91 protein-coding genes and 1 pseudogene (2 of these 92 running past the window's edge) are annotated in these 115343 nt (G+C 71.4%); 45 read left to right on the top strand and 47 right to left on the bottom strand.

The genetic code is table 11. The features are described from left to right. A protein-coding gene (locus tag QSK34_RS01220) for a DUF3097 domain-containing protein (RefSeq protein WP_285578968.1) crosses the window boundary here: on the top strand, positions 1-728 show its 3' portion. It extends 79 nt beyond the left edge of the window; the window shows 728 of its 807 coding nt (coding positions 80-807); its start codon lies beyond the left edge, outside the window; the stop codon is at positions 726-728. Here the strand turns inward: QSK34_RS01220 and hemW are convergent. Next, a complete protein-coding gene (hemW, locus tag QSK34_RS01215) occupies positions 712-1929 on the bottom strand; it encodes a radical SAM family heme chaperone HemW (RefSeq protein WP_285578966.1) in 1218 nt (405 codons plus the stop codon). The genes QSK34_RS01220 and hemW overlap by 17 nt on opposite strands. A 120-nt stretch (positions 1930-2049) precedes the next feature. On the opposite strand from hemW, the gene QSK34_RS01210 reads away from it, so the two are divergent. Further along, positions 2050-3315: a glycoside hydrolase family 18 protein gene (locus tag QSK34_RS01210; RefSeq protein ID WP_285578963.1), complete on the top strand. Its 1266-nt coding sequence runs from the start codon at positions 2050-2052 to the stop codon at positions 3313-3315. Positions 3316-3373: 58 nt separating this feature from the next. Here QSK34_RS01210 and QSK34_RS01205 read toward each other — a convergent pair whose 3' ends face one another. From QSK34_RS01205 to lepA, 3 genes are all read right to left on the bottom strand, one after another. Continuing rightward, a complete protein-coding gene (locus QSK34_RS01205) occupies positions 3374-3793 on the bottom strand; it encodes a type II toxin-antitoxin system VapC family toxin (protein WP_285578960.1) in 420 nt (139 codons plus the stop codon). Further along, positions 3790-3999, bottom strand: coding sequence for a hypothetical protein (locus QSK34_RS01200; RefSeq protein ID WP_285578958.1), 210 nt, complete (start codon positions 3997-3999; stop codon positions 3790-3792). Before QSK34_RS01200 ends, QSK34_RS01205 begins: the two co-directional genes overlap by 4 nt. 112 nt (positions 4000-4111) lie before the next feature. Continuing rightward, entirely contained in the window at positions 4112-5941 is a 1830-nt protein-coding gene (gene lepA, locus QSK34_RS01195; RefSeq protein WP_285578956.1) for a translation elongation factor 4, read from the bottom strand. 74 nt (positions 5942-6015) lie between these two features. Between lepA and QSK34_RS01190 the strand changes: the two genes are divergently transcribed. The 6 genes from QSK34_RS01190 (at position 6016) to QSK34_RS01165 (ending at position 15085) form a co-directional block, all read left to right on the top strand. Next, positions 6016-7020 carry a glycoside hydrolase family 18 protein gene (locus QSK34_RS01190; protein ID WP_285578954.1) on the top strand — a complete coding sequence of 335 codons (1005 nt, stop codon included), beginning with the start codon at positions 6016-6018 and terminating at the stop codon, positions 7018-7020. Positions 7021-7098: 78 nt separating this feature from the next. Next, positions 7099-7368: a 30S ribosomal protein S20 gene (gene rpsT, locus QSK34_RS01185; RefSeq protein ID WP_030450756.1), complete on the top strand. Its 270-nt coding sequence runs from the start codon at positions 7099-7101 to the stop codon at positions 7366-7368. Between the two features lie 219 nt (positions 7369-7587). Next, positions 7588-10812, top strand: coding sequence for an FtsX-like permease family protein (locus tag QSK34_RS01180; protein ID WP_285578951.1), 3225 nt, complete (start codon positions 7588-7590; stop codon positions 10810-10812). Further along, positions 10813-13482: an ABC transporter permease family protein gene (locus QSK34_RS01175; RefSeq protein ID WP_285578949.1), complete on the top strand. Its 2670-nt coding sequence runs from the start codon at positions 10813-10815 to the stop codon at positions 13480-13482. Next, a complete protein-coding gene (locus QSK34_RS01170) occupies positions 13479-14402 on the top strand; it encodes an ABC transporter ATP-binding protein (RefSeq protein WP_030450759.1) in 924 nt (307 codons plus the stop codon). The genes QSK34_RS01175 and QSK34_RS01170 overlap by 4 nt, the downstream gene beginning before the upstream one ends. Further along, positions 14399-15085 carry an ABC transporter ATP-binding protein gene (locus tag QSK34_RS01165; RefSeq protein ID WP_285578943.1) on the top strand — a complete coding sequence of 229 codons (687 nt, stop codon included), beginning with the start codon at positions 14399-14401 and terminating at the stop codon, positions 15083-15085. Before QSK34_RS01170 ends, QSK34_RS01165 begins: the two co-directional genes overlap by 4 nt. A gap of 189 nt (positions 15086-15274) precedes the next feature. On the opposite strand, the gene holA is transcribed toward QSK34_RS01165, so the two are convergent. The 3 genes from holA to QSK34_RS01150 all read right to left on the bottom strand — a co-directional run bounded on the left by holA (position 15275) and on the right by QSK34_RS01150 (position 20080). Next, entirely contained in the window at positions 15275-16240 is a 966-nt protein-coding gene (gene holA / locus QSK34_RS01160; protein ID WP_161480423.1) for a DNA polymerase III subunit delta, read from the bottom strand. Positions 16241-16257: 17 nt separating this feature from the next. Beyond that, complete coding sequence (locus tag QSK34_RS01155) at positions 16258-18612, bottom strand: DNA internalization-related competence protein ComEC/Rec2 (RefSeq protein ID WP_285578940.1); 2355 nt, start codon at positions 18610-18612, stop codon at positions 16258-16260. 829 nt (positions 18613-19441) lie between these two features. Continuing rightward, a complete protein-coding gene (locus tag QSK34_RS01150; protein WP_285578938.1) occupies positions 19442-20080 on the bottom strand; it encodes a ComEA family DNA-binding protein in 639 nt (212 codons plus the stop codon). A 1482-nt stretch (positions 20081-21562) separates the two neighbouring features. On the opposite strand from QSK34_RS01150, the gene QSK34_RS01145 reads away from it, so the two are divergent. Further along, on the top strand, positions 21563-22114 hold the full coding sequence (locus QSK34_RS01145) for a cysteine hydrolase family protein (RefSeq protein ID WP_285578936.1): 552 nt from the start codon (positions 21563-21565) through the stop codon (positions 22112-22114). A 750-nt stretch (positions 22115-22864) separates the two neighbouring features. On the opposite strand, the gene QSK34_RS01140 is transcribed toward QSK34_RS01145, so the two are convergent. The 4 genes from QSK34_RS01140 to QSK34_RS01125 all read right to left on the bottom strand — a co-directional run bounded on the left by QSK34_RS01140 (position 22865) and on the right by QSK34_RS01125 (position 30078). Further along, complete coding sequence (locus QSK34_RS01140) at positions 22865-23716, bottom strand: DegV family protein (RefSeq protein WP_285578934.1); 852 nt, start codon at positions 23714-23716, stop codon at positions 22865-22867. Continuing rightward, entirely contained in the window at positions 23717-24925 is a 1209-nt protein-coding gene (hutI, locus tag QSK34_RS01135; RefSeq protein WP_161480428.1) for an imidazolonepropionase, read from the bottom strand. 416 nt (positions 24926-25341) lie between these two features. Next, positions 25342-26748: a GTPase HflX gene (hflX, locus tag QSK34_RS01130; protein WP_235966696.1), complete on the bottom strand. Its 1407-nt coding sequence runs from the start codon at positions 26746-26748 to the stop codon at positions 25342-25344. 75 nt (positions 26749-26823) lie between these two features. Next, positions 26824-30078 (bottom strand): ATP-binding protein, encoded by a 3255-nt coding sequence (locus tag QSK34_RS01125; RefSeq protein WP_285578930.1) that lies wholly within the window; start codon positions 30076-30078, stop codon positions 26824-26826. A 78-nt stretch (positions 30079-30156) separates the two neighbouring features. Here QSK34_RS01125 and QSK34_RS01120 point away from each other — a divergent pair, with 78 nt between their 5' ends. Beyond that, positions 30157-31494, top strand: coding sequence for an FAD-binding oxidoreductase (locus QSK34_RS01120; RefSeq protein WP_285578928.1), 1338 nt, complete (start codon positions 30157-30159; stop codon positions 31492-31494). Here the strand turns inward: QSK34_RS01120 and QSK34_RS01115 are convergent. Then, entirely contained in the window at positions 31476-34754 is a 3279-nt protein-coding gene (locus QSK34_RS01115; RefSeq protein ID WP_285578926.1) for an ATP-binding protein, read from the bottom strand. The two genes, QSK34_RS01120 and QSK34_RS01115, sit on opposite strands and share 19 nt — an antisense overlap. Positions 34755-34873: 119 nt before the next feature. Here QSK34_RS01115 and QSK34_RS01110 point away from each other — a divergent pair, with 119 nt between their 5' ends. Continuing rightward, a complete protein-coding gene (locus tag QSK34_RS01110) occupies positions 34874-36220 on the top strand; it encodes an FAD-binding oxidoreductase (RefSeq protein ID WP_285578924.1) in 1347 nt (448 codons plus the stop codon). Here the strand turns inward: QSK34_RS01110 and QSK34_RS01105 are convergent. After that, a complete protein-coding gene (locus tag QSK34_RS01105; RefSeq protein WP_235966697.1) occupies positions 36217-36903 on the bottom strand; it encodes a DUF4097 family beta strand repeat-containing protein in 687 nt (228 codons plus the stop codon). The genes QSK34_RS01110 and QSK34_RS01105 overlap by 4 nt on opposite strands. A 139-nt stretch (positions 36904-37042) precedes the next feature. On the opposite strand from QSK34_RS01105, the gene aceB reads away from it, so the two are divergent. From aceB to QSK34_RS01075, 6 genes are read left to right on the top strand one after another with little or no spacing between them, the layout of a single operon-like run. After that, positions 37043-38632: a malate synthase A gene (gene aceB / locus QSK34_RS01100; protein WP_285578921.1), complete on the top strand. Its 1590-nt coding sequence runs from the start codon at positions 37043-37045 to the stop codon at positions 38630-38632. Beyond that, on the top strand, positions 38629-40047 hold the full coding sequence (locus QSK34_RS01095) for an FAD-linked oxidase C-terminal domain-containing protein (RefSeq protein ID WP_285578920.1): 1419 nt from the start codon (positions 38629-38631) through the stop codon (positions 40045-40047). Before aceB ends, QSK34_RS01095 begins: the two co-directional genes overlap by 4 nt. After that, the gene (locus tag QSK34_RS01090) at positions 40047-41159 is read left to right on the top strand and encodes an FAD-binding oxidoreductase (protein ID WP_285578918.1); all 1113 of its coding nucleotides are present in this window, start codon (positions 40047-40049) and stop codon (positions 41157-41159) included. Before QSK34_RS01095 ends, QSK34_RS01090 begins: the two co-directional genes overlap by 1 nt. Position 41160: 1 nt before the next feature. Further along, positions 41161-42387, top strand: coding sequence for a (Fe-S)-binding protein (locus tag QSK34_RS01085; protein ID WP_161480436.1), 1227 nt, complete (start codon positions 41161-41163; stop codon positions 42385-42387). After that, positions 42384-43127 (top strand): IclR family transcriptional regulator, encoded by a 744-nt coding sequence (locus QSK34_RS01080; RefSeq protein ID WP_285578915.1) that lies wholly within the window; start codon positions 42384-42386, stop codon positions 43125-43127. Before QSK34_RS01085 ends, QSK34_RS01080 begins: the two co-directional genes overlap by 4 nt. A gap of 30 nt (positions 43128-43157) precedes the next feature. Then, complete coding sequence (locus QSK34_RS01075; RefSeq protein ID WP_161480438.1) at positions 43158-43370, top strand: DUF2277 family protein; 213 nt, start codon at positions 43158-43160, stop codon at positions 43368-43370. Between the two features lie 15 nt (positions 43371-43385). Here QSK34_RS01075 and QSK34_RS01070 read toward each other — a convergent pair whose 3' ends face one another. The 6 genes from QSK34_RS01070 to miaA form a co-directional block, all read right to left on the bottom strand. Further along, complete coding sequence (locus QSK34_RS01070; RefSeq protein ID WP_285578914.1) at positions 43386-44144, bottom strand: HNH endonuclease family protein; 759 nt, start codon at positions 44142-44144, stop codon at positions 43386-43388. Between the two features lie 51 nt (positions 44145-44195). Continuing rightward, positions 44196-44957, bottom strand: coding sequence for an SDR family NAD(P)-dependent oxidoreductase (locus tag QSK34_RS01065; protein WP_285578912.1), 762 nt, complete (start codon positions 44955-44957; stop codon positions 44196-44198). Positions 44958-44982: 25 nt separating this feature from the next. Next, positions 44983-47268: a tetratricopeptide repeat protein gene (locus tag QSK34_RS01060; protein ID WP_285578909.1), complete on the bottom strand. Its 2286-nt coding sequence runs from the start codon at positions 47266-47268 to the stop codon at positions 44983-44985. A gap of 58 nt (positions 47269-47326) precedes the next feature. Continuing rightward, positions 47327-48061: an SCO6745 family protein gene (locus tag QSK34_RS01055; protein ID WP_285578905.1), complete on the bottom strand. Its 735-nt coding sequence runs from the start codon at positions 48059-48061 to the stop codon at positions 47327-47329. A 64-nt stretch (positions 48062-48125) separates the two neighbouring features. After that, on the bottom strand, positions 48126-48932 hold the full coding sequence (dapF, locus tag QSK34_RS01050; protein ID WP_285578903.1) for a diaminopimelate epimerase: 807 nt from the start codon (positions 48930-48932) through the stop codon (positions 48126-48128). Next, on the bottom strand, positions 48920-49825 hold the full coding sequence (gene miaA, locus QSK34_RS01045) for a tRNA (adenosine(37)-N6)-dimethylallyltransferase MiaA (RefSeq protein ID WP_285578901.1): 906 nt from the start codon (positions 49823-49825) through the stop codon (positions 48920-48922). The genes dapF and miaA overlap by 13 nt, the downstream gene beginning before the upstream one ends. A 40-nt stretch (positions 49826-49865) precedes the next feature. Between miaA and QSK34_RS01040 the strand changes: the two genes are divergently transcribed. Together QSK34_RS01040 and QSK34_RS01035 are read left to right on the top strand one after the other, a co-directional pair. Further along, on the top strand, positions 49866-50093 hold the full coding sequence (locus QSK34_RS01040) for an antitoxin (RefSeq protein ID WP_285578899.1): 228 nt from the start codon (positions 49866-49868) through the stop codon (positions 50091-50093). An 11-nt stretch (positions 50094-50104) separates the two neighbouring features. Next, complete coding sequence (locus tag QSK34_RS01035; protein ID WP_161480445.1) at positions 50105-50365, top strand: antitoxin; 261 nt, start codon at positions 50105-50107, stop codon at positions 50363-50365. Positions 50366-50417: 52 nt separating this feature from the next. Here QSK34_RS01035 and QSK34_RS01030 read toward each other — a convergent pair whose 3' ends face one another. Next, a complete protein-coding gene (locus tag QSK34_RS01030; RefSeq protein WP_161480446.1) occupies positions 50418-50930 on the bottom strand; it encodes a methylated-DNA--[protein]-cysteine S-methyltransferase in 513 nt (170 codons plus the stop codon). 54 nt (positions 50931-50984) lie between these two features. On the opposite strand from QSK34_RS01030, the gene QSK34_RS01025 reads away from it, so the two are divergent. Continuing rightward, entirely contained in the window at positions 50985-51902 is a 918-nt protein-coding gene (locus QSK34_RS01025; protein ID WP_285578894.1) for a ribonuclease Z, read from the top strand. A gap of 279 nt (positions 51903-52181) precedes the next feature. On the opposite strand, the gene QSK34_RS01020 is transcribed toward QSK34_RS01025, so the two are convergent. The 5 genes from QSK34_RS01020 to miaB all read right to left on the bottom strand — a co-directional run bounded on the left by QSK34_RS01020 (position 52182) and on the right by miaB (position 57954). Continuing rightward, complete coding sequence (locus tag QSK34_RS01020) at positions 52182-54011, bottom strand: glycoside hydrolase family 15 protein (protein ID WP_285578892.1); 1830 nt, start codon at positions 54009-54011, stop codon at positions 52182-52184. A 278-nt stretch (positions 54012-54289) separates the two neighbouring features. Further along, entirely contained in the window at positions 54290-54961 is a 672-nt protein-coding gene (locus QSK34_RS01015) for a class III extradiol ring-cleavage dioxygenase family protein (RefSeq protein WP_285578890.1), read from the bottom strand. 48 nt (positions 54962-55009) lie between these two features. Beyond that, on the bottom strand, positions 55010-55516 hold the full coding sequence (locus QSK34_RS01010) for a hypothetical protein (protein ID WP_285578887.1): 507 nt from the start codon (positions 55514-55516) through the stop codon (positions 55010-55012). A gap of 91 nt (positions 55517-55607) precedes the next feature. Next, complete coding sequence (locus tag QSK34_RS01005; RefSeq protein WP_285578884.1) at positions 55608-56216, bottom strand: CAP domain-containing protein; 609 nt, start codon at positions 56214-56216, stop codon at positions 55608-55610. Between the two features lie 259 nt (positions 56217-56475). Further along, positions 56476-57954, bottom strand: coding sequence for a tRNA (N6-isopentenyl adenosine(37)-C2)-methylthiotransferase MiaB (miaB, locus tag QSK34_RS01000; RefSeq protein ID WP_285578878.1), 1479 nt, complete (start codon positions 57952-57954; stop codon positions 56476-56478). A 93-nt stretch (positions 57955-58047) separates the two neighbouring features. On the opposite strand from miaB, the gene QSK34_RS00995 reads away from it, so the two are divergent. Together QSK34_RS00995 and QSK34_RS00990 are read left to right on the top strand one after the other, a co-directional pair. After that, entirely contained in the window at positions 58048-59949 is a 1902-nt protein-coding gene (locus QSK34_RS00995) for a sensor histidine kinase (RefSeq protein ID WP_285578871.1), read from the top strand. Further along, on the top strand, positions 59950-60585 hold the full coding sequence (locus tag QSK34_RS00990) for a response regulator (RefSeq protein ID WP_285578859.1): 636 nt from the start codon (positions 59950-59952) through the stop codon (positions 60583-60585). Here QSK34_RS00990 and QSK34_RS00985 read toward each other — a convergent pair. Further along, complete coding sequence (locus QSK34_RS00985; protein ID WP_285578857.1) at positions 60557-61186, bottom strand: hypothetical protein; 630 nt, start codon at positions 61184-61186, stop codon at positions 60557-60559. The genes QSK34_RS00990 and QSK34_RS00985 overlap by 29 nt on opposite strands. A gap of 150 nt (positions 61187-61336) precedes the next feature. Here QSK34_RS00985 and QSK34_RS00980 point away from each other — a divergent pair, with 150 nt between their 5' ends. Genes QSK34_RS00980 through QSK34_RS00955 form a run of 6 tightly spaced genes read left to right on the top strand, consistent with a single transcriptional unit; the run spans position 61337 to position 67133 of the window. Beyond that, the gene (locus tag QSK34_RS00980; protein WP_285578855.1) at positions 61337-62092 is read left to right on the top strand and encodes an amino acid ABC transporter ATP-binding protein; all 756 of its coding nucleotides are present in this window, start codon (positions 61337-61339) and stop codon (positions 62090-62092) included. 11 nt (positions 62093-62103) lie between these two features. Then, a complete protein-coding gene (locus tag QSK34_RS00975) occupies positions 62104-62913 on the top strand; it encodes a glutamate ABC transporter substrate-binding protein (RefSeq protein WP_285578852.1) in 810 nt (269 codons plus the stop codon). Positions 62914-62972: 59 nt separating this feature from the next. Continuing rightward, positions 62973-63641, top strand: coding sequence for an amino acid ABC transporter permease (locus tag QSK34_RS00970; RefSeq protein WP_030450800.1), 669 nt, complete (start codon positions 62973-62975; stop codon positions 63639-63641). Continuing rightward, positions 63638-64492: an amino acid ABC transporter permease gene (locus QSK34_RS00965; RefSeq protein ID WP_285578849.1), complete on the top strand. Its 855-nt coding sequence runs from the start codon at positions 63638-63640 to the stop codon at positions 64490-64492. The genes QSK34_RS00970 and QSK34_RS00965 overlap by 4 nt, the downstream gene beginning before the upstream one ends. Positions 64493-64545: 53 nt before the next feature. After that, positions 64546-65280 (top strand): type 2 periplasmic-binding domain-containing protein, encoded by a 735-nt coding sequence (locus tag QSK34_RS00960; RefSeq protein ID WP_161480464.1) that lies wholly within the window; start codon positions 64546-64548, stop codon positions 65278-65280. Between the two features lie 41 nt (positions 65281-65321). Beyond that, a complete protein-coding gene (locus QSK34_RS00955) occupies positions 65322-67133 on the top strand; it encodes a S9 family peptidase (RefSeq protein ID WP_285578847.1) in 1812 nt (603 codons plus the stop codon). An 8-nt stretch (positions 67134-67141) separates the two neighbouring features. Here QSK34_RS00955 and cqsA read toward each other — a convergent pair whose 3' ends face one another. The 5 genes from cqsA to recA all read right to left on the bottom strand — a co-directional run bounded on the left by cqsA (position 67142) and on the right by recA (position 75892). Continuing rightward, positions 67142-68284 carry an alpha-hydroxyketone-type quorum-sensing autoinducer synthase gene (cqsA, locus tag QSK34_RS00950; protein ID WP_285578845.1) on the bottom strand — a complete coding sequence of 381 codons (1143 nt, stop codon included), beginning with the start codon at positions 68282-68284 and terminating at the stop codon, positions 67142-67144. A 150-nt stretch (positions 68285-68434) separates the two neighbouring features. Beyond that, positions 68435-69220 carry an alpha/beta fold hydrolase gene (locus QSK34_RS00945; RefSeq protein ID WP_285578843.1) on the bottom strand — a complete coding sequence of 262 codons (786 nt, stop codon included), beginning with the start codon at positions 69218-69220 and terminating at the stop codon, positions 68435-68437. A 925-nt stretch (positions 69221-70145) separates the two neighbouring features. Further along, the gene (gene rny / locus QSK34_RS00940) at positions 70146-71780 is read right to left on the bottom strand and encodes a ribonuclease Y (protein ID WP_285578841.1); all 1635 of its coding nucleotides are present in this window, start codon (positions 71778-71780) and stop codon (positions 70146-70148) included. A 1458-nt stretch (positions 71781-73238) separates the two neighbouring features. Then, complete coding sequence (gene recX, locus QSK34_RS00935; protein ID WP_502875397.1) at positions 73239-73892, bottom strand: recombination regulator RecX; 654 nt, start codon at positions 73890-73892, stop codon at positions 73239-73241. Between the two features lie 902 nt (positions 73893-74794). After that, entirely contained in the window at positions 74795-75892 is a 1098-nt protein-coding gene (gene recA / locus QSK34_RS00930; RefSeq protein ID WP_161480469.1) for a recombinase RecA, read from the bottom strand. Positions 75893-76175: 283 nt separating this feature from the next. On the opposite strand from recA, the gene QSK34_RS00925 reads away from it, so the two are divergent. Both QSK34_RS00925 and QSK34_RS00920 read left to right on the top strand, forming a co-directional pair. Continuing rightward, positions 76176-76439: a hypothetical protein gene (locus QSK34_RS00925; protein ID WP_285578837.1), complete on the top strand. Its 264-nt coding sequence runs from the start codon at positions 76176-76178 to the stop codon at positions 76437-76439. Between the two features lie 65 nt (positions 76440-76504). Further along, entirely contained in the window at positions 76505-77257 is a 753-nt protein-coding gene (locus QSK34_RS00920; protein ID WP_030450810.1) for an SDR family NAD(P)-dependent oxidoreductase, read from the top strand. 55 nt (positions 77258-77312) lie between these two features. On the opposite strand, the gene QSK34_RS00915 is transcribed toward QSK34_RS00920, so the two are convergent. From QSK34_RS00915 to QSK34_RS00905, 3 genes are read right to left on the bottom strand one after another with little or no spacing between them, the layout of a single operon-like run. After that, on the bottom strand, positions 77313-77585 hold the full coding sequence (locus QSK34_RS00915; RefSeq protein ID WP_285578835.1) for a hypothetical protein: 273 nt from the start codon (positions 77583-77585) through the stop codon (positions 77313-77315). Positions 77586-77596: 11 nt separating this feature from the next. Continuing rightward, positions 77597-77791 carry a DUF3046 domain-containing protein gene (locus QSK34_RS00910; protein ID WP_030450812.1) on the bottom strand — a complete coding sequence of 65 codons (195 nt, stop codon included), beginning with the start codon at positions 77789-77791 and terminating at the stop codon, positions 77597-77599. 31 nt (positions 77792-77822) lie between these two features. Continuing rightward, on the bottom strand, positions 77823-78320 hold the full coding sequence (locus QSK34_RS00905) for a VOC family protein (RefSeq protein ID WP_285578832.1): 498 nt from the start codon (positions 78318-78320) through the stop codon (positions 77823-77825). Between the two features lie 90 nt (positions 78321-78410). Here QSK34_RS00905 and QSK34_RS00900 point away from each other — a divergent pair, with 90 nt between their 5' ends. The 3 genes from QSK34_RS00900 to QSK34_RS00890 all read left to right on the top strand — a co-directional run bounded on the left by QSK34_RS00900 (position 78411) and on the right by QSK34_RS00890 (position 85008). Continuing rightward, positions 78411-83057, top strand: coding sequence for an ATP-dependent helicase (locus tag QSK34_RS00900; protein WP_285578829.1), 4647 nt, complete (start codon positions 78411-78413; stop codon positions 83055-83057). Between the two features lie 47 nt (positions 83058-83104). Next, entirely contained in the window at positions 83105-84031 is a 927-nt protein-coding gene (locus QSK34_RS00895; protein ID WP_285578827.1) for an oxidoreductase, read from the top strand. Positions 84032-84579: 548 nt separating this feature from the next. Beyond that, complete coding sequence (locus tag QSK34_RS00890) at positions 84580-85008, top strand: VOC family protein (protein ID WP_285578826.1); 429 nt, start codon at positions 84580-84582, stop codon at positions 85006-85008. Here the strand turns inward: QSK34_RS00890 and QSK34_RS00885 are convergent. Genes QSK34_RS00885 through QSK34_RS00865 form a run of 5 tightly spaced genes read right to left on the bottom strand, consistent with a single transcriptional unit; the run spans position 84998 to position 90705 of the window. After that, positions 84998-86077: a 2-oxo acid dehydrogenase subunit E2 gene (locus QSK34_RS00885; protein ID WP_285578824.1), complete on the bottom strand. Its 1080-nt coding sequence runs from the start codon at positions 86075-86077 to the stop codon at positions 84998-85000. The genes QSK34_RS00890 and QSK34_RS00885 overlap by 11 nt on opposite strands. Further along, positions 86074-87051, bottom strand: a complete 978-nt coding sequence (locus QSK34_RS00880) for an alpha-ketoacid dehydrogenase subunit beta (protein WP_285578821.1) — start codon at positions 87049-87051, stop codon at positions 86074-86076. Before QSK34_RS00880 ends, QSK34_RS00885 begins: the two co-directional genes overlap by 4 nt. Beyond that, complete coding sequence (locus QSK34_RS00875) at positions 87048-87920, bottom strand: thiamine pyrophosphate-dependent dehydrogenase E1 component subunit alpha (RefSeq protein ID WP_285578819.1); 873 nt, start codon at positions 87918-87920, stop codon at positions 87048-87050. Before QSK34_RS00875 ends, QSK34_RS00880 begins: the two co-directional genes overlap by 4 nt. Further along, complete coding sequence (locus tag QSK34_RS00870) at positions 87917-89332, bottom strand: condensation domain-containing protein (RefSeq protein WP_285578817.1); 1416 nt, start codon at positions 89330-89332, stop codon at positions 87917-87919. Before QSK34_RS00870 ends, QSK34_RS00875 begins: the two co-directional genes overlap by 4 nt. Further along, entirely contained in the window at positions 89329-90705 is a 1377-nt protein-coding gene (locus QSK34_RS00865; RefSeq protein ID WP_285578815.1) for a class I adenylate-forming enzyme family protein, read from the bottom strand. Before QSK34_RS00865 ends, QSK34_RS00870 begins: the two co-directional genes overlap by 4 nt. A gap of 281 nt (positions 90706-90986) precedes the next feature. On the opposite strand from QSK34_RS00865, the gene QSK34_RS00860 reads away from it, so the two are divergent. From QSK34_RS00860 to QSK34_RS00845, 4 genes are read left to right on the top strand one after another with little or no spacing between them, the layout of a single operon-like run. Beyond that, positions 90987-96098: a non-ribosomal peptide synthetase/MFS transporter gene (locus tag QSK34_RS00860; protein WP_285578812.1), complete on the top strand. Its 5112-nt coding sequence runs from the start codon at positions 90987-90989 to the stop codon at positions 96096-96098. Continuing rightward, positions 96058-96300 (top strand): acyl carrier protein, encoded by a 243-nt coding sequence (locus QSK34_RS00855; protein ID WP_030450823.1) that lies wholly within the window; start codon positions 96058-96060, stop codon positions 96298-96300. Before QSK34_RS00860 ends, QSK34_RS00855 begins: the two co-directional genes overlap by 41 nt. Beyond that, entirely contained in the window at positions 96297-97568 is a 1272-nt protein-coding gene (locus QSK34_RS00850) for a condensation domain-containing protein (RefSeq protein ID WP_285578806.1), read from the top strand. Before QSK34_RS00855 ends, QSK34_RS00850 begins: the two co-directional genes overlap by 4 nt. Beyond that, the gene (locus tag QSK34_RS00845; protein ID WP_285578804.1) at positions 97565-99415 is read left to right on the top strand and encodes a N,N-dimethylformamidase beta subunit family domain-containing protein; all 1851 of its coding nucleotides are present in this window, start codon (positions 97565-97567) and stop codon (positions 99413-99415) included. The genes QSK34_RS00850 and QSK34_RS00845 overlap by 4 nt, the downstream gene beginning before the upstream one ends. Here the strand turns inward: QSK34_RS00845 and QSK34_RS00840 are convergent. Then, positions 99394-100032 (bottom strand): M15 family metallopeptidase, encoded by a 639-nt coding sequence (locus QSK34_RS00840; RefSeq protein WP_285578802.1) that lies wholly within the window; start codon positions 100030-100032, stop codon positions 99394-99396. The genes QSK34_RS00845 and QSK34_RS00840 overlap by 22 nt on opposite strands. Before the next feature lie 210 nt (positions 100033-100242). Between QSK34_RS00840 and QSK34_RS00835 the strand changes: the two are divergent. Then, a pseudogene (locus QSK34_RS00835) lies at positions 100243-101376 on the top strand (RNA-guided endonuclease InsQ/TnpB family protein); the annotation flags it as partial. 91 nt (positions 101377-101467) lie between these two features. Here QSK34_RS00835 and QSK34_RS00830 read toward each other — a convergent pair. Continuing rightward, positions 101468-102634, bottom strand: a complete 1167-nt coding sequence (locus tag QSK34_RS00830) for an ROK family transcriptional regulator (RefSeq protein ID WP_285578800.1) — start codon at positions 102632-102634, stop codon at positions 101468-101470. Between the two features lie 202 nt (positions 102635-102836). Between QSK34_RS00830 and QSK34_RS00825 the strand changes: the two genes are divergently transcribed. From QSK34_RS00825 to QSK34_RS00810, 4 genes are all read left to right on the top strand, one after another. Next, positions 102837-104162: an extracellular solute-binding protein gene (locus QSK34_RS00825; RefSeq protein ID WP_285578798.1), complete on the top strand. Its 1326-nt coding sequence runs from the start codon at positions 102837-102839 to the stop codon at positions 104160-104162. A 5-nt stretch (positions 104163-104167) separates the two neighbouring features. Beyond that, entirely contained in the window at positions 104168-105190 is a 1023-nt protein-coding gene (locus QSK34_RS00820) for a carbohydrate ABC transporter permease (protein ID WP_285578796.1), read from the top strand. A 5-nt stretch (positions 105191-105195) separates the two neighbouring features. Next, complete coding sequence (locus QSK34_RS00815) at positions 105196-106077, top strand: carbohydrate ABC transporter permease (protein WP_502875396.1); 882 nt, start codon at positions 105196-105198, stop codon at positions 106075-106077. Positions 106078-106157: 80 nt separating this feature from the next. Beyond that, a complete protein-coding gene (locus tag QSK34_RS00810) occupies positions 106158-107612 on the top strand; it encodes a glycoside hydrolase family 3 protein (protein WP_285578791.1) in 1455 nt (484 codons plus the stop codon). Here QSK34_RS00810 and QSK34_RS00805 read toward each other — a convergent pair whose 3' ends face one another. Continuing rightward, positions 107613-108791: an ROK family transcriptional regulator gene (locus QSK34_RS00805; protein WP_161480490.1), complete on the bottom strand. Its 1179-nt coding sequence runs from the start codon at positions 108789-108791 to the stop codon at positions 107613-107615. Positions 108792-108959: 168 nt separating this feature from the next. On the opposite strand from QSK34_RS00805, the gene QSK34_RS00800 reads away from it, so the two are divergent. The 3 genes from QSK34_RS00800 (at position 108960) to QSK34_RS00790 (ending at position 112102) form a co-directional block, all read left to right on the top strand. Further along, positions 108960-110669 (top strand): endonuclease/exonuclease/phosphatase family protein, encoded by a 1710-nt coding sequence (locus tag QSK34_RS00800; protein WP_285578787.1) that lies wholly within the window; start codon positions 108960-108962, stop codon positions 110667-110669. Positions 110670-110719: 50 nt separating this feature from the next. Further along, positions 110720-111187, top strand: coding sequence for an RrF2 family transcriptional regulator (locus tag QSK34_RS00795; protein WP_030450834.1), 468 nt, complete (start codon positions 110720-110722; stop codon positions 111185-111187). Positions 111188-111322: 135 nt separating this feature from the next. Continuing rightward, positions 111323-112102, top strand: a complete 780-nt coding sequence (locus QSK34_RS00790; RefSeq protein WP_285578783.1) for a DNA-formamidopyrimidine glycosylase family protein — start codon at positions 111323-111325, stop codon at positions 112100-112102. On the opposite strand, the gene QSK34_RS00785 is transcribed toward QSK34_RS00790, so the two are convergent. The 5 genes from QSK34_RS00785 to QSK34_RS00765 all read right to left on the bottom strand — a co-directional run. Further along, positions 112099-112455, bottom strand: a complete 357-nt coding sequence (locus QSK34_RS00785; protein ID WP_030450836.1) for a helix-turn-helix domain-containing protein — start codon at positions 112453-112455, stop codon at positions 112099-112101. The genes QSK34_RS00790 and QSK34_RS00785 overlap by 4 nt on opposite strands. Before the next feature lie 253 nt (positions 112456-112708). After that, positions 112709-113206 carry a CinA family protein gene (locus tag QSK34_RS00780; RefSeq protein ID WP_502875345.1) on the bottom strand — a complete coding sequence of 166 codons (498 nt, stop codon included), beginning with the start codon at positions 113204-113206 and terminating at the stop codon, positions 112709-112711. Next, a complete protein-coding gene (gene pgsA, locus QSK34_RS00775) occupies positions 113203-113811 on the bottom strand; it encodes a CDP-diacylglycerol--glycerol-3-phosphate 3-phosphatidyltransferase (RefSeq protein ID WP_161480646.1) in 609 nt (202 codons plus the stop codon). The genes QSK34_RS00780 and pgsA overlap by 4 nt, the downstream gene beginning before the upstream one ends. Positions 113812-113852: 41 nt before the next feature. Then, entirely contained in the window at positions 113853-115259 is a 1407-nt protein-coding gene (rimO, locus tag QSK34_RS00770) for a 30S ribosomal protein S12 methylthiotransferase RimO (RefSeq protein WP_285578779.1), read from the bottom strand. Between the two features lie 29 nt (positions 115260-115288). Beyond that, positions 115289-115343, bottom strand: partial view of a helix-turn-helix domain-containing protein gene (locus tag QSK34_RS00765; RefSeq protein WP_285578777.1) — the 3' end only. The gene runs 680 nt beyond the window's last position; the window shows 55 of its 735 coding nt (coding positions 681-735); its start codon lies beyond the right edge, outside the window; the stop codon is at positions 115289-115291.

Here is a 115343-nt window from a genome sequence, read left to right as displayed (position 1 = left end):
ACCTCGTGGTCGAGTGGGCCGACGACGGGTTCTGCGGGGCGGTGGTGGCCTGCGACAAGGAGGCCGTCACCCTGGAGGACCGGTTCGGGCGGCGACGGTTGTTCCCCCTGGAACCCGCCGCCTTCCTCCTGGAGGGGAAACCGGTCACGCTCGTCCGTCCCCAGGCGGGGCCGCGGGGCCCGAGGCGCAGCGCCTCGGGTTCCATCGCGGTCGAGGGCCTGAAGGCCCGGGTGGCCAAGGAGAGCAGGATCTACGTCGAGGGCGTGCACGACGCCGCGCTCGTGGAGAAGATCTGGGGCCACGACCTCCGGGTGGAGGGCGTGGTCGTCGAATACCTCGAAGGCGTCGACCACCTGCCCGAGATCGTCGCCGAGTTCGCGCCGGAGCCCGGCCGGCGGCTCGGCGTGCTGGTCGACCATCTCGTCCCGGGCTCCAAGGAGAGCCGGATCGCCGCCCAGGTGGCGGGCCCTCACGTGCTGGTGGCGGGCCATCCGTTCGTGGACGTCTGGCAGGCCGTCAAGCCCGCGGTCGTGGGCATCCGGGCCTGGCCGGAGGTGCCGCGCGGGGTGCCGTGGAAAGAGGGCGTGATCGCCGCCCTGGGCTGGCGGATGGAGCCCCCGGACGCGTGGCGGCACATCCTCGGGCGGGTGAGCAGCTACGCCGACCTGGAGCCCGAGTTGCTGGGCCGGGTCGAGGAGCTCATCGACTTCGTCACGTCAGATCTCTGACGACCGCGTCGGCCAGCAGGCGGCCCTGGAGGGTGAGCACGGCGCGGCCCCTCTTGAACGCCTCGACGTCGAGCAGCCCGCCGGCCAGCGCCTTGGCCGCCGCCGGCCTGACCTCTTTGGCCAGGTCGTCGAGGGGATAGCCGTCGACCAGGCGGAGTTCGAGCATGACCCGTTCGAGGGTGCGCTCCTCGGCCGTGGTCCGCTCCCGCGCGTAGGCGGGCGAGTGGCCCTGGGCGAGGCGGGCGGCGTAGGCCGACGGGTGTTTGACGTTCCACCAGCGCACGCCGCCGACGTGGCTGTGGGCGCCCGGACCGGCGCCCCACCAGTCGGCGCCCGACCAGTAGAGCAGGTTGTGGCGGCAGCGGGCCTTCTCGCTGGTGGCCCAGTTGGAGACCTCGTACCAGGAGAAGCCGGCCTTGGTCAGGAGCTCGTCGGCGATCAGGTAGCGGTCGGCGGCGACGTCGTCGTCGGGCATGGGCAGGTCGCCGCGCCGGATCCGCGCGGCCAGGCGGGTGCCGGTCTCGACGATCAGGGAGTAGGCCGACACGTGGTCGGGGCCGGCCGCGATCGCCGCTTCGAGCGAGGCCCGCCAGTCGTCGTCGGTCTCGCCCGGGGTGCCGTAGATGAGGTCGAGGTTGACGTGGCCGAACCCCGCCTCCTTCGCCTCCTGGACGGATCGGGCCGCGCGCCCCGGCGTGTGCCGCCGGTCGAGCACCTGGAGCACGTGGTCGCGGGCGCTCTGCATGCCGAAGGAGATCCGGTTGATGCCGCCCTCGCGAAGGACGGCCAGCTCGCGCGGGCCGACCGACTCGGGGTTGGCCTCGGTGGTGACCTCGGCGTCGTGGTCGAGCCCGAACTCCTCGTGGACGGCCCGGAGGATGCGTACGAGATCGTCGGGAGGCAGCAGCGTCGGGGTGCCGCCGCCGAAGAACACCGTCGAGACCGGCAGGTCGGCGTCGCCGAGCACCCGGCGGGCCAGCCGGATCTCCTGGATCGCGGTCTCGGCGTAGGCGCTCTGCGATGCCCCGGACCCCAGCTCGGCCGCGGTGTAGGTGTTGAAGTCGCAGTAGCCGCAGCGGCTCGCGCAGAACGGGACGTGCACGTAGAAACCGAACGGGCGCTCGCCCAGGGCGGCGAGCGCCGCGGACGGCAGTTCACCGGACGTGGGGACGGGTTCGCCGTCGGGGAGCACGGAGGGCATCCGCCCAGTCTGCCCGATGCCGGGAGGTTCATTGACGCGGTCCCGTGGCCCCATTTATGATCCCGGCAAACTTACAGGAAACTTTCCTATAAGAAATGCCTCCTAGCAGCGGAGACAACAGTGCCGAGACTTCGCACCCCCCTCCTGTTAGCCCTGGTGGCCGGCCTCGTCGCCACCGCCGCGCCCGCTCCCGCCCAGGCCTCGACCGGCAGCTCGGGGTACAAGCGGGTGGCCTACTTCATCCAGTGGGGCATCTACGGCCGCAACTACCACGTCAAGGACATGGTGACGACCGGCGCCGCCGCCAAGCTCACCCACATCAACTACGCCTTCGGCTTCGTCAACCAGGGCGGCGAGTGCTACTCGGCCGACCCGTGGGCCGACTGGCAGCGCCCCGTCCCCGCCGAGCAGAGCGTCGACGGCGTGGCCGACGACGGCACCGGCGCCATCGCCGGCAACCTCAACCAGCTCAAGAAGCTCAAGGCCAAGTTCCCGAGCCTCAAGGTCCTCATCTCGCTGGGCGGCTGGACCGGCTCCAAGTGGTTCTCCGACGCCGTCCTCACCCCCGAGGCCCGCACCAAGCTGGCCGCCTCGTGCATCGACCTGTGGCTGAAGGGCAACCTGCCCGGCGCCGCTCCCGGCGCGGGCGCGGGCGTCTTCGACGGCATCGACCTCGACTGGGAGTGGCCCGGTTCGTCCGGCGAGGTCGGCAACGTGATCCGCCCCGAGGACAAGCAGAACTTCACGCTGTTCCTGGCCGAGCTGCGCCGCCAGATGAACGAGCACAACAAGAAGCACGAGCTCACCGCCTTCCTCCCCGCCGCCGCCGCCAAGATCGACGCCGGCTTCGAGGTCAAGAAGGTCTTCTCCTACCTCGACTTCGCCACCATCCAGGGCTACGACCTGCACGGCTCGTGGGAGCAGGTGACCGGCCACAACGGCAACCTGTTCACCGACCGCAAGGACCCGAACGAGGTCAAGTACAGCGTCGACCAGACGGTCAAGGACTACCTGACCCGCGGCGCCCCCAAGAAGAAGATCGTCGTCGGCGTCCCGTTCTACGGCCAGGGCTGGACCGGCGTCACCGCCGGCGGCAACGGCCTGTGGAAGCCCGCCACCGGCCCCGCCCCCGGCAAGTGGGCCCCCGGCACCGAGGACTACAAGGACATCGTCACCAAGCCCGGCAAGCGCCACCGCGACCTGCTGACCGGCGCGGTCTGGCTGTACGACGGCAACGAGTTCTGGTCCTACGACGACCCGATCTCGCTGGTCGAGAAGGCCGCGTACATCCGCCTGAAGGGCCTCGGCGGCGCGATGATGTGGTCGATCGACCAGGACGACAACAAGGCGTCCCTGACGTCCGCCCTGTACAAGGTCCTGCGCTGACCTGAACGACGAGGGCCGGAGCGCAACTGGGTCGCGCTCCGGCCCTTTCTCGTTCGTGTTAGAGCTCGACCGGAAGTAGGTCGAGCGCGTCAACGTGGCAGGGCCGCACCACGGTGAAATGGCGTCGATCGAGGGTCGCGACGGTGGGGACGTCCAATCGCTCGGCGACGGCGATCACCGAAGCGTCAGCCGCTCCTAGCGGGAGGCTGGCGTATCGCCGGACCAGAGCGCTCATCCGGCGCAGATCATCTTCGACGAGATCGACCAGAGGGAAACCCGTGTCGCTGAAGACCTCGAGAAACCTGGCCTCGGCCTTGTGCCCGACTCGCTTCTCAAGGACCTGGCATACCTCTAGGAGCACGGTCCCAGGGACCAGCAGCGGGCCAGGGTGGCGTTCCAGAAGATGGGTAGAGACCGCGTGGTACCGGTCGAAGCGATTGAAAAGCGCGACCAAAGGTCCCGTGTCAACGACAATCACAAAGAGTGATTGTCTCCTGACTTCAGGAAATCTTCCGACCGTTCGGCGAAATCGGGCTCGGCGTCCATAAGCCCGATCAACGCTGAAAGGTCCCGGACCTTGGGCGAGTCGTCAAGTTGATCGCGGACAAGCCGTAGCACCGGCGCGACCTTCTCCTCAGGCAGCGCGTCGACCAGCTCGTGGAGTTCATCCCGCATGACGCTCATACCAGGCATTGTATGAGCGTCCCGCAGCCGTTCACGGCAGCTCCGGCGTCTTGTCTGCCTTTACTTGCCACAATCTGTCGCGACATCTGCCACAAGTCGCCGCAATCTGCCGCTACTTCTTGGCCTTCTCGGCGCCGCTCGAGTCGGTGCTGAGCGCGGCCACGAAGGCCTCCTGGGGGACCTCCACGCGGCCGACCATCTTCATGCGCTTCTTGCCCTCCTTCTGCTTCTCGAGGAGCTTGCGCTTGCGGGAGATGTCGCCGCCGTAGCACTTCGCGAGCACGTCCTTGCGGATGGCGCGGATGTTCTCGCGCGCGATCACGCGGGCGCCGATGGCCGCCTGGATGGGGACCTCGAACTGCTGCCTCGGGATCAGGTCTTTGAGCTTCTTGGCCATGTCGACGCCGTAGGCGTAGGCCTTCTCGCGGTGGACGATGGCCGAGAAGGCGTCGACGGCCTCGCCCTGGAGGAGGATGTCGACCTTGACCAGGTCGGAGTCCTGCTCGCCGGAGGGCTCGTAGTCGAGGGAGGCGTAGCCGCGGGTCTTCGACTTGAGCTGGTCGAAGAAGTCGAAGATGATCTCGCCGAGGGGCAGGGTGTAGCGGATCTCGACACGGTCTTCGCTCAGGTAGTCCATGCCCTGGAGGGCGCCGCGGCGGCCCTGGCAGAGCTCCATGATGGCGCCGATGAACTCGGCGGGGGCCAGGACGGTCGCCTTCACGGTCGGCTCGTAGATCTCGGCGATCTTGCCCTCGGGGAACTCCGAGGGGTTGGTCACCGTGTGCTCGGTGCCGTCTTCCATGATGACGCGGTAGATGACGTTGGGGGCCGTGGAGATCAGGGCCAGGTTGAACTCGCGCTCCAGGCGCTCGCGCACGATCTCCATGTGGAGCAGGCCGAGGAAGCCGCAGCGGAAGCCGAAGCCCAGGGCCGCCGACGACTCGGGCTCGTAGACCAGGGCGGCGTCGTTGAGGCGGAGCTTGTCGAGGGCCTCGCGCAGCTCGGGGAAGTCGTCGCCGTCGATCGGGTAGAGGCCCGAGTAGACCATCGGCCGCGGGTGCTCGTAGCCGCCGAGCGCGTCGTCGGCAGGCTTGGCGGCCGAGGTGACCGTGTCGCCCACGCGGGACTGGCGGACGTCCTTCACGCCGGTGATCAGGTAGCCCACCTCGCCGACGCCGAGGCCGAGGGCCGAGGGCAGCGGCTCGGGGCTGATGACGCCGATCTCCAGGGTCTCGTGCTGGGCGCGGGTCGACATCATGAGGATGCGCTCGCGCTTGCCCAGGTGGCCGTCCATCACGCGGACGTAGGTGACGACGCCCCGGTAGGTGTCGTAGACCGAGTCGAAGATGAGGGCCCGCGCGGGGGCGTCGGCGTCGCCGACCGGGGCGGGGATGGTGTCGACCACGTGGTCGAGCAGCTCCTTGACGCCCACGCCGGTCTTGCCCGAGACGCGCAGCACGTCGGAGGGGTCGCAGCCGATCAGGCCGGCCAGCTCCTCGGCGTACTTCTCCGGCTGGGCGGCCGGGAGGTCGATCTTGTTGAGGACCGGGATGATGTTGAGGTCGGCGTTCATGGCCAGGTAGAGATTGGCCAGCGTCTGGGCCTCGATGCCCTGGGCGGCGTCGACCAGCAGGACCGCGCCCTCGCACGCCTGGAGCGACCGCGACACCTCATAGGTGAAGTCGACGTGGCCGGGCGTGTCGATCATGTTGAGCACGTGGCCGTTCCAGGGCAGCCGGACCGCCTGGGACTTGATGGTGATGCCGCGCTCGCGCTCGATGTCCATCCGGTCGAGGTATTGGGCGCGCATGGACCGGTCGTCGACCACTCCGGTGATCTGGAGCATCCGGTCGGCAAGCGTTGACTTGCCATGGTCGATGTGCGCGATGATGCAGAAGTTGCGGATCAACGCGGGGTCGGTCTGGCCGGTCTGAGTGCGCACCGAAGTCCGTTTCAACTGGGATTGAGGCGATCGACGGCTGGCGGAGCAGCCACCCTCCATGGTCGCATGTCCCCATGCTTGCCTCGACCACCCGCCGCCGTGTGCTGCTCGGCCTGTCGGTTCTCGTCGCCGTTCCGCTGGTCCTGGCGGTGACCGGGATGGCCGTCTTACGGCTCGACTACCTGGGCACCCCCTCGGCCACGGCGCGTTCCGCGGGCACCGACGCGTTGTGGATGGGGCACATGTGGGTCGACGGGCGGCGTACCGAGAAGGATCTCGAAGCGCTGAAGCCGCGGCTCACCCACATGCGGGACCTGTTCGTGCACACGGGGCCCTACGGCGCCGACGGGCGGCTCGATCCGGGCCTCCACCCGAAATCACGCGATTTCCTGACCTGGGCACGCACGCACCTGCCGGGGGTGCGGGTGCTGCCGTGGCTCGGGCAGACGGTCAACGAGGACGACGCGGGCTTCCTCGACCTCGACGACCCGGCCACCCGGGCCAACGTCATCGCGGGGGCGCGCGAGATCGTCGCGCTCGGCTACGACGGCGTCCACTACAACTTCGAACCGGTCGTGGACGGCGACGCGTCCTACCTCAAGCTCCTGGAGGAGACGCGGCGGGCGATTCCGAACGCCCGCATCTCCATCGCGAGCCACCAGATCGAGCCCTTCCCCGGCGCGGTGACCGGCTGGAACGCGGTGGTCGGGCACGGGAAGTACTGGTCGGAGGGCTATTTCAGGAAGGTGGCCGAGCGGGTCGACCAGGTCGCGATCATGACCTACGACTCGTGGACGCCCCTCCAGACCGTGTACGGCGGCTGGGTCGCCCGCCAGGCCCGCAAGGCGTTCGCGCTGGCCCCCGAATCGACGGGCGTGCTCATCGGCGCCCCGGCCTACCACGACCACAAGGTCGGCGTGAGCGACTACGCCGAGAGCGTGGAGATGGCCGCCGAAGGGCTGCGACTGGTGATCAGCGAGACTCCGCGCTCGGACACCGGCCTGGCCCTCTACGTCGATTTCGCCGCCACGGAGGAGGATTGGAGGGAGTACCGCGAGTCATGGGTGCTGGTATCCTAGACAACTGCGTATGGCACGCCCTCTCACCGAGCCAGCGCGACCCATACCGAAACCCAGACTTCATTTCGAGGCTTCTTCGTGGCGAACATCAAGTCCCAGATCAAGCGCAACCGGCAGAACGAGAAGGCCCGGCAGCGCAACAAGGCCGTCAAGTCGTCCCTCAAGACGGCTGTCCGCAAGTTCCGCGAGGCCGCCGAGTCCGGTGACGCCGCCGCGGCGACCGCGGCGATGCAGGCGGCCAGCCGCCAGCTCGACAAGGCCGTGAGCAAGGGCGTCATCCACAAGAACCAGGCCGCCAACCGCAAGTCGGCGATCGCCAAGCGCGCCGCCGCCCTCGCGGCCAACTGACGGTCTGCGTTCAGCGACATCCGGAAGCCGTGCCCCGATACCATCGGGGCGCGGCTTTCGTCGTTGTCGGGATTCAACCCGTAATATGTCACGTTTTCGATATCACATTGGCATCGCCGCAGCGTACCGGCTAGGTCACCGTCTTCCCTGACCGGCCGTCAAGAGTGCCCGCTCCCCTATCGTGTGCCGCACAACGGCAAAGACGATGGGAGTCGGTACATGCGGGGGCGTATTCCGCTGGTCCTGCGGCGCGCGCTCAGCCAGCCGCTTCTCCTCGTCGCCGCGTTCGGTTCGATCCTGCTGGCCACCACGGCGCTCGTGGCGCTGATCATGTACGCCGTCACCGTCGCCGAGGTCGGCGTCCGCCGGACCATGGAGACGGCCCCGATCAGGACCACCTCGGCCAAGATCACCACGCCGGTCGACGCGACGACCTTCCCCCAGCGCGACGCCCTCGTCCGGGGGCGGCTCGCCGCGACCTACGGCGACGTGCCCGCCGAGGTCACGGTCGGCATCCGGTCCGACTCCTACGCGATGCCCGGCCAGGAGAAGCGGGAGCAGCCCGAGCTGACCCGGTTCGCGACCTACGAGCACCTCGACCGGCACGCCCAGCTCGTCGAGGGCGCCTGGCCGGCGGCCTCCGCGTCCGGGGCCGTCGAGGTCGTGGTGTCGCAGCCGGCCGCCCAGACGATGAACCTGACCAGCGGCGCGACCTTCACGATCACGGGGCGGCTCGACGACAAGCCGGTCGACGTCAGGGTCAGCGGGATCTTCCGGCTCACCGACCCCTACAGCGACCGGTGGAACGGCGACGAACTGCTGCGCCGGGGAGCGGAGATCCGCAACTACACGACGTACGGGCCGCTGATGGTTGCGCCGGAGACGTTCGTGCAGCGGTTCGCGACCAACGTGACGGCGACCTGGTTCGCGGTGCCCGACCTGCGGGACCTGCCGCGTGAGGAGCTGCGGCCGTTCGCCGACGCGGTGGCCGCCCTCAACGACGACCTCAAGCGCGAGTGCTCGGGCTGCGCGGCGGTCAGCAACCTGCCCGAGATGCTGGCCCAGCTCGACCAGGCCGCGCTGGTGGCCCGCTCGACGATGCTGGTGCCGGTGCTGCAGCTGCTGGTGCTGGCGGCCTACGCGCTGATGCTGACCGCGCGGCTGCTGGCCGACCACCGGCGGATGGAGGTCGCGCTGCTGCGCTCGCGCGGCGCCGGGTCGCTGCGGCTGGGGCTGCTGGCGGGGGCCGAGTCGCTGCTGGTGGCGCTGCCGTGCGCGATCGTGGCGCCGTTCCTGGCCCCGCCGGTGCTGACGCTGGTCGGGTCGCTGCCGTGGTTGCGGGCCACCGGGGTGCGGCTGACGCCCACGCCGGACCTGTCGACGTTCCTGATCTCCGCGGGGGTCGCCGTGGCGTGCGCCGTGCTGCTGGCGCTGCCGGCCTGGCGGGGGGCGCGGCGGACGTACGTCGAAGAACAGTCGGCCCGCGGGCGCGGCGAGAAGCAGGGCATCGTCCAGCGCGCCGGGGGCGACCTGGTCCTGCTGGTCGTCGCGGCGCTCGCGGTATGGCAACTCCAGCGGTACGGCTCTCCGGTCACCTCCACGACGAGCGGCGCCCTCGGCATCGACCCGCTGATCGTGACGGGACCGGCACTGGCCCTTCTGTGCGGGGGCATGCTGGGCCTGCGGCTCGTTCCGATCGTCTCGGGCATCGCCGAGCGGTGGACGAGCCGCAGGTCCAGTCTCGCGCCGGCGCTGGGCGCCTGGCAGGTCAGCCGCCGCCCGCTGCGCTACTCGGGGCCGGTGCTGCTGCTGACGATGGCCATCGCGATCGGCGTGGTGTCGATCGCGACCGCGGCGACCTGGCGCGGGTCGCAGGAGGACCAGGCGCGCCACATCGCCGCCGCCGACCTGCGGGTCGCCGGGCCGGTCGGGGACGTCGAACTCGGCCCACTCGGCCGGGCGGGCGCCTACGCCGCGCTGCCCGGCGTCACCGGGATCAGCCCGGTCTACCGCGGCACGGTCGAACTCGGCGGTGACGACGCGGTGTTCCTGGCCGCCGACGCCGAGCGCCTCGACGGGCTGCTGCACCTGCGTCCCGACCTGACCCCGATGACCGTGCCGGAACTCGCGGGCGAGTTGTCCTCGGCCCGCCCCGACCCCGCCTCGATCACGATCCCCGGCGAACCCGGGGCCCTGACGCTCGGCACCCGGCTCACCCTCGGCGACCCGGCCCGCGCGGACGACTACCGGGGCATCCCGCTGCGCCTGGTGGTCCGCGACCGTCTCGGCACCCGGACCGAGGTCTGGACCCCGCTGCTCACCCCCGACGGCCGCGACCACCGGATCACGGCCGACCTGAAGGCGCTGGGCGGGCGCTCCGGCGCCATCGCCTACCCGCTGACGATCGAGGGCGTGCTGCTCGACGTGCCGATCCCGCCCGAGGGCAGCCCGATCACGCTGACCGTCGACACCGTCACCACCGACGCCGGGACCACGCTGGAGGCGCCCTCCTGGACGGTCGCGCAGCGCGGCAAGCAGAACCTCGACAAGCCCTCGGTCACGCCCGGCGGGTTCCTGACGCTGGCGACCGGCCGGCCGGCCCCCCACCCGGCCGACGCGCCGCTCGAGTGGGAGCACTTCGCGCTGCTGCCCGGACCGGCGGCCACGACCCCGCTGCCGGTCGCGGTCACCGCCGACCTGGCCGCCGGCTCGAAGCTGGTGATCGGCAAGACGACGACCATGGCGATCGACGGCACGCCGACCCCGGTGACGCCCGTCGCCGTGCTCGACGCGATGCCCGGGACCGAGGGCGAGCAGCCCGCCGTGCTGGCCGACCTGGAGACCGTCCAGGCGCGGGACCTCGCGGGGGCGTACACCCCCCATGCCGCCACGGAGTGGTGGCTCGCCGCCGACGGCCCGCGGGCCGAGGCGGAGATGCGGCGGCACATCGACTGGGACCAGACGATCGTGTCGCGGGCGGCGCTGACCCGTCAGCTCCAGGACGACCCGCTGGCCAGCGGCCTGCAGGGCGCGCTGATCCTGGGCTTCGCGGCGGCGCTGGTCTTCGCGGTGCTCGGCTTCCTCGTCAACGCGGCCGTCGCGGCCCGCGAACGCACCACCGAGTTCGCGCTGCTGCGCGCGCTCGGGGTGAGCTTCAACCAGGTCTTCGGGCTGCTCGCCGTCGAGCAGACCTTCATCATCGGGTTGTCCCTGGTGGGCGGTACGGCTCTCGCCGTCGCCGTGGCCACCCTCGTCGTGCCGCACATCGTGCTCACCGGGCAGGCGACCGCGGTGACGCCCGGGGTGCTGCTGGACATCCCGTGGGGCGCGACGGCCGCCCTGCTCGCGGCGGTGGCGCTGTTGCTGTTCGCGGTGGTCGGCGGCCTGGCCCGCACGCTCCGCCGCCAGGGTCTCGGCCGCGCGCTGCGCATCGGGGAGGACTGAGTGAACGTCTGGCAGCTCGTCAAGGTGCACCGGGGCACCGCCCTGGTGCTGGCGCTGCTGAGCCTGTCCGCCTCGCTGCTGCTCGCGGCGCTGCCCCGGGGCTACGAGCGGGCCTACGACGACGCCGTCCACGGCATGCTCGGCGACGTCTCCGCCCAGACGGCCGACCTCGGCGTGACCGGGCGGCCGATCGTGTCCGAGGCGCTGCTCACCCACCCGGCCGAGTTCCGCAACCGGTACGAGGAGATCGCCAAGGGTCTCCCGGCGCAGCTGCGGAAGGTGGTCGTCCCGCTCGGGCAGGGCACCTCCCACTTCGGCGCCAAGACCACCGGCACCCCGGTCAGCGACCGCATCGGGGGTTCCCGGCGGAGCAACCAGTACGTCGACTTCGCCTGGTTGCCCGACGCCGCCTCCCGGGTGAACTGGGTCAAGGGCGTACCGCCCGGCGCGTCGTCGACGCTGGCCGGGGTGCCCGGCCGGCCCGAGCTCAAGGACCTGACGGTCATCGAGATCGGCCTGGTGGCCGAGGTCGTCGACGAGATGGGCATCGACGTCGGCGCGACCCTGCTGCTCGGCAACAGCTACCCGGTCGCGGCCAGGGTCACCGGCCTCTACGAGCTCACCGACGCCGCCGACCCCTACTGGGAGCACAACGGCGAGGTCACCCGGGTCGTCGAACGGCCCATCCCCGGCTCGACCGACACCGAGTGGCTGACCGCCGGCCTGATCAGCGACGAGGGCCTCGCCAAGCTCGACGAGCGCCGCGAGGTCAGCTACTGGTGGGTCTACGGCGTCGACCGGAACCGCGTCGAGGCGGCCGTCGCCCCGGCGATGATCACCGAGATCGCCGACTACCAGCGTTTCCTGGGCGACCTGTCGGGCGGCGGGGTGGGCAACCCGCTGGAGCTCCGCTTCCAGCTCTGGACCGGCCTCGACCGGGTGCTGGGCGACTTCCTGGTCGTGCTGCGCACCGCCCAGACCCTGCTCTACCTGCTGCTGGGCGGGCTGGCGGTGGTGGCGCTCGGCGTGCTGGCGCTGGCCGTGCAGCTGCTCACCGAGCGGATGCGCGCGGGCTTCTCGCTGGTACGCGCCCGCGGCGCCTCCCTGCCCCACGTGGTGCGGACCGGGGTGGCGGTGGTCGCGCTGGCGGTGCTGCCCGCCGCGCTGGCCGGCTACGGCCTGTCGTACCTGGTGCCCGGCCCGTCGACGCCGCTCGCGCACGTCGTGCCGGTCGTGCTGACCCTGACGACGCTGCTGTTCGCGGCCGGGCGGCTCGCGCTGGCGCACCGGCGTCCCCTCAAGGACACCCGCTCCGACCTCGTGTCGGCACGTCCGTCGCCGCGCCGCATCGCCCTGGAGTTCCTCGTGGTGCTGCTCGGCGTGGGCGGGGCCTACCTGCTGCGCACGCGCGGAGTGGCGACCGAGGCGCAGGAGCTGGGGGCCGACCCGTTCCTCGTGCTGGCGCCCGCCGGGCTGGCGCTGGCGGCCGGCATCCTGACGCTGCGGCTCTACCCGCTGCCGCTGAAGCTGTTCACGCGGCTGGCCGGGCGGCGTCCGGGGGCGGTCCCGTTCCTCGGCCTGACGCTGGCCGCCCGGTCGCGCGGCGGGGCGGCGCTGCCGGTGCTGATCCTGCTGCCCGCACTCGCCGTGTCGGTGTTCGGGGCGCTGGTGTCGGGCGCGATCGGCGACACCCAGAGCCGGGCCGCGTGGCGCGACGTCGGCGCGCCGGCCCGGATCGAGCGGTCCGCCGAGATCCCTGAGGACGTCGTGGCCAAGGTCGAGGCGCTGCCCGGGGTGACCTCGGTGCTGCGAGCCGGCAAGGGCAACGTCCAGGTCGGCGTCGGCGGCATGCGGGCCACGGTGCTCTCCATCGACCTGAAGGACTACCGCGAGCTCGTCGACGGCACGCCCCTCACGGTGCCCGACCCGCCGCGCGGGCTCGGGGTGCCGGCGCTGGTGTCGGCGACGCTGGTGCCGTACAAGGAGATCGAGGTCGGGTGGCACACCCGGATGACGATCCGCAACATGGGGCGGCTCGACGAGCTGCCCGGACTGTCGTTCCCGGGCGAGAACCTGATCGTCATGCCGTTCGACGGGCCGAAGCGGGCCGGGCTGCGGACGTACACGAACATCCTGCTGGTCGACGGCGACGTCGACCGGGCGACACTGGAACGCACGGTGGGCCTGGCCGACGCCGAGATCGAGACCTACGCGACCGCGCTGGACGACATCCGGGACACCCCGCTGACCGGCGCCATCACGGTCGCCTTCACGGTCGCCACCCTGGCCATGGGCTCCTACGCGCTGATCGCCGTGATCGTGGCCCTGGTGATCGGCTCCGCCGACCGCGCCAAGGCGCTGTCGTTCCTGCGTACGCTGGGCCTGTCCCAGCAGCAGGCCCGCACGCTGACCGTGCTGGAGGTGGCCCCCCTGATCGTGCTGACCGCCGTGGCCGGCCTCGCGCTCGGCCTGGTGCTGCCCCTGGTCATCGGTCCGGGCCTCGACCTGTCGTCGTTCGCCGGGCTGGCCGTCACCGACTTCCCGCTGACCTTCACCACGCCCGCCCTGCTGGCGGCCGCCCTGACCGCCGTCTCGATCCTCGGCGCCTTCGCCCACGCGACCGCCGGCCGCCGCGTCACCACCGCACTCCGAGTGGGGGAATCCTCATGACCACACTGTCCGACCTGGAGGCCCAGGCGACCCGGCGCGCGCCCGCGTTCGGCGAGCACGCCCACATCCTGTGCGACAACCTGGTCCGCATCTACAAGACCGAGGGTGTGGAAGTGGTCGCCCTGCAGGGCCTCGACCTGCTGATCGAGAAGGGCGAGCTGATCGCGATCGTCGGCGCGTCGGGCTCGGGCAAGTCGACCCTGCTGAACGTCCTGTCAGGCCTGGACGTCCCGACCGCCGGCCTGGCCCGCGTCGCCGGGATGGACCTGCTGTCGATGACGGCCAAGGACCGCCTGCGCTACCGTCGGTCGGTGGTCGGCTTCATCTGGCAGCAGACCGCCAGGAACCTGCTCCCCTACCTGACGGCCCGCGAGAACGTGCTGCTCCCGATGAAGCTCGCCGGGAAGAAGGCCGCCCCCGGCAGGGCCGACGACCTGCTCGAACTCCTCGGCGTCGCCGACTGCGCCCCCCGGCGGCCCGGCCAGATGTCCGGCGGCGAGCAGCAGCGCGTGGCCATCGCCGTCGCCCTGGCCAACTCCCCCGAGGTGATCCTGGCCGACGAGCCGACGGGCGAACTCGACAGCGACACCTCGGAAGAGGTCTTCGGCGCCCTGCGACGGGCCAACCGGGAACTCGGCGTGACGGCGGTGATCGTCACCCACGACCCCCTGGTCTCCGAGCAGGTCGACCGGACCGTCGGCATCCGCGACGGCCGCACCTCCAGCGAGACCCTGCGGCGCACCTCCGAGGACGGCGACGTGATCGCCGAGGAGTACGCCGTGCTCGACCGGGTCGGACGGCTGCAGCTGCCGCGCGACTTCATGAACGCGCTGGAGATGGAACGGCGTGTACGTCTCGAACTCGAACGCGACCACATCGGGGTGTGGCCGGCCGGCGCTGGCGAGGAGAACGGCGAATGAGCTCACCGCTTGTCGTGGTGGAAGGTCTGCGGAAGGTCTATCCGCGTGGCGTGGAGGCGTTGCGGGGGGTGTCCTTCACCGCCTCCCCCGGGGAACTGATCGCCATCCGCGGCCGGTCGGGGTCCGGCAAGACGACCCTGCTCAACCTCCTCGGCGGCCTCGACGCGCCGACCGAGGGGCGGGTCTTCGTCGACGGGAAGGAGGTCACGGCCCTGCCCGAGGCGGGCCTCCTGGAACTGCGGCGGGACGTGATCGGGTTCGTGTTCCAGTCGTTCGGGCTGATCCCCGTGCTGTCCGCCGCGGAGAACGTGGGCGTGCCGATGCGGCTGAGCCGGACGGCGCCCGCGGAGCGGGACGAACGGGTGAAGGCGCTGCTGGCGCTGGTCGGGCTGGAGCAGCACGCCAACCAGCGGCCTTACGAGCTGTCCGGGGGGCAGCAGCAGCGGGTGGCGATCGCGCGGTCTCTGGCCAACCGGCCGAAGCTGCTGATCGCCGACGAGCCTACGGGGCAGCTCGACTCACAGACGGCGCGGCAAATCATGCAGCTGCTGCGGGCACTGGTGCGGAGCGAGGGGGTCACCGCGGTGGTGGCGACGCACGACCCGAGTCTGATCACGCTGGCGGATCGGGTGCTGGAGCTGCGGGACGGGGTGTTCCTGGAGGCGGAGACGTCGGCGGCCTGAGGGCTGGCGGGTGGGCGAGATACCGGCGGGGGCTGGGCGTATCGGTCGACCCGGGCGAGTACCGGGTTCTCCCGGATGACCGGGCCGTCGACGTCCAGGAACAGGATCGGGAGACCGCCGGGCATCGGTGGAGCATAAGCGGCATCCGGCTGGAAATCGGCGCGCTTGCGCGCTTGGCCACGCCGGGGGTCAGCGGCCGTTTCGGCTGCGGACGATCGTCTGGACGGTGTTCTCCAGGGCGTAGGCCGCGTCGGTGCCGCCGCCCTTGACCTGTTCGTCGGCCGTCGCCACCGCCTGGATCGCGCGGGCCAGGCCCTCGGGGCCCCAGCCGTTGAGCTGGCGGCGGGCGTTGCGGATCTTCCAGGGGGGCATGCCCAGCCGCCCGGCGAGCTGGTTCTCGTTGGCGTTCCTCGGCGCGCCCGACACCTTCGCGAGGCTGCGCAGGCCACCCGCCAGGGCGCTGACGATCAGGACGGGGGCCACGCCGGTCGACAGGGCCCAGCGCAGTTGCTCCAGGGCTTCGGCGAGTTTGCCCTCGACCGCCATGTCGGCCACGTTGAAGCCGCTCACCTCGGCCCGGCCGCGGTGGTAGCGGGCCACGGCGGCCTCGCCGACCGTCTTCTCCTGGGTGTCGAACGCGAGCTGGCTGCAGGCCGCCGCCAGCTCGCGCAGGTCGCTCCCGACCGCGTCGAGCAGGGCGTGGGCGGCGGCGGGCGCGATCGTACGGCCGAGACCGCGGAACTCGTTGCGGATGAAGTCGATGCGTTCGCCCGCTTTGGTGAGCTTGGCGACCGTGACCACCTGCGCGCCGGCCTTCTTGAGCCCGTCGACCAGGGCCTTGCCCTTCACCCCGCCCGGGTGGACGAGCACGAGGGTCACGTCGTCGGACGGATGGGCGGCGTACTTCACCGTCTCGGTGATGACGTCTTTCGTCAGGTCCTGGGCGTTGCGCACCACCACGACCGACCGGTCGCCGAAGAGGGAGGGCGACATCAGCCGGGTCAGCTCGCCGGGCTCGACCTTCCCCCCGACGAGGTCGTGAACTTCGGCGGTGGGCTCCTCGGCGCGTACGGACGAGACCACCGACGCGACCGCCCGGTCGGCGAGCAGTTCCTCGTCACCCGACACGAGCGTCACCGGCGCGGCGTTCCCCATCCCGGCAGCATGCCACATCACGGCCCCCGCGCGACCACGGCCAGCGTGCCCTCCCTGGTCACGACCGCGATGTCGCCCTGTACGTCGGTGCGGTGGATCCGGGCCCCGAGCATGGTCAGCGTGGCGAGGGTCGAGTCGGCCGGATGGCCGTAGTCGTTCCCGGCGCCGACGCTGATCAGGGCCAGCCGGGAACGTGCGGCGGCCAGGAAGGCGGGGTCCTGCCGCGCGCTGCCGTGGTGGGGGACCTTGAGGATGTCGGCCTGCGGGAGAGTGCGTACAAGAGCGGACTCCGCCTCGGTCTCCAGGTCGCCCGCGAGCAGCGCGGAGGTGCCCGGCCACTTGGCGTGCAGCACCACACTGGCGTTGTTCAGCACGGACCCCTCGCCGGCGCCCTTGGACGGCGCGTCCGGCGCGGGCGCGACGACGGTGAGGACGAGATCGCCGAACCTCCAGGTGGTGCCGGGCGTGACGACCCATTCGGGGATGCGCCGCGCGGCCAGCTCGGGACTGACGACCCGCTTCGGGCTGACCACGACCGCGCCGACCGGCCGGTCCCGCAACACCCCGGTGAGCCCGCCGGTGTGGTCGGCGTGCGGATGGGTCAGCACGAGCAGCGGCACCGCGTCGATGTCCAGGCGGTCGAGACAGGCGTCCACGAGATCGGGCTCGGGCCCGGTGTCGACGACGACCCCCTTCCCCTCCCCGGCGTGCAGCACGATCGCATCACCCTGCCCGACGTCACACATCACCATGAGCCACCCACTGGGCGGCCAACCGGACACCACCGGCCCCGCCACGAGCGTCGCGACCAGCACCCCGCCCGCGACGGCGAGACTCACCCGCCTGGCCCCCCGATGCCAGAGGGCGATCCCCAGCGGGACGAGCAGCGCCACCCCCAGCAGTCCACCGGGCCACCCGATGGTCGCGGCCGGTACGTCGGCGGCCCGGTCGGCGACCAGGATGATCCACCCGACGGCCAGTCCCGCCGGCCGGGTGACCAGCTGGGCGACGTCCATGCTGATCGGGGCCGTGACCGCCGCGAGGAAGCCGATGATCGTGGCCGGCGCGACGGCGGGACCGGCCAGCAGGTTGGCGGGGATGGCGACGAGCCCGATCTCCCCCGACATGAGCACGAGGATCGGCGTGACCGCGACCTGCGCCGCCGCCGGCACCGCGATCGCCTCGGCGCACCAGAGGGGCATCCTCGTGGCCATACGATCCCGCCAGTAGGGGGCCAGCAGGATGATCCCGGCGGTCGCCGAGACGGAGAGGGCGAAGCCGTACTCCCTGGCCAGGCCCGGGTTGAACAGCAGCAACAGCAGGACGGCGACCGAGAGGGCGGACACGCCGTCCTTCTGCCGGCCGGCGCCGAGGGCGAGCGCGGCGACGGTGCCCATGACGAGGGCCCGCAGCACGCTGGGCGAGAAACGGGCGACGAACGCGAACGCGACCATGGCGACCACGACGAGCACGGCCCGCCAGACGAGGGTGAGACCGACGAGCCGCCCGAGGAGCAGGACGGCGCCGCCGATAATTGCAAGGTTCGCCCCGCTCACTGCCGTCAAATGGGAGAGACCGGCAGTCTTGAAGTCGGCTTTGACGTCTTCGCTCAGGTTGGTGACGTCGCCGACGACCAGGCCGGGGAGGAGTCCGCGTTCGGCGGGTGCCAGGACGGAGCTGGCCTCTCTCAGGCCTGACCTGATGGCGCCCGCCATGCCGTGGGAGGTCGACGGCGGGGCGAGGACCACCGGGTCGCCTCGGGCCATGAAGACGGCGGCGAGCAGTTCTCCGGGTTCCGCTACGCCTAGACGGCCGGAGACTTTGACGTGGTGGCTGGGGAGCAGGGTGGGCCAGGTGTCGCCTCGGGCGAAGACGAGGACCGGGGCGTCGAGCCGCAGCCGATCGACGGCGACGATGCGGGCCTCGACGAAGACGAGGTCGCCCTTGACCCTGGGGTCGGCGGAGATGACGAGTTCGGCTGAGACGGTGGCGTTCCGCTGCGCCATCTCCGCCAGCGGGCCTGAGGTGACGCCGTGGACTTTGACGCCGACCACGACCGAGACGGCGCAACCCGCGATGGCGACCGCGACGAGGATCCGCTTCCTGAAGAGGGCGATCAGGGCGAAGATTCCGGCGGCGAGGAAGGATGCCCAGGCGGGGAGGCCGACGAGAAGGAGCGCGGCGAGCCATGCCGCCATGGCGGGGACGACGAGCTCGACGGAGTGGCCTTGCCAGACGTTGGCGGGTGGGGTGAGGAGTTCATCGTCGTCTCTTGGACGTTTGGGGCGGTAGCGGTCGGTTCGCTGCTGGATTCGCGCTTTGACCCTTTCGCGCAGGTCGACGGCCCTGCGAGGGTGCGGGCGACTGCTCATACGAAGCGGACCTGTCGTGAGAACCGGTCGCGGGACGAGCGGGCTGCCGGTCTGGCGTGAGACGAGCTGGACCCACGCTCGCGCCAGTACCGGGCGCCGGCCCAACGGGCTGCGGCTTCAGCGGGAACCCTGGCGAGCCCGGCTTTTTGCAGAAACCCGCCACGAGCGGGTCCCTCGTGAGACAGGCCAGCACCGCTCTCGCCCACAAACCGGCCACCGACCCCACGCGCTACGGCTACACCGCCAAACGGGCTAAACATGGCCTCTTGCAGGAACCAGCCACTGGACGAAGAGACCGCAGCTCTCGCATGAGGCAGGCCGACACCGCTCTCGCGCACGAACTGGCCACTGACTCCACGGACTACGACCCCCTGCAGGAACAAGTCACCAGCCAAACAGACCGCAGTTCTCACACAAGACAGGCCAACACCACCCTCGCGCGCATACCGGCCACCGACCCCACGCGCTACGGCTTCAACGCCAAGCGGCCCGAAATCGACCCCGTTCAGGAACAACGGACCAGCCGGACGGACTGCGGGTCCATCATTGACCGGGCTGAAACCGAGCTCTTGCAGGAACCGTCTACTGACCCGACAGGCTCCAGGTGCGACATAAAAAGGGCCGATCTCTTGCCGAAACCGGTCACGCAACGGGAAGGGCGTCGATCTCAACCCGCCGATCCCATGAAACCGGCAGCTCACTGGAGACTCCTTCATCGAGACCTCGGCCCACAGCTCATGAATGGCCGGACCTCATGTGGAATGGCCAGCCCGCAGTTCGTCAAAGACGACATTCCGCCAAGCATTCGTCGTATCGGCAGTCGGAATCGTCACAACGTGACCTGGTCTTTCAGGTCGGCGAACTTGGCCTCGCCGATTCCCTCGACCTCGCGTAGCTGCTCGATGCTCTGGAATCCCCCATTGGTGTCGCGGTATTCGACGATCCGCTGGGCCAGCACCTCTCCCACGCCGGGCAACTGGTCGAGTTGTTCCACGGTCGCCGAGTTGAGACTGACCACACCCGACTCCGCGACCCCGGGCGGCGAGGCCACCGACCCAGGTTCACCGACCGCGATCTGCTCTCCGTCGATCACCCGGCGGGCGAGGTTGAGCCCTACCGGCTCGGCGCCCTGTTTGAGCCCACCCGCCGCCATGATCGCGTCGACCACACGCGACCCCAGCGGCAGCGCGATCACGCCAGGGCGCTTGACCTTGCCAGTCACGTAGACCGTCACCTCAGCGACGGCGGCCGACTGCACCGGACTCGGCGCGACGGACGACCCGGCCACCGGAGTCGGCGGCGTCAGCGGTTCCTCACGTGGACGCGTCCAGATCGCGATGGCCACGGCGACCAGAGCCGCCACGACCCCCACCACGATCAGCCCCTTGATGCCCCGCCGCCCGGGATCGAGCGGGCCGTCGAGGTCGTCGACCAGTTCGTCCTCATCGAGAAGCGGCCATTTCGGCAAGGGTGGCGCCTTTCCGAACGAGGGAGGTACGCCACCGGGTGAGAGGGAAGCGCCGAGCTGAGAATCGGACTCGGCCAGGTAGGGATCACGTCCTCTGGGACGGGCCGGCCTCGCCGATCGGGAATCCGACTGCACGGGATACTTCGGCGGCGAATGACCAACCCCGAATGAAGGAGACTCACCGATCTGCTCGGCCTGAGCGCTACGCGAGGAAACCGCACGCTCCTGCGAATCAACCTGGTTAGGGTCACCTCTTCCCATCAGCCGGGAATCAGAATGATCCGGATACCTCGCCTGTGAATGACCATCGCCACGCGGAGGAGAACCGCCCCTCCCGTCAGGCCGAGCGCTACCCGAAGAAAGCACACGCTCCCGCGAATCGACCTGGAAAGGATCAGCCCCTCCCGTCAACCGGGAATCAGAATGAACCGGATACCTCGCCTGTGAATGACCATCGCCACGCGGAGGAGAACCGCCCCTCCCGTCAGGCCGAGCGCTACCCGAAGAAAACGCACGCTCGCGCGCATCGGCCTGGTAAGGGTCAACCCCTCCCATCGACCGGGAACCAGAATGCAGCGGATAATCCCTGGACGAATGAGATTCGCCCATCTGCTCGGGCGGATCGCCACCCAAGGATGACGCACGCTCTCGCGTATCGGCTTGGTAAGAATCAGCGCCTCCGGTTGGCCGGGAACTCGACCGCACCGGATACCTCGGCTGCGGATGGCCATCGCCGAATGGAAGATGATCGCCGATCTGATCAGGCGCAGGGCCAAAAGACGACGCGGGCCCGCCGTCCCGCCAACCTGCTGAGGGCTCGACTTGATAGGGGTCACGCCCTCGGAGGCCTTCTGGCCTCTCAGGTTGGGCACCCGGCCGCACCCGAGACTGCGACGGAGGCTGAACCGCGCCGAATGACGGCGGAGGCCGGTCGACGATCTGGTTGAGACGCGCCTGCGCCACGGCTTGGTGACTCTCCCGCTCCCTGCTACGCACCCGGAGAAGGTAAAGCCTCACGCGATGATCCCGTCGACCCAGAATGCGATTCTGTGGATAAACCTCCGAGAACAAAAGCCGGAATCCGCAGCAGTCCGGACTTAACGCTCCAGTTTTCCCCACCTGTGATTCCACACAGAAATCACCACAGCCCGTCGAAAGCCGGGTACGAACTCCGCGACGGCCACCATCTTCGGGCGAGCCCGCTGAAGGAACCGCAACGTGTCAACCGAGCGTGGACGGCGGGCGACACCGATTCCGCCCGCCTCGCCCTCCACACCGCCGGCGGGGAACTGACGCCCGCCTGGAGCGCGGGTGGTCACCGTAGACCCAGCCGCATCCCGCACCAGGCCACACCGAGTTTTGTCGGTAACCCGTCCTAGTGTGGACCCGCACCGAACCGACACCGAAAGCCCCTCGCCAAGACACCGCCGGCTCACCCCTACCGTGCGCGTCACCGTTCATACGGCCCATCAGGAGGTCCTCGTGACGACCCTGCCCAACCGCCCGAACACCGCACTGCTCGTCATCGACGTGCAGAACGGAGTGGTCGAGGGCGCACTCCGCCGCGACGAGGTGGTCGCCAACATCAACAGCCTCATCGGCAAGGCCCGCGCCGAGAAGGTCCCCGTCGTCTGGGTCCAGCACTCCGACGACGGCCTCAAATACGGCAGCGAGAACTGGCAGTACGTCCCCGAGCTGACCCGGGAAGACCCCGAGCCCCTGGTCCACAAGCTCTACGGCGACTCGTTCGAGGACACCGACCTCGACAGCCTGCTCGCCGAGCGCGGCGTGGGCCGCCTGATCGTCACGGGCGCCCAGACGGACGCGTGCATCCGATCGACCCTGCACGGCGCCTTCACCCGCGGCTACGACGTCACCCTCGTCGGCGACGCCCACACGACCGAAGACCTCACCGCCTACGGCGCCCCGCCGGTCGACCAGGTCATCGCCCACACGAACCTGTACTGGAAGTTCCAGACCGCCCCCGGCCGCGAGGCGAACGTCGTCGACACCGGCGACGTGATTTTCGCTTAGCCGGAGAAGAACTGCTCACCACAAAGAGACGGTGAGAGCGTCACAACCCAAGGGGCACGCAGACCGAGGAGCGCGCCAACCACCTCGAAGGTCATTGGCGAAGCATCCAGCGTCCGCAAGGAGGAAACCGGGTTCTTCTCGGAATGAGATAGACCTCGCTGGAGCCTCCACATGTGGGCAACGCATCCGCTCTTCATCGTGCCCGGGTTTCCGGTGCAGCCGCGATGCCGACGGTGATTCCCGCAGGTGGCGCGAAGCGACACTCGGCCCGCCCGGGAAGGTCCCCACGTGGGATGCATGTCAGGCGCGAAGCGACACTCGGCCCGCCCGGGAAGGTCCCCACGTGGGATGCGCGTCAGGCGTGAAACGACACACGGCACGCCCGGGAAGGTCCCCCACGCCAGGTGCACGTCAGGCGCGAAACGACACTCGGCACGCCCGGAAAGGTCCCCCCGTGGGATGCGCGTCAGGCGTGAAACGACACACGGCACGCCCTGGAAGGTCCCCACGTGAGGTGCATGTCGGGCGCGTGAAACGACACTCGGCCCGCCTGGACAGGTCCCCCACGCCGGGGGCGTCTAAGTGGGGTCAAACACTTCCGGAACGTGTCCACCCCTCACGACAAACCCGGCAAATGATCCTCAGCACGGCAACCATCGTGCCCCTGATCAGCCGGCTCCGCACAAGATCAAACGAACACGCCACAGGGCGTCCACCCCGCCAACGACCAGCCCCTCAACCGCGATGCCCTCAGCCCGCGCCACCCGACGGCGACACCGTAACCCCCACCACCCCAGGCCCCGTATGCGCCCCGATGGCCGCCCCGATCTCCCCCACCCAAACCTCCGCCACCTTCGGCACCCGCCCCCGCAACCGCTCCACCAACCCGGCGGCCCGCTCAGCGGCCCCCATATGCTGCACCCCCAGGTTCACCACCTCATCCCCCGCGGCGACAACCGCCAGATCCTCCAACCGGGAAAGCGCCCGAGAAGAAGTCCGCACCTTCTCCAATACCGACACCGCCCCACCACTGACATGCAGAAGAGGCTTGACAGAAAGCGCACTCCCCAACAGCCCGGCAGCGACCCCGATCCGCCCACTCCGCCGCAGATGATCCAGCGAATCCACGTAAAAGAACGAGAACGTCCCCCCGGCACACCGCCGAGCCGCCGAAGCGACGGAAAAAGGGGACTCCCCCAGAGAAGCGGAAACCGCCGCCGCGAGAACGGCGAAGCCGAGCCCCATCCCCACCGACCGGCTGTCGACGATCTCGACGGGAACGGGAGCCGACTGGGCCGCGAGCCTGGCCGCGTCCACCGTCCCCGACATCGCCCCCGACAGGTGAACCGACACCACTCCGGTCGCCCCGCCGGCGGCGGCGGCCTCGTAGACGCCCGCGAACCGCTCAGGAGACGGACGTGAGGTCGTCACCTTCGACGACACCCGCAGCGCCGACGACACGGCCTGAGCAGAGATCTGGGATCCGTCCAGGAACTCGCGGTCGCCGACGACGACGGTCACCGGGACCACGGTGATCCCGTACCGCGACGCCTCGTCGGGAGGAAGGTAGGCGGTCGAGTCGGTGACGACGGCGACCGGCATCTACTGCACGGGCGTGCCGCCGCGCCAGACGCGGCGGGGCTTGAGGCCGAAGGCCCAGGCGAAGGCGCCTTCGTGGTCGGCGTCCCACTGGACGATGTCGGCCAGGCGGCCGGGGGCGAGGATGCCGCGGTCGGGGGCGCCGAGGACCTGGGCGCCGCCCAGGGTGGCGGCGCGGAGGGCGTCGCCGACGCTCATGCCGAAGGCGGCGACGGCGAGGCTGATGACCAGGGACATCGAGGTGATGCCGCAGTGGCCGGGGTTGTGGTCGCTGCCGAGGGCGACGGGCACGTGCTGCGACAGCAGGCGGCGGACCGGGGGCAGGGAGCCCTGCTGGAGGGCGGTGCCGGGGCAGACGACGGCGGGCACGCCGTAGCGGGCCATCAGCGCGATGTCCTCGTCGGTCACGTGGTGGAGCAGGTCGGCCGACGCGCAGCCCATCTCGGCCGCGAGTTGCACCGCGCCGCGCTTGGCGTAGGCGCCGGCGTGGACGCGGGGCAGCAGGCCGACGTTGCGTCCCGACGCGAGGACCCAGCGGGCCTCCTCGGCGGAGAAGTGGCCGTCGTCGCAGTAGACGTCGACGGAGTCGGCCCCGGCCGCCGCGGCGTCGGCGCACCAGGCCGCGACGGCCTCGACGTAGTCGCGCTGGCGGCCGAAGTACTCCGGCGGGACCACGTGGGCGGCCATGAAGGTCACGTGGACGCGCGGCATCATCGGTTCCTTCTCCAGCTCACGGAGAAGGCGCACGTCGGCGAGTTCGCCGTCGCGCGTCAGGTGGTAGCCCGTCTTCGCCTCGACGGTCGTGGTGCCGCTGAGGAGCCACTCGCGCAGGCGTTCGCGAACGCCGTTGCACAACGTCCAGGGGTCGGTGCCGCGCGTCACGGTGACGGTGGAGCCGATGCCGCCGCCCGCGGCGGTGATGGCCGAGGCGGTCGAGCCGCCCGAGCGCATCGCCAGTTCGGCGTAGCGGTTGCCGGCGTACACCGGATGGGTGTGGGCGTCGATGAGGCCGGGGGTCACCAGGGCCCCGCCCAGGTTCTCCACGTGGTCGACGTCGGTGATGTCGTCGACGACGCCGGGGACCGACTGCGGCAGGTCGGCCGCGCGGCCGACCCAGGCGATGCGGTCGTTGTGGACGAGAATCGAGGCGTTGCTGCAGACATCGTGGCCGGTCCAGAGGCGGCCGATGTTCGTGAGCAGCCTAACGGTCATCCGACCACCACCAATGAGGACGCCAATGTCGTCACCACCGGTGGACCCGCCGGGTCCGCTCCGTGTCCGGACGTCATTGGGGGGTCTCCTGCTCTCATCGCGCACCGGGTTGTGCGATGGACCGATCGCCGGGGATCGCCTCGGCGATTTCAGTCCAGTTACGTTATTTCACAGGTCGCCTCGCTGTACAGGGTTATTGAGAAGAACGCCGGTTCGCCTCCTGGGCATCCGGTTGGCCCGTCCTGCTCTCCTGTCACGCCCGAGCCCATTCCCCCAGGTTGGGCCCGGTAAAGCGCGCGTCCCCCACGCGTAACGGCACTCACGGCGAAATTCGCCGTGAGGTTCGCCATATCGTACCAACGGCGAAGCATGCTAGCCACCGCCGCTTTCCTGCCGGTTTACGGAAAAGGTCGGAATTAGACGGTTTCCACCGGCTTGGCCACCCTGTCCAGCTCGTGGTGCAGGGTCGACGGAACGCGTGCGTGCAGAATCGTGCCGTCGCCGGTGTGGTCGACCGACAGCACCTCGCCCTCCTTGTGGGCCCGCGCGACCAGGTCGCCCCGGTCGTAGGGGATCAGCACGTGGACCTCGTGGTCGAGGTGGGGCAGCTCCTGCTCGATCAGGTCCATCAGCTCGGTGATGCCCTGGCCGGTGCGGGCGCTGACCACGATGCTGTGGCGCTCGCGCATCGTCAGCCGGTCGATGACCTCGCGGCTGGCGGCGTCGGCCTTGTTGATCACGACGATCTCGGGGATGTCGCGGGCACCCTCGATCTCGGCGAAGACCTCGCGGACGGCGGCCAGCTGCGACTCGGGGTCGGGGTGGGAGCCGTCGACCACGTGGAGGATCAGATCGGCGTCGCCGACCTCCTCCAGCGTCGAGCGGAACGCCTCGACGAGCTGGTGGGGCAGGTGGCGCACGAATCCCACTGTGTCGGCCAGGGTGAACAGCCGGCCTTCGGGGGTGCGCGCGCGGCGTACCGTCGGGTCGAGGGTGGCGAACAGGGCGTCCTCCACCAGCACGCCCGCGCCGGTGAGGCGGTTCAGCAGCGACGACTTGCCGGCGTTGGTGTAGCCGGCGATCGCCACGGCCGGGACCTCGCGGCGGCGGCGCGAATGGCGCTTGGTGTCGCGGGCGGTGGACATCTCCTTGATCTGGCGGCGGAGCTTGGCCATGCGCTCGCGGATGCGACGGCGGTCGAGCTCGATCTTCGTCTCACCGGGGCCGCGGCCGCCGATGCCGACGCCGCCGGCCGCCCGTCCGCCGACCTGGCGGGACAGGTTGCCACCCCAGCCGCGCAGGCGCGGCAGGAGGTAGGAGAGCTGGGCCAGTTCGACCTGGGCCTTGCCCTCGCGGCTCTTGGCGTGCTGGGCGAAGATGTCGAGGATCAGGGCGGTGCGGTCGATGACCTTGACCTTCACCACTTCCTCAAGCTGGCGCAGCTGGCCCGGGGTCAGCTCACCGTCGCAGATGACGGTGTCGGCCCCGGTCGAGGCGACGATGTCGCGCAGCTCGATCGCCTTGCCCGAGCCGATGTAGGTGGCCGGGTCGGGCCGGTCGCGGCGCTGGATCAGGCCTTCGAGGACCTCGGAGCCGGCCGTCTCGGCCAGCAGCTTGAGTTCCTGGAGGGAGTTCTCGGCGTCGAAGGAGGTGCCGCTGGTCCACACCCCGATCAGGACCACCCTTTCGAGGCGGAGCTGCCGGTATTCGACTTCGGTGACATCTTCGAGCTCCGTCGAAAGACCCGCGACCCGCCGTAGCGCCTGACGCTCTTCGAGTTCGTAATCGCCGATGTCTTCTGGCTCGTTAGGCATATACGTCATTTCTCCTGACAACAATGCGACACCACCGTGTCTTCCCATCGATGGTGGCACGACACGGGAATCCCGCGCATCACGTTAAGCTCCCAGCTCAGTGAGGACCCGGCGGCTCTCCGCCGCCCAGTGGGCCAGACCGAGGCGTTCGTGCAGGGCGAGGGCGGCCTCGGCGTGTCGCCGCGCGAGGGCGGGATCGCCCATGGCGCGGGCCAGCCGGGCGAGCGGCAGGTGGGTGCTGCCGAGCGCGGCCGTGCCGGTCCCGTTCACCACGATCCTCTCGCCGTACGGCCTGAGCCGGGCGTACAACGAGCCGGGGTCGGGGGTCGAGAGGTGGCAGGAGATCTCGGCCCAGAGCGCCGTGAGGAAGCCCGTGCTCCAGTTGTCGGGGATCTCGGTGCCCCATTCGGCGACCATCCGGCGGGCGCCGTCGACGTCGCCGACGTCGAGCGTGGCGAGGATCGCGGCGGGGCGGAGGGGGATCATCTCGGGACGGGCGGCGTACGCGACCAGTTCGGGGAGGATCTCGGCGGTGCGGCCCTGGGCGCGGCGCGAGACGAACACGGTGACGAGGCGGGGGTAGTCGCGGCCCCACATGGTCGTGGCGCCGAGCAGGCCGCCGAACTCGGCGGCCAGGCGTTCGGCCTCGTCCCACTCGCCGCGCAGCACCCGCATGGCCGACTCGGCGTTGAGCACCATCGCGGTGAGCTCGGGGCGGCGGGCCTCGGCGAGCAGGTGGCGGCAGCGGGCCAGTTCGTGCTCCCACTCGGCGAGCCGTCCGCCGCGCAGCAGGTTGGACATGCGGAAGACGCGGGCGACGATCTCGGTGCGGGCGGGCAGGCCGGGGATGGCGAGCATCTCGTCGGTGACGGCGGTGCGCTCGGCCTCGCGGGCGGTCAGGTCGGCGATCACGAGGTAGCCGTTGATGGTGCGGACGAGCAGGTCGTCGTCGCCGGTCCGCCTGGCCAGTTCGATGGCCTCGGCGGCCATGGCCTCGCCTTCGGCCCGGCGGGGCGAGTAACCGAGTTCGAGCCCGAGCACGCCCAGCACGGCGGCCCGCTCGGCGACGTCGAGCGGCTCGCGCAGCAGCCCGTCGAGCACGCCGACGAGGCGTTCGTCCACCCAGCCGTAGGGCTGCCAGTTCCAGACGGTGGCGCCGCCGAAGACCGACACCGCGCGGATCACCGCCGCCCGGTCGCCCAGGTCGGCGGCCAGGCCGATGGCCTCCACCAGGGCGACCCGGGCCCGTTCGGGGTCGCCGACGGCCCGCAGCGCCTGGCCGTGCTCGATGAGGAGCTCGCAGCGGCGGGCCGGGTCGCCGGCGCCCAGGGCCGCGAGGGCGCGGGCCCAGAAGGCGGCGGCCTCGTCGTAGGCGTGCCGGGCGGCCGACTGGCGGGCGGCCCCGATGGCGTGGTCGACCGCCTTGGCGGCGCCCCCGACCCGGGCGGCCAGGCCGAAGTGGTGGGCCAGCGTGGAGACCTCGACCGAGGGCAGCCCTTCCAGCGCGAGCGCGGCGCGCAGGTGCAGCCGGGCGCGGGCCAGCCGGGGCAGCCCGGCGTAGAGGGCGTCGCGGACGAGGGCGTGGGAGAACCGGTAGCCGTCGTCCGACTCGACCAGGAGACCGGTGCCGACGGCCGGTTCGAGCTGCGACATCACCTGTTCCGCGTCGGTTCCGGTGACCCGTTCGAGCACGTCGACCTCGGCCTCGCGGCCCAGCACCGCGACGGCGCGCAGGGCCTCCTGGGTGGCCTCCGGCAGCCGGGCCACCCGCCGCCCGATGACCTCGCGCACGCTGTCGGGCACGCCTTCGGCCGCCGTCCCGAGCCGGTGTTCCGAGTCGAGCAGGCGCAGCAGCTCGCCCAGGTAGAAGGGGTTGCCGCCCGTGCGTTCGTGGAGTCGTCCGGCCAGCGCCGGATCGTCGAGGTCGCGCCGCCGCAGGTAGGCCGACACCTCGGCGGGGCTGAACGGCCGCAGCGGCACCCGGTCGGCCCCGATCTCCCTGCTCAGCGAGCCGAGGGTGTCGCGCAGCAGGTCGCCGGGGTCGGGCCGGAGGGTGACCAGCACCAGCACGGGCCGCCGGGCCAGCTCCCCGGCGGCGAACTGGAGCAACCGCAACGAGGCCGCGTCGGCCCAGTGGAGGTCGTCGAGGACGACCAGGGCGGGCACCGGCCCCCCGGCCAGGTCGTCGACCACCCGGGCGTGCAGTTCGAACAGGGCCGCGCCGGGGTCGCCGGCCAGCGCCTCGTCGCCGGTGAGCAGCGAGCGCGCGGTGTCGCGGCCGAGGTCGCGGAGCACCTGGAGCCAGGGCCAGAAGGCGGGCGCGCCGGTGTCCTCCGCGCAGCGTCCCCAGCCCACGGCGAGCCCGCGGGCCGCGGCCTCCTCGGCGGCGGCCTGGGCGAGCCGCGTCTTGCCGACCCCGGCCTCCCCGGTGACGATCAGCACGCCGCCCCGGCCGCGCCGGACCGCCGACAACCGCTCGTCGATCCGGGCCAGCTGCTCGGTCCGGGCGATCAGCCGCTCCCCGGCCACCCTCGGCGCGGGCGGCGCCGGGGCGACGGTCACGGCGGCGGGCATGTCGAGGTCGGCCGACTGGCCGAACACGGCCTGTTCGAGTCTGCGCAGCTCGGGCCCCGGTTCGATGCCGAGGTCGCGGTCGAGGACGGCGCGCACCTGGCGCAGCGCCGCGAGCGCGTCGGCCTGGCGGCCGGCCCGGTAGAGGGCCAGCACCAGCAGCCCCCACATCCGCTCGCGGTAGGGGTGGTCGTTGACGAGCGACTCCAGGCCCGGGACGCACGAGCCGCTCTCGCCGAGGGCCAGCCGGGCCTCGAACCGGTCTTCGGTCGCCGACACCCGCAGATCGGCCAGCTCGGCGATCACGGGCTGGGCGAACGGGTAGGCGGCGAACTCCTCCAGCGGGCCGCCCCGCCACACGGCGAGCGCCTGGTCGAGGACCCGGAGGGCACGGGCGTGCTCCCCCTGGGCCAGCACCCGCCGCCCGTCGTCGGCCAGCGCCCGGAACCGCGCCAGGTCGACTTCGCCCGGCGCGACGGCCAGCAAGTAGCCGGGCTCCCGGGTCAGCAGGACGCGGGGCGGGGTGCGCGGCGCCCTGTCCGGTTCCAGGGCCCGCCGGAGCTGCGAGATGTACGCCTGGAGCGTTCCGGTCGCACTCGACGGGGCCTCGCCCGACCACAACTCGTCGATCAGCCGGTCGAGGGAGACCACCCGGCCGGGCTCGATGGCCAGCATGGCGAGCACGGCCCGCTGCTTGGGGGTGCCGAGCTCGACCTGGCGTCCGCCGGCGTCCCGCACCTCCAGGGGACCGAAGAGGCGAACGTCCATGGCCGTCACATTACGACCACTAGTGGGCCACTAGTCACCCCCAGCCCTGCCGCAAACCCCTTCGCCCACTGTGTGGCCATGGACGACTTCACCAGTGCGATCCGGGGCCGGGTGCTGGCCCCCGGAGACGAGAGTTTCGAGACGGCCAGGCTGCCCTGGAACCGGGCCGTCGACCAGGGCGGCGTGCGGCTCGTCGTGGTCCCCGAGGACGCGGCCGACGCGGCGGCGGCCGTGCGCTGCGCGCGGATGGCCGGGCTGACGGTGGCGGCCCAGCCCAACGGGCACGGCGCGGCCGGGGGCCTCGACGGCGAGGTGCTGCTGCGCACCCGTCTGCTGCGGGGCGTGGAGGTCGACCCGGTCCGCCGGACCGCCCGCGTCGAGGCGGGGGCGAGCTGGGGCGAGGTGCAGGCCGCGGCGGCCAAGCACGGCCTGACCGGCCTGTGCGGCAGCTCCCCCGTGGTCAGCGCGACCGGCTACCTGCTCGGCGGCGGCCTGAGCTGGTTCGGGCGGCGGCACGGGTTCGGCGCGTCGAGCGTGCGGGCGTTCGAGGTGGTGGACGCCGACGGGCACCCGGCGCGGGTGACGGGCGGCTCCGACCCCGACCTGTTTTGGGCGCTGCGCGGGGGCGGCGGCGACTTCGCCCTGGTCACGGCGGTGGAGATCGAGCTGTTCCCGGCGCCGTCGATCTTCGGCGGGCGGTTGTCGTGGCCCGCGCGGCACGCGCCCGAGGTCCTGGCGGCCTTCCGCGAGGCGACCGGGCAGGCTCCCGACGAGCTCAGCCTGTGGTTCGCCCTGCTGGAGTTCCCGCCCTTCCCCGAGGTGCCGGAGCCGATCCGGGGCCTGTCGGCGGTCGTGCTGGACCTGGCCTTCCTGGGCGGCGAGGCCGAGGGCCGGGCGCTGACCGACCGGCTGGCGGCGATCCCCGGCCTGCTGATCGACTCGCGGCGGCCCCTGCGCGCCGACGAGATGGGCTCGATCTGCGCCGAGCCGACCGATCCGGGCGCGTCGGTGTTCTCCGGCGAGATCCTGACCGGCCTGCCCGACGACGCGGCCGGGACCATCCTGTCGGCTCCGGGCGGCCCCATGGTGTCGGTGCAGGTCAGGCATCTGGGCGGAGCCATCGCCCGGCCGTCGGACGACCACGGCGCGCACGGCCACATCGCCGAGCCCTACCTGCTCGGCCTGCTCGGGGTCGCCCCGGCCCCGCCGGTGGCCGAGGCGGTCAGGCGGCGGCAGGCCGAGATCTCCCGTGCGCTGGTGCCCCACACGACCGGACGCAAGCCCTTCACCTACCTCGCGCCCGGCGAGCGGGCGGCGGCGGCGTTCCCGGCCGACACGCTGGCCCGGCTGCGGGAGATCAAGCGGCGGCGCGACCCCCACGGGACCTTCCGCGGCAACTACCCGGTGCTGGCGTAGCGGTCGAGGAGCTCGCGGCTGCGCCGCGTGAGGTGCGGGAGGCCGAGGCGGGAGTGGACGTCGAGCGCGGCGGCGGCGTGCTCGGCGGCCAGGGCGGGACGGCCGGTGGCGGCGGCGAGTTCGGCCAGCACCAGGTGCATCGAGCCCCAGCAGGTCACCGAGCTGCCCATCTCGACGAACTGGCCGGCGAAGGGGGCGAGCTCGGCGTACTTGGCGGCCGGGTCGGGGACGCCGATGCGGGCGGCCACCAGGCCCCAGCTGCGGGTGATGAAGTCGTGGCTCCAGTCGAGCGGGGTCCAGCCGCTCCAGCGTTCGGCCAGCCTCCGGGCCTCCTCGGTCCGGCCGGCGTCGATCGCGGCCAGCACGGCGACGGTGCGCAAGGGGGCGTGCACCGGCTCGTGGGCCATCGCGATCAGTTCGTCGGCCAGGTCTCCGACGCGGCCTTCGGCCTCCTTGGCGACGTACAGGGCCAGGACCCGGCAGTCGTCGAGGCCCCACATCGTGGTCGAGCCCAGGAGGCGGGCGGTGTCGGCCTCGTAGTAGCGCAGGGACTCCTCGAAGCGGCCCGCCAGGGCCGCGCCGGTCGACTCGGCCACCCAGACCATGGCGGCCAGGTCGGGGCGGTGGACCTCGCCGAGCAGGCGGCGGCAGCGGCCGAGGTCGGCGTGCCAGGCGGGCAGGTCGCCGCGCTGGAGGGTGACGACCATGCGCATGATGCGGGCGACCAGTTCGGTCGACTTGGGCAGGCCGGGCAGCGCCAGCATCTCGTCGCACCAGGCCGCGCGGCGGGTCATGCCGTCTTCGGTCCAGAAGGCGGTGAGGGCGTTGTTCAGCGTCTGGGCCAGGAGTGCGGGGTCGCCGAGGCGGCGGGCGATCTCGACGGCCTCCAGCGCGTGGGGACGGCCCTCCAGGACCCTCGGCCCGTAGTGGAGTTCCAGGCTGAGGGTGCCGAGGAGCGCGGCCCGCTGGTGGTCTTCCAGCGGGCCCGCGAGCAGGTCTTCGAGCCGGGCGACCATGCGGTCGTCGACGACGCCGTAGAAGCGCCAGTTCCAGACGGTGACGCCGCCGTAGACCATGGCGGCCTCGGCCATCGCGCCGCGGTCGCCGAGGATCTCGGCCAGCTCGATCGCCTGTTCCAGGGTGGCGTGGGCGCCCGCGACGTCGCCGGTGGCGCGCTGGGCGCGGCCGAGCTCGGTGAGCAGTTCGACCCGTTTGGCGGGGTCGGCGGCGCCGTGGGCGGCCAGCGCCCGCCGGTAGAGCACGACGGCCTCGTCGTAGGCGAGCTGGGCGCAGGCCCTCGCGGCGGCGCGGGCGGCGTACTCGACGGCCCTGCGGGCGCCGCCGACGCGGGCGGCCATGGCGAAGTGGTGGGCCAGCACCGGCAGGCGGGCGGTGACGTCGCCGCCGGGCAGCGACTCCATCGCCTCGCCGACCCTGAGGTGGAGGCGCGCCCTGGCGAGCCGGGGCAGGCCGGCGTAGAGCGCGTCGCAGACCAGGACGTGGCTGAAGCGGTAGTCGAACCCGTCGGACTCGGCCAGCAGTCCGACGGCGACGGCCGGTTCGAGGTCGGACATGACCGCCTCGGCGGAGTCTCCGGCGGCGATCGACAACACGTCGAGCGACACGTCGCGGCCGAGCGCCGAGGCGACCTGGAGCAGGTCGCGGGTGCGGTCGGGCAGCCGGGCGACCCGGCGGCCGATGACCTCACGCACGCCGTCGGGCACCTCGGTCAGCCCGTGTTCGCTGTCGGCCAGGCGCAGCAGCTCGCCCAGGTAGAAGGGGTTGCCGCCGGTCCGCTGGTAGAGGGTCTCGGCCAGGGCGGGGTCGTCGCGGCCGAGGAAGGCGGCGACGTCGGCCCGGCCGAAGGGCGGCAGCGGCAGCCGTTCGGTGCCGGGTTCGCGGGCCAGCCGGGCCAGGGTGCCGCTGAGCTGCTCGGGCTCCCGGCCGGGCTCGGGCCGCAGGGTCGCCACGATCAGCACCGAGCGGCGGTGCACCTGCCCGGCGGCGAATTCCAGCAGCCGGAGCGAGGCGATGTCGGCGGCGTGCAGGTCGTCGAGCACGACCACCGTCGGGCCGCCCGCCGCGAGCGCGCCGAACACCGTGTCGTGAAGGTCGTAGAGCGCCGCGCCCGGGTCGGCGGCCGGCCCGGCGACGTCGCCGGACAGCAGCGCGGCCGCCTCCCGCCCGTCGTCGCCCAGCTCGCGGACCGCCTGCAGCCAGGGCCAGAACGCGGGCGCGGTGTCGCCTTCGGAGCAGCGCCCCCAGACCACCCGCAGGCCGAGCGCGCGGGCCTCCTCTCCGGCGGTCCGGGCGAACAGCGTCTTGCCGATCCCGGCCTCGCCGGTGACCAGCACGATGCCGCCCCGGCCGCGCCGGGCCTCCGTCACCCGTTCGGCCACCCGGGCGAGCTGCGGGCCGCGCGCGATCAGCCGCGGCGCGGCCAGGGCGGGCGCGGCGACGGCGACCGGGGTCTCGGGTGCGGGGCCGGGCAGGTCGGCCGACTGCTCGAAGACGGCCTTCTCGATGCGCCGCAGCTCGGGGCCGGGTTCCAGGCCGAGCTCGTCGGCCAGCAGGGCGCGCACCCGCCGGATGGCGCCCAGCGCGTCGGCCTGGCGGCCGGACCGGTAGAGGGCCAGGGTCAGCAGCCCCCACAGGCGTTCGCGGTAGGGGTGGGCGACGACCAGCCGTTCGAGGTCGGCCACGCACGAGGCGGCGTCGCCCAGCGCGAGGCGGGCGTCGAAGCGGTCCTCCGACGCCGAGGCGTGCAGTTCGGTGAGCCGGGCGGCGACGGGGCGGGCGAAGCCGTAGTCGGCGAACTCGGCGAGCGGCTCGCCCCGCCAGGCGCCGAGCGCGTCGTCGAGGGTCTCCAGGGCGCCCCGGTGGTCGCCCCTGACCAACATGCGGCGGCCGTCTTCGGCCAGCCGGGCGAAGCGGGCCAGGTCGACCTGGCCCGGCGGGACCGCCAGCAGATAGCCGGGTTCGCGGGTGAGCAGCACCTTCGGCGGGGTGCGCGGGGCGCGGCCCGGTTCCAGGGCCCGGCGCAGATGGGAGATGTACGCCTGGAGCGTCCCCGTCGCGCTGGAGGGCGCCTCGTCGGCCCACAACTCGTCGACGAGCCGGTCGAGCGGCACGATGTGCCCGGCGGAAAGGGCCAGCAGCGCCAGGACGGCCCGCTGCTTGGGCGGTCCCAAGTCGAGGGGCCCGCCGTCTCCCGGCCGGACCTCGAACGGCCCGAACAGGCGAAAGAACAGCGGCTGCACGGTTCTCCTTGCGTCGATCGACGCCCACCTTAAGCCGCTTCAAGTCGCTTTCCAACTGCACGCCAACCCGGTCACAAATGGCCCGATCGATCCTCGACGCAGACGAACGAGGAGGAATCATGATCAACGACTTGCGGCAGGTGGTCCGCGGCCGTGTGCTGGCCGCCGGTGACGAGGGGTTCGACCGGGCCCGCGAGCCCTGGGACGGCGCGGTCGACCAGCACGTTCTGGCGGTCGTCGAGGCCGAGGACGCCGCCGACGTGGCGGCCGTGGTCCGGCACGCGAGCCTGTACGGCCTGTCGATCGCCACCCAGCCCAACGGCCACGCGCCGTCGGCCGGGTTCGAGGGGGCGATCCTGCTGCGCACCTCCCGGATGCGGGCGGTGCACGTGCGCCCCGAGGAGCGGGTGGCCCGGGTGGAGGCCGGGGCCTCCTGGCAGGAGGTGCTGACCGCCGCCGCCAAGCACGGCCTGACCGGCCTGGCCGGCAGCACGGGCGCGGTCAGCGTGACCGGGTTCGTGCTCGGCGGCGGGCTGAGCTGGTTCGGCCGCCGCCACGGCTTCGCGGCCGACAACGTCGTGGCCTTCGAGCTGGTGGACGCCCAGGGCGACCACCAGCGGGTGACCGCCGAGAGCGACCCCGACCTGTTCTGGGCGCTGCGCGGGGGCGGCGGCGACTACGCGATCGTCACCGCCGTCGAGATCCGCCTGTTCCCCGCCCCCGAGTTGTTCGGCGGCCGGATCATGTGGCCCGCCGCCCGCGCCGCGGAGGTGCTGGCCGCCTTCCGCGAGGTCACCCGTACCGCCCCCGACGAGCTGACCGTGTGGTTCAGCCTGCTCCAGCTCCCGCCGTTCCCCGAGCTGCCCGAGCCGCTGCGCGGCCTGTCGGCGGTCTGCCTCGACGCCACCTACCTGGGCGGCGAGCAGGAGGCGCGGGAACTGCTGGCCCGCTTCGACACGATCCCCGGCGCGATCATGGACACCCGGGGCATGCTGCCGGTCGACCGGCTCGGCGAGATCTGCATGGAGCCGACCGACCCCACCCCCGCGCTGGTCACCTCGCACCTGCTGACCGACCTCGACGACCGGGCCGCCGCCACGCTGCTGGCCGCGACCGGCCCCGGCACGGTCGCCCCGCTCACGTTCGTGATGATCCGCCACCTCGGCGGCGCCCTGGCGGTGGCGCGTCCCGACGGGGGCGCGTGCGGCCACCTGACGGAGAAGTACCAGGTCCACGCCGCCGGCATGCTGCCCTGGCCGGAGCTGGCCGGGCCGATCAGGGAGCGGCAGGCCTCGATCGCCCGGGCCCTGGGCCCCTGGACGTCGGACCGCAAGGTGTTCACGTTCCTCGGCCACGACGAACCGGCCGAGGCGGCCTTCCCCGCCGGGACGTACGCCCGCCTGCGCCGGATCAAGGCCCGGCGCGACCCCCTGGGAACGTTCCGCTCGAACCACCCCGTGGTCTAGAGCTTGAGGACCTTGCTGTCGCCCGAGCCGGTCTGGATGACGATCTTCTTGGGGGAGGCCGGGTCGTTGGTCACTTCGAGGGTCTGCTCGCCCGAGCCGGTGTGGAGGGTGGCGTGGTAGGCGCCGCCGGGGACCCACGCGATGCCGTCGCCCGAACCGCTCTCGATGGTGACCGAGTCGGGGGCGGCGCCGAACCTCGCCTCGACGCTGCCCGAGCCGGACTCGGCGACGAAGGTCTTGGCGAGCAGGTCGCTGGCGTCGACCTCGCCCGAGCCGGTGGAGACGTCGACCGGCCCGCTGAGGGCACGCAGCGTGATCTCGCCGGAACCGGTGTCGACCTTGACGTTCAGGCCCTTGGGCACCTGCACGTCGTAGTCGATCGAGCAGTCCTCGCACGTGTAGGCGAGGGTCAGGGTGCCGTTCCCGACCTCGTGGCCGTCGGCCGGCTTGTCGCCCCGGTAGTGGAGGGTCTCGGTCACCGCGATGCCGGTCCGGGCCGACTCGGTGACGACCACGTCGCCCGACCCGCTCTGGATGCGCAGGGTGGAGACGGCGTCGGTGACGTCGTACTTCTCGACCGCCTGGCTGCGGGGGCCGAAGTCGAGGCCGAGATCGCCGCAGGCGGTCAGGACCAGCGCGGATCCGGCCAGCAGGCCCGCGGCCGCGATGCTCTTCATTCTCATGCCCACAGTCTGTGAGCCCGGGGCCCGCCCTCCCATCGGGGATGGCCCCCAGGGCTCCCTGAGAGGACCCTCAGGAACGCCCTCTGATAATCTTCCATTGGATAGAAGACGATTTCCACATCATGGAAAAGAGTGGGCGATGACCAACGGAGTTGAGATCCACGGCCCGATGTCCGACCGGTTCGACGAGATCCTCACCCCCGAGGCCCTCGCCTTCGTGGCCGATCTCCACCGGGCCTTCGACGGCCGCCGCCGCGAGCTGCTGGCCGCCCGCCAGGCCCGCCAGGCCGAACTGTCGGCGGGGGGCATGCTGGGGTTCCTTCCCGAAACGGAGGAGATCAGGCGCGGCGACTGGCAGGTGGCGCCCCCGGCGTTCGGCCTGGAGGACCGCCGGGTCGAGATCACCGGCCCGGTCGACCGCAAGATGACCATCAACGCGCTCAACTCCGGCGCCAAGGTGTGGCTGGCCGACTTCGAGGACGCCAACTCCCCCACCTGGGAGAACAACGTCAACGGGCAGCTCAACCTGCGGTCGGCGCTCGACCGCGAGATCGACTTCGAGAGCGGCGGCAAGACCTACGCGCTCCGGCCCGACGACGAGCTGGCCACGATCGTGGTCCGCCCGCGCGGCTGGCACCTCGACGAGAAGCACCTGACCGTCGACGGGCGGCCGGTCTCGGCGTCGCTGTTCGACTTCGCGCTCTACTTCTTCCACAACGCCCGCCGCCTGCTGGCCAAGGGCAAGGGCCCCTACTTCTACCTCCCGAAGATCGAGTCCCACCTGGAGGCCCGCCTCTGGAACGACGTGTTCGTCGCCGCCCAGAACACACTCGGCCTCCCGGTGGGCACCGTCCGGGCCACGGTGCTGATCGAGACCTACCCGGCGGCCTTCGAGATGGAGGAGATCCTCTACGAACTGCGCGACCACTCCGCCGGGCTCAACGCCGGCCGGTGGGACTACCTGTTCAGCGTGATCAAGAAGTTCCGCACCCGGGGCCGCGAGTTCCTGCTGCCCGAACGCAACACGGTGACGATGACGGCGCCCTTCATGCGGGCGTACACCGAACTGCTGGTGCGGACCTGCCACAAGCGCGGCGCCCACGCCATCGGCGGGATGGCCGCCTTCATCCCCTCGCGGCGCGACCCCGAGGTGAACGCGGTGGCCCTGGAGAAGGTGCGGGCCGACAAGACGCGCGAGTCGGGCGACGGCTTCGACGGCTCGTGGGTGGCCCACCCCGACCTGGTGCCGATCTGCAAGGAGGTCTTCGACGGCGTGCTCGGCGACCGGCCGAACCAGCTCGACCGGCTGCGCGAGGACGTGAGCGTCACCGCCGAAGACCTGCTGGCGGTCTCCAAGACCCCCGGCGAGATCACCGAGACCGGCCTGCGCAACAACGTCGACGTCGCGCTGCGCTACCTCGCGGCCTGGATGGGCGGCAGCGGCGCGGTGGCCATCCACAACCTGATGGAGGACGCCGCCACCGCCGAGATCTCCCGGTCGCAGATCTGGCAGTGGATCCACAACGACATCGAGCTCGCCGACACCCGCGAGGTGGTCACCAAGGAGCTGGTCGAGCGGATCATCGACGAGGAGCTCGCCAAGATCAGGACCGAGCCGGTCTGGGACGAGGCCCTGTTCGCCCAGGCCACCGCGCTGTTCAAAGAGGTCGCTCTTGACGACGACTTCGCCGAGTTTTTGACTCTTCCGGCGTATTCTCAGATGCCGTGACGGTGTTCGACCGGCTCGAAGCGATCTTTCCGCCTGACCGGGTCATCACCGACCCGGTCCGGCTGCGCACCTACGAGTGCGACGGCCTCACCTACCATCGCGCGACCCCGATGGTCGTGGTCCTGCCGGAGACCGCGGCGGAGGTCGCGGCGGTGGTGAAGGCGTGCGCCGAGTTCGGCGTGCCGTTCGTGGCGCGCGGCTCGGGCACGGGCCTGTCGGGCGGCGCGCTGCCGCGCTCCGACGGGGTGCTCATCGTGACGTCGCGGATGCGGCGGATCCTGTCGGTCGACCTCGACCGGCGGCAGGCCGTCGTGGAGCCCGGGGTGACCAACCTGGCGATCACCGAGGCGGTCCGCGACCAGGGCTACTACTACGCGCCCGACCCGTCGAGCCAGCAGATCTGCTCGATCGGCGGCAACGTGGCCGAGAACTCGGGCGGGGCCCACTGCCTCAAATACGGGTTCACCGTGAACCACGTCCAGGCCCTGGAGATCGTCACGCCCGACGGGGAGATCGTCGAGATCTCCGAAGACGACTTCGGCTACGACCTGCTCGGCGCGTTCGTGGGGTCGGAGGGCACCCTCGGCATCGCCACCAAGATCACCGTCCGGCTGATGCGCGCACCCGAAGCGGTGACGACCCTGCTGGCCGCGTTCGAGACCATCGAGGCGGGCGGCCAGGCGGTGTCGTCGATCGTCGGCGCGGGCATCCTGCCCGCCGCGATCGAGATGATGGACGCCCTCGCGATCGAGGCCGCCGAAGCGGCCGTGGCCTGCGGCTATCCCGCCGACGCCGGGGCGGTGCTGATCGTCGAGCTCGACGGGCCCACGCCGGACGTCGAGTCGCAGCTCGCCGAGGTGATCGCCATCTGCGTGGCGACGGGCTCGTTCGAGCAGCGGGTGGCCGCCTCGGCGGAGGAGCGGGCCAAGATCTGGAAGGGCCGCAAGTCGGCCTTCGCCGCGGTCGGCCGCATCAGCCCCGCCTACATCGTCCAGGACGGCGTGGTCCCGCGGACCTCCCTCGGCGAGGTGCTGGCCGGGATCGACGCGCTGCAGACGGAGTTCGGCATCCGGGTCGCCAACGTCTTCCACGCCGGCGACGGCAACCTCCACCCGCTGGTGCTGTTCGACGACACCGCGCCCGGCGAGGGCGAGCGGGCCGAGGTGGTCAGCGGCCGGATCCTCGACCTGTGCATCCTGCACGGCGGCTCGATCACCGGCGAACACGGCGTGGGCGTCGACAAGGCGCGCTACATGCCGAGGATGTTCACCGACGCCGACCTCGACACCATGCAGCGGGTGCGCTGCGCGTTCGACCCCGGCGGCCGGTCGAACCCGGGCAAGGTGTTCCCGACGCCGCGGCTCTGCGGCGAGGTGCCCCGCGTCCGCAAGGGATCACCCGGGGAGATCTTCTGATGCTGGGCCACACGAGGGTGACGGTCCGCGACGGCGGCCCCGCCGACGCGGTGGGCGGGGTGGTCCCCCGCTGGGTCGCGCTGCCCGAGACCCTTGAGGAGGTCTCGGTCGTGCTGGGCGCCTGCGCCGACGGCGGGCTGGCCGTGACCCCGGCCGGGGGGCGCACCAAGCTCTGCTGGGCGGCCCCGCCGGAGCGCCTCGACGTGCTGCTCGACCTGTCGGCCATGCACGAGGTCCTCGAACACGTGGCGGGCGACCTGGTGGTCCGCGTCCAGGCGGGCATCACGACGGCCCGGCTGGCCGAGGTGCTGGCCAAGTCGGGGCAGGAGCTGGCGCTCGACGTGCCGTTCCCGGGGGCGACCATCGGGGGCACTCTGGCCGCCCCGTCGCCGGGCCCGCGCGCCTTCCGCTACGGCAACGCCCGCGACCTGCTGATCGGGGTGACGGTCGTGCTGGCCGACGGCACGATCGCGCGGGCCGGCGGCAAGGTGGTGAAGAACGTCGCCGGCTACGACCTCGGCAAGTTGTTCACCGGCTCCTACGGCACCCTGGGCGTGATCGCCGAGGCGACGTTCCGGCTCCACCCGCTGCCCGCCGACCGCCGGTGGCTCACCTTCGAGTGCGAGGGCTGGGAGGACGCCGGGGCGCTGCTGCGGTCGCAGCTCGAACCGAGCGCCGTCGAGATCGACCACCCGGCCGAGGGCATGTCGACGGTGGCGGCCCTGTTCGAGGGCTCGGCGGCCGGCGACCGCGCCGAGGCCGCCCGTGAGGTGTTCGGGGGCGGCGAGGTGCACGTCGGCGCGCCGTCGTGGTGGGGCCGCCCGCCGGGCCTGCCGCTCGCGTCGCTGCGCTGCCGCGTGGCGCCCCACGTGCCGGAGGGGGTGTCGGTACGCGGCTCGCTCGCCACCGGCGTCTACCTGGCCTCCGGCGTGACCGATCTCGACGCGTGGCGTTCGCGGCTGCCCGCCGACGCCCGTCTGGTGGGCCTGGCCGGTGACTTCACCGGCGACCGGTGGGGCCCGATCCCGTCGCTGCCGCTGATGCGGCGGGTCAAGGAGCGGTTCGACCCCGAGCGGCGCATGTCGCCGGGCCGGCTCGCGGGAGGCGTCTGACATGGACCCAGAGCTGATCAAAGACTGCGTGCACTGCGGCTTCTGCCTGCCGACGTGCCCGACCTACGTGTTGTGGGGCGAGGAGATGGACTCCCCCCGCGGCCGCATCCACCTGATGGCCCAGCACAACGAGGGCGTCCCGATGTCGCCCGAGATGGCCGGCCACTTCGACGCGTGCCTGGGCTGCATGGCGTGCGTGACGGCGTGCCCTTCGGGGGTTCAGTACGACCGGCTCATCGAGCACACCCGCCCGGTCGTCGAGCGGGAGCACACCCGCGAACCCCGTGACCGGGCGGTCCGGGCGCTGGTGTTCGCCCTGTTCCCCTATCCGCGGCGGTTGCGCCTGGTCAAGCCGTTCACCCGGCTCAACCGGCGGCTGGCGCCGTTCCTGGAGCGGGTGCATCCGACGCTCGGGGCGCTGGCCGAGCTCACGCCGCCCCGGTCGCGCACCAGGCCGCTGCCCGCGCTCGTCCGGGCGCGGGGGCGGCGGCGGGCCCGGGTGGGGTTGCTGACCGGGTGTGTGCAGGGGGCGTTCTTCCCCGACGTGAACCGGGCGACGGCTCGGGTGCTCGCGCTCGAAGGCTGCGACGTGGTGATCCCCCGAGGTCAGGGGTGCTGCGGGGCGTTGTCCCTGCACTCCGGGTACGACGCGCGCACGTTCGCCAAGAAGACCATCGCCACCTTCGAGAAGGCGGGCGTCGACACCGTCGTGGTCAACGCCGCCGGCTGCGGGTCGTCGATGAAGGACTACGCCGACGTGCTGGCCGACGACCCCGACTGGCGGCTCCGGGCGTCCCGGCTGAAGGTCCGCGACCTGGCCGAATACCTGGTCGAGCTGGGCCCGGTGGCCGAACGCCACCCGCTGCCGCTGACCGTGGCCTACCACGACGCCTGCCACCTGGCCCACGCGCAGGGGGTGCGGGCGCAACCGCGTGAGCTGCTGGGCGAGATCCCCGACCTGAAGGTGCGGGAGATCTCCGAGTCGGCCATCTGCTGCGGGTCGGCCGGCACCTACAACCTCTTCCAGCCCGCCCCGGCGCGGGAGCTGGGGGAACGCAAGGCGGTCCGGGTCGAGGAGACCGGCGCCGACCTGCTCGTGTCCGCCAACCCCGGCTGCACCATGCAGATCACGACCGCCATGCGGCGGCTCGGCCGCCCGCCCATCCCCGTCGCGCACACCGCCCAGGTCCTCGACGCCTCGCTCCGGGGGCTGGGGACGGTGCGGTGAGCGTCCAGTCGGTCGAGCGCGCGCTCGACGTGCTCGAAGCCCTGGCCGACCACGGCGGCGAGGCGGGCCTGTCGGAGATCGCGGCCCGGACCGGCCTGCCCTACGGCACCATCCACCGCCTGCTCCAGACCCTCCTCCTGCGCGGGTATGTCCGGCAGGAGTCCGACCGGCGATACGCGCTGGGCGGCGCGCTCGTCCGGATCGGCGGCGCGGCCGAACGGCTGGTGGGTTCGTGGGCCGAGCCCTACCTGGCGAAGATGGTGGAACTGTCCGGTGAGACGGCCAACATGGCCGTCCTGGAGGGCGACTTCGTGGTGTACGTCGCCCAGGTCCCCTCCCCCCGGCGGCTGCGGATGTTCGCCGAGGTCGGCCGCCGGGTGTTGCCTCACAGCACCGCCGTCGGCAAGGTCCTGCTGGCCGACCACCCGAACGCGGCGGCGGTGTTCGAACGGACCGGCCTCCCCCGGCGGACCGACCGCACCATCACCACCGTCGGGGCCATGATGACGGAGTTGTCGCTGGTGGCCGACCGGGGATACGCCATGGACCTCGGCGAGGAGGAGTCGGGCGTCCATTGCCTGGCGGTCCCGGTGGCCGACGGCGCGCGGGTGGTGGCGGCCATGTCGGTGTCGGGCCCGGCCGAGCGCATCTCCGCCCTCGACCGCGACGAACTGGCCCGGGGCCTGCGGAAGATCGCCGACGACTTCGGCGCGGAGGTCTTCGCCCCCAGGTCCGGCTGATCTGTCGGGGGACGGGGCTAGGTTGAGGGCATGTGCCGAAGCATCAAGACCCTGCGCCCGCCCTACGCCGACGACGTGACCGACAACGACATCGAGGCCGCGGCGCTCCAGTACGTCCGCAAGATCAGCGGCTTCCGCGCCCCCGCCGCCCACAACGCGGCGGCCTTCAACGACGCGGTCGCCGAGATCACCGCCGCGAGCGCGAAACTGCTCGCGGCGCTGGAGGTGCGAGGCGGGAGATGACTAGGCACCCCGTGGTCAGGCACACTGCGTGAGCATGATGTCCTTGTCGGCCGTGGTGACCGGCAGGTCATACTTGAGCGCCACCTGGGCGAACCTCACCACGTAGGAGCAGCGGATCTTCCGCACCGGCGGTAACCACGACGCCGGGCCCGAGTCGCTCTTCGAGCCGTTCGTCGAGCCGTCGACCGGGATCAGGTTGAGCGGATCGTTGGCCAGCCGCTTGCGCTCGGCCTCGCTCCACCGCGAGGAGCCCATCTGCCAGCTGTATGACAGCGGGATCACGTGGTCGATCTGGACCTCGGCCGCGTCCTCCTTGCGCCAGTCGATCGTCTTGCCCGTGTAGGGGTCGTCGAGGGTCATCGACACCACCACGCAGTCGGAGCCGCTGCGGAACTCGACGTCCTCGCCGTCGCGCTGGAGGAGGTCGTTGCGGGTGTCGCAGCCGTTGCGGGCGAGCGGGATGCCGTCGGCGTTGTCGGCCCAGGCGTAGCCGAAGTCCTCCCGGTCGTAACCGGTTCGCGGGCCGCGCCCCTTGGTCTCGACCTTCTCGATGAGCTCCCGGGCCTCCTTGCGGTCGGCCTCCGAGGTGATCGCCGCCAGACCGGGCTTGGTGCCCTCGGGGTTGTCGAGGGGGTTGGTCCCGGACGACGACCCCCCGTCCTTCGTGTCGCCGGGCGGCGCCGCCGCCTCGATCGCGCCGCAGCCCGACACGAGTAATCCCGCCAGCACGAACCCGGCGCCCAGTCTGCGCAGCACCGCCCACCCCCAGGTCATGAAATTGCCTGCCCAGGTATAGCAAATGCCCAAATTTCCGGCTTTAAGAGGTCAGGTGATCAGGATTCCGCCGTCCACCGGGAGCACCGCCCCGGTCACGTACGATCCGGCGTCCGAAGCCAGGAAGATCGCCGCGCAGACCAGCTCCTCGGCCTCCCCCACCCGCCCGGCGGGCACCCGCAGCGCCAGCGCCTTGTCCAGGTAGCCCTCGGGGTACTGCGACGTCATCTCCGAGGCGAAGAACCCCGGTTCGAGGCAGTTGACCCGGATGCCCCGGCGGCCGGTCCACTGCTGCGCCAGATCCCGGGTCAGCCCGGTCAGCGCCGCCTTGGACGCCGAGTAGGCCGCCTGCGGCAACCCCCCGGTCGTCTCGCCCAGGATGCTGCCGATGTTCACGATCGAGGAGCCGGGCCGCATCACCCGGGCGCAGGCCTGCGCCATGTGAAAGGCCCCGTTGAGGTTGACGTCGACGACGGCGCGGAACTCCTCGGCCGTCTCCTTGAGCGCGGGCACGGCGGTGCCGACCCCGGCGTTGTTGATCAGGATGTCGACGCCGCCCAGCTCGGCGACCGCAGCGGAGACCAGCGCGGCGCAGTCGTCGGGCGAGGTCACGTCGGTGGCCACGGCGACACAACGGCGGCCGGTCTCCTCGACCAGCCGCCGTGTCTCCTCCAGCCGTTCGGCCCGCCGCGCGCCGATGGCGACGTCGGCCCCGGCCTCGGCCAGGCCCCGGGCGAAGGCCACGCCCAGGCCCGACGAGGCCCCCGTGACGACCGCGACCTTCCCGTCCAGACGAAATCGTTCGAGAATCACGGCCGCCACGATACCGAACCAAGTTCTAGAGGCCGTACTCCTTCACGATGTGCTCGTGGCGCTCGGCCTCGACGCCGACCTCGCGGGCCAGGTCGAGCCAGGCCAGCGGGTGGACCCACGTCTCGGTCACGTCGTCGAGCACGGCGTCGAGCTCGGTCGGGCTGGCGTCGGGCGGGATCGCGATCCAGCCGAACACGCCCGGGAGCTGCTCGCCGGTGCCGGGGTGGGTGACCGTGTAGTTCTTGTCGGAGTAGACCCACATCGGCCAGCCGCGCTCGGCCATCAGCTCGTCGAACTCCGACCACTCCTCGTCGGTCGGGGCGGCGCCGTCGAAGAACCAGCTCGTGTAGCCGCCCGGACGGAGCATCGTGACCCCGGCGAACGGGATGACGAAGTTCTCCTTCTCCTCCTCGGACTCGGGCACCGGCTCCAGCGGGCGCGGGTCGATGACCACGATGTCGCCGGCGTTGTATTCCATGCCGCGCGGCTGCGGGATGGCGAGCCGGGCGGTGGCGGGGCCGGTGCGGACCGCGAGGACCTCGCGCTGGCTGCCGTCGGGCGCGGGGAGGATGGCGCGGATGAGGTGCCACTCCTCCTCGATCGGGCCCTCGGGCGACTGGATCGGCATGCCGAGCCGGGCCGCGCCCTTGCGGACGGTCACCCAGTCTTCGGCGGCCGTCGCCAGCACGATCACGCGCCAGATGTCCTCTTCCTCGCCCTCGACGTCGCCGTCGATGATCGGGCGGAGGATCTCGGCGGCGCGCACGTTGTCGCCGAGCTGCTGCACGGCGCCCGACCACAGGCGCAGCGACTCGAGGCCGGCGCCGCCCTTGGCGGCCTTCTCGGCCTCGTCGGCGGTCTCCTCCCAGCGCTCGCGCGCCCGGTGGAGGCGGGCCAGGGCCAGGTGGGAGGCGGGCGCCTTCAGGCGGGCCGCGAGGTCGTGGACACGTTCGTCCTGCCCCGCCTCGATGAGGAGGCCGGTCAGGTAGGCGATGTCTTCGGGGTCGGCCTGCGCCGGGTCGCCCTGGACGGCGGCCATCTGCCAGTAGACGTCGGCGCCGGTGGGCGCGTAGCCCAGGAAGCCGAGGGTGGTGGTGTGGCGGCGGGTCGCCTCGAGGTCTTTGCCCGACAGGGGCCACAACCAGCCGACCCAGCGCTCGGGGTCGGCGGTGCGGCCGTCGGCGGCGTCGAAGTAGGCGACCAGCTCGGCCTCGGGGCCGGGCGGGGGCAGCTCGACGGCGGCGTCGCACTCGGCGCGCAGCTCGGCGATCCGCTCGGCGACGCCCTCGGCCGACTTCAGCTCGCGCGAGGCGGCCTCGGCCAGGTCGGCGAGCAGCCGGGCCTGCCAGACGCCCTGGCGGCGCAGCGCCAGCCGGGCGCCGGTGAAGGCCAGGTCGACGCGGGCGCGCGGGGAGCCCATGGTCTCGAAGTAGCTCATCCACTGCCGGACGATCCGGCCGAGCTGCCAGGAGTTCTGGATGGCGTCCTGCTCCGACAGCCGGTGGACGACCTGCGCCCACTCGACCCAGTCGCGCGGGTGCTCGCCGACGACGTCGAGGTCGGGCAGCGACTCGACGGCGTGCTGGACCTGGCCGAGCTCGACCAGGATGCGGGAGTGCAGGATGCCCTCGCGGCGGGCCTTGGCCACCGGGTCGTCGGGCTTGAAGCCGTTGGCCGCGTGGAGCGCCTCAAGGGCGTCCTGCGCGCGGCCGGCGGCCAGCAGCGCCCGCGCCGACATGGCGGCGAGCTCCCAGGAGGCCTCGCGCCCGGCGCCGCGCAGCCGCTCGACGGCGGCCTCGGCGTAGGCGACGGCCTCGGCGGGCTTGCCGGCGTCGAGCAGGGCCAGCACGTATTGGGTGGTGAGCCCGGAGAAGGCCAGCGAGTCGGGCCCCACGGTCTGCAGCGCGCGGCCCAGCGAGCCGAGCCGCTCGTCGGCGTAGCCGGGCCCGTCGGTGTTGGCCTGGGCGATCGCCAGCACCTCGACGGCCCCGGGGGCCGCCGGGCAGTCGGCGACGTCACCGCGGGCGGCGAAGCTGACGAGCTCACGCGCGTCGTCGATGGCCACGGAGCCGTTCGCGCGGTCGCCGACGCGACCGATCAGGTGCCAGTAACGGGCGAACAGCTCGAGCCAGGGCTGCTCCATGCCCTCGGCCTGCTGCGCGATCGCCGGGGCCACGACGTCGAGCTGGCCGTAGCGGCCTTCGAGGGCCTGCGCGGGAACGTCGCCCAGCGCCATCGCCAGCCCGACATTTCCCGCCTCGTGCAGTTGCCGCTGGGTGCCGCCGACCCACGACCAGATGTCCACGTCCATGGGCAGCCAGTCTGCCAGGTCAGCAGGGCTGCCCCAAACGTCCGCACGGCTGTGCGCACTAATTCACGGCGGCCTGTGCCTCGCGCAGCAGTTCGCCCAGCTCGGCCGCCTCACCATCGGTGAGCACGTCGTATGCGGGCGCGACCAGCGCGTCGGTCAGCCGCTCGGCGTGCGCGCGCTTCGCCAGATCCTCCTCCGCGGGTACGGGATAGGGCTCCGGCCACGACAGAAACCTGGCCACCTCGGCAGTGCTCCGGTAGTCGAGCGGCGCGCCGGACTCGTCGCTGCCGACGATCGTGGCCATGAGAAGGTCGAGCCCCGCGGCGGCGACCGCGACGGCGTGCATGCCGCCCCGGTGCTCCCTGGCCACCTGGAGCGCGTGGGCGGCGCGGCCCGGGCCGTCGTCGGGCAGCGGCAGCGCCCGCCAGCCGGCGAACAGCGGCGCGGCCGCCGGGGAGGCCGCCGCGGTGGCTTTGGTGAGCAGGTCGGCGAGCCGCCCGGCGCCGTCGAAGGCGAGGTTGCGGCGGCCCCAGTCGGCGCACGCGCCGGCGAACAGGACGGCGGCCTTCTCGGCGGGCAGCGACCGGCCGCCCTCCCACGTGGCGCGCACGAAGCCGGGCTCGAAGAACGGCGCGGCGGCCAGCACCACATCGGGGTGGACCTCCCCGAGGACGCCGCAGCGGCCCCGGAAGTACATCTCCCACCGGCCGAGCCCGTGCTCGTCGCAGAGGGCCTTGACCTCGCGGGAGATCATGAACCGGCCCCCGAGCGCGCCGATCGCCTTCTTGTACATGTCCGCCTCCTGGGTCTGCTCAGCGCACCCAGCATGGAAGACAGAACAATATTCGGCAACCCGGTCAGCCGTGGTAGTCGCCCTCGGCCACCAGTTCGGCCGGCCCGGCCAGATAGCTGGTCTCCCCGTCGAGGGTGATGGTGAGGGTACCGCCGAGCACGCGTACGGACCAGACCCCCTCGTCCTCTCCCGCCGCGTGGGCGGCGGCCACCGCCGTGGCCACCGCGCCGGTGCCGCAGGAGCGGGTCTCGCCGGAGCCGCGCTCGTAGACGCGCATCGAGACCGAGTGGTCGCCGATCGGGTTGATCAGCTCGATGTTGACGCCGTCGGGGAAGGCGTGGCGGTCGAAGGACGGCTGGGCCGACAGGTCGAGCTCGGTGACCGGGTCGGTGATCACGCAGGCCAGGTGGGGGTTGCCCACGTTGACCCGCAGGCCGCGGTATTCGCGCCCGTTCAGGACCGTCCGGCTCTCGCCCGAGACGACCGGCCGGCCCATGTCGACCCGCACGTCGCCGGACGCGCCGAGGCGCACCCTCCGGACCCCGGCCCGGGTCGCCACGCCGAACTCGCCCGGCTCGGCCAGACCGGCGTCGACCAGGTAGCGCGCGAACACCCGCACACCGTTGCCGCACATCTCGGCGAGGCTGCCGTCGGCGTTGCGGTAGTCCATGAACCACTCGGCCTCGGGGGCCTGGGACTCCACCTCGGGGACCAGCTTGGCCGGGACCACGTGGAGGACGCCGTCGCCGCCGATCCCGGCCCGGCGGTCGCAGATCCGCGCCACGAGCGACGCGGGGAGGTCGAGACGCCCCTCGGGGTCGGGAAGCAGGACGAAGTCGTTCTCGGTCCCATGACCCTTCACGAAGCGCATGGGACAACCTTAATCGCTTGAGCAGGCAGGTCCGGGGCGTCGTAGGGCAACCAGACCACCCGGGGATCGCGGCGGAACCACGACTCCTGGCGGCGCGCGAAGCGCCGGGTGGCCCGGACCGTCTCCTCGACGGCCTGTTCCTCGGTCCACTCGCCGTCGAGGTACTTGATCACCTGGGCGTATCCGAGCGCCCGCGAGGCGGTCAGGCCCATGCCGGCCTCGTGCAGTTTCCGCGTCTCTTCCACGAAACCGGCCGCCCACATGCGGTGAACCCGGAGCTCGATGCGCTCGTCGAGCACCGGCCGGGGGATGTTCAGCCCGATCTGCACCGATCGGTAGACCGACTCGTAGGACGGCATGGTGGCCGAGAACGGCCGTCCGGACAGTTCGATGACCTCCAGGGCGCGCACCACCCGCCGCCCGTTGCTGGGCAGGATCGCGGCGGCGGCCACCGGGTCTTCGGCCTGGAGGCGGGCGTAGAGGGGCGCGACCCCCCTCTCGGCCAGTTCGGCTTCGAGCCTGGCCCGGATCACGCTGTCGGTGCCGGGGAACTCCAGGTCGTCGAGGATCGCCCGGACGTACAGGCCCGAGCCCCCGACGACCACCGGGGTGACGCCCCGGGCCAGCAGCCCGTCGATCAGGGGACGGGCGAGCCGCTGGTATTCGGCCACGCTCGCCGTCTGGCCGACGTCCCAGACGTCGAACAAATGGTGGGTGACACCTTTTCGTTCGGGGATGGTCAACTTGGCCGTGCCGATGTCCATTCCTCGGTAAAGCTGCATGGAGTCGGCGTTCACCGCCTCGCCCCGGAGACGGATCGCCAATTCCACGGCCAGATCGGACTTTCCGGCCGCCGTGGGCCCCACGACGGCGATGACTGGTAGCTGCCCCACGCCATCCAGTGTCCCAAGCCCCCGGGTAAGAATGGGACGAGTGGCGCCCGTCAGCGTCACGATCGGGGGATACGACATGTCCATGTACGACAAGGCCAAGGACAAGCTCGGCGAACACTCCGACAAGGTGGAGGACGCCGCCAAGAAGGGCGTGGACAAGGCCTCCGAGGCCGCCCGCCACAAGACCGGCGGCCGCCACGACGACAAGATCGACAAGGTCGCCGACAAGGCCAAGGACGCGGCCGACAAGATCGACGGCAAGCAGTAGGGGGAACTCCGATGTCGTTCTTCGACAAGGTCAGGGACATGTTCGGCGGACACCACACGCAGTCCGCCCCGACGACTCCTCGACCCCAGCGCATGCCCGGAACCGAGCAGGACGGCCTCCGTGACAAGGTGGAGGACTCCGTGAAGAGCGGCATCGACTCCGCCGCACGGAAGGCCGACGAGATGACCAAGGGCAAGTACCGCGACCAGATCAACCGCACGGCCGGCTCCGCCAGGAACGCCGCCGACAAGATCGACGGCAAGCAGGACTAGGCTCCTCCGCCCCGCCCGCCTCTCGTGTCCGCGAGGGCGGGCGCGCGGCTGATCAGAAGAGGGTCGGCGGCAGGTGGCCCTCCATGGTCAGCAGCCGGCGCTTCGACTCGACGCCCGCCCCGCCGGAGAACCCGCCCAGCCCGTCGCCCGCCACGACCCGGTGGCACGGCACGATGATCGGGATCGGGTTGCTCCCCATGATCGACCCGATGGCCCGTGCCGGGATGCCCGTCTCGCGGGCCAGATCGCCATAGGTCACCGCCCGCCCGTAGGGCACGCTCTCGAACAGCAGGCCCAGCACCCGGCGCTGCGTCGTGGACATCAGCCGCCAGTCGACGGGCACGGTGAACCGCGTCAGCTCCCCGGCGAAGTAGGCCGTGAGCTGACGGCCGACCTCGCCGGTCTCGGGCTCGCCCGGGTCGTCGGGGAACGGGCTCATCCGCTCGCGGACGCGGTCACGGAACTCCGGACCGTCGTCGAACGAGGTCGCCACCACTCCCACGGGGGTCACGGCCGCCACGACGAGCCCGACGTCGGTCGGCACCGACACGAATTGCAGCCCCATTCACCCGACCCTAGCCCCCGTCGCCGACCGGACCGGACCTCCTACCATGAGGCGATGTCCAACCGTGAGCTGATCGTCCTCGGCACGTCGAGTGCCGTGCCGACGCGGTCGCGCAACCACAACGGCTACTTCCTCCGCTGGGACGACCAGGGCTTCCTCTTCGACCCGGGCGAGGGCACCCAGCGGCAGATGCGGCTGGCCGGGGTCAGCGCCCACGACGTCACGACGATCTGCGTCACCCACTTCCACGGCGACCACTGCCTGGGCCTGCCCGGGGTGATCCAGCGCATCGCGCGCGACGGCGTGCCCCACGAGGTCAGGGCCGTCTACCCCGCGAGCGGCGAGGACTACTGGCTTCGGCTCCGCCACGCCACCCCCTTCGCCGACACCTCGGTCGTCACGCCGTGCCCGGTCGGGGGCGAGGTCGTGACCCTGCCGTCCGGCGGGCTCACGCTGACCGCCCGGCCGCTGTCCCACCCGGTCGACGCCTACGGCTACCGGCTCGACGAGCCGCCGGGCCGCCGGATGATCCCCGCCGAACTGGCCCGCCACGGCATCAGCGGCGCGCAGGTGGGCGAAATCCAGCGGGAGGGCCGCCTTGGTCCGGTCACCCTGGAGGAGGTGAGCCGACCGCGCCGGGGCCAGAGCATGGCGTTCGTCATGGACACCCGGTTGTGCGACGCGGTGCACGCCCTGGCCGAGGGCGTCGACCTGCTAGTCATCGAGTCGACGTTCCTGACGCCGGAGTCGGCCCTCGCCCGCGACTACGGCCACCTGACCGCCGCCCAGGCCGGGCAGGTCGCCGCGGAGGCGGGCGTGCGGCAGCTGGTGCTGACCCACTTCTCCGAACGCTACGGCCGCGACGACGAACCCCGCTTCGCCGAGGAGGCCGCCAAGGCCTATTCGGGCGACATCGTGGTGGCCCGCGACCTCATGCGCGTGCCGGTGCCCAGACGCGGCGCTCCGGGCTAGTGTCCCGCGTCTGTGCGCGGACCGGACGGCCCAAGACCCGGGTGACGCTTTCCGCTGACGAGCGGGCCACGCCGGGGCACTGGGATGGACGTCCCGCGACGTGGCCAGGCACGCGGACGTGGTCTTGTCCCAGCGTGTCATCAGAACGACTTCGCCGAGGGGGCCGGGCGGACGCCCAGCGGCGGAACTCGTCGACGGTCCAGTCCTGCTGGTCGGCACACGTCAGCTCGCACCGGGCGTCGAGGTCGCCGGTGGCGCCGAGGACGAGCGGCCGGTCGATCAGGCCGTGGTTCCTGTTTCCGCTCGCGCCAGGTTGACGCCGCTGGCGATGATCCCGATGTGGCTGAACGCCTGCGGGAAGTTGCCCATGAACGCTCCCGTGGACGGGTCGATCTGCTCGGGCATCAGCCCGACCGGGCTGGCGCGGGCGCACAGCGACGCGTACAGATCACCGGCCCGTTCTCGATGGCCCTGCAGGATCAGGTTGTCGACCAGCCAGAAGCTGCACAGCAGGAAGGCGCCCTCGTCGCCGGGCAGGCCGTCGGGGGATTGTTCGTGCAGGTACCGGTAGAGCAGGCCGTCACCGGCCGACAGGCGTTCGGCGATGGCCGCGGTGGTGGCGGCCATGCGCGGATGGTCGGCGGGTACGACCTTGCGCAGCGGCAGCGCGAGCAGGCTGGCGTCCAGACCGCCGCCGCCGTCCAGGTGCTCGCTCAGGCACTGCGCCCGCTCGTCCCAGGACTGTTCCAAGATGAGCCGGCGCAGCTTGTCTGCGGTGGCCCGCCAGGTGGCGATCGGCCCGGACAGGCCGAGCCGCTCGCCGATGGCCGCGGCCCGGTCCAGGGCCACCTGGCACATCCCGGCCGAGTAGGTGAAGACCCGGCCTTCGCTGCGTACCTCCCAGATGCCCTGATCCGGCTGCCGCCAGGTGTACGCGGCGGCATCGGCCAGTTCCGCCAGACCGGACCACAACGCCGGCTGGAGTTCGCGGCCGGGGAGCAGCCACTGATCGGCGCAGTCCAGCACCTCGCCGTAGACGTCGTGCTGGCGCTGGTCGGCCGCGTCGTTGCCCCACCGCACCGGCGCGGAGCGCCGGTAGCCCTCCAGTTCCCCGTCATGGATCTCCTGGGGTACGGGGTCGCCGTCGAGGGTGTACATGATGCGCGGGTGGCGGCTCTGCTCGAAGGCGTCCAGCACCCAGCCGAGGAAGGCGTCGGCCTCCTCCTCGAAGCCGACCCGGCGCAACGCGAACACGGCGTATGCGGCGTCGCGGATCCAGGTGTAGCGGTAGTCCCAGTTGCGCACTCCGCCGATCGGCGCGGGCAGGGAGGAGGTGGGCGCCGCGACCAGTGAGCCGTTGCTCCAGTCGTCGCACAGCTTCAGCGTGATCACCGAGCGCCGGACCAGCGCTTCCTGCGGGCCGCGGTAGCTGCACCTGCGCATCCAGCGCCGCCAGGCCTCGGTGGTCTGTCGCAGCATCGCCTCGGGGTCGAACCGGTGATGGCGGTGGATGCGGCCCCAGGACAGCACCAGATCGAGGCGGTCGCCCTCCTGAAGGTCGTACACGGTGTGCAGGCCGGTCAGCGGGCGGCTGGAGCGCAGATGCAGCCGCAGGTCGGGCCTCCGTGAGACGCGCACCTCCAGCCCGCTGCAAAGGGCCCGCGCCTGCCCGCCGCCGCGCGGCTCCAGCTCCGCCCGCAGGCGCACGGTCCCGGCCCGCACGACCACGGATCGGACCAGCTCGCCCCGCCCGCCGCCCGCGTCATCACTCAGGTCGGCGCCGGCCCGCAGGGCCAGCGCGTCGGTGATCCGGACCAGGCCGGTCGGGCCGCGGAGCTCGGTCACCAGCACCGCGGTGTCCGGCTCGTAGAACTGCCGGGCCTCGCGCAGGTCGTCCACGCTGAGCGTGAAGTGGCCGCCGCGCTCATGATCCAGTAGGCCGCACAGCAGGGGCTCGCTGTCGAAGCGAGGCAGGCACAACCATGGGATCGAACCGTCCACGCCGACGAGCGCCGCCGTCGTGCCGTCGCCGATGAGGCCCAGGTCCTCCAGTGGCAGGTAGCCCTCCTGCCGGCGCACCGGGCGGAAGGGCGGATCGAGATCGAGCATGCCTGGCCTTCTCCTCCGTGCTGACGCGCGCCGGCGCAGATGGTGATCGGCTTCCGTCACGACGGTCGCGGAACAGGCTTCTCCATGAAACCGACGTGTCCGGTCTCCTTCGTCACGAAGGTTTTCATGGCGCCCCTGTCAGGTCGCTCTCCGACGCGCCGCCGGCGCTGCCGAGGGGCCGTAGAGTCGGCGCCGCCGATGACCTGCCTACCCGCGTGGTCTCATCGCTCAACGTCGTGGTGGCGAAGGCCGGGCGCCGGCTTTCGGGGCCTTCGTCGTCAGGCGGTGGGGGTGGATGGGGCCAGTGCCGCCGTGACGTAGTAGGCCACCCCGTAGGGCGCGTCCGAGTAGAGCAAGGCGAACGGCCAGGCGGGCAGGGTCTGGAAGGCCGCGCGTCCCGCCGCCCACATCTCGGCCGCCTCGCCGGGGTCGAGCTCGGCGGTGCGGCCCTCGACGAGGGCCGCCTCCAGCCGCTCGGAGTAGGCCGCCGCGCCGGGGTGCAGGTAGCCGGGCGACTTCTCGGTCAGCCGGGCCGAGCCGTCGCCCATGACGAGCAGCGCCACCCGCGGGGCCAGCGCCGCCACGCGTTCGCCGACCGCGCGGCAGCCGCCGGGAGGGGTGTCGTGGCGGAGGGATTCGAGGTGGAGCGGCGCCTCGGAGGCGGACGACAACCACCGCCCGATCGTGAGCGACAGCGGCAGGACCGGTGTCCCGCTCCCCACGGTCACGTCGCCGCCCCACGGCCGCAGCGTCCCTGCCGCGGACGGCGGGTAGACCCGCCCGTCGTCGGCGCCGCCGACGATCGCGACCAGGTCGGGAGAGGCGGAGTGGAGCACCGCCACGGCCTCGGCGCAGGCGGCCCGCAGGTCGTCGAGCTCGGCCGCCGCCCCTCCCGCCAGGGAGGGGACGATCAGCGGTGGATTCGGGCACACGGCGGCGGCGACGAGCACCGCCTCAGCGTATCCACCGCTGATCCGTCCTTCGTCCCCCGAATCGGCCTAGTAGCCGCCGACCGGCTCGCCGGGCTCGACCGCGCCCGCGTCGCCGCCGCGGTCGATCGCGTCGGGGTCGTCCTGCGCCGACTGGGTCGGCCTCGTCGCCGGCTTCTTGGTGGGCTGGGTCGCGGGCCTGTTCTGGCCGCTGTTGCCGCCGCTGCCCTGCTCCTCCCGGGCCGGCGCGTCGCCGGAGGCGACGCCGGTGTCCACCTGGGTGTCGTCCTGGACGTCCTCCTGCACCGCGGGCGCCTGGCCGTCGTCGGCCACGGTCTCCTCCTGCGGCGACTCCGCCTCAGTGGTCTCCGCCACGTCGGCGTCGGCCGCCGGGGGCGCGGCCGAGGTCGCCGCGGGGGCGGGGGCCGGAGGGGTCGAGCCGCTGTTGAGGGCGACGCCGATGCCGGCGCCGCCGACGACCGCGACCAGCACGCCGGCGACGATCGCGATCGTCCTGGTGTTGCCGCCTGATCGTGCGCGGCCCGGCGGAGGTGCCTTTCGCGCGGATCGGTTCATGAGGGTGACTCCATGCTGCTTGGTTGAGGGTGCCCAGCAGCCTAACGAGAAACCCGAAATCCAGGCTCATAAATGCCGATATAGGCACAAATCAGCGGTATCCGAAGTCCTGCGTCCACCACGGCCCGTCGACGCCCTGCTTCAGGCCGACCCCGATGGCCTCCAGGTCGCAGTTGACGATGTTGGCCCGGTGGCCGGGGCTGTCGAGCCACGCCTGCACGACCTGCCGGGGAGTGGTCTGACCTCGGGCGATGTTCTCGGCGGCGGGGTAGTCGTAACCCGCCGCCTCGATGCGGTCCCACGGCGAGCGGCCGTCGAGGGAGTCGTGGCTGAAGTAGTCGCGGGCGGCCATGTCGGCCGAGTGGAGCCGGGCCGCCCGGCGGAGCCGTTCGTCGATGCGCAGCGGCTCGCACCCCTCGGCCCGGCGGGCCACGTTGGTCAGCCGGACCACCTCGTCTTCGGCGGTCTTCAGCGCGTTCGCCGGAGCCGTGGCGGCGACCGGGGCGGCCCCGGCGCGTTCCCTGGTCGTCTTGCGGGCGGGCTTGTTGGTCTTCACCCGGACCGTCGGCTTCTGCTTCGGCGGCTTCGGGGTGGCCTCCGGGCTCGGCACCGTGTAGGAGTCGACCGGCACGGGAGGCTCGCTGGCCATGTCGAACGCCCCGGTCTGCCCGCTCCCGCAGGCGGTCAGGAGCGCGGGCACCAGAAAAAGCCAGCCACGCTGCCGGAACGAGGGCATCCGGGACCTTCCTATGTCACTCAGCGAACGGGTGACACACTAATCCCAGTAACGATTTCGGCGCTCGCGAATCACGAAAGAATCACGACATCTCGCCTCGTGTCGCAGCAGGCGACAAACCCCTACTTTCCGTTACGGCTCCGCCTACCCCGGCCCCGCCCGCCGACCCCGGCCCGCGCCGCGTCCGGCGCCCACCGGCCGCTCCCGGCGCGGCGCGCGACGGCTAGGAGACCTCACATCCCGAGACGACCGGCAGCGGCGCGGGCCGCCCGATCGTCGGCATGCCGAGACTGACCCCCTTGGCGGCGGGACGTCCCTGCCGGGCCTCCCACGCGTCGCCCGAGCGGGTGCGGCGGACGCCGACCACCTTGTCGGCCACCAGGTGGTGGGGGGCGGCGTAGGTCACTTCGGCGGTGACGACGTCGCCGGGGCGGGCGTCGGCCCAGGCCACGTGGACCAGCCGGTTGTCGGGCGCGCGGCCCGACAGGCGCCGGGTGGCGTCGTCTTTCCGGCCCTCGCCCTCGGCGATCAGGACCTCGACGACCCGCCCGGTCTGCTTCCGGTTCTCGGCCCAGGCGATCTCCTCCTGGACCTCGATGAGCCGGTCGTAGCGCTCGCGGACGACCTCCTTCGGCACCTGGTCGGGCATGGTCGCGGCCGGGGTGCCGGGGCGGATCGAGTACTGGAAGGTGAAGGCGTTGGCGAACCGCGACTCGCGCACCACGTCGAGCGTGGCCTCGAAGTCGTCTTCGGTCTCGCCGGGGAAGCCGACGATGATGTCGGTCGAGATGGCGGCGTCGGGCATCGCGGCGCGGACCCGGGAGATGATCCCGAGGTACTTCTCGGCCCGGTAGGAGCGGCGCATCGCCTTCAGCACCCGGTCGGACCCCGACTGGAGCGGCATGTGGAGCTGGTGCATCACGTTGGGGGTCTCGGCCATCGCCGCGATCACGTCGTCGGTGAAGGCGGCGGGGTGGGGCGAGGTGAACCTGACCCGCTCCAGGCCCTCGACGTCGCCGCAGGCGCGCAGCAGCTTGCCGAAGGCGAGCCGGTCGCCGAACTCGACGCCGTAGGTGTTCACGTTCTGCCCGAGGAGGGTGACCTCCATGACGCCCTGGTCGACCAGGGCCCGGATCTCGCCCAGGATGTCGCCGGGGCGGCGGTCCTTCTCCTTGCCGCGCAGGGCGGGCACGATGCAGAAGGTGCAGGTGTTGTTGCAGCCCACCGAGATGGCGACCCACGCGGCGTAGGCCGACTCGCGCTTGGTCGGGAGGGTCGACGGGAAGACCGACAACGACTCCTCCAGCTCGACCTGCGACTCCTGCGCGATGCGGGCGCGTTCGAGGAGGACCGGCAGGGAGCCGATGTTGTGGGTGCCGAAGACCACGTCGACCCACGGCGCGCGGCGCACGATCTCGCCCTGGTCCTTCTGGGCCAGGCAGCCGCCGACGGCGATCTGCATGCCCTCGCGGGCGGCCTTGACCGGGCGCAGGTGGCCGAGGTTGCCGTAGAGGCGGTTGTCGGCATTCTCGCGCACGGCGCAGGTGTTGAACACGACCACGTCGGGGGTCTCGCCCTCGGGCGCGCGTACGTAGCCGGCGTCTTCGAGCAGGCCGGAGAGGCGCTCGGAGTCGTGGACGTTCATCTGGCACCCGTAGGTCCGTACTTCGTACGTGCGGGTGCTCTCCTCTGTCGCAGTCATCTCAATCCACAAGCGTAGGCGCTTCGGCGAGCCCGCTGAGCCCGGGACAATGTCCCGGTTGTCCGGGCATCGCCGTCTATATCCTGACGTGCGATGACAACACGATGGGCCGTGGGCGTGACCGGGCTCGCGGCCGGGGCCGTGGCGCTCGTCCTCGGGCTGGTCAACGGGCTCAGCCTGGTCGCGCTCAGCCATCTGCTGTACGCGGCGGCCGCCGTCCTGATCGGCACGATCATCGCCGTCTACCGGCCAGGGAACGCGGTGGGCACCCTCCTGCTGACCGCCGGGCTCTCGTTCACGGCCCTCGACTTCTTCGGGCTGCTTGCGCTCTGGCGGCCGGAGTTGTCGCTGCTGGCCTGGCCGCAGAACTTCCTGTGGGTGCCGGCCAACCTCGCGATGGCCGCGATCCCCTGCTGCTTCCCCGACCGGCCGCTCCCCGCGCCCAGGTTCGTCGTCCCGGCCGTGGCGCTGGCGGCGCTGCCCTGCGCGTTCGCGCCGGGCGCCAACCAGCAGCTCGGCTACGGCGTCCCGCTGTCCAACCCCTTCGGCGTCGAGGCCCTGAGGGGCGTCACGGCGTTCATGGAGCCCGCGATCACCGTGGCCGCGGCCCTGCTGTTCCTGGCGGGCTCCGCCGACCTCGCCCGCAGGGCCCGCCGGATCGAGCGGGCCCAGGTCCAGTGGCTCGTGTACGCCGTCTCGGTCGCCGGCGTGGTCGTCGTGCTGCGGCTGGCCGCCGGCCTGACCGACGACCTGCCCGGCACGGTGTGGCCGCTCGACAGCGGCCTCTGGGAGATCGCCGGGACGGCCGCGATCACCCTCGTGCTGGCCGCCATCGGCATCGCGATCGTGCGCCACGGCCTGTTCGACATCGAGCTGGTCATCAACCGCACGCTCGTCTACGCCGTCCTCACCGCGTTCGTGACCGGCGGCTACATCGCCGTCGTCGGCTATCTCGGCGCCGTCTTCCAGAGCCGGGGCCTGCCGCTCTCCGTCGCCGCCGCGGCGGTCGTCGCCCTCGTCTTCGCCCCGCTCCGGGCCCGCGTCCAGCGCGCCGTCAACGTGCTCATGTACGGCCGCCGCGACGACCCCTACGCCGCCCTCGCCCACCTGGGCCGCAGCCTGGAGGCCCGGCCGGACGCCCACGCGGCGGCCGAGTCGGTGGCCGAGGCGCTGAAGCTGCCCCACGCGGCGGTCGAGCCCCCCGGCCACGCCGGAGACCCCGGGCTGGTGCGGCTGCCGCTGACGTACAACAACGAGCTCGTCGGCCACCTGGCCCTCGCGCCGCGCCCCGGGCAGAAGGGGTTCGGCGCCCGCGACCTGCGGCTGCTGCGCGACCTGGCCCGGCAGATGGGCTCGGTCGTGCACGCCGAACGGCTGGCCGCCGACCTGCGCGCCTCGCGCGAGCGCCTGGTGGTGGCCCGGGAGGAGGAGCGGCGGCGGCTCAGGAGGGACCTGCACGACGGGCTCGGGCCGACGCTGGCCGCGCTGACGATGCGGGCCGAGGCGGTGCAGGACCTGGTCGACGACCCCAGGGCGCAGGACCTGCTGGAGGAGATGATCGGCGCGGCCCAGGCGGCCACCGCCGACGTGCGGGCCCTCATCGACGGGCTGCGCCCGCCCGCCCTCGACACCCTCGGGCTCCTCGGCGCGCTCCGGGCACACGTCGCCGGATTGCCCGGCGAGCCGCGCGTAGGTCTCGATCTGCCTGTCGACCTGCCCGAACTGTCGGCCGCCACCGAGGTGGCGGCATACCATATCGCTGTCGAGGCGATCAACAACGCCCGCCGCCACTCAGGCGCGGACACCGTCACGCTCCGGCTCGTGCCCTGGAAGAACCTGCTGGTCGAAGTCGTCGACGACGGCCGCGGGGCTACAGGGCCACCGGGCATCGGCCTTACTTCTCTGCGCGAAAGGGCCGTCGAACTGGGCGGCTCCTTCGTGGTCATCACTGCGCGGGGCACCACCGTCCGCGCGCAGCTGCCGATGGGAGCCTGAATGGACCAGATCCGCGTCCTGCTCGTCGACGACCACCCCGCCTTCCGGGCGGGCCTGTCGGCGCTGCTCAAGCCGGTCCGCGAGATCGTGATCGCCGACGAGGCGTCCACCGGCGAGCAGGCCCTGGCGCTGGTCGGCGGGGTGCAGCCCGACGTGGTGCTGATGGACCTCGCCATGCCCGGCATGGGCGGGGTGGCCGCGACCGAGCGGCTGGTGCGCGACCACCCGCACATCCGGGTGCTGGTGCTGAGCATGGCCGACGACGACGACTCGGTCTTCGCCGCCCTCAGGGCAGGGGCCCGGGGATACGTGCTGAAGGGGGCCAGGAAGGCCGAGCTGGTGCGGTCGATCGTGGCGGTGCACGGCGGCGAGGCGATCTTCGGCCCGGCCATCGCGTCCCGGCTGACCGGCTACTTCACCGGTCTGGCGCGGCGCGAGCAGGGCTTCCCCGAGCTGACCGCCCGGGAGCGGGAGATCCTCATCCTGATGTCCAGCCATCTGACCAATCCGGTGATCGCCGAACGGCTCGGGCTGAGCGGCAAGACGGTCCGCAACCACGTGTCGAGCATCTTCGCCAAGCTGCACGTCGCCGACCGCGCCGAGGCGATCATGCGGGCTCGCGCGTCGGGGTTCTGAGCAGCTCGCGGGCCGTCCACCCGAGCGCCACCAGTTCCAGCAGCGCCCCGATCGACTGGACGGCGGGCGAGGAGCCCGCCACGACGAACGGCACCGCGATGCCGGCGACCACCGCCACCGGCACCCACCACGGGGCCGCCTTCTTCACGGCGAGGCCGACGAGCAGGACCAGCGTGCCGACGTGGGTGAGGAAACCGGGGAACAACATGCCGAACAGGAAGCCCGGCAGCTCGTTCGCGACCGCGGTGACCCGCACGGCCGTCTCGGCGGGCACGGTCTGGGCCAGCGCCAGGTCGTAGAAGTCGGTGGTGAACAGGGTGCACGCCGCCGCCGTGCCGAACAGGCCCAGCGTCAGGCCGGTGTTGGCCAGGCCCCGGGACCTGGGGTAGAGCAGCGCGGCCAGACCGAAGAACGCGGGGATCATCGCGAGGGTGGCGTACAGGAACAGCAGGCCGCTGACCTGCACCTGGCCGGGCATGGCGGCGAAGACGGCGGGGTCGTGCTCCTCGCCGGGCGGCGAGGTGAGGAAGGCGGCGAACAGCAGGACGGGCCAGGCGACGAGCGCGCCCACGGCGACGGTGCGCCGATAGTTATCGGTCATGCCCTCAGCCAACCGACGACCTGCCCCGAATCTCATGAGTCAGGCTCGGGAAAAATGTCCCAACCAGCCGGGATGACCAGGACAGTCGTGATGTGATCGGTATAACTCCGCTGCTGACTTGGAGATATAGCCCCCTTTACGTTGACTCCCATGACAGAAGCCGTCGGATCGACTTCTCTCGTCAGACTTGAGAACGTCAACAAGCACTTCGGCACCCTGCACGTGCTGAAGGACATCGACCTCAACATCGCGCGGGGTGAGGTCGTGGTCGCCATCGGCCCTTCGGGGGCCGGCAAGTCGACCCTCTGCCGGGTGATCAACCGGCTGGAGACCATCGACTCGGGCACCATCACCTTCGACGGCAAGAGCCTGGCGGTCGAGGGCCGCGCGCTGGCCCAGCTGCGCTCCGAGGTCGGTATGGTGTTCCAGTCGTTCAACCTCTTCGCCCACAAGACGATCCTCGAGAACGTCACCCTCGGGCCGATCAGGGTCCGCAAGATCGCGCGTGACCAGGCCGAGAAGCGCGGCATGGAGCTCCTGGAGCGGGTCGGCATCGCCTCGCAGGCGCAGAAGTACCCCGCCCAGCTCTCCGGCGGCCAGCAGCAGCGTGTGGCCATCGCCCGCGCCCTGGCCATGGACCCGAAGATGATCCTCTTCGACGAGCCCACCTCCGCGCTCGACCCCGAGATGGTCCAGGAGGTGCTCGACGTCATGATCGCGCTGGCCAGAGACGGCATGACCATGCTCGTCGTGACCCACGAGATGGGCTTCGCCCGCCGGGCCGCCAACCGGGTGGTCTTCATGGCCGACGGCGCCGTCGTCGAGCAGAACACCCCCGACGAGTTCTTCACGAATCCGGGCACCGACCGTGCCCGCGATTTCCTCAGCAAGATCCTCACACACTGAAGGTGGCTGTCATGCGTGTCCGTCGAATTGGTGCCCTCCTGATGACCGCCGCCGCGCTGGCGGCGTCCTTGACCGCGTGCAGCGGTGGCGACGACAAGTTCGTCATCGGCGTGAAGTTCGACCAGCCCGGCCTGGGCCTGAAGCAGACCGACGGTTCGGTGAAGGGTTTCGACGTCGACGTCGCCGCCTACATCGCCAAGGAGCTTGGCTACACCCCTGAGCAGATCGAGTGGAAGGAGACCGTGTCGGCCAACCGCGAGCCCTTCATCCAGCAGGGCCAGGTCGACATGGTGGTGGCGACGTACTCGATCACCGACAAGCGCAAGGAGGTCATCTCCTTCGCCGGTCCCTACCTGGTCACCGGCCAGGACATCCTGACCCGCGCCGACGACACCTCGATCACCGGCCAGGACAGCCTCCAGACCAAGAAGGTCTGCGGCGCCCAGGGCTCCAGCTCCCCGCAGCGCCTGGTCGACAAGTTCGGCGAGGAGTGGAAGGCGCAGTACCTGACCGAGCAGCAGGGCTACGGCGCCTGCCTGCCGCTGCTGGAGCAGGGCCAGGTCGACGCGATCTCCACCGACGCCACCATCCTGGCCGGCTTCGCCGCCCAGAGCCCCGGCAAGTTCCGCCTCGTCGGGCAGGTCTTCTCCGAGGAGAAGTACGGCGTCGGCCTCAAGAAGGACGACAAGGAGACCCGCGACAAGGTCAACGCGGCCATCGAGAAGATGTTCTCCGACGGCTCGTGGAAGAAGGCCGTGGACACGAACTTCGGCGAGTTCGCCCCCAACTTCGCGACCCCGCCCGCCCTGGAGAAGTACTGATCTGACCGGCTCCCGGCCCTCCCCTCGGGGAGGGCCGTTTCTCATGGGGAGGTGGGCGCGTGGGCGCCCTCGTCGAAGAGTTCCCGGTCATCCTGGGCGCGTTCTGGCTGACCATACGGCTCACGCTGGCCAGCGCCGCGGCGGCGCTGGTGCTGGGCACCGTCCTGGCCGCCATGCGGGTCAGCCCGTTCGCCGTGCTGCGCGGGGTGGCCACGGTGTACGTCAACACGCTGCGGAACACGCCGCTGACCCTGGTGATCGTGTTCTGCGGGCTCGGCCTCGGGCTGGTGCTCGACGTGTCGTTCTCCGAGTCGTTGTCGACCAACTACCTGTGGTTGTCGATCATCGGGCTGTCGGCGTACACGGCCGCGTTCGTCTGTGAGGCGATCAGGTCGGGCATCAACACCGTGCCCGTCGGCCAGGCCGAGGCGGCGCGGGCGCTCGGGCTGACGTTCACCCAGAACCTGCGCTTCATCGTGCTGCCGCAGGCGTTCCGGGCGATCATCGCGCCGCTCGGCAGCCTGCTGATCGCGCTGACGAAGAACACCACGGTCGCCGCCGCGATCGGCGTGGCCGAGGCGTCGCTGACGATGAAGTCGCTGTTCGAACGGCACCAGGACTCGGTGGTCGCGATCTTCTTCGGGTTCGCGCTGGCCTTCCTCGTGCTCACCCTCCCCACCGGCCTGTTCTTCGGCTGGCTGTCCCGACGGCTGAAGGTGGTCCGATGAGCACCGTCCTGTACGACACCCCCGGCCCCCGCGGCATTCTGCGCAACCGCATCCTGACCTTCGTCTTCGCCGCCGCGCTGCTGGCCGGGCTCTACTTCGCCTACCTGAAGTTCGACGAGAAGGGCCAGTTCGACGCGGCCCTGTGGGAGCCGTTCCTCCAGGGCGACGTGTGGGTGAACCTGATCATCCCCGGCCTGCTCAACACCCTGTCGGCCGCCGCCGTGGCGGCGCTGATCGCGGTGCCGTTCGGGTTCGTGTTCGGCATCGCCCGGTTGTCGGAGCACAAGTGGATCAGGGTGCCCGCCGGGGCGGTCGTGGAGTTCTTCCGCGCCATCCCGCTGCTCATCATGATCTTCTTCGCCCAGTACGGCGGCTCGGCCGTGCTCGGGCTCACCGTGACCTCGTTCACGGCCGTCGTGTTCGGGCTGGTGCTCTACAACGGGTCGGTGCTGGCGGAGATCGTCCGGGCCGGGATCCAGTCGCTGCCGCGCGGCCAGACCGAGGCCGCGCTGGCCGTCGGGCTGCGCAAGGGGCAGGTCATGCGGCTGATCCTGCTGCCGCAGGCGGTGACCGCGATGATGCCGGCCATCGTCAGCCAGCTCATCGTGCTGCTCAAGGACACCGCGCTCGGGTTCATCGTGGCGTTCGAGGACCTGCTGAACGCGGGCGCCCGCATCCTGCCCGCGAACTTCCGCAACCTGATCCCGGCGGTCATCGTCGTCGCGATCATCTACATCATCATCAACGTCCTGGTCGGACTGCTCGCCAACTGGCTGGAACGCCGCTCCCGCCGCAGCCGCAAGACCACGATCAAGCCCGTCGAGGCCCCCCAGTCGGTCGGCGTTGGGTAGGCCTTTACGTGTCGGTTCGCCGAGATCGGCGATCAAGATCTCATCCTGATCCCGTGTGGCGCGTCGTCTCCGCGGGTATCGCGGCCCTCTCGATGGCGGCCGGGCTCACGGGTTGTTCGGGCACCGGCCTTCTGATCGGCGTCCGGGCGGGCCAGCCCGGCCTGGCCGAGATGCTGCCCGGCGGCGGCTGGTCCGGTTTCGACATCGCCGTGGCCCGTTATGTGGCCCGGCATCTCGGCTACCGCAGCGACCAGATCCGGTACACCACCGATCTCGACTCGGCCGACCTGGTGATGGGTCCCGCGCGGGAGCCGTACGTCGGCCCCTACCTGGTCGCGGCCAAGGACATCCTGGTCCGGGCCCGCGACCGCGACCGGTCGCTCAAGGAGCTGGCCGGAGGGCTGGTGTGCGGCACCCGGGCCGACACCCTCGGCCTGGCCGGCCGGTTCGGCGCCGAGTGGCGGGCCGCCCACCTGGCCGAGGCCAACGTGCCCGCGGCGTGCGGGCCGCTGCTGGCCGACCGGCGCACCGACGCCATCATCGCCGACGCGCCCGTGCTGGCCGGCCTGTCGGCCCAGTATCCCGGCCGGTTCCGGCTGGTCGGACGGCCCCTCGCGCAGGAACGCTACGGCATCGGCCTGTCGGAACGGACCGAGTCGTGGCGCGACGAGATCGAGGACGCGCTGCGCCGGATGTACGACGACGGTTCGTGGCACCGGGCCGTCATCGACTACCTGGGCGAGCTCGCCACCCAATACGAGATGCCGCCGGCCCTGGAAAAGCGCTAACCGCACGACATCTCCAGCCGGGTTCGGGCAGGATGCCGTCCATGCTCCCCGAGCGCACGCCGTTGCCGTACGCCGCCCGCATATCCACCGCCGACGTGGCCCGGTCGGGCCTCAACCTCGGCTTCCCGACCGTGATCGGCGACGAGGTGTGGTGGGAGGAGGACCGGCCCGCCCAGAACGGCCGCCGGACCGTCGTCCACCGCGCCGCCGACGGGCGGCGGCGTGAGATCCTGCCCGCGCCCTGGGACGCGCGGACGCGGGTGCACGAATACGGCGGACGGTCCCACCTCGTCATCCCCGAACTCGGGGTCGTCTTCGCCGAACACTCCGACCAGCGGCTCTACCTGATCTCCGACGGAACGCCGCGCGCCATCACCGACGAGGGCGACTGCCGCTACGCCGACCTCTCCTGGGCGCACGGGCGGATCTTCGGCGTACAGGAACGCCACCACGACGACGGGAAGGTGGAACGCGCCGTCGTGGCCGTCTCGCTCGACGGGTCGGTCTCGGTCCTCGCGTCGGGGGCCGACTTCTACGCCTCCCCCACGGTCTCCCCCGACGGGGAGCACGTCGCGTACGTCTGCTGGAACCACCCGCGCATGCCGTGGGTCGGCACCGAGCTGCGCGTCACCCGCATCGACGACGGCTCGTCGTGGACGGTCAAGGGCGGGCAGACCGAGTCGGTGCTCGCGCCCGCGTGGAAGGACGACCGCAACCTCTACCTGGTGTCCGACTGGTCGGGCTGGTGGAACATCTACCAGATCGGCATGTTCGGCACCTCGCCCCGCGCGCTCTACCCCGCCGAGGAGGAGTTCGCCGGCCCGCTGTGGCAACTCGGCGGACGGCCCTACGTGCCCCTCGGCCACGACCGGCTGGCGGTCCTGCACGGGCAGGGCAACCTGCGGCTGGGCGTGCTCGACGTCGAGTCGGGCGTGCTGACCGACCTCGACGTGCCCTACGACGGCTTCTACCCGGAGCTGTCGGCCGACGGCCGCATGCTGGTCGGCCTCGGCTACGGCTGGGACGTGCCCCGCTCGGTCGTCCGCGTCGACACGGTGACCGGCCGGGTCGAGGGCCTGCGCCGGGACATCGCCGAACTCCCCGACGTGGCCTACCTGCCCCGTCCGGCGGAGGTGATGATCGACCACCGGGTGCCCGCCTACCTCTACGCCCCCCTCGACGCGACCGGCCCGTGCCCCTTCGTGGTCTTCGCCCACGGCGGCCCCACCGCCCACGTGACGACCGAGCTCAGCCTGGCCCGCGCCTTCTTCACCACCCGCGGCATCGGCGTGCTCGACGTCAACTACGGGGGGTCGACCGGCTACGGGCGCGCCTACCGCGAGAAGCTGCGCGGCCAGTGGGGCGTGGTCGACGTCGACGACGTGATCGCCGCCGCGGAATGGCTGGCCTTCTCGGGCCACGCCGACCCCGACCGCATCGCGATCCGCGGTGGCAGCGCCGGCGGGTGGACGGTCCTGGCGGCCTGCGCGGCCTCCGGCGTCTTCGCGGGCGGCGTGTCGATCGCCGGCGTCACCTCACTGGGCCCCCTCCGCGAGGCGACCCACGACTTCGAGTCCCAGTACGCCGACTGGCTCGGCGGCCCCGACGGGTCACGCCGCGAGCCGCTGGCCCGGGTCGGCGAGATCGACTGCCCGCTCCTGCTGCTGCAGGGACAGAACGACCCGGTGGTGCCGCCGTCACAGGCCGAGACCTTCGTCGCGGCGCTCACCGCGCGCGGCGTCGCCTGCACCTACCTGGCCTTCGAGGGCGAGGCCCACGGGTTCCGCCGCATCGAGACCAAGACCGCCGCCCTCGCCGCGGAGCTCTCGTTCTACCTGCAGATATTCGGCTGAGCCGGAGATCAGCTCCAGCGGTCGCGCACGACCTCGCAGGCCGCGATGATCCGGTCGACGTCGTCGTCGCCGAGCCCCGCATGCAGCGACAACCTGACCAGCGCCCGGTCCTGGGGCGTCGCGGGCGGCGCGAACACCGAGCCGAACACGCCGTGCTCCTCCAGCAGCTCGCGGACCTCGATGGTGGCCCGTTCCGTGCCCGTCTGGAGCGCCACGATGTGGCTCGCCGAACCCTCCAGGTCGAAGCCGAGCGCCGCGACCTCGTCGCGCACCCACTCCGACACCTGGTGGAGCCGGTCGCGCCGCCACTCGTCGGTCCGCACCGCCTCCAGCGTCGCCGCCAGGCCCGCCAGGTCGTGCGAGAGCAGCGCCGAGGAGAACACGGCCGGGAAGGACTCCAGCCGGAAGTAGGGCACGAAGGCCGGGTCGGTGGTGGTGACGAACCCGGCCCGCCCGGCGAAGGCCTTGGAGAGACTGGCGATCCGGAAGTGGACACGGCCGGCCAGGCCCAGCTCGACGACCATCCCGGCGCCCAGCGGACCGGTCGTGCCGAGCGAGTGCGACTCGTCGACCACGAGCACGCAGCCCGTCTCCTCGGCCAGGTCGCACAGCTCCGGCAGGGGGCAGTGGCTGCCGTTCGTGCTGTAGAGGGCCTCGACCGCGACGACGCCGGGGCCGTGCCGGTCGATCCGCGACCGCAGATGGTCGAGGTCGTTGTGCCGGAACACACGCAGCGGCGCGCCCGCCAGCCGCGCCCCGGCGGCGAGGGACATGTGGGCGATCTGGTCGACGTACACGGGGGTGTGCGCGTCGGCGATCGCCTGCAGGAGGCCCAGGTTCGCGTCCCATCCCGACTGGCAGAGCACCCCGGCGGGCGCGTGCATGTGAGCGGCCAGATCCCGTTCCAGGACGAGCTGGGCGTGGCCGCCGTGGACATAGCCGTCGGCCAGGCTTTCGGCGATGCGTTTGACGACCCGGTCGTCACCGGCCAGCGCCAGGTAGTCGTTGCTGTTGACCAGGACGTCGTCCGCCTCCGGCGCCCGTCCGAAGAGGAGCTCCCGGCCATCCCACTCCCCGGCCACCCTGACCTCGTGGAACCGTTCGACCCGGGCCCGGACACGAGCGGCGGCGGGCTGGGAAGACGTGGTCATCGCACCAAGCTTTCTCTGAGCCGGAAAGTGATCTTTCAACAACACAGAGTGATACAACGCGCCGGGTATCGAATGCCACCCGGGACGGGTCAAGATCGCCCCAGCAAGCACGGAAGGCCCGCCTGGCAGGCGGGCCCTCACGGCCGGGCGTCAGCGCGCGGCGGCCTTCACGATCAGCGAGGTCACCGTGTCGGGGTGGCTCATCATCGGCACGTGTGAGCTGTTGATCTCGACGATGACACCCTTGGCCCGCTTGGCCATCGCCCGCTCCGCCACCGTCGGGATGATGTTGTCCTGCTTGGCGACCACGAAGTAGCTCGGGATCGTCTTCCAGGCCGCCGGCCCCGACGCGGTCACCAGCGCCCCCAGCGCACCCGGCCGCTGCGTCGCCGCCATCACCGCGGTGACGCCGCGGGGCAGGTCCTGGGCGAACAGCCGGTGGAAGTGCGCCGGGTCGATGTAGGCGTCCTGGTCGCCGCCCTGCGCGCCGGGGAAGGGCTTGACCTTCAGGTGGTTGGTGACCTCCGTCTCGCCTCCGGCCAGGTGGTTCGCGTCGGACACGCTCTCGCCCTCGTCGAGCGCGTAGGCGGCGACGTACACCAGCGACTTCACGTTCGGGTTGCCGGTGCCGGCGTTGGAGATGACGGCCCCGCCGTAGGAGTGCCCGACGAGGACGACCGGCCCCTCGATCGTCGACAGGAACAGCCGCAGGTACTCCCCGTCGGCCACCGGCCCCCGCAGCGGGTTGGAGAACGCGATCACCGGATAGCCCTTGGCGATCAGCCGCCCGGCCACGTCGTTCCAGCCACTGGAGTCGGCGAAGGCCCCGTGGACCAGCACGATCGTGGGCTTCGGCTTGGGCGTGACGACGGCCTGCGCGGGGGCGGCGAAGGTCAGGCCGGCCAGGAGGAAGGCGGCCATGAGCGATTTCAACAAGCGGGACATCATGCTCCTTGGGTCGTGATGACCCGCTCATCGTCAGCCGGACTACGGGGGCGGCGAATCAGGTGGTCTTCGTAGTCTTTGTACGAAATACGCGGAGCCCGCCACGCGCTTCCCTCGCTCGGCCACGGTCAGTCGGGTGGATGGGTGGGCGGAGCCGTAACGAAAGAAGAGCCCTTTCACCAGCGACGACGCACACCATGAGCGGCCGGGGACCACGACGGCGCGCAGCTCTTGCGGAACTAGCACGAAGCCACGAACTGAGGCCTTACGTTCGCCTGAGCCTATGTCCAGCACGTCTCCTACTTCACGAACTGAGACCCTCGCACTCAGCCGGGCCAGTACCCCGCTCTACTCCTCACCGGCCAAGGCCATCCGGCTCCACGTTGGCTTCCTGCTTCACCGGCTGAGGCCTTACGTTCGCCTGAGCTCATGTCCAGCACGTCTCCTACTTCACGAACTGAAACCCTCACGCTCAGCCGGGCCGGCACCCCTCTACTCCTCACCGGCCAAGGCCATCCGGCTCCACATTGGCTTCCTACTTCACCGGCTGAGGCCTTCGATCGAGCCGCGCCAACACCTGCAACCCGGTGTCTCACCTCAACGCTGACGCCTACCAGCTCAACCGGCCCGACGCCTGACCCTGCTACCTCACGAACCGAGGTTCCCTCACTCAGCCTGGCTGACTAGCTCACGAACTGAGCCCCTCGCTCAGCCGGGCTGAGTACCTCGCCGACTGAGCACTTCTGGACTCGCCGGACCGATAACTCGCATGTTTTACCGCACCGGCTCAGCCGGGTCGAACGCCCCAACGGTTCCGCATTACGGATGCCTTCAGCTTCATCTGGCCGGCGCCGCACCGGGCCGGAAAACTGAAACCTTCAGCCGGCGCGCACTCAGCCGCCGGTCGCCCTTCGGGTCAGCGGGCGAACTCGGTCGCTCTCGACTCCCGAACCACCGTGATGCGGATCTGGCCCGGATAGGTCAGTTCCTCCTCGACCTGCTTGGCCACGTCGCGGGCGATGACCTGGGCCTGGATGTCGTCGACGTTGTCGGGGCGGACCATCACGCGGATCTCGCGGCCCGCCTGCATGGCGAAGACCTTCTCGACGCCCTCGTGGGCCTGGGCGATCTCCTCCAGCCGCTCCAGGCGCTTCACGTAGGCCTCCAGGCTCTCCCGCCGCGCCCCCGGGCGGCTGCCGCTGATCGCGTCGGCGGCCTGGGTGAGGACCGCTTCGACGGTACGCACCTCGACCTCGTTGTGGTGCGCCTCGATGGCGTGGACGACGTCGTCGTGCTCGCCGTAGCGGCGGGCGATCTCGGCCCCGATGAGGGCGTGGCTGCCCTCGACCTCGTGGGTGAGAGCCTTGCCGATGTCGTGGAGCAGCGCGCAGCGCTTGACGAGGTCGCGGTCGAGGCGCAGCTCGGAGGCCATGATGCCGGCGATGTGGGCCGACTCGATGAGGTGCTTGAGCACGTTCTGGCCGTAGGAGGTGCGGTAGCGCAGCTGCCCGAGGAGGGTGATCAGCTCGGGGTGCATCTCGGTGATGCCGAGTTCGACGAGGGCGTCCTCACCGGCGCGAACGCACAGGTCCCGGACCTCGGCGCGGCTGCGCTCGTAGGCCTCTTCGATGCGCTGCGGATGGATGCGCCCGTCGAGGACCAGCTTCTCGAGCGTCAGCCGGGCGGTCTCGCGGCGCACCGGATCGAAACACGACAGCAGCACCGCCTCGGGCGTGTCGTCGATGATCAGGTTCACCCCGGTCGTCGACTCGAAGGCCCGGATGTTGCGGCCCTCGCGCCCGATGATGCGCCCCTTCATCTCGTCACCGGGCAGGTGCAGCACGCTGACGACCGACTCGGCCGTCTGCTCGGTCGCGACCCGCTGCACCGCCAGCGTCACGATCTTGCAGGCCCGCTTCTCGCCCTCCTTGCGGGCCTCGCTCTCGATCTCGCGAACGATCAGCGCCGCCTCGCGCTTCGCCTGGTTCTCGATCTCCTTGACGAGCTCGCCCTTGGCCTGGTCGGCGGTCAGCCCCGCCAGCCGTTCGAGGATCTCCCGCCGCTGCTCCCCCAGCTTGTCGAGCTCGGCCCGCCGATCGGCCAGTTCGGTCTCGGTCTCGGCCAGCCTCCCGGCCCGCTCGATGTGCGCGCGCCCCTCTTCGTCGAGCCGCCGCTCCCGCTCCGCCAGCCGGCTCTCCCGCCGTTCGAGGTCGGCCCGCAGCTCCTTGAGCTCGTTCTTCAGGACGCGCGCCTCCTCCTCGACCTCCCGCCGCATCAGCGCCGCCCCCTCGACGAGCGCCTCGGACCTCCGGATGATCTCCCCGGCGTCGTTCTCGGCCTTGTCGCGGATCTCCGCCGCCTCTTCGCGCGCCCTCTCCAGCTCCTTCTCCCGGAGGCTCTCGCTGAGCTCCGAGCGGATCTGGTCAAGCTGCTCCTGACTCGGACCGAGCTCTTTCGGGGCGGTACGCCGGAGCAAAATGATCAGGAGGGCCGCAATCGCCGCGAAGGCAAGCAGCAGCACCGCCACTGCCAGCACGATCACGATCGTCATGTCCACGCGCACCCACCCCTTCTAGCGTCAAGCCGACAAGGGGTCACCAGCACAGCACGAAGAGACCTGGTGGCACCACCAGGGCATATATTCGTACCCCGAAACGATCGGGGCCGTGGTTCACCGTTATGGCAATCCGCGCTGCGCGGAGTAACTCCTCACTGCGGTCGAGGTTAAGCGTCATTCGGGTAACGAGCAAGCAAAGACGCGGCAGGTGGCGAGTTTTTCTCGATCATCATTTCCCGGTTTCCGGACGAGCCGGACGGGGCACCCGATGACGGAACGGGTTTGATCCATTTCGCTACGTCATGGGCGATGCGGCTTGGATGCCGCGAAGACGGCGGTATGACGAGGGTCCAGACGGGGCCAGGAAATGCGATCAGGATCATTTCAGCACGGGGGCGGTCATACTCGGCGTCAAGACACGCGGGGACCGGATGCGCCCACACATCCCGAAGGGGACGAGCTGACTGGGTTCGGCCGCAAGACAACACGCCCCAACCGCCCCGCCCCGGTTACGGGGGTTCAACCACAGGGGCCGACGGCAGGAGCGGATCGTGGGAACCGAGCGTCCGCCTCTCCAGGGACCCACGCCGGCATTCTGGTCAAGGGCGGCAGCCGAGGAGAAAACTGCTCGCTGGCCGAACGAACTACACCCGGCCGAACCAACGTAGGAACCAACCCCTGGAAACCGACCCCGGGAAACCGACTGCGGGCACCGACCGTCCGCATTCCCAGCGGCCCTTGCCGGCGATCCGGCAAGGACAGCGGCCAAGCAGGAAAACCGATCACTGGCCGAACGGACCGACCGCAGCGAAACACCACAGGGACCGACCTCACGGACCGACCTCACGGACCGACCTCACGGACCGACCTCACGGACCGACCTCACGGACCGACCTCACGGACCGACCTCACGGACCGACCTCACGGACCGACCTCACGGACCGACCTCGGGAACCGACTTGAGGGGAACCGACCTCAGGGATCCGACCGTCCCCTTCCCAGGGGCCCTCGCCAGCGATCTAGTGAACAGCTGCGAAGCAACGGGCACGATCGTCTGGCTCAAGAGACCGAACCGCATGGGACCCAACTACTGCGGCAACCGACCGTCCGCTTCCCCAGCGGCCTGCGCCAGCGATCTGGTCGAGGACAACCAAGCAGGAAGGCCGATGACCGCCCGAACGGACCGAACCGATGGAAACAATCGCAGCAACCGACCTGGGAACCGACCGTCTGCTTCCCTGCGGTGCCTGCCGGCGATCTGGTCGAGCGCAGCAGTAAGGCGGGACAGCCGACCGCCTGGCCGAACAGCCCAAACCCGATAGAACCAGCCGCAGGAACCGACCCGCGGAGACCGCGTGAAGGGCACGAGAGCACCAGAGACACACCGGAAGGCCGGGGCGGCCGGGGCCTGCCAAGGGCGTGGACACCGCGCCGAGCCGCGTTCCGACGCCGTCACGGAGAATCCAGGTAACCGCCCTCGTCCGACGCCTCCTCCCCCTCGGCTTCCAGTGCCTCCCTGACGATCCGAAACGCCAGCCCCGCCGGGTAGCCCTTCCGCGCGAGCATGCCGACCAGCTTGCGCGTCCGGGCGCGCGGATCGGCGCCCCTAGTCGAGCCCAGCTTCCGGGCGACGAGCCGCCGGGCCGTCTCGACCTCCTCGTCGGGATCGAGTTGCTCGACGGCCTCCTTGACCATCTCCTCCTCGACCCCGCGATGCCGCAACTCCTGCGCCAGCGCGCGGCGCGCGAGCCCCCGCCCGTGGTGACGCGAGCTCACCCACATGGCGGCGAACGCCTGGTCGTCGATCAGCCCGACCTCGGAGAACCGTTCGAGAACCCGGTCGGCCACCTCTACCGGGATCTCCCGCTTGAGCAGGGCCTCGGCGAGCTGGGCCCTTGTCCGGGGGGCGAGGGTCAGCAGCCGTAGACAGATCCCGCGCGCCCGCGCTTCGGGGTCGGAACTCTGCTCCTCGGAGAACGGCCCCCGCCGCCTCGACCGACCCCGCGAACCGCCGTCACCGAAGCCGCTGCCACCACCAACACTGGAGCCATCGGGACCAAAAGCGTCACCACCACCGGAGTCGCCATCGCCGAAGCCACCGCCGATGCCATCACCGGAGTCACCGCCACCAAAACCCCTGCGAACGCCGCCACGAGAGCCGCGGCCGCCGAAACCGTCGGCAACGCCGCCACCGATTCCGTTGCTCCCGAAGAGCCCATCGCCTTCGACAGAGTCGCCACCGTTGAAGTCGTCACGGCGTGAGGCACGCCGGCCTCCTCTGCCGGTCTTGGACCGGCGCCCACGTCGGCCACGCCCGGAGGGTTCCTCGTCCGGCAGGCCACCCCAGTCAAGTGGATTGGGGTGATCTTCCGCTGTCGCGCGGGAATCCGAAGAGCCCGCCACGCCATCGCGCCCTTCACCACCGGGGAACGAATCCGCATGATGCGGCCCACCCGATTGGCCTACTGCCCTGGAAGACGCACGCGACGACTCTCCCCGTTGCCCCTCGTCACCAGACAGGTCACCGACACGGCGGCCCTCAGGCGACCAGCCGAATCCCCCACGCTCTGGTTCCTGGTCATCCGGAGACTTGCTCTGGTCGCGGCGGTCGGAAACCGAGGCGGTCCGCCCGTTCTCATCGAAAGCCGAGTCGTCGGGCCCATCCCCGGCCGGGTCGTCGTCGAACGCGCCACCTGGCCGTGCCCTGCCGTCTCCCCGTACCCTCTCCAGGCCGGTCTCCGACCACGCCGAGCCATCAGACTCATCCACGACCGGATCGCCGAACGCGCCGCCCGGCCATGACCCGCCGTCTCCCCGTACCGCCTCCGGGTCGATCTCCGACCACGCCGAACCACCCGACGCCCACTCGGAGCGCGAATCCGGGAAGCCCCAGCCCGGAGGGTCGGACTCGCGCTCGTCGGACCATCGGTCGTCGTCATACGGCCACCCGGGGCGGCCCCAGGCGCCCCGGTCGTCGTCCCAGGAGTCGGAAGGTCGCACCGGATCGGTCAGACGTCACCCGGCTTGGGGGTGGCTGACGCCTTCGAGCCTCGGCCGGTCGGGGCCGGGGCGGCGACGGGGACCGCGGGGGTCTCGGGAGCGGCGTCGAGGCGGGGGCCGACGCCGAGCTTCTCCTTGATCTTCTTCTCGATCTCGTTGGCGATGTCGGGGTGGTTCTTCAGGAAGTTGCGGGCGTTCTCCTTGCCCTGGCCGAGCTGGTCGCCCTCGTAGGTGTACCAGGCGCCGGCCTTGCGGACGAAGCCGTGCTCCACGCCCATGTCGATCAGGCCGCCCTCGCGGCTGATGCCGAAGCCGTAGAGGATGTCGAAGTCGGCCGTGCGGAAGGGCGGGGCCATCTTGTTCTTGACGACCTTCACGCGGGTGCGGTTGCCGACCGGCTCGGTGCCGTCCTTCAGGGTCTCGATGCGGCGGACGTCGAGGCGGACCGACGCGTAGAACTTCAGCGCCTTACCGCCGGTCGTGGTCTCGGGCGAGCCGAACATGACGCCGATCTTCTCGCGGAGCTGGTTGATGAAGATGGCGGTGGTGCCGGTGTTGTTGAGGGCGCCGGCGACCTTGCGGAGGGCCTGGGACATCAGGCGGGCCTGCAGACCCACGTGGCTGTCGCCCATCTCGCCCTCGATTTCGGCCTTGGGCACCAGGGCCGCCACCGAGTCGATGACGATGATGTCGATCGCGCCGGAGCGGATCAGCATGTCGGCGATCTCCAGGGCCTGCTCACCCGTGTCGGGCTGGGAGACCAGGAGGGCGTCGACGTCGACGCCGAGCTTCTTGGCGTATTCGGGGTCGAGGGCGTGCTCCGCGTCGATGAACGCGGCGATGCCGCCCTGGCGCTGGGCGTTGGCCACGGCGTGGAGGGCGACGGTGGTCTTACCGGAGGACTCGGGGCCGTAGACCTCGACGATCCGGCCGCGGGGGAAGCCGCCGATGCCCAGGGCGACGTCGAGGGCGATCGCGCCGGTCGGGATGACCTCGACGGGGGCGCGCGCGTCTTCGCCGAGGCGCATGACGGAGCCCTTGCCGAACTGCCGCTCGATCTGGGCGAGGGCGGTCTCGAGGGCCTTGTCGCGGTCGTTCACTGCCATTGGGGTGCCCCCTGTGAGGGTCGTGGGTTGTTCCGGTCAACGGAACGCTATGGGGTGCCACTGACATTTTCTGGAGACGCTGCCTCCAGGGCGGCAGCACAAATATAGCCGAACGGCTGTTCGATCACACCTCGAACGGGCCATCGGTTCAGGAAAGGGAACCCATCCGGAAGGTCACATTCCCGGGCATTGTGATCAGGGTGTTGCCATGCCGTTGACCTGCGGCGATCCTGGAGGAGACGGGCGAATCAGCCAGAAGAACCGCGAGTGAGAAGGCGGCGCCGTGTCGACCGAAAACGAACGCCGTACTCTCCTTGAGGCGCTCGCCGAACGGCTTCCGGGGCGAGGGCTCCAGGGGCGGATGCTCGGCGGGGGCGAGCCCGTGTTGTGGATCTGGCATCCCCGTACGAACCGGCAGACGATCGTCTTCGCCACCCAGTCGGCCGGGGGGTGGCTGTTCCTCTGGGCGCCCGACGGGCAGGAGGACGCCGCCGATCCCGACGTCGCCGCCGACACCCTCGGGAAACTGCTCTCTCAGGCCGCTTGACACCCCTTCTCCACAATTGTGTGGCACGCTGATCCGTTGAGCCCCACGCGGTGAGGAGATGACACATGGGCGCACTGGAGGCGAAGGCGGCTCTGGTGACCGGTGGTTCGCGGGGGATCGGGCGGGCCGTCGTACAGAAACTGGCCCGTGAAGGCGCCCATGTGGTCTTCAGCTTCAACGAGAACCGTTCGGCGGCCGAAGAGGTCGTCGCGCAGGTGGCCAGGTTCGGCGGCACCGCCCACGCGGTGCGGGCCGACATGGGCTGTCCCGACGACGTGAAACTGCTCTTCGAGCAGACGGTACGCCGGCTGGGCGCCCTCGACATCCTCGTCAACAACGCGGCGATCAACCCGATCAGGCGCATCATCGACGCCACCGCCGACGACTTCGACCGCGTGATGGGCGTGAACGCGAAAGGGCCGTTCCTGGCGATCCAGGCGGCCTCCCGCATTCTGCGCGCGGGCGGACGGATCGTGAACATCTCGTCGTTCGGCACCCGCGCGCCCGCCGAGGGGCTGTCGCTCTATCTGGCCAGCAAGGCCGCGCTGGAGTTGCTGACCGCCGTGGCCGCCCGGGAGCTGGGGGCACGCGGGATCACCGTCAACGCGGTCTCGCCCGGGGTGACCGACACCGAGCTGATGCGCGAGTCGTCGGGGGCGAGCGCCGACGAGACGTTCGACGGGATCACCGCCAAGACCGCCCTGCGGCGGCTGGGCGAACCGGCCGACATCGCCAACGTGGTGGCGTTCCTGGCCGGGCCCGACTCACAGTGGATCACCGGGCAGAACCTGCGGGCGACCGGCGGGCTCATCGTCTGAGACCGGTGCCAGACCTATCACGAAGTCTCGGCAGGCGGCAGGGCGTCTTACCGGCTCACCGGTCGAGAGGCGGAGCGACCGCGCTCGTCAGCTCCGTCGGCTCCGCGAACGTGATCACCATGTATCTGCCGTTGGCGTAGCTGGCCACGGGCCGCCCCAGCAGTTCGCCGACCGAATGGGCGACGTTCTGGAACATCTCCACCAATTCGGGGGTGTCGGCGCTCACTCTGAAGCGGCCGCTGGTTGTCAGGTGCTCGGCGACCAGAGGCACGAAGTTGGCCTCGGCGCGGAGCTTCTCGTCGGACGTGAGGGGGGTTCGCGCGGACATGTCTCTCCTGGTCAGCGGAGGCGGGGGTCGACGTCGACGACCTGGCAGACCGCCTGCCAGACCTGTTTCGCCGCGAACCCGTCGGCCAGTGCCTGCTCGACCGTCCGGCCGCCGAGTCCTGCGATCACGTAGTCCTTCGCCCAGGACTCGGCGTACGTCTCGCCGAAGTGGCGGGACATGCGGTTCCAGAATTCCGTGAGTCGCATGGCCCCCAGTATGGCCGTGCCGGGCGGGTGGTCAGAGCACGCGCGAGCCGTACATCTCGCCGAGGGGGTCGGCGAGCAGCTCCAGTCGGGCGCCGTCGGGGTCGGAGAAGTAGATGGAGGCGCCGCTCTCCATGATGTACGGCACTCCGGCGGCCTCCAGCTTCCCGCGCAGGCGCTCCCACGCGACGGGGTCGACGGAGATGGCGATGTGGTGGAGGCCGCCGAGCACCTCCTTGTAGGGGCCGAGGTCGAGGCCGGGGAAGTCGAAGAAGGCCAGCAGGTTGCCGTTGCCGACGTCGAAGAAGAAGTGGTTGGAGCCCTTGTAGTCGCGGTTCTCGAAGATCTCGGTGAGCGGGAACTCCAGAAGCCCCTGATAGAATTCGATCGTGCGTTCGACATCCGACGACAGCAGGGCGAAGTGGTGGAGGCCGCGCGCACTGCTCGGGGGGCGGCGCTCGTTGAGATGACGTTCTTTTATAGAGGCGCGGGTTGCTTCGATGGCCTCGTAGTCGATGTCCATGGTTCTCATGATTGTCCCTTTACCCGCAGCTCAATCACATCGGCCGCGGCGAGAACTGTCGGTCGCCGGAGGCATGATGTGCGGAGGAGGTGGCCAGACATGGTGAAAGGCGCGCTGAGCAGGTTCGGAGCGGTGACGCGCGAGTGGTTCACCGGCGCCTTCGCCGAGCCGACCGCCGCCCAGGAAGGGGCCTGGAACTCCATCGCCGACGGCGACAACACGCTGGTGGTGGCGCCGACCGGCTCGGGCAAGACGCTGGCGGCCTTCCTGTGGTCGATCGACCGGCTGGCGACCCGGGAGGATCCCGAGCGCAAGTGCCGGGTGATCTACGTGTCGCCGCTGAAGGCGCTGGCGGTCGACGTCGAACGCAACCTGCGGGCGCCGCTGACCGGGGTGCGGCAGACGGCACGGCGCACGGGGGTGACCGTGCCGGAGATCTCGGTGGCGATCCGGTCGGGCGACACCCCGGCCGAAGACCGGCGGCGGTTCGCGTCCAAGCCGTCCGACATCCTGATCACCACGCCCGAGTCGCTGTTCCTGCTGCTCACCTCGCAGGCGCGGGAGGCGCTGCGCGGGGTCGAGACGGTGATCGTCGACGAGGTCCACGCGGTGGCGGGCACCAAGCGGGGGGCCCATCTGGCGCTCAGCCTCGAACGTCTCGACGCCCTGCTGCCCAGGCCCGCGCAGCGGATCGGATTGTCGGCGACGGTGCGGCCGGTCTCCGAGGTGGCGGCGTTCCTCGGTGGGGCGCGGCCGGCGAAGGTGGTTCAGCCTCCGTCCGAGAAGCAGATCGAGATCGACGTGGTCGTCCCGGTCGAGGACATGGCCGAGATCGCCTCGCGCGACGACGGCGAGCCCAACCGGCGCAGCATCTGGCCCCATGTGGAGGAGCACCTTCTCGACCTGATCGAGGCCCACCGGTCGACGATCGTCTTCGCCAACTCGCGGCGGCTGTCGGAGCGTCTGTGCAGCCGTCTCAACGAGCTCGCATATGAGAGGAGCACCTCCGAGTCGATGCCCTCGGGGGTGCCGGCCGAGCTGATGGCGCAGGCGGGGGCGTCCAAGGGGGCGATCCCCGAGGTCGTGCGGGCCCACCACGGGTCGGTGTCGAAGGAGGAGCGGTCGCAGATCGAGGAGGCGCTGAAGTCGGGACGGCTGCCGGCCGTCGTGGCGACCTCCAGCCTGGAGCTGGGCATCGACATGGGGTCGGTCGACCTGGTCGCGTGCGTGGAGGCGCCGCCCAGCGTGGCCAGCGGGCTGCAGCGGGTCGGGCGGGCGGGCCACCAGGTGGGGGCCGTCTCGCGCGGGGTGATCTTCCCGAAGTACCGGGGCGACCTCGTGCAGACGGCCGTGGTGGCCGAGCGGATGAAGAGCGGCCGGATCGAGGAGATGCGCTATCCGCGCAACGCGCTCGACGTGCTGGCGCAGCAGATCGTCGCGATGACCGCCCTCGACGAGTGGACCGTCGAGGAGCTGGAGACCGTGGTCCGCCGGGCCGCGCCCTATGCCACGCTGCCGCGCTCGGCCCTGGAGGCCACGCTCGACATGCTGGCCGGGCGCTACCCGAGCGAGGAGTTCGCCGAGCTGCGTCCCCGCCTGGTGTGGGATCGGGTGACCGGCACGCTGCGCGGTCGTCCGGGGGCCCAGCGGCTCGCCGTCACCAACGGCGGCACGATCCCCGACCGGGGCCTGTTCGGCGTGTTCCTCGTCGGGGAGAAGGCGTCCCGGGTCGGGGAGCTCGACGAGGAGATGGTGTACGAATCCCGCGTCGGCGACGTCTTCGTCCTGGGCGCCACCTCCTGGCGGATCGAGGACATCACGGCCGACCGGGTGCTGGTCTCTCCCGCTCCCGGCCTGCCGGGGAAACTTCCGTTCTGGAAGGGCGACCCGCAGGGGCGTCCGGCCGAGCTGGGCCGGGCGATCGGCGCCTTCGTCCGTGAGCTCGCCGGGGCCGGTCCGGCCGCCGCCGAGCGCGTCCGCGAGGCCGGGCTCGACGAGTTCGCGACCGGCAACCTCATCGGCTATCTCGCCGAGCAGCGGGAGGCGACGGGATACGTGCCCGACGACCGCACGCTGCTGGTCGAACGTTTCCACGACGAACTGGGCGACTGGCGGGTGGTGATCCACTCCCCGTTCGGCGCGCGGGTGCACGCGCCGTGGGCGCTGGCCATCGGGCGGCGGTTGCGGGAGCGCTACGGGATCGACGTCCAGGCCGTCCACTCCGACGACGGGATCATCCTCCGGGTCCCCGACACCCTCGACGAGGCGCCGAGCGACGTCGCGGCGTTCGACCCCGAGGAGATCGAGCAGATCGTCACCGAGGAGCTCGGCGGGTCGGCCCTGTTCGCGGCCCGGTTCCGCGAGTGCGCCGGGCGGTCGCTGCTGCTGCCGCGCCGCACCCCCGGGCGGCGCAGCCCCCTGTGGCAGCAGCGGCAGCGGTCGGCCTCCCTGCTGGGCGTGGCCGCGAAGTACGCCGGGTTCCCGGTCGTGCTGGAGACCATGCGCGAGTGCCTGCAGGACGTGTTCGACGTGCCCGGCCTGGTGCAGCTGATGCGCGACATCTCGGCGCGGCGGATCCGGGTGGTCGAGGTGGAGACCCGGCAGGCCTCGCCGTTCGCGGCGTCGTTGTTGTTCAACTACATCGGCGAGTTCATGTACGAGGGCGACGCGCCGCTGGCCGAGCGCCGGGCCCAGGCGCTCGCGCTCGACACCTCCCTCCTGGCCGAGCTGCTCGGGCAGGCCGACCTGCGGGAGCTCCTCGACCCCGACGTGATCGCCGAGACCGAGCGTGAGCTGGCCCGGCTCGACCGGCCGCTGCGCGACGCCGAAGACCTGGCCGACCTGCTCCGGTCCCACGGGCCGCTGCTCGCCGAGGACGTCGCCATCCGCGAGGGCGATCCCGGCTGGCTGGCCGAGCTGGAGCGGTCGCGGCGGGCGATCCAGGTGCGGGTCGCGGGGGTGACGCAGTGGGCGGCGATCGAAGACGCCTGGCGGCTGCGTGACGCGCTGGGGGCGCCGCTGCCGGTGGGGGTGCCGCTGGAGTTCCTCGACGCGCCCGAGACCTCCGCCCGGCCCGACCCGCTGGGCGACCTGCTGTCGCGGCACGCTCGTACGCGCGGGCCGTTCCCGGCCTCGACGGCCGCGGCGCGGTTCGGGGTGGGGATCGCGGTGGTGGCCGACGCGCTGGCCCGGCTGGGGGCGTCCGGCCGGGTGGTGTCGGGTGAGTTCCGGCCCGGCGGGCGGGGCGAGGAGTGGTGCGACGCCGGGGTGCTGCGGCTGCTGCGGCGGCGCTCGCTGGCCCGGTTGCGCAAGGAGGTCGAGCCGGTGCCGCCCGAGGCGCTGGCGACGTTCCTGCCCCGGTGGCACGGGATCACGGCCTACGAACCGCCGGGCGGCGCTTCGGGCGACGGGCGGATCACGCGGTCCAGAGGCCGCTCCGACGCGCCCGACCCGTGGGCCCGGTCGAGTTCCCCGGGACCGGCCGCCTCGCACCGCGCGATGGATTCGCTGGTCGCCGCCGTCGAGCGGTTGCAGGGGGCGGCCGTTCCCGCCTCGGCGCTGGAGACGCTGGTGCTGCCGGGGCGGGTGCCCGGATACTCGCCGTCGCTGCTCGACGAGCTGACCTCGTCGGGCGAGCTGCTCTGGGTGGGGCAGGGGGCGCTGCCCGGGGGCGACGGGTGGGTGTCCCTCTACTTCGCCGACACCGCGCCGCTGCTGATGCCCGAGCCGGCCGAGATCACCATGACGCCGGTCCACGAGGCGGTGCTCGACGTGCTCGCGGGCGGCGGGGCGTTGTTCTTCCGCGACCTGTCGAACCGGGTGGTGCACGACGGCATGCCCGACGACGCCACGCTGGCGGCGGCATTGTGGGACCTGGTCTGGTCGGGCCGGGTGACCGGCGACACGCTCGCGCCGCTGCGGGCCACGCTCGGCACGGGCAAGCCGGCGCATCGTCCGGCGTCGCCGTCGCGGCGTCGCCGGGCCGTGCTGCCGACACGGTCGGGGCCGCCGACGGTCGGGGGCCGGTGGTGGCTGCTGCCCGAACCGTCGTCCGAGGTGACGCTGCGGGCCCAGGCGCAGGCCGAGATGCTGCTCGAACGCCACGGCGTGGTGACCCGCGGCGGGGTGACCGCCGAGCGGCTGCCGGGCGGGTTCGCCGCCGTCTACCAGGTGCTGCGGGCGTTCGAGGAGAGCGGGCGGTGCCGCCGGGGCTACTTCGTCGAAGGGCTGGGCGGGGCGCAGTTCGCGCTGCCGGGGGCCGTCGACCGGCTGCGGGCCTCCGACCGGAAGGACGTGGAGGTGGCGGCTCCGGCTCCGGCAGAGGGTGACTACGTCGACCCGTGGACGGCCTGGCGTCCCCAGGCGGCCGAGCGCGAGGCGCCCAAGGCGACGGTGATGGCGGCGGCCGATCCGGCCAACCCGTTCGGGGCGGCGCTGCCGTGGCCCGACCGGGGCGGCGACGCCGGGCACCGTCCGGGGCGGAAGGCCGGGGCGCTCGTGGTGACCGTGGCGGGGAAGCTGGTGCTCTACGTCGAACGGGGCGGGAAGACGCTGCTGTCGTTCGGGGAGGACGACCATCTGACCGTGGCTGTGGGGGCGTTGGCGGGGGCCGTCCGCGAAGGAGCCCTGGGGCGGCTCACGGTCGAGCGGGCCGACGGCACGGCGATCAACGACTCACCCCTCGCGGCGGCGCTGGAGGCGGCGGGTTTCCACCCCACCCCGCGAGGCCTGCGGATAAGGGGGTGATCGCGGCCTATGGTGAGGAATGAGGCGGGCCGAGGCGAGGAGACGTAATGGCATGGACGGCTGCGGACATCGCCGATCTGTCGGGCAAGGGCGCGATCGTGACCGGCGCCGGCAACGGCCTCGGGCTCCTCGCGGCGGGTGAGCTGGCCCGGCGCGGCGCGAAGGTCGTCTTCGCGGTGCGTGACGTGACCAGGGGCGAGGCGGCCGCGGCGCGGGTGCGGTCCTCCTTCCCCAAGGCCGAGGTCGTGGTGTCGCGGCTGGACCTGTGCGATCTGTCGTCCGTGCGCGACTTCGCCGGGCGCATGCCCGAGGTGTTCCCCAACGGGCTCGACATCCTGATGAACAACGCCGGCGTCATGGCGCCGCCCCGGCGGTTGTCGGTCGACGGCTACGAGATGCAGTTCGCGACCAACCACCTGGGGCATTTCGCGCTCACCGGGCTGCTGCTGCCGTCCCTGCTGCTGCGCCCCGCTCCCCGGGTGGTGACGGTGAGCTCCAACATGCACCGGCGCGGGCGGATCGACTTCGACGACCTGCAGGGAAGCCGGCGATACTCGCCGTACGGGGCCTACTCGCAGTCGAAGCTGGCGAACCTGCTGTTCGCCTACGAACTCCAGCGGCGGGCGGCGGCCACTCCCCTGTTGTCGCTGGCCGCGCATCCGGGCTATTCGGCGACTGGGCTGCAGGAGGCCGGGGCCCGGATGACGGGGAGCCGCGTCCAGGTGCTGGTCCATCGGGTGGCGAACGCGGTGCTGGCGCAGCGGGCCGAGATGGGCGTGCTGCCACAGCTCTACGCGGCCACGGCGCCAGGGGTGCCGCGCGCGGGATACGTCGGGCCCGACGGGCCGGGCGAGATGCGGGGCTATCCCAAGCTGGTCTCCAGCAGCGCGGCGTCACACGACGAGGCGGCGGCCCGGCGGTTGTGGGACGAGTCGGAGCAGATGACGGGGGTGCGATACAGCTTCGCGGGGTGAGCGGGGCAGCCCGTTCGCGCCATCGCGAGCCCTGACGCGCTCCCGCTGCAACTTCGCGAAATCAGCTGAGGGCCCCTCGTCTGCGACCGTTCACTCCCCCGCGAAACTCGGAGCAGATGACAGGCGTGCGATACAACCTCACCACTCCTTCGCGCCATCGCGAGACCTGACGCGCTTGCGCTACAGGTTCACGAAGACTGCTGGGCACCACTCGTTTGCGCCGGTTCACTCCCCTGCGAAAGTCGGAGCAGGTGACGGGCATGTGACACCGCCCGTTCGGACCATCGCTAGATCCGCGCGCTTCTGCGACAGCTTCGCGAAAATCAGCTGAGGGCCCCTCGTCTGCGACCGTTCACTCCCCCGCGAAACTCGGAGCGGGTGACAGGCGTGCGACACCGCCCGTTCGCGCCATCGCAAGGCTCGCAACAAAGGACAGGCCTGTGATGCGGCGTCGCGGGATGAAGGCCGGCCTTCCCGGCGCAGCCGGTTCGCCCCATCGCCACACACAGCCCTTGACCTGGGCACACACCCCCGATTGACTGCCATGGGTGAAAGCCAATCGCTCCATTCCATCAGCCGCGGTCATCCCCGTCCTGATCTATCCCGACGTCCGGGAAGCCGTCGCCTGGCTCACCGGGGCGTTCGGTTTCGAGGAGCGGGTGCGGATCGGTGACGGTCACCGTTCCCAGCTGCGTTACGGCGACGGGGCGCTGATCGTCGGTGACGTGCACGGAGAGCGAAGGCCGCCACGCCACGGCGAGGTGACCCATTCGGTGACCGTCCGCGTGGAAGACGCCCGGGCGCACTGTGAGCACGCCCGGGCCTTCGGTGCGCGCATCCTCATGGAGCCCGCCGATTTCGAGTACGGCGAGCGGCAGTACGCCGCCGAGGATCTCGCCGGTCACCGGTGGACCTTCTCCGAGACGCTCGACGACGTCGCTCCCGAGGAGTGGGGCGGGCAGACCGTCACTCCGTAGCGGCCAGCGCCTTCGTCTCCCGCTGGAGGGCCTTCAGGAAGAGCGCGGCGTCGCGGCCGTTGATCAGGCGGTGGTCGTAGGCCAGGCCGATGTGCGCCACCTGCCGCGCTCTCACCTCGCCGCCGTCCAGGTAGAGGACCTCCTGGGGAGCGGTGACGGCCAGTGCGCACGCGGTCCCGGGGAAGATGAACGGGATGGCCAGCGTGATGCCGCCGTCGTGGTGGAGGGTGACGGCGATGTTCGCGTCGGCCAGGTCGGCGGCGCTGAAGTCGCCCTTCATCGCGGCCACGCGATACTCCATCAGCCTGGTCGCGACCTGCTGCAGGGACTTGGAACCGGCGTCGTGCACGACCGGGACGTACAGGCCATCACCGGTGTCGAAGGTCACGCCGACGTTGGCGGTGTCCGAGAGCACCGCCTTGGTGCGGTCGTCGCCGAGGGTGGCGAAGAACAGCGGGAACTCGGCGTGCAGCCGTGCCACGGCCATGACGAACAGCTCGGCCAGGCCGACCGGGCGGCGGACCTGTTTGGTCAGCCGGCGGGTGGCGGCGAGTTCCTCGTCGAGGGGCATGTCGAGGACGGCGTAGGCGGCGGGGATCGTGGCGTGCGAGAGCGTGACCGCCCGGCCGACGGCCTGCTGGACCTTCGACAGCGGGGCGGTGGGGGTGGCGGTCTCGGCTGCCAGCCGCTCCACGTCGGCCCGCCGGACGACGTTGACGCCCAGGGTGGCGACCTGCTCCTCGGTGACGCCGAGTTCGTCCATGGCCGCCCTGGCGGGCGCGGTGATCACCGGGCCGGAGTGACTCTCCGGTGTGGCGGGAGAATCGATCGGCGCTGGGACGGGGACGGACGCGCCGATGGTCGCCAGCAGGTCGCCCGGGGCGCAGTCGGCCATCAGGGCGACCTCCTGCCGCAGCACTCCCGTCGCGTCGGCCGTCACCTCCTCGGCCGACTTGGAGGTCTCCAGGACGGCCACCGGGTCGCCCTCCTTGACCTCGGTGCCCGTCTCCACCAGCCATTCGACCAGGACGTAGGTGTCGTCGTTGTTGTTGAGCTTGGGGACCTTCACTTGAGGGACTCCAGGACCGTGTCGTGGATGGTGGTTTCGGTCAGCAGGACGGCACGTTCCAGGTGGCCCGCCGTCGGGATGATGCTGTCGGCCGAGTGGGCCAGCGCGACGGGGTTGCGCAGCACGCCCCACAACTCCCGGTGCAGCACGTGGGCGACCTCGGCGCCCCATGTCCCCCCGGCGGTGCTCTCCTCGGCGACGACCACCGACTTCGCCTCCCGTGCCACGGCGACCAGCGGGGCGGCGTCGAGGGGGTGGAGGCGGGAGGGCACGAGCAGGGTGCAGACGATCTCCTGTTCCAGCAGGAGGCGGCGCATGGCCGCGAGCGCGCGGTGGGTGACGCCACCGGGGGCGATGATCACGCAGTCGGGCGGCGTGTCGACGTGGACGCGGGCCAGGCCGTCGGTGAGGTCCCAGGTGAAGAGGTCGTCCACCTCGTGCATGCGCTTGGTGTAGAGGACCTTGTCCTCGAAGAAGACGCAGGGGCGTTCGGCGGCGATCATCCGGGTGAGGACGTCGCGGTTGTCGTGCAGGGGCGACATCTCGTAGACGTCGAGGCCGGGCACGCCGATGAAGTGTTTCTGCAGGCTCTGGCTGTGGGTGGGGCCGTAGCCGCGGCCGCCGCCGGTGGGCAGGCGGACGATGAGGCGCATCGGGACGCGGGTGCCGTACATGGAGACGGACTTGGCGGCGAAGTTCACGATCTGGTCGAACGCCAGCGTGACGAAGTCGCTGAACATGATCTCGACGATCGCGGTGTCGCCGCACAACGCCAGGCCCGCCCCGACGCCGGTGATGGCCGACTCGCTGATCGGGGTGGTGATGACCTGCGACGGGAAGCTCGTCGACAGGCCCCGCGTGGCTTTGAAGGCGCCGCCGTAGGGGTCCAGGACGTCCTCGCCCAGGAGGAAGGCCCTCGGGTTCGCGGCGAGCACTTCGTGCAGCGCCTGGTTGAGGTTCTCCACGACTCTCATGCGTCCCGCCCCACGGCGTGCCGGCCCCACGTCGACAGGGGGCGTGCCTTGACCTCACGGACGACCGATCCGACCAGGTCGCGGGCGCGGGCGTCCGCCTCCGCGAAACCGGCCACGTCCGACATCTCGCGATACCAGTCGCGGAGCTCGGAGACGCCCGACCGGGTGTCGTCGCCCTTGCTGTGCGGGCCCAGCCGGTTGACGGCGAACTCCACCACCAGCGGGGAGCCGGTGCGCACCGCGGAGACCAGCGGGGTCAGCACGGTCCGGATCTCGGAGACGTCGTCGGCGGGCAGGGCCGTGTGCGCGACCCCGAAGGCCGCGCAGCGTGCCGCGATCGTGCCCGACATGGCCAGCTCGGTCAACGTGGTCTGGGCGATGCCGTTGTGCTCGACCACGACCAGCAGCGGGAGCCCCCACAACGCGGCCAGGTTCAGGGATTCGTAGACCGCGCCCTCGCCCCACGTGCCGTCGCCGATGTAGGCGCATGCCAGCGCGCCCGAACCGCGCAGGTGCAGGGCCGCGCCGACGGCCACCGGCAGGCTCTCGCCCTGGACGCCCGTCGACAGGTAGCCCTCGCGCAGGATGTGCTGGCTGCCGCCGACGCCGTCGCAGACCGCGCCCTCGCGGCCCATGATCTCCGCCAGCAGGCCGGCCGGGTCGTCGAAGCGGGCCAGGTAGTGGCCGTGGCCGCGATGGTTGCTGAAGACACGGTCGTCCGGGCCCAGCAGCGGCGCCAGTGCCACGGGGACGATCTCCTGGCCCAGGCAGGTGTGCGTGGTGCCGTTCAGCTCGCCCTTCGCGAACAGGTCCAGCAGGGCGTGCTCGAAGTGGCGGATGAGCAGGAGCCGGTCGAGGTCGGTGGTCACCTGACGGCCGGTTCCGCCTCGCGGACGGCCTGGACGACGCCCGCGATGGTCGGGGTGTCGAAGAAGACGTCCAGGGGGACCTCGACGCCGAGGCGCTTGCGCATGCGGGCGATGATCTGGGTGATGGTCAGGGAGTGCCCGCCGAGGTCGAACAGGTCCTCGTCGTCGCCGATCTCGTCGATGCCCAGCACTTCTTGCCAGATCTCGCGGACGGCGTCGTCGAGGTCGGCGGCCGGTGAGGTGCCGTCCACAGGGCTTTCGGGGTTGTTCATGATGGTGAGAAGGTCCTCCGCTATCCGGGCGACGTCCGACTCCGTGCCGGAGCCGGCGCCGTATTGCATGATCACGTAGAGGCCGTCGGGGTGGTCGACGGCCTGGAGGTGCAGGACGCTGCGTACGGAATGGTTGAAGACCGCCCAGTCGACGGTGGTCTTCACGCCGGTGAAGACGGGGTCGGGGCGGCGTTTGCGGTAGCTGACCGAGACCTGGGCGAGGGCGGTGCGCGGGCGCACGCCCCTGACGGCGCGGGCGTAGGGGACGTGCCGGAAGCGGTACATCTCGCGCAGGTCGCGGTGGAGGGTCCGGGCGACGTCGGCGACGGTGCCCTCCGGCGTGGCGGTGACGGGCAGCTCGTTGACGAACAGGCCGACGTTGTCGCGCACCTCCGGCACGCGGGTGGACAGGTCGACGGCGACGGTCGGGGCCGGATCGCCGTAGCGGTGCAGCAGCGTGTGGACGGAGGCCAGGAACAGCTCGAAGCGCGAGACGCCCGGCACGTCGGGCATCCGGGCGCGGAAGGTGCGCACCGCCCCCTCGGCGGCCCCGCGTCCGGCCGAGGTGAGGCCCGGCAGCGGGGTGGGCTCCCCGGGAGGCCGCGCCGACCAGTAGGCCCTGGCCTCGTCGAGGTCGTCGCGGACCCGCTCCCGTTCCCCGTCGGCGAAGCTCGCGTACGACGTCCCGAGCCGGGGCCGCGACTCCCCGTTGTAGAAGTCGGCCAGGTCTCTGACCAGGATGTCCTTCGACTCGCCGTCGAACACGAGGTGGTGCGCGACGAACACCAGGACGTGCCGGTCAGGGCTCAGCTTGGCCAGCGTGAACCGGGCGAGCGGCCCGTTCTCGACGTCGAAGGGCCGGAGGGTCTCCTCCCGGACGAGCTCGTGCAGGTCGCCGGCGGTGGTCAGCCGGATCGGCGGACGTTCCCCGGGCACCATCACGGGCAGCCCGTCGACCTCGGCGACCGCGCTCGACAACACCGCGTGCCGCCGGATCACCGCCTCGCAGGCCGCGTGCAGCGCGCACACGTCGAGCTCTCCCTCGAAGTCGGCGACCAGCGGCATGTGGTAGGCGGTCCGAGCCCGTCCCATGCGCTCGGTGATCCACATCCCGGTCTGCGCGAACGACGCCTCGGTCATGGCAGCGCCTTCTTGTCGACCTTGCCGCCCCGGTTGCGCGGCAGCGCGTCCATCGTGGTGACCTTGGCCGGCAGCTCGTGCGGGGCGAGCCGGTCGATCAGGAACGCCCGCAGGTCCGCGAGGGGGATCTCCTCCCGTACGACCAGAGCCGCCGCCACCACCGTCCCGAGCACCGGGTGGGGCACCCCGTAGGCGGCGGCCTCGGTGACCAGCGGATGGGCGTGCAGCGCCTCCTCGACCTTCAGGGTGGATACCTTGTGGGCGCCCGACTTGACGACGTCGCCGGTCCGGTCGACCAGGTACAGGTAGCCCTCCTCGTCGAGGTAGCCGAGGTCGCCCATGCGCACCCAGCCGTCCCGGAAGGTGTCGGACACGGTCTCGCCGAGGTAGGCGCGGGGCGCGGCGGGCGAGCGCATCCACACCTCGCCGACCTCCCCGGGGGCGGTCACGGCGCCCTCGGGCGTGGTGATCCGGACGGAGCCTCCGGCCGCCGCCCGGCCCACCGATCCGGGGCGTTCGGGGTCGAAGACCATGATCGTCTGGGCGGGGGCGGCCTCGGTGGAGGTGTAGTAGTTCGTGATCATCGCGGCCGGGAAGAGGCCGGCCAGCTTCACCGCCACGGCCGAGGGCAGCGGCGCGGCGGCCGACCCGAGCAGCAGCACGCTGTCGAGGGGCTCGACCCCGGCCGCCAGCAGCTCGATGGCCATGGCGGGCACCAGGAAGACCGTCCCGGCCTGGTATTTCGCGATGAGCGAGGCGAACCGCCGGGGGGTGAAGGCGGCCGTCGTGACGACGGCGGGGTGCGCGGCGACGGCGTTCACCAGCATCATCTGGCCCGCGTTGGTGCCGATGGGGAAGGCGTGCGCGAGGTGCTTCGAGTGCCGGAAGGCCCGGCGGCGCGGGTCGCGGTGGAGGCCGAAGGCCAGGTTGGCGTGGGTGGCGGTGACGCCCTTGGCCACGCCGGTGGTGCCGGAGGTGAAGAGGATCTGGGCGGGGTCGGCCGGAGACACCTTCGGGAGCGGGGAAACCGATCGGTCCGTGAAAGTTACATCGCGCAGAATCCGGCTGATTCCAGCCCGTTCCGCAAGATGTCGGATCTCTCCCTCCGGGGTCCGGTCGGAGATCGGCACCGCGACGGCCCCCGCCCGCAGCACGCCCATGAAGGCCACCGCGTAGTCGAGCCACCCGGCGTGGGGGAACACCAGCCCCACCGGCTCGCCAGGGCGCACACCTTCGGTGATCAGCCAGTTCGCCAGACCGCCGGCGCGGGAGTCCCAGTCGGCGTAGGTCAGTTCCCCCACGCCGTGGACGATCATCGCGACGCCGTCAGGCTCGGCGGCGGCGCGGGCCGCCAGCAGATCCGAGAGCGTCATTGGACTCCCCAAAGATCGGATGAATACTGCCCGAGCACTGCGTTACTGAAAAGATTCTTTCCAGTTAGCCCAGTCGCCAGTGTGGCACGCTCCCGGCGCTCGTCACAAGTGGTCCCCGGCCCCCACAAGCCAATGGGTTGGGCACGTTTAGAGCTTGTGAGCGGGCCCGGGGCATGCCAGACTGACGCCGTCCGCTAATTGCAAAGAACCTTTCCAGTTAGCTTCCCCGGCTGAGGCGTTTGGCCTCTTTGTGCTGCATTCGTCCGATCACTTGAGGGAAGATGCTCGCCGTCACACCGGCCAATCCGCTCTCGCTCGGACAGGAACGGCTCTGGTTCCTGCACGAGCTCAACCCCGACGACGCGTCGTACAACATCTGTGTGACCGAACGGCTCGTCGGGGATCTCGACGTGGCCGCGCTGCAGCGGGCACTTGACACGGTCATGCGGCGGCACGAGGTGCTGCGGACCCGCTATCCGGCCGTCGACGGCAACCCGGTCGCGCTGGTCGAGGACCGTGCGCTCCCCCTCGAACGCGTCTCCGGCGTGCCGCTGGCCGATCTCACCAACCGGCCGTTCGACCTCGCGAACGGGCCGGTCGTCAGGGCCTTTCTGACCGACGACCAGACGCTCGTCATCGTGTTGCACCACATCGCCGGCGACGGCTGGTCCCTCGGGCTCCTGTACGAGGAGATCGCCACCCTCTACGCCGGCGGCGACCTGCCCGACCTGCCCATGCAGTACGGCGAGCACGCCCGCAGGCAGCGCGAACAGCCGGTCGACACCTCCTATTGGCGCGACCGGCTCGACCGGGTGCCGGTGCTCGACCTGCCCGCCGACCTGCCCCGCCCGAGGGTCCGCACCGCGAAGGGCGCGGTCGTCACCCGGCGGCTGCCCCGGGAGCTCACCGACCAGGTGAACGCGCTCGCCCGCAAGGAGCGCGTCACCCTGTTCATGCTGCTCATGGCGGCCTTCCAGACCCAGCTCCACCGCTACACGGCCGCCGTCGACTTCGCGGTCGGCACCCCCGTCGCGGCCCGGCCCGACGAGGACGTCGAGAAGCTCATCGGGTTCTTCCTCAACACGGTCGTGCTCCGCGCCGACCTGAGCGGAGATCCGACCTTCCGGGAACTGCTCAGGCGCACCCGCCGGACCGCGATCGACGCGTTCACCCACGCGGAGACGCCGTTCGACCGGGTGGTGCAGGACCTCGGCGTGGCCCGCGACCTGAGCCGGACGCCCGTCTTCCAGACCCAGTTCAGCCTGCGCAGCGAGGCCGGCACCCGCCTCCACCTCGACGGACTGGTCGCCGAACCGGTCGACCCCGACTTCCACCAGGCGAAGTTCGACCTGTCGCTGGAGATCACCCCGACCGGCGACGGCCTGGACGCCTTCTTCGTCTACTCGGCCGACCTGTTCCACCACGAGACGGTCGAACGCTTCGCGGCCAACTTCGAGACGCTGCTGCGCTCGATCGTCGCCGACCCGGAGCGGCCGGTCTCCCGCCTCGGCCTCGTCTCGGACTCCGAGCGGGAGCTTCTCACGAGCTGGTCGACCACGCCCGGAGAACGGGTCACGCCCGCGCTGGAGACCCTCGCCGAGGTCGTCTCCACCCGGTCGCCCGACAGGGTGGCGATCCGGCACGGGGACGAGGCGATCACGTACCGGAAACTGCACCGGCGGGTCGCCGGCACCGCGCGGGCGCTGCGCGAGCGGGGCGTCGGCCCCGGTGTGCGGGTCGCGGTCTGCATGGAGCAGTCGATCGACCTGGCCGTCGCGCTCCTCGCGGTGCTGAAGGCGGGCGGGGCCTACGTGCCGATCGACCCCGAGTACCCCGGCGAACGCCGCGCGTTCATGATCGAGGACTCCGGCGCGGCGGTCGTGCTCACCGAGATCGGTGACGCCGAGGCCGACGACGTCGAGCCGCTCGGCGACGGCGACGACCTCGCCTACGTCATCTACACCTCCGGCTCGACGGGGCGGCCGAAGGGCGTCGCGGTCCAGAACCGGGAGATCCTCCGCTACCTCGCCGACGCCCGGCGGCGCTTCGCGGTCGAGGACGAGTCGCAGTACGCCCTGCTCCAGTCGCTCGCCTTCGACTTCGGCATCACGATCCTCTACCTGTGCCTCAGCACCGGCGGCACCCTGCACCTGCTGCCCGCGCGCATCTCCGGCCCCGAGCTCGCCGGGCACATGCGCGGCATCGACTACGTCAAGCTCACCCCCTCCCACCTGGGCGCCCTCGCCGCCGACACCGACGACGTCGCCGCCCTCCTGCCGCGCAAGCTGCTCATCTTCGGCGGCGAAGGGTCGAGCTGGGAGTTCGCCCGCGACCTCGCCACCCGGGTGCCCGTCGTCAACCACTACGGCCCGACCGAGGCCATCGTCGGCGTCTCCACCTACCGCGTCTGCCCCGACGTGACGCCGACGGGTCCGATCACCCCGATCGGGAGGCCTCTGGGGCATTCGTCGCTGCACGTCCTGGACCGGCACCTGTCGCCGGTGCCGGTCGGCGTGCCGGGTGAACTGTGCATCGGCGGCCGGCTGGCCCGCGAGTACCTGGGCCGCCCCGACCTGACCGCGGAGAAGTTCGTCGACCACCCCCTGTACGGCCGCCTCTACCGGTCCGGCGACCTCGCCCGCTGGCTGCTGACCGGAGACCTGGAGTTCCTGGGCCGCCGCGACCTCCAGGTCAAGATCCGGGGCTACCGCGTGGAGCTCGGCGAGATCGACGAGGCGCTGCGCCTGCTGCCCGGCGTCTCCCACGCCGTCACCGACGCCCGCGACGGCGAACTGGTCGGCTACGTCGTCGCCGACCCCCGGCCCGCCATCGCCGACCTGCGCGCGACGCTGGCCGGACGGCTGCCGGAGTACATGGTCCCGACCCGCTGGGTGTTCCTCGACGAGCTCCCGCTGAAGGGCCACGGCAAGGTCGACCGCGCGGCCCTCCCCGCCCCCGAGGACACCCGGCCGGAGGACGTCCCGTTCGAGCCCCCGGCCGACGCGTGGGAGGAGGCCGTCGCCGCCGCCTGGTGCGAGGTGCTGGGCCTGCGGCAGGTGGGCGTGCTCGACGACTTCTTCGACCTCGGCGGCCACTCGCTGCTCGCGACCCGGGTCGTGGCCAAGCTGCGCCGGACCCTTCCCGAGGGCTCGTCGCCGATCGCGCTGATGGACCTGTTCCAGCACCCGACCGTCCGCGCCCTCGCCGCCGTCGCCCGATCGGCGTCCGGCCCGAGGCCGCTCCTCTACCGGCTGACCGGGCAGGGGACCAAGGCCCTGGTCTGCGTCCCCTACGGCGGCGGCAGCGCGGTCGTCTACCAGCCGCTCGCAGACGCCCTGCCGCCGGAATGGGAGCTCTGGTCGGTCGCCGTCCCCGGCCACGACCTGGGCCTGCCCGAGGAGTCGCAGCCCCTCGAAGAGGTGGCTCGCCGCTGCGTCGAGGAGATCCTGCGCATCGAGGCCCCCGTCACCCTCTACGGCCACTGCGGCGTCGGCGGCGCCCTCACCGTCGAGATCGCCCGCCGCCTCGAAGCGGCCGGACGCACGGTCGACACCGTCTACCTGGGCGGGATCTTCCCCTTCGCCCGGCCCACCAAGGGCCTGCTCGGGCGCTGGGCCCGGCTGGCCCGGCTGGAGCGGTTCCGCAGCGACAAGGGCCAGCTCAACTGGCTCACCGCGCTCGGCGCCGACCTGTCGGACCTGGACGACGCCCAGAAGGCGTTCGTCATCGGGAACATGCGCCACGACGCGCGCGCCGCCGAGGACTACTTCACCACCCTGATGGAGAGCGGCGCCCCCAGGCTGAAGGCGCCGGTCGTCTCCGTCGTCGGCGAGTACGACCCCGCGACGGACTACTACGAGGAGCGCTACGCGGAGTGGGGCTTCATCGCGGAGCGGACCCGGCTGGTCGTGATCGACGAGGCGGGCCACTACTTCCTGAAATATCGCCCAGACGAACTGGCCGAGATCGTCACCTCGGACCCGGCCTCGGGCGCGAGCGACCCTGACCACGTCTCGCGCGCCGACGCCGATCCGGCCGGGCCGCCCGCATCAGGCCCGGCCGGATCACCCCCCCGCAGGCGGTCCGTGGCCGGATCGGCCGGACCGGCGCCCTCGGTCCGGCGGTTCCTGCTGGTCGCGTTCGGGCAGATGGTCTGCCTGGCCGGGTCGACGCTGACCGAGTTCGCGCTGCCCCTCTGGGTCTACCTGCAGCACCAGTCGATGACCCAGCTCGCCGTCCTCCAGGTCCTGGCCGTCATCCCCGGCGTGCTGGCCGCGCCGCTGGCCGGGGCGCTGGTCGACCGGTCGTCCAAACGCGCGGTGATGATCGGCGGGAACGCGGCGGCCCTGGCCGTGCAGACCGTGACGGGCGTCCTCGTGTGGACCGGCGGCCTGCACGTCTGGACCCTCTACGTGCTGCTCCCGCTGCTGTCGGTCGCGCTGACCACACAACGGCTGGCCTTCACGGCGGCCGTGCCGCAGCTGGTCCCCAAGCGCTACCTCGGTCACGCCAACGGCATCGCCCAGACGGCGCTCGGCATGGCCCAGTTCGTCGCGCCGCTCGCGGCCGTCGGCCTGATGGCGGTCTGGGGCCTGCACGGCATCCTCGTCCTGGACGTCGTCGGCCACGTCCTCACCATCGTCGTGCTGGCCCTGGTGACCTTCCCGGCCGCGCTGGCGCTGCGCCGCCGGGAGACGGTCGGCCGGGAGATCGCCGAAGGGTTCAAGATCTCCTTCGGCAACCCCTACTTCCGGGCCATGGTCGTCTTCTTCGCGTTCCTGTCGCTCGGCCTGTCGCCGGTCTTCATGATGTACTCGCCGCTGGTGCTGGAGTTCGGCACCGTCCAGGAGGCGGGTGTGATCGCGCTGGTGGCCGGGTCGGGCGCCGTCGCGGGCGGCCTCACGATGGGCCTGTGGGGCGGCCCGTCCAGACGCCGGATGCGCGGCATGCTGCTCCTCACCTTGGTCATCGCCGTGTCGTGCGGCGTCGTGGCGCTCCGCGACGACCTGGTCGTCGTCGGCGTCGGCGCGTTCGGCGTCAGCTTCGGCCTGGCCCTCGTCAACGGCGTCTACAACACGATCATCCAGGTCAAGGTCCCGCAGCGGTTCCACGGCCGGGTGTTCGCGCTCAACCAGATGGTCGCCTGGTCGACCATCCCGATCGGCGTCGGGATCATCGCTCCCGTGGGCACCGAACTCCTCGGCGACGTCTCCCTGATGTACGCCGTCTTCGCCGGATTCATCCTGCTGGTCGTGATCGGGGCGCTCCTCACGCGGCGACTGGCCCGGTTCGACGACGCGGTCCCCGACGCCACCCCCGACGACCTGGTCGGACTGGAACGGAAGGTGCGGAATGAAGGAAAGACTGGCCGAACTGGTGTCGGAGTCGTGTGACGGCGAGCTCACCCCGGCCGACGTGCTGGCGGCGACCGTGCCGCTGGCCTACCTCGGCGTGACCTCGCTGGCGCAGATGCGGCTCATCGACGCCATCGAGCGCGAATACGGCGTCGAGGTCGACCTGAGCGGCGACGTGACGTTCCTCGACAGCGTCGACGGGCTGGCCTCCTGGGTCGAGGCCGCCCGGTCGCCGGCATGACGGAGCGGGCCGCCTTCTCGGGCGGGCGTACGGGGGCCGCGTCGTTCACGTGGGGTCAGCGCGCGATCTGGGAGGCGATCGAGCGCACCCGGCCGGACGACCACTACTTCAACTTCGGCCGGGTGCTGCCGCTCGGCGCGCGCCCGGCGTCGGTGTCGTCGGCGTTGTGGGCTTTGGGCCGTCTGGTCGAGCGGCACGAGTCGCTGCGCACCCTGGTCGCCGTCGGCGGCCAGTCGCTGAAGGCGAGCGGGGAGCTGACCGTCCGGACCGGCGACGACCCCCAGGCGCTGCTGGCCGAGATGGCGGCGACCCCGTTCGACTACGCGGGCGAGTGGCCGCTGCGGGCCGGGCTGGTGCTGTCGGGAACGGGCGAGGTCACCCATCTGGTGCTGGTGTTCTGCCACCTGGCCGCCGACGGCCTGGGCGCCGAGCAGGCCATCCGGGACCTGCGCCTGCTGCTCCTGCGCGGCGGCGCGCCCGCCTCGCGGCCGCCGCAGCCCATGGACATCGCGCGCTGGCAGGGGTCGGCGGCCGGCCGCCGGGTGGCGGCCGACGCGGCGGCGTACTGGGAGGACGCGCACCGGCGCATCCCGCCGACGATGTTCCACGTGCCGTCGGGCGCCGGGGAGTCGCCGCCCGTCTGGCGGGCGTCGCTGCGCTCCCCCGCCGTCGACCTGGCCGCCCAGCGCATCGCGGTCCGGCACGGCACGAGCACCTCGACGGTCCTGCTGACGGCGGTGACGGCGCTGGTGTCGGAGATGACGGGGCACGAGACGGTGGCGATGCTGCCGATCGTGGGCAACCGGTTCCGGGCCGACACCCGGACGGCGGTGACCACGATGTCGCAGGAGGGGCTGTTCGTCCTGGACGTGGAGAAGGTGCGGTTCGACGAGCTGCTGAGCCTGGCGGGTCCGGCCGCGCTGCGGGCGTACCGGAGCGCCTACCACGATCCCGCCGACCGGTCGGCGGCGCTGGAGAGGGTGGCGGCCGACCGGGGCACGCTCGTGCATCCGTGGTGCTGCTTCAACGACATGCGCTTCGCCGACAACCCCGTCTACCGCGACGAGGCGCTGATCCGCCGGGCGCTCGGCGAGAGCACGCTGAGCTGGCCGATGTCGCAGGACCAGCTCAACTGCCGGTTCTGCGTCCACCTGAGCGGGACCATGGACGTGTCGGTGACCGCCGACACCCGCTGGTTGTCGAAGGCCGACATGGAGCGGTTCCTGCACGGGCTGGAGACGATGCTGGTCGAAGCGGCGCTGCGGTGATCGCCTACGCCGAGGCGACCTCGTGCCCCCAGGGCCGCCCGCTGACGTTCCGGCTCGACGGCGACAGCGGCGTGCACGTCCACGACGCCACCACGGGCGCCCACGTGCTGACGACCCGCGCCACCGGCCCCGTGTGGACCCTCGACGTCCCCGGCGACTGGCCGAGCTCGCTCTACCGCGCCCACTTCACCGACGCGCCGTCGTCGGAGGTGCCGAGGGCGACGGGTGAGCTGCCCGGCGTGAATGTCTCCGGCGACGACGAGGTCTACTTCGTCGTGACCCCGTCCGGGCCGAAGAAGGACATCCTGGTGTCCATCCCGTTCGGCACCTGGCAGGCCTACAACCGCGCCGGGATCCCGGGTGAGGGCCTCTACTGGACGGAGGACCCGTCGCGCGCGACCGAGGTCACCTTCGACCGCCCGGGCGGCGGCCCCTCCCCCGAACGCTGGGAGGACGGCTTCCTGCGCTGGCTGCGCCCGGCGGGCTTCGAGGCCGACTTCTGCGACGGCCTCGACCTGTCGCCGGACCTGCTCGACGGCTACCGCCTGCTCGTGGTCAACGGCCACGACGAATACTGGACCCGCGAGATGCGCGACGCCTGCGAGGAGTTCGTCCGGCGCGGCGGCAACATGGCGATCTTCGCCGGCAACACCGCCTGGTGGCAGGCCCGCCTGGAGGGCCGCACCCTGGTCTGCCACCGCGACCCCTTCACCGACCCGGTCGACGACCCGTCCCTGGTCACCGCCGAGTGGTCGGCCGTCGGCCGCCCGGAGAACAGCTTGACGGGCGTGTCGTTCCGCGCGGGCGCGGGCACGTGGGGCCCGTCGATGCCGCTGATGAACGAGGAGTCGTACGTCACCCGTTTCGCCGGCCACTGGGTCTTCGAGGGCACCGGCCTGACCGAGGGCGACAAGTTCGCCCAGGGCGCGCTGGGCTACGAGACCGACGCGGCCGAGTTCGTCGAGGTGGGCGGCGTCCCGAGGGTGACCTCACGCGACGGCACCCCGTCGTCGTTCACCGTCCTCGCCACCGCCGACCTGCGCCACTGGCGCAGCGGCGGCCAGGGTGGCTGGGCCACCATGGGCGTGTTCACCTCGGGCCGCGGCACCGTCTTCAACGCCGCCACGGTGAACTGGGGCAACACCCTCCACGACCCGGTCGTCGACCGCATCACCCGCAACGTCATGACCCGCCTCAGTTCCGTATATGACGGCTGGGACGTGATCGGCGAGCCGTCCGACATCCGCGCCCTGGCCGCCGACGCCCGCGTCCTCTACGGCGTGACCTCCGACGGCGCGCTGATGAGCCGCGAACTGTGCGCCCAGAACCTCCCGTGGCGCCCCATCGGCTGGGCCGGCGACGTGACGTGCCTCGACACCCCGCGCGAGGCGGCGGGCACCCGAGGCGTCCTCCTGTACGGCGTGACCGCCGACGGCGTCCTGCGCTCCCGCGCGGCCGTGGAGGTCCCGGCCCCCTGGACCGACGAGGCCCGCTGCCCGGAGGGAACCGTGGCCCTGGCCATCGCCGACTGCACGTTCTGGGTCGCGACCGCGGACGGCCGCCTGTGGGCGATGCCCTTCACGGGCGAGGAGTGGCTCGACCGGGGCCCGTGCGACGCGGTGGCGATGAGCGGCATGAACGGCCGCCTCTACGCCCTGACGAGCAGGGGAGAACTGGTCACCCGCCGCCCGGACGCGACGGACGACTGGCACCCGGCGGGCGACCTCCCGGAGGGCACGACGACGTTCACCGCCCACGCGGGCCGCCTGGTCGCCACCACCCCGGGAGAACCGCTGCGCTGGCGGGCGACCCCGAGGGCCGGAGGTCAGAGCTCGACCGGCCCGTAGACCGCCGCCTCCCGCCCCCGCGTCATCGCCCAGTAACGGTCGCCGTAGGACCAGTGCCACCACTCGGTCGGATAGTTGACCAGCCCGACCGCTTCCAGCGCCGTCGCCAGCACCTTCCGGTTCTGCACGGCCTCGGCGGAGATGTCGGTCGACGCCGTGTAGCAGGCCCCGTCGCTCTGCTCCGGCGTCGCGTTCACCTCGGTCCCCATGTCGAGCTCGACGCCGTCGTCGTCGCACAGGGTCAGGTCGACGGCGGCCCCGGCCGTGTGGGGCGCGACCTCGACGGGCGAGACGAACCGGCTCGCCGCCACGTGCAGCTCGTCACTCGACATGTCCGGAAACGTCGTGCGCAACGTCTCCCGATACTCCTCGAACCACTTCCGCTGCAGCGCCACCGGCCGGTAGCCCTCGACGACCATGAGGTGCACGCCCAGCGGCAGCACCACCCGCCGCAGCCGCTCGGCGACCCCCTCCCGCAGGTGCGCGAACGCCCCCGCCGGGTCGGCCAAGCGCAGGTCGACCCGCAGGAAAGCGCGCACGTCGACGAGCGGCTCAAGGCAATCGATCACCGGTATGGAGGTCACCCGGGGGTCGGAGATCAGAATGACGTCACCCATCATGATCTCCACGCCTCAAGCGATGAGGGGACCGGGAACGGGAGGGTCGTGTGGGCCTGAGCGTGCCCTGACCTGACAGGTTGGCGCATCAGATCTCCGTTTCTCGCTTTGCGGACGCGTGGTGCTGTTAAAAGGATCCTGTGACTCGTCAGTGCGCACTCCCCCGGGCTGCTTCCACGCCGATGCGACGGCCGTCCACTCGCGGCATCCGTGCGTAGGTCGTTCAAGTACCTGCTGCGACCCACCTGTAAGCAGGCCGTCGCACTCGCCGCGTGCCTGGAGGACCACCGGCAGCTTTACAACGCCGCCCTGGAGCACCGCCGCACCGCCTACCGCAGGGCGGGGGTGACGGTTCGCTACGCCGACCAGTCGGCGGAGTTGAAGCACATCCGCTCGGACGATCCTGAAGGGCAGGGCCGCTGGTCGTTCTCCTCCCAGCAGGCCACTCTGCGCCGTCTGGACAAGGCGTACCGCGCGTTCTTCGCCCGGGTCAGGGCCGGGCGCACGCCGGGCTTCCCCCGGTTCAGAGGCCGGGGCCGCTTCGACTCCGTCGAATGGCCCAAGGACGGTGACGGCTGCCGGTGGAACTCCCAGCCCGACCACCCCACCGCCACGTTCGTACGGTTCCAGGGTGTCGGGCATGTCCGCGTCCACCGGCACCGTGCGGTCGAAGGCCACGTGAAGACGGTCAGCGGGAAGCGTGAAGGTTCCCGCTGGTACGTGGTGCTCTCGTGCGACGACGTACCGGCGCGACCACTGCCCGCGACGGGTGCGGCGGCCGGGATCGACATGGGCGTCGCCTTCTTCCTCACGACCTCCGACGGCGACCACGTCGTCAACCGGCGCCACCTGGTCACCTCCGCCGACCGTCTGGCCGAGGTCCAACGAGACCTGACCCGCAGGCAACGGGGCAGCGGACGCCACCGGAGAACCGTCGCGCGCATCGCCGCGCTGCACGCCAAGGTGCGACGCCGACGACTGGACGGCGCCCACAAGGCGGCGCTCACGCTGGTCCGCGCATATGACGTGATCGTCCACGAGGACCTGCGCATCACCGGCATGACCCGCTCGGCCGCCGGCACGATCGAGCGCCCTGGGCGGAACGTGGGAGCCAAGTCGGGTCTCAACCGAAGCATCCTGGACGCGGGCTGGGGGGTGTTCCTGAGAATCCTGACGGACAAGGCTGAAAGCGCCGGTCGCACGCTGATCTCGGTGAACCCTTCCGGCACCTCCCGCACGTGCGCCCGCTGCGGGCACAGCGCGAAGGAGAACCGCCCCACGCAGGCAGAGTTCGCGTGTACGGCGTGCGGGCACACCGCGCACGCCGATGTCAACGCGGCGATCAACATCCTCAGGGCAGGGCTTGCCCTTCGCACGGTCGTCAACGCGGCTCAGCGAGAAGCCGCCTCGTCCGGGGGGCGGAGGAGTCACATCGTCAGACCGTATCCGAGAAGACCTGTTCCCTCGCCTCCTCCAGGGCGGCCACCAGCGCCCCCCGGAGCACCGGGTTGCCGTCGACTTCCGTCACCGCCACCCGAGGCCGCGACGGACACACGCGGGCCACCTCGTCCTCCACCCGCGCGGCCAGCTCGTGGCCCCCCGCCCGCCCGACGTCGCCCGACAGGACGATGAGCCCGGGGTCGAGGACCACCGCCACGGCCGCGACGCCGACGGCCAGGCGGCCGGCGAGTTCGTCGAGGAAGCTCCCGTTCCCCTCGGCGACGGCCTTGGCGACCAGTTCGGCCACGGGCGCCTCCCCCGGTCCCACCCCGTGGGCGAGCGCCATGCCGTGCAGAGCGTCCCCGCCGACCAGGCGCTGGAAGGAGCCCGACTGGGGGTCGCGCACGTTCGAGGGCAGCGGCTCGCCCGGCACGGGCAACCAGCCGATCTCGCCCGCGCCGCCGGTGATGCCCCGGTGCAGCCGGCCGCCGAGCATGACGCCGAGGCCCTGCCCTATCCCGGCCCACATGATGACGAAGTCGTCGAGGCCGCGCGCGGCCCCGTGGGCCTGTTCGGCCAGGGCGGCGAGGTTGACGTCGTTCTCTATGCGTACCGCCCGGCCCAGGTCGGCGCGGAGTTCGGCCAGCACGCCGAAGTGCCACGCGGGCAGGTCGAAGGAGTAGCGCACGTCCCCGCTGCGGGGGTCGACGACGCCGCGGGTCCCGATCACCAGGCCGCTGAGCTGGTCGAGGACGATCCCGGCGCACTCGCAGGCGCGGAAGAGGGCGTTGTGCACCAGCTTGACGGGGTCGCGGGCCTCGCTGGGGTCGACGGTGACCTCGGCGATGGCCCGGCCGGTGATGTCGGCGACCCCGGCGGTCACGCTGTCGGGCGAGACCTCCAGGCCGGCGACGTAGGCCGACTCGGGATTGACGGCGTAGAGCGCCGCGTTCGGACCGCGGCCGCCGGCCCGTTCGCCGGCCGTCGTGACCAATCCGCGATCTTCCAGCCGGGCCAGCAACTGGCCTGAGGTGACCTTGCTCAGTCCGGTGAGTTCGCCCAGCTCAGCACGGGTGAGGGGGCCCTGCAGGAGAAGGAGCTCCAGGGCCGATCTGTCGTTTATCTGCCGGAGCAGCCGGGGCGTGCCGGGGCGTCGGGCCACCGCTGTCTCCCTTCTCGTCACGATCCGCTAACGCGGGTTTTTTTTAAGAAAGTTTCTTGTTAGTTTAACGGCAGTCACCCCATAGGCAAGCGATCAAGCCTCTGAGGTGCCACAAACGCCGACCGTCAGCAACCCCAAGGTGCCTGGCCCGCCGACACCTCAACTTGCCTAGACGAGAAGCCGGGAAGGGAGAACCCCCAACGTGAAGATCGTGAAGATCGCCGGCATCACCGCCGCCCTCGCCCTGGGTGTCGCCGCTTGTGGTGGTGGCGAGACCGCCGAGCCGGCCCCCGCCGCCTCCGCCGCCGAATCGGCCCCCGCCGCCTCCGGTCCCAAGTTCGCCGGTCAGACGCTGACCATGTGGCGTCTCGGCGACTCGAACCCGCCGGCCCAGGCCTACATGGATGACCTGAACGCCGAGTTCCAGAAGGTCACCGGCGCCACGGTCAAGCTGGAGTGGATCCCGTGGCCGCAGGTGAACGACAAGTTCACCGCCGCCGCCGCGGGTGGCGCCGGCCCCGACGTCACCGAGATCGGCAACGACCAGGTGCCGCTGTGGGTCAGCCAGGAGGCGCTGAGCCCGATCACGGCGCTCACCAGCGCCGGCGACCAGGCCCAGATCCCGAAGAACCTCTTCGGCCTGGAGACCATCGACGGCGAGGTCTACGCCGTCCCGTGGGGCGCCGGCACCCGCGCGGTCCTCTACCGCAAGGACTGGTTCGACGAGCTGAAGATCGAGGTGCCGAAGACCTGGGACGAGGTCGTCGCCGCCGCGAAGAAGATCCAGGAGGAGAAGGGCAAGGACGTCGACGGCTTCGCCTTCAACGGCGGCTCCGACGCCAACCACCTCCTCGGCGCCATGGCCTGGTCCGAGGGCGGCGACTACGCCGTCAAGGAAGGCGACAAGTGGGTGGGCAAGCTCACCGACCCGACCTTCAAGGCCGGCTTCGAGACGTACACGAGCCTGGTGACCAGCGGTCTGTCGGGCAAGTCGCGGCTGACCCAGAACACCGTGGACATCCGCACCCGCTTCGCCAACGACAAGGTCGGCATGTACCTGACCGCGTCGTGGGACATCCCCGGCATCGAGACCGACTCCAAGGGCAAGGTGAAGCCCGACCAGCTCGCCTTCTTCCCGCTCCCCGCCAAGACCGGCGGTGAGGCCCCGGCCTTCTTCGGCGGCAACGACATCGCCGTCTGGGGCACCACCAAGAACGCCGAGCTCGCCCAGGAGTACGTCAAGCTCGCCACGAGCAAGCAGTGGGCCGACCGCTACGCCAAGGACGGCGGTCTCCTCCCGGTCTACCCGGACACCCTGGCCTCGCTGTCCAGCGACCCGGTCCAGGCCCCGTTCGCGGCGGCGTTCGCCAAGGCCCGGTCCTTCCCGGCCGACCCGAACTGGACCGAGGCGGGCGAGACCAAGGCGGTGCTGCAGAACGCGGCCCGCTCGGTCATCGAGGGCAAGGCCTCGGCCGATGAGGCGCTCGCGACGGCCAACAAGGAACTCGAAGACATCCTCAACCAGTAGCGACGATGACCGACACGTCGATCGCCCGCCGGGGCGGAGGCCACGCCTCCGCCCCGAGCGGGCGCCCCCGCCGCTCTCACCGTCCGCAGAAGGCCTCCGGCCTTAACCCCAAGCTCATCCCGTACGTCCTGCTGATCCCCGGCGTCCTGGTGATGGCAGCGCTGCTGCTCTACCCGATGATCCAGGCCGGGATCATGTCCTTCCAGAAGGTCGGGCTGCCGCAGATCCGGGACGTCAACCCCAAGCCGGCCGAATGGCTCGGCTGGGAGAACTACACCAAGGTCTTCGAGAACGAGATCTTCTGGTCCTCGCTTCGCAACACCCTCGTCTTCGCCTTCGTGGCCGTCTCGCTCACCCTGATCGTGGGTACCGGGGTCGGGGTGCTGCTCCAGCAGCTCAGCAAGCGCATGTCGACCATTCTGATCGTCGGCATCATGTTCGCCTGGGCGGTCCCGCCGGTCGCGCAGGGCGTGATCTGGCGCTGGCTGTTCGACGCCGAGGCCGGGATCGTCAACTGGGCGCTCAACCTGCTGCCCGACTTCCTGTCCAACGCCCTCTTCGGGCGGGCCGACTGGACCGGCGAACCGTGGCTCAACGAGGCGTTCACCGTCTACATCGCGCTGATCATGACGGTGGTCTGGGCCTCGTTCCCGTTCGTCGCGGTCTCGGTCCTGGCCGGGCTCAAGAGCATTCCGAACGAGCTCTACGAAGCCGCCAGGGTCGACGGGTCGAGCCCCTGGAGGACCTTCCGCAAGATCACGTTCCCGCTGCTGAAGCCCGTGTTCGCCGTCCTGACGATCCTGTCGATCATCTGGGACTTCAAGGTCTTCTCGCAGCTGTACGTGCTGCTGAACGGTCCCACCAACCGTGAGGCGTTCAACCTGTCGATGTACTCCTACGCGGAGGCCTTCCGGCCGCCGCCCAAGATGGGCTCGGGCGCGGCCATCGCGGTGATCCTCACGATCATCCTGCTGATCGTCACCGCGTTCTACGTCCGCCAGATGATCAAGTCGGAGGAGGTGCAGTGACCACTCTGACGACCTCCCAGGCCAGGCGCCCGCGCGACGCCGCCAAGACCCGTAAGACGCTGCGGAAGATCGCCCTCAACGGGACCGCCGTGGTGGTGTTCGTCATCGCGATGTTCCCCGTGTACTGGATGGTCTCGACCGGGTTCAAGACGAACGACCAGATCTTCACCACGGAGTTCATCCCGTTCCCGACGAGCTTCACCTTCGAGCACTTCGACCGGGTGCTCGACCAGGGCGTGGCGGGCAACTCGATCTGGCTCTACCTGCGCAACAGCGCGATCGTCGCCCTCGGCACGGTGGCGGTGGGCGCGGTCTTCTCACTGCTGGCCGCCACGGCGGTCTCGCGGTTCCGCTTCAAGGGCCGCACCTCCTTCCTCATCACCCTGCTGATCGTGCAGATGGTGCCGGCGGAGGCGCTGCTCATCCCGCTGTTCCTGAGCGTCAAGCGCCTGGGCCTGTACGACCAGCTGCTCGGCCTCATCGTGGTCAACGTCGGCCTGACCCTGCCCTTCGGCATCTGGATGCTGCGCACGTTCGTGGCGGCCGTGCCGAAGTCGCTGGAGGAGGCCGCGTGGATCGACGGCGCGAGCCGGTTCACGACCTTCTGGAAGGTGCTCTTCCCGCTGGTCGCGCCGGGTCTCGTGGCGACCAGCATCTTCAGCTTCATCACCGCGTGGAACGAGCTGATCTTCGCGCTGGTGCTGATGAGCGACCCGTCGGGGTACACGATGCCCGTCGCGTTGCAGTACTTCTTCGGACAGCGGGGCACCGACTGGGGCGCCATCATGGCCAGCTCCACCCTGATGACGATCCCCGTCGTCGTGTTCTTCCTCCTGGTGCAGCGGCGCATGGTCTCCGGCCTCGTCGCGGGCGCCGTCAAGGGCTGACCGTCCAAACCCTGAGCGGGTACGGCCCCGGGACCCGGGGCCGTACCCTCCCATGTCCATGATCGGAGTCATGAATCCCCATGCCTGAAGTACCCGCGAGCCACAGCGATCGGGGGCTGCGCCGTCTCGCGGCCGGCACGCTGCTCGTGACCTTCCGAGGCCCGGCCGCGCCCGATTGGGTGCTGGACGGCCTGGCCGGAGGTCTCGGCGGCGTCTGCCTCTTCGGCTTCAACGTCGAAGGCCCCGAACAGGTCGCCACGCTCACGTCGAGCCTGACGAACGCCGGCGACCCGGTGATCTCGCTCGACGAGGAGGGCGGCGACGTCACCCGGCTCGCCTACCACGTCGGCAGCGAATACCCGGGCAACGCGGCGCTCGGCGCCGTCGACGACGTCGACCTGACCGAGCGGGTCTACCGCTCGATCGCGGGCGACCTCGTGAAGGCCGGCGTCAACCTCGACATGGCCCCGTCGGCCGACGTCAACACCGCCGACGACAACCCGGTGATCGGCACCCGCTCCTTCGGCTCCGACGCCGCGCTCGTGTCCCGCCACACGGTCGCCGCCGTCCGCGGCCTCCAGTCGCTCGGCGTGGCCGCCTGCGTGAAGCACTTCCCCGGCCACGGCGCGACCACGGAGGACTCCCACCTGGCCATCCCGGTCGTGGACGCCTCCCTGGAACTGCTGCGCGAGCGCGAGCTGGCCCCGTTCCGGGCCGCGATCGAGGCCGGCACCCGGTCGATCATGACCGCCCACGTGGCCGTCCCGGCGCTGACCGGCGACACCCCGGCCACGCTCAGCCCGCGCGCGCTGACCACGCTGCTGCGCGGCGAACTCGGCTACGACGGCGTGGTCGTCACCGACGCCCTCGACATGCACGCCATCACCAAGAGCGTGGGCCTGGGCGGCGGCGCGGTGTTGTCGCTCAAGGCGGGCGCCGACCTGCTGTGCATGGGGTCGATCCCGACGCAGGCGGAGACCGAGGCCGTCATCGGCGCCATCGTGGCGGCGGTCCGGGCGGGCGACCTGGCGGTCGAGCGCCTGGAGGAGGCCGTGGCCCGTGCGCAGCGCCTGCGCGACTGGGCGCGCGAGACCCGAGGCCAGCACGCCGAGGACACCGTGGTCGGCCTGCAGGCCGCCCGCCGCGCGGTCCGGATCAGCGGGGCCACGCTGCCGCTGCGCAACCCGTTCGTGGTCGAGGTCGACACCCCGCCCACGATCGCCGTCGGCGACGTGCCGTGGGGCGTCGCGCCGTGGTTGCCGGAGGCGGAGATCGTCCGGGTCAAGCCCGAGGAGGCGCACGCCGCCGACCTGCTCACGCGGGCCCGGGGCCGGTCGCTGGTCGTGGTCGTCAAGGACGCCCACCGCTACCCCGCCAGCCGCGACCTGGTGACCGAACTCGTCTCGGCCCGCCCCGACGGCGTGGTCATGGAGATGGGCCTGCCGATCTGGCGCCCCGACCACGGCGTGCACATCGCGACCTACGGCGCCGCCCGCGCCAACGCCCAGGCGGCGGTCGAACTCCTCACCGCCTGACTAGGACGCGAAGATCTCCTCGCGCGCCTGTTCCAAAGCGGCGATGACCGCGCCGCGCAGCACCGGATTGCCGGGCACCTCGGAGGTCACGACCTGCGGCCGGATCGGGCAGATGCGGGCCACCGCCTGTTCGACCCGGCCGGTCAGGGACACGCCCCCGGCCAGCCCGACCTCTCCGGCGAGCACGACCAGCCCCGGGTCGAGCACCACGCACACCGACGCCACCCCGAGTGCCAGCCGGGAGGCGATCTCGTCGAGCAGCCGGTCGCCCTGGTCGCCCGCGTCGACGGCGGCGGTCACGCACTCGGCCGCCGTGGCCCCCTCGAACCCGAGGTCGCGGGCCAGGTCGAGCACCGCGACGGAGCTCACCAGCGACTGCAGACCACCCGCGAGCGAGGGCAGCCGCCCCGGCTCCGACCGCACGTCCTCAGCCAGCGGCACACCCGGCACCGGCAGGTAGCCGATCTCGCCCGCGCTGCCCGAACGCCCGCGGTGCAGCCGCCCGCCCAGCACGACGGCCAGGCCGATGCCGCGCCCGACCCAGAGCAGCACGAAGTCGTCGGCCCGCCGGGCCGCGCCGTTCGACCGCTCGGCGATGGCGGCGAGGTTCACGTCGTTCTCGATCCGCACCGACCGCTTCAGGTCGCGCGCCAGCGCCTCGTGGATGCCCTCGTGCCAGTGGGGCAGGTCGAAGGAGAACTGCACGTCGCCGGTGCGCGGGTCGACGACGCCGGGCGTGCCGATCACGACGCCCTTCAGCCGCGACAAGGCGACCTTGGCCGACCGGCAGGCCTTCACGACCGCGTTGTGCACCATCGAGACGGGGTCGTCGGAGCCGTTGGGCGTGGCGGTGACCTCGGCCACCACGTCGCCCTTGATGTCGGCGATGGCCGCGGTGACGTGTTCGGGCCCTACGTCGAGCCCCGCCACGTAGGCGCACGAGGCGATCACGCCGTAGAGGGCCGCGTTGGGCCCCCGGTTCCCCGCCTGCTCTCCGACGACCTCGACGAGCCCCCGCTCCTCAAGTCGCGACAACGTCTGGGAGGCGGTCACCTTGGACAGACCGGTCAGGTCACCGATCTGGCCGCGCGTCAGCGGCCCGGAGGCCAGCAGAAGTTCGAGGGCGGCCCGGTCGTTGATCTCCCGGAGCAACCTGGGCACGCCAGGACGTCGCTCCATGCTCCTGCTTTCTATGATCGCCCCCGCGACAACTGTCAACAAACTTTTCCGGCCAGCTTAGCGACTATACGGGCTCCCGGAAATCGACCCTTGATACCGCTCCCACCCGGGCGAAAGGATCACTTCATGCGTCCGGTGGCGGCAGTGACTCTGGGTCTGCTCCTTTTCATGGACGCCGTGCGCGTCCTGTTCCCGTCCCTGATCACCATCTACGGCCAGGCCGGCGACACCCCGCCGGAGCAGCTGGGCCTCTTCGCGGCGTTGTGGTTCGTCCTCCCGCTGGCCGCGCTGCTCTTACCGGCGAGATGGGCGCTGCTGGGCGGCGGCGCCGTCCTGGCGGTGGGCCGCCTGGCCCTCCAGGCCACCGACGGCGGTCTCCCCCAGCTCTATGTGAGCGCCGTGTCGGTCACCGCCGGCATCGTCTTCCTGTACGGCGCCGCCAGGCTCGTGGCCGCCCCCCACGCCCGCCTGGCCCTCCCCCTCGGCCTCGCGCTCTCCCAGGCCCTCCACCTGTCGATCGGCCACCTGGACCTGGTCTGGCGCGACGGCCCGCTGCCGTGGATCCCCGCCGTACTGGCCGCCGCCGCCTTCGTCTGGGCCGCGCTGGGCGTCACCGGGACGACCGAGCCCGCCCCCGGCCGCCTGTGGTTCGCCTTCGGCCCCGCGCTGCTGCTGACGGGGATGTACCTGGGCCCGTCCGCGCTGATCGGCAACGGCGTGACGCCCCATGACCGCCTGTGGCCCACGCTGGCGCTGCTGGCCGCCCTGGCGGTGCTCGCCCTGGCCGGGGTATACGGCCACCCGGCCCAGCTCGCGCCCATTCTCATGGTCGTCGCGGCCTGGATCGCCCACGACGACGGCCGTCTCCACGTCGCCACGCTGCCGATCTTCGCCCTGGGGTTGGGATGGTGCCTGCGCGTGGCCGGGACCTGCCCGGCGGGCCGCCACGCCGGGGGCGCGCTGCTGGCCGGCATGATCCTCTTCTTCGTCGGCACATTCGTCTACTACGCCGCCTATGACATGGTCCTGGGCTTCGACAACGCCTACGTCCCGCTGGCGTTCGGCGTCGTGATCGCCGCGACCGCCGTGCGGCTGCCCGACCTGCCCGGGATCCGCCCGGCCATCGCTGCGGCGCTGGCGGTGATCGCCCTGTGGACGTTCCCCAGGCCGTCGGGCGTCGAGAGCCCCGGCGTGGCCGTCGACCGCGACGAGTTCACGCTGATCACGTACAACATCCGGATGGGTTTCGGCCTGTCCGGCACCCTCGACCTGGACCGGATCGCCGACTGGGCCGCCTCCAAGAAGCCCGACGTCGTGCTGCTCAGCGAGGTCGACCGCGGCTGGTTCCTCAACGGCGGCCACGACGACCTCGACCGCATCGCCACCCGCCTGGGCATGCACTACCACTTCGCCCCCGCGGCCGACGAACTCTGGGGCGACGCGGTGCTGACCAACCTCCCCGTCCGGAACGTCTACTCGGTACCCCTGGTCACCGAGGGGTACCCGACCGGCGCGCAGGCCCAGAGCGTGACCGTGGAGATCGGCGGCAAGCCGGTCGCCATCGTCAACACCCATCTCCAGGAACCCGAGATCCAGAGCGCCGCACTGTCCAGCGTGACGCCCCGCCCGCCGGCCGTGGTGGCCGGCGACCTGAACCTCGCCCCCGGCGACCCGGCCTTCCACCGCCTGCTGACCGAAATCGGGCTGACCGACCCGCTCAAACTGTTCGGCGACCCGCCGACCTCACCCGCCGACGATCCGGTCAGACGCATCGACCACGTGCTGCTCAGCCCGGGACTCACGGCCGTGTCCGCCGAGGTTCCCCGGGTGCCGTTCTCCGATCATCTGCCCGTCGTCGTGCGGATCCGCGTCGGCTGAGATGGGGGACCCAGGCCAACCAGTGCCAACCAGGCGGGATAATCGTTTACATGCGACTTTCTGCGCGTGTCGACTACGCCCTGCGGGCGGCGGCCGAGCTGGCCGCGTCCGGCGACGGCCCGACCACGGTGGGCGAACTCGCCAAGGGCCAGGAGATGCCGCCCAAATACCTGGAGAACATCCTGCTCCAGATGCGCCGGGCCGGCCTGGTCCGCGGCCAGCGCGGCCCTGAGGGCGGCTACGTGCTGGCCCGTCCGGCCAGCCAGATCTCCCTGGCCGACGTGATCCGCGCGGTCGACGGCCCGCTGGCCAACGTCCGCGGCGAACGCCCCGAACACGTCGGCTACACCGGCGCGGCCCAGGCCCTCCAGCAGGTCTGGATCGCCCTGCGGGCCAGTGAACGGGCCATCCTCGAAGAGGTCACCCTCGACCAGATCGCGACGGGCGACCTCCCGAAGCGGGTCACCGACCTCTCCGACGACCCCTCGGCCTGGGACTCCCCCAACGCGCCCGTCTGATGCCTCAAGGGCCGACGCCCGGAGCCCCGACACCGGAAAGCCCGGTGCCTGAGAGCCCGATGCCTGAGAGCCCGGTGCTCAGTAGGCCGGTGCGCGATCGTTCCCTGCTCGGGTGTCCGGTCACCGGAGGCGCAGGTGCCTGAGGGCGACGCCGTCTACCGCACCGCGAAGCGGCTGCGGGAGGCGCTCGACGACCGGGAGCTGACCCGCTCCGACTTCCGGGTGCCCCGCTACGCCACCGCCGACCTGCGCGGACGGCGGGTGCTGACCACGGTGAGCCGGGGGAAGAACCTGCTCACGCGGGTCGAGGGCGGCGTGACGCTGCACACCCATCTGCGCATGGACGGATCGTGGCGGGTCACCAGGGCGGGCGCCCCGCTGAGGGGTGGCGACGTCGTCAGGGTCGTGCTGGCCAACAGTGTTTGGCAGGCCGTCGGCATCAGGCTCGGCGTGGTCGACCTGCTGCCCACCGCGAGGGAGGACCAGGTCGTCGGGCATCTCGGCCCCGACCTGCTCGGCTCCGACTGGGACACGGGGAAGGCCGTCGCCAACCTGCTCAAGGATCCTGACCGCACGATCGGGGAGGCGCTGCTCGACCAGCGCAATCTCGCGGGGATCGGCACGATATGGCGTGCGGAGACGCTCTTCGTCACCCGTGTCGGGCCGTGGCGGCGCACCGGGGACGTGGCGGATCTGGCGGGGCTGGCCGAAACGGCCCACCGCCTCCTGGTGGAGAACAAGAACGAACATGGACCGGTCACGACCGGCGACCCGAGACCGGGTCGTGCGTTGTTCGTCTACGGCAGGGCGCACCTTCCCTGCCGCGTCTGTGGAACGATCATTGAACGTGGAGAAATGGGATCACAACCGCAGGAGCGGGTGATCTACTGGTGCCCGCGCTGCCAGCCGGGCTAGGCGGCCACCATGTCCTTGACTTCGGGGAAACCGTCGAACTCCGGACCGGAGGGCACGGTCTCCGTGATGGGCAGGCGCTCACGCTCGGGCACGTCGGCCAAGACAGGCGCGTGCTGAAGCTCGGCGAGCGCGAACTGATCGGAGACTTCCCGCAACACCTGCGAAAGCGGCACACCCAGGGCACCGCAGATCGAGGCGAGCAGCTCGGACGACGCCTCCTTCTGACCACGCTCCACCTCGGACAGATAGCCGAGGGAGACCCGTGCCAGCGTGGAGACCTCGCGCAGTGTGCGGCTCTGCCGCACCCGTAGCCGCCGCAGGACGTCGCCGAGAAGCTGACGCAGCAGGACCATCTGTCGCTCCCTTCCCGGCGCGGGAGCCGTCACGACGCTCCGCGCTTTCGGTTCATATCGCCCGTTCTTTCCACGCCCTTCGTACATACTCCTCGCCGTCATCATTGGCTCGCTCGGCCCCTGCGCCGGGCGCGCCGTGGACTTGCTCCTCGCCGATGGCTCACGGACCTCACTCACAGCTCCACCGTACCTGTATCGAGCGACACCACGGCAGACCATGGTGAGCATGTTCGCTGGGGACGTAACGCGGTAATCACCCCGAATGTTCCCCCGAATTGGCCAGCAGCACACCTAGAAGTAGATCCAAAGCCATCTCACACGTATGGATACGGATGGATGAGCGGTCTCCGGTCAATCGCAGGTCAACGACTTTCGAGACGTCTCCGGGACCACTCAGGCCGCAGAAGACGGTGCCGACCGGCCTGCCGTCCTGGGGCTCGGGGCCGGCCACGCCGGTCACCGCGACCGCCCAGGTCGCGCCGGTGAGCTTCCGCACGCCGGCGGCCATCGCGGCGGCCACGTCGGGGTGGACGGCGCCCTCGCGGGCCAGCAGATCGGCCGGCACGCCGAGCAGCCGGGTCTTCAGATCGGTGGCGTAGCTGATCACGCCGCCGACGAAGGCGGCCGAGGAGCCGGCCACACCGGTCACGGTCGCCCCGATGAGCCCACCGGTGAGGGATTCGGCCACGGCGAAAGTCTCACCCCGCTCCGCGAGCAGGGAGATCACCTTCGCTGCGGTCGAGTCGATCACACCTGTTCCCTCCGGGCCACCTGGCGCAGTCTGACTGCCCGCACAACGTAGTCGACGCCGGTCGCCACCGTCACGAGGACGGCGGTTCCCATGGTGGCCCAGCGCACGACGTCGAGCAGGTCCGGCACGAGGAAGAACCCGACGGCGAAGATCTGCAGGACGGTCTTGATCTTCCCGCCGGTGCTGGCCGGGATGACGCCGAACCGGATCACCACGAACCGCAGCGCCGTCACGCCCAGCTCACGGGCGATGATCACGACGGTCACCCACCAGGGCAGCTCGCCGAGGAGAGACAGGCAGACCAGCGCCGACCCGATGAGCGCCTTGTCGGCGATCGGGTCGGCGATCTTGCCGAAGTCGGTGATCAGGCCGTATCTGCGGGCCAGGAAGCCGTCGAGCTGGTCGGTGATCGAGGCGAACATGAAGACGCCGAGCGCGGCCAGCCGCCAGCCGTCGCCCTCGAGGAACAGGAACACGATGAACGCGGGAACGACCAGCAGCCGCACGACCGTGAGCGCGTTGGCGATGTTCCAGGCGCTCACGGGAGGCGCGGCCGGCTCGACCGGATCGGTCACCACCAGCCGCTCGGGGGCGGCGTCGGCCATGACCGACGGGGCCGAGTCCCGTGGCTGGTCGTTGCTCTGGGTCACGTCGTGGCCTTGATCCTCGCGATCAGGTCAACCCCTTCCGAGTCGACCGCGACGGCGCGGACGATCTGCCCCGGCACCAGGCCGATGCCCTGGACCGTGACCGAGCCGTCGACCTCGGGGCCCTGGTGGGCGGCGCGGCCCTCGTAGCCGCCGTCGCCCAGGTCGTCTTCGACGAGCACCGACAACTCGGTGCCGATGCGCTCCTCCGCCCGCTGGGCGGTGAGCTCCTCGGCCAGTTCGGTGAGGATCGCCACCCGCTCGTCGACGACGTCCTGGTCGAGCTTGCCCTCGAACCCCGCGGCCTCGGTGCCGTCTTCGTCGGAGTAGCCGAACACCCCGATGACGTCGAGACGCGCCTCTTCGAGGAACGCGACCAGCTCGCCGAACTGTTCCTCGGTCTCGCCGGGGAAGCCGACGATGAAGTTGGACCGCACGCCCGCCTCGGGGGCCCGCTCGCGGATCTGCTTCAGCAGCCCGAGGAACTGGGCCGGGTCGCCGAACCGCCGCATGCGGCGCAGCACCGCGTTGCTGGCGTGCTGGAACGACAGGTCGAAGTAGGGCGCGACGCCCTCGGTGCCGGCGATCACGTCGAGCAGGCCGGGCCGGAGCTCGGCGGGCTGCAGGTAGCTGACCCGGACCCGGTCGATGCCCTCGACGGCGGCGAGCTGCGGCAGCAGCTTCTCGAGCGCCCTGAGGTCGCCCAGGTCCTTGCCGTAGGAGGTGGAGTTCTCGCTGACCAGGACGAGCTCCCGCACGCCCTGACCGGCCAGCCAGGCGGCCTCGGCCAGCAGGTCGTCGGGGCGGCGCGAGACGTAGGCGCCGCGGAAGGCCGGGATCGCGCAGAAGGTGCAGCGCCGGTCGCAGCCCGAGGCCAACTTCAGCGAGGCGACCGGCCCGCCGGTCAGCCGCCTGCGCAGCGTGCGCGGGCCGGAGGCGGGCGCGAGCCCGGCCGGCAGGTCGCCGTGGCCGGGCACCGCGACGGGCGCGGCGTGCCGCTCGACCGGGCTGATGGGCAGCAGGGCCCGCCGGTCGCGCGGCGTGTGGGCGGTCAGCGCCCGCCCTTCGAGCACGTCGTCGAGGCGGGCGCCGATGTCGGTGTAGTCGTCGAACGACAACACCGCGGCGGCCTCGGGCAGCGCCCCGGCCAGCTCGGTGCCGTAGCGCTCGGCCATGCACCCGGCGGCCACGACCTTGGCGCCCGAGTCGGCCGCCGCGAGGATGGTGTCGATCGAGTCCTTCTTCGCCGACTCGATGAACCCGCAGGTGTTGACCACGATCACGTCGGGGTCGTCGTCGCCCAGCGCCCAGCCTGCGGATTCCAGCCGCGCGGCGAGCTCCTCTGAGTCGACCTCGTTGCGGGCGCAGCCCAGCGTGATCATGGAAACGGTTCGGCGTGAAGACATGATGAAGCTACGGTATCGGGGATCGGCCACTAGCGGGGACGCGGGACCTCGACCCCGTAGGTCCGCTTGACGGTCTCCCCGGGG

This window comes from Herbidospora sp. NBRC 101105 (genome assembly GCF_030269205.1).
Classification (GTDB): Bacteria; Actinomycetota; Actinomycetes; order Streptosporangiales; family Streptosporangiaceae; genus Herbidospora; species Herbidospora solisilvae.
This window is presented reverse-complemented; position numbering and strand designations above follow the sequence as displayed.

What these genes read in the sequence shown, in the direction of transcription:
- rny (WP_285578841.1), bottom strand. Translation starts at nt 71,780, where the DNA reads ATGACGATCGTGATCGTGCTGGCAGTGGCGGTGCTGCTGCTTGCCTTC.
- QSK34_RS00915 (WP_285578835.1), bottom strand. Translation starts at nt 77,585, where the DNA reads ATGTCCGCGCGAACCCCCCTCACGTCCGACGAGAAGCTCCGCGCCGAG.
- hutI (WP_161480428.1), bottom strand. Translation starts at nt 24,925, where the DNA reads ATGACCGTTAGGCTGCTCACGAACATCGGCCGCCTCTGGACCGGCCAC.
- QSK34_RS00855 (WP_030450823.1), top strand. Translation starts at nt 96,058, where the DNA reads ATGAAGGAAAGACTGGCCGAACTGGTGTCGGAGTCGTGTGACGGCGAG.
- cqsA (WP_285578845.1), bottom strand. Translation starts at nt 68,284, where the DNA reads ATGACCACGTCTTCCCAGCCCGCCGCCGCTCGTGTCCGGGCCCGGGTC.
- QSK34_RS01030 (WP_161480446.1), bottom strand. Translation starts at nt 50,930, where the DNA reads ATGGGGCTGCAATTCGTGTCGGTGCCGACCGACGTCGGGCTCGTCGTG.
- hflX (WP_235966696.1), bottom strand. Translation starts at nt 26,748, where the DNA reads ATGACGTATATGCCTAACGAGCCAGAAGACATCGGCGATTACGAACTC.
- miaB (WP_285578878.1), bottom strand. Translation starts at nt 57,954, where the DNA reads ATGACTGCGACAGAGGAGAGCACCCGCACGTACGAAGTACGGACCTAC.
- recA (WP_161480469.1), bottom strand. Translation starts at nt 75,892, where the DNA reads ATGGCAGTGAACGACCGCGACAAGGCCCTCGAGACCGCCCTCGCCCAG.
- QSK34_RS01075 (WP_161480438.1), top strand. Translation starts at nt 43,158, where the DNA reads ATGTGCCGAAGCATCAAGACCCTGCGCCCGCCCTACGCCGACGACGTG.
- QSK34_RS00805 (WP_161480490.1), bottom strand. Translation starts at nt 108,791, where the DNA reads ATGGAGCGACGTCCTGGCGTGCCCAGGTTGCTCCGGGAGATCAACGAC.
- QSK34_RS00795 (WP_030450834.1), top strand. Translation starts at nt 110,720, where the DNA reads ATGCGACTTTCTGCGCGTGTCGACTACGCCCTGCGGGCGGCGGCCGAG.
- QSK34_RS00840 (WP_285578802.1), bottom strand. Translation starts at nt 100,032, where the DNA reads ATGGGTGACGTCATTCTGATCTCCGACCCCCGGGTGACCTCCATACCG.
- rimO (WP_285578779.1), bottom strand. Translation starts at nt 115,259, where the DNA reads ATGTCTTCACGCCGAACCGTTTCCATGATCACGCTGGGCTGCGCCCGC.
- QSK34_RS00955 (WP_285578847.1), top strand. Translation starts at nt 65,322, where the DNA reads ATGCTCCCCGAGCGCACGCCGTTGCCGTACGCCGCCCGCATATCCACC.
- QSK34_RS01165 (WP_285578943.1), top strand. Translation starts at nt 14,399, where the DNA reads ATGAGCTCACCGCTTGTCGTGGTGGAAGGTCTGCGGAAGGTCTATCCG.
- QSK34_RS01120 (WP_285578928.1), top strand. Translation starts at nt 30,157, where the DNA reads ATGGACGACTTCACCAGTGCGATCCGGGGCCGGGTGCTGGCCCCCGGA.
- QSK34_RS00905 (WP_285578832.1), bottom strand. Translation starts at nt 78,320, where the DNA reads ATGAGAACCATGGACATCGACTACGAGGCCATCGAAGCAACCCGCGCC.
- QSK34_RS01035 (WP_161480445.1), top strand. Translation starts at nt 50,105, where the DNA reads ATGTCGTTCTTCGACAAGGTCAGGGACATGTTCGGCGGACACCACACG.
- QSK34_RS01070 (WP_285578914.1), bottom strand. Translation starts at nt 44,144, where the DNA reads ATGACCTGGGGGTGGGCGGTGCTGCGCAGACTGGGCGCCGGGTTCGTG.
- dapF (WP_285578903.1), bottom strand. Translation starts at nt 48,932, where the DNA reads ATGCGCTTCGTGAAGGGTCATGGGACCGAGAACGACTTCGTCCTGCTT.
- QSK34_RS00920 (WP_030450810.1), top strand. Translation starts at nt 76,505, where the DNA reads ATGGGCGCACTGGAGGCGAAGGCGGCTCTGGTGACCGGTGGTTCGCGG.
- QSK34_RS00985 (WP_285578857.1), bottom strand. Translation starts at nt 61,186, where the DNA reads ATGACCGATAACTATCGGCGCACCGTCGCCGTGGGCGCGCTCGTCGCC.
- QSK34_RS00870 (WP_285578817.1), bottom strand. Translation starts at nt 89,332, where the DNA reads ATGACCGAGGCGTCGTTCGCGCAGACCGGGATGTGGATCACCGAGCGC.
- QSK34_RS01155 (WP_285578940.1), bottom strand. Translation starts at nt 18,612, where the DNA reads ATGAGCAGTCGCCCGCACCCTCGCAGGGCCGTCGACCTGCGCGAAAGG.
- aceB (WP_285578921.1), top strand. Translation starts at nt 37,043, where the DNA reads ATGACCAACGGAGTTGAGATCCACGGCCCGATGTCCGACCGGTTCGAC.
- QSK34_RS01110 (WP_285578924.1), top strand. Translation starts at nt 34,874, where the DNA reads ATGATCAACGACTTGCGGCAGGTGGTCCGCGGCCGTGTGCTGGCCGCC.
- QSK34_RS00810 (WP_285578791.1), top strand. Translation starts at nt 106,158, where the DNA reads ATGCCTGAAGTACCCGCGAGCCACAGCGATCGGGGGCTGCGCCGTCTC.
- QSK34_RS00980 (WP_285578855.1), top strand. Translation starts at nt 61,337, where the DNA reads ATGACAGAAGCCGTCGGATCGACTTCTCTCGTCAGACTTGAGAACGTC.
- QSK34_RS01180 (WP_285578951.1), top strand. Translation starts at nt 7,588, where the DNA reads ATGCGGGGGCGTATTCCGCTGGTCCTGCGGCGCGCGCTCAGCCAGCCG.
- QSK34_RS01200 (WP_285578958.1), bottom strand. Translation starts at nt 3,999, where the DNA reads ATGAGCGTCATGCGGGATGAACTCCACGAGCTGGTCGACGCGCTGCCT.
- QSK34_RS00850 (WP_285578806.1), top strand. Translation starts at nt 96,297, where the DNA reads ATGACGGAGCGGGCCGCCTTCTCGGGCGGGCGTACGGGGGCCGCGTCG.
- QSK34_RS01025 (WP_285578894.1), top strand. Translation starts at nt 50,985, where the DNA reads ATGTCCAACCGTGAGCTGATCGTCCTCGGCACGTCGAGTGCCGTGCCG.
- QSK34_RS00860 (WP_285578812.1), top strand. Translation starts at nt 90,987, where the DNA reads ATGCTCGCCGTCACACCGGCCAATCCGCTCTCGCTCGGACAGGAACGG.
- QSK34_RS00865 (WP_285578815.1), bottom strand. Translation starts at nt 90,705, where the DNA reads ATGACGCTCTCGGATCTGCTGGCGGCCCGCGCCGCCGCCGAGCCTGAC.
- QSK34_RS01020 (WP_285578892.1), bottom strand. Translation starts at nt 54,011, where the DNA reads ATGCTCGATCTCGATCCGCCCTTCCGCCCGGTGCGCCGGCAGGAGGGC.
- QSK34_RS01170 (WP_030450759.1), top strand. Translation starts at nt 13,479, where the DNA reads ATGACCACACTGTCCGACCTGGAGGCCCAGGCGACCCGGCGCGCGCCC.
- QSK34_RS00880 (WP_285578821.1), bottom strand. Translation starts at nt 87,051, where the DNA reads ATGAGAGTCGTGGAGAACCTCAACCAGGCGCTGCACGAAGTGCTCGCC.
- QSK34_RS01060 (WP_285578909.1), bottom strand. Translation starts at nt 47,268, where the DNA reads ATGGACGTGGACATCTGGTCGTGGGTCGGCGGCACCCAGCGGCAACTG.
- QSK34_RS00800 (WP_285578787.1), top strand. Translation starts at nt 108,960, where the DNA reads ATGGACGCCGTGCGCGTCCTGTTCCCGTCCCTGATCACCATCTACGGC.
- QSK34_RS01010 (WP_285578887.1), bottom strand. Translation starts at nt 55,516, where the DNA reads ATGAACCGATCCGCGCGAAAGGCACCTCCGCCGGGCCGCGCACGATCA.
- QSK34_RS00895 (WP_285578827.1), top strand. Translation starts at nt 83,105, where the DNA reads ATGGCATGGACGGCTGCGGACATCGCCGATCTGTCGGGCAAGGGCGCG.
- QSK34_RS00820 (WP_285578796.1), top strand. Translation starts at nt 104,168, where the DNA reads ATGACCGACACGTCGATCGCCCGCCGGGGCGGAGGCCACGCCTCCGCC.
- hemW (WP_285578966.1), bottom strand. Translation starts at nt 1,929, where the DNA reads ATGCCCTCCGTGCTCCCCGACGGCGAACCCGTCCCCACGTCCGGTGAA.
- QSK34_RS01090 (WP_285578918.1), top strand. Translation starts at nt 40,047, where the DNA reads ATGCTGGGCCACACGAGGGTGACGGTCCGCGACGGCGGCCCCGCCGAC.
- QSK34_RS00990 (WP_285578859.1), top strand. Translation starts at nt 59,950, where the DNA reads ATGGACCAGATCCGCGTCCTGCTCGTCGACGACCACCCCGCCTTCCGG.
- QSK34_RS00910 (WP_030450812.1), bottom strand. Translation starts at nt 77,791, where the DNA reads ATGCGACTCACGGAATTCTGGAACCGCATGTCCCGCCACTTCGGCGAG.
- QSK34_RS01055 (WP_285578905.1), bottom strand. Translation starts at nt 48,061, where the DNA reads ATGTACAAGAAGGCGATCGGCGCGCTCGGGGGCCGGTTCATGATCTCC.
- QSK34_RS00995 (WP_285578871.1), top strand. Translation starts at nt 58,048, where the DNA reads ATGACAACACGATGGGCCGTGGGCGTGACCGGGCTCGCGGCCGGGGCC.
- QSK34_RS01140 (WP_285578934.1), bottom strand. Translation starts at nt 23,716, where the DNA reads ATGCCGGTCGCCGTCGTCACCGACTCGACCGCCTACCTTCCTCCCGAC.
- QSK34_RS01125 (WP_285578930.1), bottom strand. Translation starts at nt 30,078, where the DNA reads ATGGACGTTCGCCTCTTCGGTCCCCTGGAGGTGCGGGACGCCGGCGGA.
- holA (WP_161480423.1), bottom strand. Translation starts at nt 16,240, where the DNA reads ATGGGGAACGCCGCGCCGGTGACGCTCGTGTCGGGTGACGAGGAACTG.
- QSK34_RS00900 (WP_285578829.1), top strand. Translation starts at nt 78,411, where the DNA reads ATGGTGAAAGGCGCGCTGAGCAGGTTCGGAGCGGTGACGCGCGAGTGG.
- QSK34_RS01190 (WP_285578954.1), top strand. Translation starts at nt 6,016, where the DNA reads ATGCTTGCCTCGACCACCCGCCGCCGTGTGCTGCTCGGCCTGTCGGTT.
- QSK34_RS00965 (WP_285578849.1), top strand. Translation starts at nt 63,638, where the DNA reads ATGAGCACCGTCCTGTACGACACCCCCGGCCCCCGCGGCATTCTGCGC.
- pgsA (WP_161480646.1), bottom strand. Translation starts at nt 113,811, where the DNA reads ATGGCCGACGCCGCCCCCGAGCGGCTGGTGGTGACCGATCCGGTCGAG.
- QSK34_RS01085 (WP_161480436.1), top strand. Translation starts at nt 41,161, where the DNA reads ATGGACCCAGAGCTGATCAAAGACTGCGTGCACTGCGGCTTCTGCCTG.
- QSK34_RS00975 (WP_285578852.1), top strand. Translation starts at nt 62,104, where the DNA reads ATGCGTGTCCGTCGAATTGGTGCCCTCCTGATGACCGCCGCCGCGCTG.
- QSK34_RS01105 (WP_235966697.1), bottom strand. Translation starts at nt 36,903, where the DNA reads ATGAGAATGAAGAGCATCGCGGCCGCGGGCCTGCTGGCCGGATCCGCG.
- QSK34_RS00785 (WP_030450836.1), bottom strand. Translation starts at nt 112,455, where the DNA reads ATGGTCCTGCTGCGTCAGCTTCTCGGCGACGTCCTGCGGCGGCTACGG.